This window comes from Alkalihalobacillus sp. NPDC127517 (assembly GCF_050276055.1).
Lineage (GTDB): Bacteria > Bacillota > Bacilli > Bacillales > Bacillaceae_D > Alkalicoccobacillus.
This window is the reverse complement of record NZ_JBNNQX010000010.1, coordinates 57,672-173,014: the sequence shown is the minus strand read 5'-3', so window position 1 is coordinate 173,014 and position 115,343 is coordinate 57,672. Positions and strand designations below refer to the sequence as shown.

Sequence of the window (115,343 nt, the reverse complement as noted above, 5' to 3'; positions counted from 1 at the left end):
TCGTTAGTAAAAGCGGCCGTAACAATAGTAGAAATGGCTTCTGGGACAAGCGTAATATTCATAAAGATAATGACTAATCCACCAAGTAAATAAACAACGGCCATAAATGGCACGATAATTGATGCAACACGTCCAATTCGCTTAATTCCACCTAAAATTACCAATCCAGCAAGAATCATTAATAGTAGGCCTGTGATCCAAGGAGCAATATTGAAACTAGATTCAAGCGATGCAGCTACCGTGTTAGATTGTGTCATATTTCCAATTCCGAAAGAAGCTAAGAATCCGAAAAGAGCGAACAACACAGCTAGCCATTTCCAACCTAATCCTTTTTCTATGTAATACATTGGCCCACCTGAAAACTGACCATTTTTGTTTTGCACACGATATTTTACCGCTAATATCGCTTCTGCATATTTTGTTGCCATTCCAAAAAAAGCAGCTACCCACATCCAAAAGATAGCACCTACACCTCCAAGTAAGATGGCAGATGCAACACCAGCAATATTACCAGTTCCTATGGTGGCAGCTAAGGCTGTCATTAATGATTGAAAATGTGAGATATCTCCTTTTGCTTTATCCTTCTCTTTTTCTTTCGATGGAAAGAAAACTAGTTTTAGCGCGTAAGGAAGATTAAAGATTTGTAAGAATCCTAAACGAAATGTTAAAAAGACACCTGTTCCGACGATCAGAATTAAGGTAATTGGCCCCCAAACAATATCACTCGTTACAGACACGGCCAACTCTAACCATTCGATAAAACTTGACCAAGCATTTAAAATAAAGTCCATATTCCTTCCCCTCTCGCTACACTTCGATACTGTACATCATCAAAGTCTAATGTATTTCCTTTGTTTTCGTCAATATGTTTGTCATATAATTCGACATAAACAATCTAACTCCTTTAATTGTTTCTTGAATCCATATAATAGAGTAAAGGGCAATACCTCAAATTATGAGAACGTTTCAAAAAACATGCTACTGAGAATGTATTCTCAGCAGCATGTTTTTGCCTTAATAACTAATTTTAAACGACTTTTCCCGTTCAGTGACATTCATATCACGATCCTGAATGGTTAAAACACTTGCAAACCGGTTCCCTTTTTTTAATGCTAGAAGAAACGATTTAATTTCTTTTTCTTCTCCCTCTGCTTCTAATTCAACTGTTCCGTCATCGTTATTCTGCACCCAGCCTACCAAGTGGTTATTGACAGCTAATTCTTGTGCAAAATACCGGAATCCGACACCTTGTACCCTACCATTTATATGACAATGAGTTCGCTTCTTCATCGTATCCCCCCTATCTATCATTAAATGACCGAATGTAGAGAAAATTAAACATGACGATTTTTTAATAGTGCTAATGAACGCTCAATGTCTAACACTCTTATCTTACGGTTATCTGATTTGGCCCCTTTTACAAGAAGATTTTTTATTTGATCAGGTGTCAAAGATGCGCTCGATTGGAGAAGTAAAGCAACTGCACCTGCACAGTAAGCCGTAGCCATAGAGGTTCCCGACATTTTTGTGTAATATCGATTTTTGTTAACTGATTTTTGAAACCTGTTTAAAAATGACTCTGGATTTCGTAAGGATGTGACATTCAATCCTGGAGCATAAAGATCTGGTTTTGGTTGCCCATATATCGTGGGGCCATTACTTGAGAAATCAGCAGGTAAAGCGTCAGGGAACGTAAGATGATCAGTGGAGATTGCACCAACAGTAATAATTTGCTCACTAACACCTGGACTCGAGATGGTAAAAGGCTCTGGACCATCATTACCTGCAGCTGTAATGACCGTAATTCCAGACCTCCATGCTTCATCCACTATTTTAACAATTGGATCATCTTTTACTGTTCGGTATTTCGTAGCGTGTGTTCCAATTGATAATGAAATCACATGGATTGGTCGGTTAGGGTTTTTTTGATTATATTTCATACACCAATCTACACCCTGTATAATCGTTTCAATTGTACCTGACCCCGTTCGATCTAAAACCTTAACGCCTATAACGTTAGCTTCTGGTGCAATTCCTTTTAATAAACCTTCTGATCGAGATCCATCTCCTGCGATAATTCCGGCACAGTGAGTCCCGTGACCGTTATCATCATATGCCTTTTCCTTTTGATTAATAAAGTCAACAAAGTCATAGATTCGATCCTTTAAGTCTTCATGTTGAAAAATTCCTGTATCTATTATGGCGACATTAATCCCTTTACCGGTTTCGATCAATCGAGTTTGACTATTCCTTTGTTTCGTTGAGTTAAAACGCCACATTAAAGCATTAACCGTTCGATTAAGATACACTTTTTTAACTGAAGGGAAATGTGTAACAATGAACTCTAATCTTTCGAGAGTTACATCTGCGCTACAACTTGATATACACGAAAAACGGTTACGGACATGACAGCGTCGATGACCATCTAAAATATGTTCAAGAACAAACGATTGTAAAAAAACGTTTGATTTTTCAAATTCAATTATAATTGAAACCCTTTGCCTCTTTTTCATCATTTGTTCAAGAAATGGATGTACAATTATCGGTGCAAATCGAAATGAATGATGAAGCTCTAAAATGGAGTCCCGCAGCGGTTTATCAAGCTTTGAAGCATGTTTCCTTATAAATTTAATCATAGAATAACGAAACATAAAATCCCCCCACTCCAATTACTCTACCTTACACAATATGAATCTTTTTCACCTTCGATTAGAACAACGTCCTATAAAATAAGACAAAAGGCTTATGAATCAATTTCAGAAAATAAAATGTAAGGGTTTTCAAAAACGATTTTATGGGGTATACTACAAATATCACAAAATAGACACAACTTAGACACGCAATATTCATATATTAGCTATAACCAATTTTGTTTTAGGAGTTGATGATAATGGGTATCTTTTTCTTCTACATGTTTGTTGCTAGTGCTACTCCTTTATTTCTATGGCTTGAGTACCGAAAACTTGCTATCGCAAGCATTCCGGGAATTATTGCATTGTGGGTACTTGGCTCCATTTATATCATAAATCCAACATGGTGGATTGAAGCATGGTTTATCTTTACGTTTTCTGTAAATGTTATATTAGCTCATTATGCTGCAATTGTCCTTTACGGCATGCCGTTTATTAAAGCAAAACGTCTTGAGCGTCAGCCAAAACGTCTTGTATAAACGATAAAAAACCACCCAATTGACATTGGGTGGTTTTTGTTATTAATAATGCTGAGGTAAATGAATACCAAATTCTAATACAAAATAAGAACCGATAACAATAACTACAGCGATGAAGATGGCAAAGATTGTATGACCAGCTTGTGTCACGCCATCTTTTCCTTCGCGAATATGCATAAACATAAACAATTGAACACCAGCTTGAACGAAAGCAAACAGAAAGATTACAATGACTTTAGCAAGTGTCGATAGATCTGTGTACAATGCAATCCATACTGCAAAAAGCGTCAATAGAATCGATCCAAGAAATCCAATGATGTGTGACCAAGGAGTATGTGATTTATTTTGACTCATCTTACAATCCCCCCAGACCCATTAGGTAAACACCTGTGAAGATAAAGATCCAGATCACGTCAAGGAAGTGCCAGTAAAGACTCGCGATGAATACCTTTGACGTTGTACGTGGTGTCAACCCACGACGTTTCACCTGAATAAGTAGCAACACAATCCAGCCGATACCAATGGATACGTGTAGTCCGTGTGTACCAAGTAACACAAAGAATGCTGACCAGAATGCACTTGTAGATAATGTAGCCCCTTCATGAGCATAGTGCCAGAACTCATAAATTTCAAAACCGACAAATCCTAGACCAAGTACAAGCGTAATAGCCATCCAAGTAATTAACTGCTTCACTTTTCCTGCTCGCATCGCATGAATGGCGAGGCCACATGTAAAGCTACTAGTCAAAAGTAGGAATGTCATAATTAAAACAAGCGGTAAGTCAAACAAATGGTCAGCCGTAATTCCACCAGCTGTTCGATTAACTAGTACAAAGTATGTGGCAAACAGCGTTGAGAAAAGGGCGAATTCTGCTCCGATAAAAATCCAGAAGCCAAGAATATTATTCCGACCTTCAGCTGATTGAAATTCAAGCGGTTCATTGGCGTATTCTGCATCTTGGGCATGGGCCATTTACTTCGCCTCCCTTGCACGTTTTTCAGTTTCTTCAATTTCCTCTACACTTACATAGTAACCATCATCATAGTCAAATGAACGGTAAGCCATACAAGCGAAGATTCCAATTGCACCTACAATACCCATCCAGAACCATTCAAAGACAAGTCCAAATCCTGCGAAGAACATGAAACATCCCATAACGAACGGAACAGCTGTGTTACTAGGCATATGAATCTTTTCGTATTTGTCGATCTTATTCGGATCAATTCCTTTTTCTTTCATATCCCAGTAAGGATCCATTGATGTAACTTCTGGAACCTTAGCAAAGTTATAATGCGGCGGAATCGCTGAAGAGGTAGCCCACTCCAATGTACGTCCACCCCACGCATCTCCTGTTGTCTCTCTTGGAGAGTAACGGAAGCTGTAGTAGATGTTATAAACAAGAATAATAAAGGCAAGACCCATAATAAAGGCTCCGACCGTTGAAATAAAGTTCAGTGCAAACCAACCGTCTTCCACACCATAGATATGAATACGACGAGGCATTCCGTCAAGTCCTAAGAAATATTGTGGGAAGAAACAAATATTAAATCCAGCCACAAAGATCCAGAAGAACCATTTACCAATGCGTTCGTTTAGCTTATGACCAAACATCTTCGGATACCAGTAAATGAACCCACCAAAGCAGGCAAATACTGTAGCCGCGATTAGTACATAGTGAAAGTGTGAAACTAGGAAATACGTATTGTGATATTGGTAGTCAGCAGCAGCCATTGCAAGCATAACTCCTGTTACCCCACCAATAACAAAGTTTGGAATAAACGCCACAGACCAAAGCATAGGTGTCGAGAATGTAATCCGGCCTTTATGCATGGTTAGAAGCCAGTTAAAGATTTTCACCCCTGTTGGGATTGAAATCGCCATCGTTGTAATCGAGAAGAACGAGTTAACAACAGCACCTGAGCCCATTGTAAAGAAGTGATGCACCCAAACAAGGAAACTTAATACTGAAATCGCAACAATGGAATAAACCATCGCGTTATATCCAAATAAACGCTTTTTAGAGAACGTTGTAATAATCTCTGAGAAGATACCAAACGCAGGAAGTGCCACGATATATACTTCAGGGTGTCCCCAAATCCAGAATAGGTTGGCCCAAAGCATTGGCATACCACCGTTGGTTAAGTTAAAGAAATGTGTTCCGAATAAACGGTCAAACGTCATTTCAGCTAAAGCAATTGTTAATACCGGGAACGCAAGAACAATAATCATTGAAGTGATTAATGTTGTCCACGTAAACATTGGCATCATCATAAGTTTCATGCCTTTAGCACGCATCTTAAAGATCGTTACCATCATGTTAATCCCAGTTGCTAATGTACCAATCCCTGAGATTTGTAGCCCTAGCAAGTAATAGTTCTGCCCTGGACCAGGGTTCAGTTCATTTGAAGCGAGTGGCATGTAACTGGTCCACCCTGCAGATGGAGATCCACCAATGATAAAGGAAATATTAAATAGTCCCATACCAATAACAAATGTCCAGAAGCTTAAGTTGTTTAAAAATGGGAATGCAACGTCTCGTGCCCCAATTTGTAATGGAATCACGACGTTCATTAAACCGATTAAGAATGGCATTGCCATGAAGATAATCATGATCGTACCGTGTGTTGTAAAAATTTCATTATAATGCAGTGAATCTAAAAATGTCATATTTGGTGCAGCTAATTGCGTACGCATCATTAATGCGTCAATTCCTCCACGGAAAAACATTAAGATCGCAATTAAGATATACATAATCCCTAATTTTTTATGATCAACACTCGTAATCCACTCATCCCAAAGCCATCTCCACTTTTTAAAGTATGTGAGCACAAACACGGCTCCAATGGCAGAAATCAGGATGGAGATTTGGGCGCCTAAAATTAGCGGATCTCCAGTTATAATAAATTCATCCCATTTCAAAAGTAGCGTCCCCTTTCATTTGAAAGTACTTCACTTGCTATTCGTTAGCAGCTTGACTTTCAAACCCTTCTATCTCTCCAGAATCTGATTGTGTTAACGCAGGCATCTCATATGCTTTACCGGCACGAGAGTGTGGATTAATTGGTTCATATCCCATACGCTCCCAAGCGTTAATCGCATATTCTGCATCAGTTGAATGATCAACCCAGTCCAAGTGTGTTGAACTAAATGTCATTTCTGAAGCTGAACCAGGCACCATCAGTTTGTCATACTCTTCTTGAGTTAACTCAGGGGCATCTGATTGTGTTTCTTCCACCCAAGCATCAAAATCGCCTTGCTCTAATGCAACTACATCAAACTTTTGTTCGGAGAATCCCTCACCTGTGTAGTTGGCATTACGTCCAGCATATGTCCCCACATGATCTGCTTGTAAGAACAATTGTGTTTCCATTCCGGCCATATTATATTTTTGACCACCTAGCTGAGGAATCCATAAAGCAGCCATGGAATCAGCAGAAGTCAATTTAAACAAAATCGGACGGTCAGTTGGGATATTCAAGTAATTAACTGTTTCAATCCCTTCCTCTGGATAACTAAAAATCCATTTCCAGTTTACGCTTGTTGCATGTACAACAACAGGCTCTTTATGAGCTGTCGCAGCTGGAGCTTCCTCAAGCTCAAAGATTGTCATAATTGTCGGTACAGAAAGAATAATAACGATAATGACAGGTATGATCGTCCAAATAATTTCTAACTTATGACTTCCTTCAATCTCGGGTTGATAACCCTTATGATCATCTCGTTCTCTATATTTGACTAGTATAACTGTTAGTAGAATAAAGACTACAAGAACAATTAATAGCATGAATCCAATAGAGAACCAAATGAGCCAAGCCTGCGATTCTGCAACCGGGCCTTTTGGATCCAGCACTGTCATATTTCCACATCCGCTCAAAAATAGGCTCAACGCAAGGAACGCTAGCCACTTTAGAGACTTACCATTTTTCAGCAAAGGTATCACCCTTCTTCCTAAGACGTAATTGCATAAACTTTTTGTGAACCCTTGAACATACCTTTCATTGCTTATATCCTACCATAAAACATGACACGTAAGGGTAGCATTTACACAAACTCTCACAAAAATATCACAAATTTTGCGGTGTGTTTTACTGACTTTGCCACATAATTGGAAATATATTGCACTCAATAAAATACTACCCGAAATTCACCATAATTATGTAATGAGTGAGAAGGTTTATGTGCAAAAGACTTTATGATTGTGACATATTTCGAGCGAAAAGTACAATTTTTTAACCTTAAAAAAACCTTATCTTAATTCCCTGCATTAAAAGGGAACATTGATAAGGCTTGTTTGCTAATTAAATAACTTCCAATCGTATATGCTTCCAATTCATCTTGAATGGAAGAACGTAAATTCCCGTGTTCATAATAAGCAAGCTGATACGGTTCAAACTCTCTTTCATCTGCAAATGACTGATTTAAAAACGTAGCTGTATCATTTAATGCATGCTTTCCACTTTGCATCACTTCAAAAAAGGAAACAAATCCATGCATCGTACCATTATAACGAGTCGCCTCCACTGGTACTCCAGCAGCCGCTAACTTTGCTGCGTACGCCTCGCCTTCATCTCGCAACGGATCAAATTCGGCAGTAACAATAAATGTTTGTGGCATGTTTTTTACATCTGCTTCAAGAGGCGAGCTGTATGGAGACTGCCACATCATTTCATCAGGCGTATATGTTGATCTTGCTAGTTCCATTACATTTCTTGATAAAAGATAGTAGCCGCTTGAATAATGGTCGCGTGAGTAGAAATCTTCATCAAGGAATGTGGTTAACGGGTACAACAAGGCTTCTGCTTTCACTGATGGTCCGTCGAGGTCTCTTGACATCATTGCTACAGATGTTGCTACATTCCCCCCTGAACTATCGCCAACAACCGCAATATTACCAACATCTACATCATATTCAGATGCATGACTTACAATCCAATTCAACGAATCATATCCGTCCTCGATAGCCGTTGGAAAAGGGAATTCAGGTGCTAAACGATACTCAACCGCAACAACAATGCTGTTTGTTCTAGCTGCAAGTGAGCGGACAATATTATCGTGAGTATCAATATTTCCATAGCCCTTCATGAAAGCTCCTCCATGAAAATAAAGAATAACTGGGTGTGGACCAGCCTCTTTTGGTTGATACATCCGAGCTGTCACTGTACTTGAATCTGAAGTTGGGATATCAACTAGTGATCGGTCAAACCGAGATGAACCTTTTGCTGCTAAAAAGGATGGAGCTTTTAAATCGGTTGGTAAAAGATTATTTGCAACTGCATGTAAGATAACAGCTGTTTTTACTGGTACTTTACCTGCCTCTGTATTTGTCCATGCATGCACTGTAATGGTCATTGTAAGCAAAATCATAATGAGTCCTAGAGACATTGAGGCAACAAGGATTAGTCCTTTACGCATAAAAGCCTTCAATAAAACATCTCCTCCACTAAACATAAGATTATGCTACTCAGTATAGCAGAATTAATGAATAGTGGAAGAGATTGCAAGAGATTTCTTTAGGTTGTCACACATTTAATCTAGGGTGTTCCAGTTTTCCTCTATAAACTCATCTCTACCCGATTGCTTACGGTCTTCTTTATATGCTTTCCGTTCTTTCTTATAGAAATCCTGATGCTCTTCCTCCGCAGGGAAAAATGTATCGGCTGCTAAAATTTCTGTGACGATTGGCTTCGCAAATCGCTTACTTTCTGCAAGTTGTTGTTTTGATTGCTCAGCTAGTTGTTTTTGCTCTTCCGTATGATAGAAAATAGCTGTTCGATATTGATCGCCACGGTCCTGAAACTGTCCACCGGCATCCGTAGGGTCAATTTGAACCCAAAATAAGTCCAATAATTTTTGATACGAAAACACTTCTGGTTCAAATACAATTTCTACTGCCTCATAGTGTCCAGTTTCACCTGTTTTCACTTGTTTATAAGTTGGATCCTGAACGGATCCACCTGTATAACCCGAGGTGATAGAATGAATGCCAGGCTGTTCATCAAATGGCTGAACCATACACCAGAAACATCCACCTGCAAATGTTGCTTTCTCCATGTTCGATCTCTCCTTTACAATTCAAGCTCTTCTCTTAACGAAAACAGCGCTTTTTCCTTTGATTTTGCTTCAAGCATACAATCGATATCCGCGTCTTGAACGACTTCCATAAGTCTCTGAAAATCCTCAATCCGAATGAGATCGGCGTGCGCAGGATCTGTGTCGGACCGCCTCCCGGAACTGATATGAACTTTTGGTTGATACGGGGTATGCTTCCACGTTTGTTTGACCGATGTAAAAAGCTCCTTCAATTCATCTGTTGTCCGACCAAAACACATTTCATGATGAATATCAAAACAAATCGTTACCCCACATACCGCTGAAATATCTAACACATCTTGGGTATGAAAGACTTTATCATCATTTTCAAGCCGAATCATGTCTTTTACAGAGTCAGGCAAAGTTTTGAATACGTCACTGAATGTCTTTTTCGCTTTTTCCTTATCCCCGTAAGCGCCACCTGTATGTATAATCATATCTGTTCCGCCAACAGCACGTAGAAAATCATGATGATATTGTAAGTCTTTTTTAGCATTTTCAACGACATGTTCTCTAGGAGAATTTAAAACCGAGTACTGCCCTGGATGCATGGAAAGTCTCAACTCATACTGTTTCTTTAACCTTTGAATTTCATCAAGCTCTCGCTTTACGTCTTGATCCAATTGCCATTCCCACGTCATTTCAGGATGGGTTGCAAATGGAATCATATCGCTCGAAATCCGGAAGAAGAAGATTTCATGGTCTATATTCCACCTGAGGACCTTTTTAAGTTGGTCAATATTATGTAACGTAAGCTCTTTAATAATTGACATTCCTTTATCCTGCATTGTTTTCAAACGACACGTTTTGAAAACGGTTGGGATACTTAGGTTTTGACATGGGTATCCAAGACGCATGGTTCATTCTCCCTCTTTAAAAATTATAAAGTGATCTCCTGAGATTCAAATTCGATTTCATCTTTTGTACGACTGTATTTCACTTTAAGATTATGTTGCCCAAAATACCATGCATCCTGTTCTTCTACATAAAAAATACAATCATCTATTTTAAATTCCGCTAATGGGCGCTCTGGTTTCTCTTGACTAATACCAAGTGAAAAGCCACTTTGAAATGAGCCACACCCTCCGTAGCGTGCAAAGAAACGGATATACTGATTCTCTTCTGTATCAAACTGATCTTTAAACCAACGAACAGCTGGTTTAGTTACTTCTATTTTCATGTCAATCCTCTCCTGTCCCTTTCGTCATCCTATCATATCAATTTATAGCGTAAAAAACCATGAAAGCGTACAAGCAACAACCCAATTATTTTTCCTTAAGGCAACTTTTTAGACTGTTTGCATATTTTAAAGTAAACAACAAGATCAAGGAGTGACTCAAAAATGAATTATAAAAAAGCTGTAGGCTATGCTACCATCCTTCATTCCCTTGGTGGGTTATCCAAGGAACAGAAAAGTCAATGGCTCTCTACCTTATCCACTCAAAATCCAAAGAAAAAAACGAGATAAAAAACACAAAAAACGAATGTCATGGGTAGATGAACATTCGTCTTTTTGTGGATTTTATCCTAACTTAATTGAAGTGTCGTATCAAGTAATTCGATCAGCTTCACTATGTCAGGTTTGCTAATTTGTCCATCGGCTCCAACAGCTTTTCCTTTATGGAAAAGATCTTCTGAGATAATGGATGAGAAAATAACAACAGGAGTTTGTTCATAGGTTGGATGCTCTTTAATACGCTTTGTCAGATGATGTCCATCCATTTGTGGCATTTCAATATCGGTAATAATTAGGTCTACCTTACTAGTAATATCCCCTTGTTCACTTAATGCATCCCAGGCAAGTTGTCCATTCTCAAACGTTGTTAATTTTGTATAGCCGGCTTCAGTGAGCGTATCTTGCAATAGATGACGGAGCACCCCTGAATCTTCGACGATCACAATGTGTTTGCCTCCGCGATCACGAGGAGTTAATGAATGGATGGATGATCGATTCATCCCGGCATCTGGATGGACTTCAACCACGATTTTTTCGTAGTCAAGCATAAAAGCAACATAGTCTTCCATTTTAACAATTCCAGTTACATGGCTATGTTCGCCTTGAGACAGTTCATTTGGCTTTTCAACCTGTCCCCAGGAAACTCGGTGAATTCTTGACACATTATGTACACGGAACGCTACCTTTAATTTGTTTAATTCGGCCACGATAAATTTATGAGTTGTCGGTTGTCCAAAATCCTTTACGTCCAAAACGACGGACAAATCAATCAATGGGATGATTTCATTGCGAATACGAATGACGCCTTCTACATAAGGATGACGATTCGGTGTTGCTGTGACGTCAACAGGTTGAACGATTTCTCTTACCTTTAATACGTTAATCCCGTACGTCTCTTTACCAACCTCAAACATAACAAGCTCGAGTTCATTGGTACCACTCTCTAATAATATATTTGACTGTGACATTTGGGTCATTTCGTTTCCCCCGTTTTTATAGACTCTTGTATAGTCAATCCGTAGCAGACTATCCTCTCTTTTAATTTCGGCAGGAAGACGCGCGAAGTTAAGCAAAAGCACAAAAAAACATCCACTGAACGTATTCAGTGGATGCATAATTGGTCTTAAACAAAAATCTCAACATCACCTTGTTCTCTTAATTCTTCAAGAATATCATTTGCTGCTTCAGAGGTCTTTTGTGCCTTTAACTGCTCAGCAATTGTATCTTCTACTTCTTCAAGAGCTGGAGGTTCTTCTTCTCCATCTGCCGCGGCAATGATTTCATCGTAGGTAGATTGAATTTCTTCATCTGAAGGTTCTTCAATTTGAGCCTTTTGCTCGATGTATTTTTGTGGCTTCATGCCTTCTTTTATTTCAGTCTTAAACTCATCTACTGTTAAATCTTGTTCGCTTAAAATTTCTTCTAAGTCTTCATCTGATTCAAGCTGATACATAGCTTTGATTTGTTCAAGCTGTTCGTCTACTTCCTCGTCTGTCACTTCAACATTTTCTTCATTCGAGGCTTGTGTTAAAAGCTCTGAATTAACAAGTAAATCAACAGATTGATCCTTAAGCTGTTCATCCACTTCTGTAGAAGACGGATCACCTTGACCACCCATCATCAGCTGCTGTTGTTTTGCATTATTGTATTCAGCGACAAAGTCGTCTTTTAACAGATCTACACCATTAATTGTGGCAACAACATCAGGTATGTCTTCAAAGTTTGTTTCCGCAATTGCAGGTTCTTCTGTTTGTGGTTCATTTTGATCGTTCTGGCCTTCAGCATTCTCATCTGATTCACCGGAGCAAGCTGCGAGTCCAACCGCAAGGGCAAAAGCAGAGATTCCAAGTATAAATTTGTTTTGCATTTCGTAGACCCCTTTCTTAACAAGCATCTAGAGGCAGTGTAACACAGGATGAACAAGCAATTAAACTCATACGTAATTAATGGAGTAAATTGTGTAATCGTATCAAAAACAAGCAAGCCTAAACCCCTGACAAGCCACGCCTTCAAGGACAAACTTCCTTAATTATCAAAAATAGTGTGAAATAAAAAATCGTCTAACAAGGTAATGAGCGCAGGAAATTCTCGCTGCAAAAACCACGGATTTGGGCATCTGAGTAGTATTTCGTTAACTGTTGAATAAGAGCCGGATAACATCCAGGATGATTAAGCCCATCTACATACGTTGAAATCCCATCAAAATCCGAACCAAAGCCAATGGATCTCTCTCCACCTAACACACACAAGTATTCAATGTGACGAATCACATCATCGATTGTAGCTAACCCAGTATCAGAGAGAAATTTCGGCAAAAACACAAGACCCATATATCGGTCATTTTTAAATAACGCTTTTGCCTGCTCATCATTTAAATTACGTTTATGTCCGCATATACCTAATGCATTTGAATGGCTCGCAATCACGTATTGAGAATGCTCTACGGTATCCCAGAAGCTTTTTTCGCTTAAGTGTGAAACATCTGTTAATAACTTATGCTTGTTATGATTCTCAATCATACGTTTTCCGAAATCCGTAACACCTGCTCCTCTTGACTCTTCAATTCCATCTGCAACCAGGTTTGCTTGATTCCATGTTAAGCCGACTGATAAAATCCCCTGCTCAATTAAAAAGTGATGTTTCCACTCGTCTGACCCAACCGCATCCATCCCTTCTAGCGTGAGAATGGCGCCAATCTCCCCTTCCTTTAATAAGGCAATATCTGACCAGTTCTTAATATGTTTCATTTCCTGATATGGTTGAATCACTTTTTGATGAAATAGGTGGATTTGTTCAAGGACCGCTTGAAACTTTAATTCTTGTTTAACAAATGGTTCGATAAAAATAGCAAAACATTGAAGTTTCACTCTCCCACCTTTTAGCCTTGTTAATGTCACGTCCAACTGATTGCTGTCTTTAAAAGATTGATTTGGATTCATCCATAACTTTAATAGCACATCACAATGTGTATCAATGACGTTCAAAGAAAAGGAATTTTGGTTCATTCCATCAGCACCTTTCAAGGTCTTATAACATAGAGATAATTAGAATGTTTTATTGGAGGAGTTTACATGAGTGAGAACAATGCAAGCGATGCTAAGAACTCAAGAGGGTATCAAGATGTCATGCGTTCCATTGATGACTTTTTTCATCAAACGTATCGACGATTTCAAGCACCACCTTTGTTTGCACAATCCATTCCTGTACGTACCGAAGAAACTCTTGAAGCATTTATTATTTTTGCCGAATTACCTGGAGTAGATAAACAACTCATTCGTTTAGAAGCCTTACCTCATGCACTTGCCATACGTGTGGTGTCTGGCGAATTGACTGAACAATCAGTTGAAAAAGAACGACTGGTGTCTATCCCATTTGTATATGGGGAAAAAGATATTAAAGCTAATTATAAGGATGGACTATTACGTATTACGATCAAACGACATAGACAATCCATTTCGATTGATTAAGGAGGTTAAACGATGATTCATTACAACCAAGGCCGACGTAACCAATATCCTAACTTCCCTTCACAAGGAAGATATCCTTCATATTACCCAACGCAAGGGCGAAGAATGCGGGCAGGTGTACGTCAGCAGCAAACCGGCATGTATGTGCCTAATCAAACGAGCGGATCACGCACAGCGTTTATTAAGAAGGCTTTTACATCCGATGATGGTCAATTTGATATGTCTAGAACTGCACAAACAGTGGATCAAGTAATCAAAACAGTTCAACAAGTATCTCCTTACGTTCGTAAGGTCGGCTCATACTTTTTAAAATAGATTTACTTTAACGTTAATCCATATGCTAAGGTTTGATTTGGATTAATCATTTTTAAACCTTGTGTAGGCTTATAATCAATGGTCACTCGCGAGCCAATTTCATCGCTCGCTTTTTTGTTGTAAATAAATCGTTGGCTATCCACCTCAACAAGTGTATCCTCTGACTCGACGGGATCATCTAACTGGAGGTAGAATTCAATCATTGTGCTGCACTCAAACGTATCCCGTGCCACGACCCGAACCGCTTTCGATGTTTGAACCGATTTAAAATACGATGCCGCTGCATCTGTGACGATAATATCCATCTTAAAAACACCTCTCTTAAAACAGAACTTAAATTAAATCATTTTGCTCAAATAAATATTCATAAGGAATGTCCATAAACATATACAACGACTCAGAAATAGGATATGCAAATGTGCGAATTTGTTCATCGCGCTCAATGTCAGTATACAAGTCTGATAGAATTCCTTTTTTCTCAACATTCATACGAACAATATTTTCAAGAAAGTAAGGTCGCCAGCTCCAGTTTTTATATAAACCTTCTTGTTTAAGTTGCCAAACGCCTTCCAGGTCTTTCTCTACGTTGGAAGATTGCTGAAGTCCTTCTTCATTGCAGATATAAATGCGAAACACGTACTCACTTAAATCCTTTGCAACAGTTAGGATGAGCTCATCTAATGTCCCTGTTGTTTTTGTATGTTTTAGCGTCGCACGTAGCGTGTGTCCTAATTCATTTGAAAGTTCAAGCTGCGCCTGCATCTTTTTGCGTTCATAGGTAATGAAGTGCTGGAAGTCTTTTTGCATTCGTTCTCTACAAGAATCCTCTAACACTAAACCTTTTGATGCTGCCAAAAGATACGGTCCTTGATAGTAACGTGCTCCATTACGCCACGCATAGTTTAATTGATTAAATGTTGAGATTCCATCAAATAATAATGTCGCTCCAATCTTCCGAGAAAGCATCGTCAGTGATTGATGAACATCTCCATATAAATGTGGAAGAGAATCTTGATTTAAAAAGGATACATTAACACGAATCACATTGGGATGTAGCATAGCAATTTGATCTATTTGGCTACTGCTTTGCCCCACATTATCAATCCCAATTCGGATCCCTAGGCTTTGAAGATATGTTAGGACATGTTTAATTTCACCATAATATGAGTGTACATCTTTTTCATCTAATCCTAAAATAATTTGATTATAATGGATGGTTTGATTTTCAATATACGGTTGAATTCGTTCTAAAAAGCTTTCTCCTGAATCCTTTATAAGTTGTCTAGCATCATAATTAAAATACATAGCTCCCTTGAAACCCGAAGCAGCATAATACTCTAAAGCTAGTCTTTGCAAATGATCGTCGAGTTCATTACGGTATTCAGAGGGAATGCTTTTATCACCAAAAAACCATCCAATTCGTTTAACCCCGTCTGGCGCATTAAGTCTTGCTACAACTTCGTATCCCACAACAATTTGCTTTTCAGCGTTAAAGATGGGAAGAAAATAAGGGACAACGTTATCTTTTTCCATCATGACATCTAAAGGATCCATTCTACCCCTCCTCACACACAACATAACCATTTAAGTATAGCATAGGAGGTAGCTTCTTTACGTTAGGAAACGCTTGATTAACTGCGCCGTTTTTTTCGGTTGTTCTTCTGGTACTAAATGACCTGTTTCAGGGATTACAGTTAATGTGGCATGATGTAAATCTCGTGATAGCTTTTTTCCTACTGATAAAGGAATAAGCGGATCATTTTCACCCCAAATAATTAAACAACTTTGTTTGATCGAATGTAAATCTAGAGTGGACATATCTCCTTCGCGTTGTCTCATTAAACAAGCTAGAGAATCATAAAACCCTCTTTCCTTTAAAGGTCTACCGTACTCTATAACCATTTCGCTTGTTACAGCATTTGTTTTGAACATTAACTGATCGATAAACGGACGACAATCTCTATTCTTCCCCCATGAATAAAGGAGGCTGGAGAAAAAGGGTACATAGGAGGAGTACACTACGGTTTTTTTTACTCGATGAAAATAAGCTGATGCCGAAAGTAAGATAAGTGAATCAATTCGTTCAGGCGTTTGCTTAGCCGTATATAAAGCGACTTGACCACCCATAGAATGCCCAATTAAGGTGACGTGGTTTAGCTCATATAATTCCATTAATTCTGTTAGTAGTGCTGCATAATTTTTAAATTCATAACAAAATGTTTTTTCCTTTCCACTCTTCCCGAATCCAGGTAAGTCAAAGCACAGTAAATCGTAATCAATGGGCATCGATGGCAGCAGCTGTCTAAAACTGTAGCTTGATGATAAGAAACCATGAATAAAAAGTAACGTCCCCTTACACGTTTTAGCAGAATGGAACCATCTTTCTACATAGACATGGGTTCCTTGCATATATAATGTAGTCTGTTCACTTTTTCGTTTCAACGCACGTCCCCCTCACACTTTAGTTGATATAAGTAGGCTTACCTAAAAGAGAACACCTTATGAACAAAAAAATCCGAACGGTTCCACACGGGAAGCATTCGGATCTAAATGTTTATGTTGTTAAGTCGTATGGCGTCTCTTGGTACACATAATAGTTTAACCAGTTTGTAAACAACAGGTTGGAATGAGCTCTCCAGCGAAGAGCTGGTGGCACACTTTGATCATTTTCAGGAAAATAATTTACTGGTGGTTGAATGGCCACGCCTTTACTTAAATCTCTTTGATACTCTTCATCTAAAGTCGTCACATCGTATTCTGAATGACCTGTAACAAAGATATGCTTTCCATCCTTAGATGCTGCCATGTAAAGCCCTGCATCTTTTGAGGTACTTAAGATGTCTAGCTCTGATACATTTTCAACGTCTTCAATTCTAGTCTCAGTGTGTCTGGAGTGAGGCGCAAGGAATACGTCATCAAAGCCACGGAGCAATTTGATTGGATCTGGATTGACCTCATGCTCAAAAATGCCGAATAATTTTTCATTCATCGGATATTTCTGAATTCCGTAATGGTGATAAAGTCCCGCTTGTGCGCCCCAACATATATGTAAGGTAGAGGTTACATTGTCCTTACTCCAATCCATGATCCACTTTAATTCTTCCCAATAATCGACTTCTTCAAAATCAAGCTGTTCTACAGGAGCACCCGTAATGATCATTCCATCAAATTTACGCTTTTTAATATCATCCATTGTTTTATAAAAAAGCTTAAGATGATCTTGTTTCGTATTTTTTGAAACATGGGATGAAGGGTATAAAAAGGATACATCAAGCTGTAATGGCGAATTACTTAATAAGCGAAGAATTTGAGTTTCTGTTGTTTCTTTAACGGGCATCAGATTCAAGATGACAATCGACAATGGCCTAATGTCCTGACTATAAGCTCTCGATTCGTCCATAATAAAAATGTTCTCTGCATTTAAGATTTCCCTAGCCGGAAGATGATCTGGAATTTTAATTGGCATATCTGGCTCTCCCCTCAAAATCAATCTTGCTTCTTTCTCTAACGTTTCCTTGTCTATTTATCTTGATAAACGTATCATGAAATGAAGCAATCTGCAATAAACGATGAAAGGATTGAATCAAGTGAATCTACGCTTAGAATGGGTTTACAAGCACCCTAAACGAACCGCTCGTCATCAAATGAATTCTGATTATATGACTATAAATGAAGCGCTTTACCTAGAAGAAGATCTAATGAAAACGGGTCGTTCTGTTAACTGTCAGTTTTTTGATGAAGAGGACATAAGCTGGACTCGAAAAGAGTTACTTGCATACTTAAAGAAAATGGAGACAGAACCCCATCAAGTGAAGGCTTATATTGATGGAGGCTATCATAAGGAAACAAACGAAGCAGGTCTTGGTATGGCCATATATTATCAGCAAAACGGACAAAATTGGCGTTTTAGAGTGAACGAACAAATTGACGGGATTGAAGATAATAATGAAGCAGAATACGCTGCTCTCGCTTACTTATATACGATACTTCAGGAATTGGGAGTTCACCATCAATCGATTACTATTTATACGGACTCTAAAACGCTTTACCATCAAATATCCGGAGAATGGCCTTGTTATGAGGCAGCGCTTATAAGATGGGCAGATCGAATTGAGGATAAGGTGGAGAAGCTTGGTCTCAAACCCACTTACTCCTTTATTGGCAGACATCTAAACAAAGAAGCTGATCAGTTAGCCTCTCAGGCACTTGACGGCATAATGATTGAAGGAAAAAAAGAACAGACAAAAAAAGGATGAACGTATTGATATACGCCCATCCTTGTACCTATCTTAATGCATGTAACACTTGATCTGCATATTTGTTTTGTAACCGAGTGACCCCCAGAGGCTCTTGTTTTCGTCCGTAGGTCTCGTGGTGAAAATCGGAACCGCCTGTCCGGAAGATCGCTTGACCTGTTTTTTGTTCTGCTTCTGTGCACAGAGTCTCATATCGTCGTATGTCCTCATCCGAATGATCACGATGATACACTTCAATTCCATCCATTTGATATTCTGTGATCCAATCAATCAACACATGATCAAACTCGTAGTAGCCTGGGTGGGCAACAATCGAAAGTCCACCTACACGATGGGTCCAGTTAATGGCCTCCTGGATCGTCATTTCTTTCTCTTTTTCAACATAACAAGGCTTGCCTTCTGCTAAGTAGTGGTCAAATGCCTCGGCGACTGTTTTCACGATGCCATGACGAACAAGCACTTTTGCAACATGCGGTCGGCCAATACTTCCACCATCTGCTTCAGCCAAGACCTCATCTGCCGAAACATGCACGCCCACTCCGGCTAATTTAGAGATCATTTTTGTCATACGACGTTCACGCATCTCACGTTGTTGTGTAAGCATCAATTGAAATTCTTTGTGACTTGGATCAACACCCAACCCAAGCATGTGTACACTCTTACCTTCAAAAACACACGAGAATTCAATTCCAGGAAGCACCCGAATTCCGAGCTCCTGCCCAGCTTCTGTTGCTTCATGGACCCCGTCAATCGTATCGTGATCGGTTAGTGCGATTTGAGTAAGTCCCGCCGCATGGCATTTTTCAACTAGCTGACGAGGGGAATACCCTCCATCAGATGCTGTTGAATGCATATGAAAATCACTTGTTGCCGTCTTTGTCTCTCTCATGGCTACTCTCCCCTTCGAAAAACGACATTACTTTTTCCACCACGTATCATAAATAGTCGCTGGGAGCTGACGCTTATGCTCTGTTTTCTTATATCGTTCTTCAAGAGCTGCAGCAACCGGTGTATCAATTTTCTTTCCTTCAAGATAATCATCAATCTGATCATAGGTCATACCAAGCGCTTGTTCATCAGGTAGTCCTGGCTGATCATCTTCAAGGTCAGCTGTTGGTTCCTTCGTATAAAGATGTTCAGGAGCTCCTAATTCTTTAAGAATTTGCTTTCCTTGACGTTTTGTTAGTCCAAATAAAGGCGTTAAGTCAGCTGCCCCATCTCCAAACTTTGTATAGAAGCCAGTAACAGCTTCAGCAGAATGATCCGTTCCAATAACAAGAAGGCCAAAGTGCGCACCTAAGTCATACTGCACTTTCATACGTTCACGCGCTTTTGTATTTCCTTTTAAGAAATCAGAGATCGGTTCACCTACTACATTTTTGAATGTTTCAGTAGATGCATCTACTGCAGGTTTTATATTAACTGTGTGTGTTTTAGTTGGGTTAATAAATTGAACCGCGTCACGCGCGTCCGCTTCATCTTTCTGTTCCCCGTGTGGAAGTCTGACTGCGTGAAATTCATAGGATACAGCCGCTTGTTCAGCGTTTAGCTCATCAATTGCAAGTTGTGTTAATTTACCTGCTAATGTGGAATCCTGTCCTCCAGAAATTCCAAGAATATAACCCTTCGCACCACTTTTCAGTAGGTAATCCTTTAAAAACCGGGTTCTTGTTTTGATCTCTTCCTTTGAATCCACTGCTGGTTGTGTATGTAGAGCTTCAATAATAGATAGTTGTGTTTCGTTCATGGGTAAACCCTCCTAAAAGTGTATAGTTAGTCTCTTCCCTAAAGTGAGCTTCAATATGCCTCTATTTACGTTGTAGCTTGGTTAATTGATCAAGCTGACCCTCTTGTCTTAAGATTTGCTCCTGCCATTGTCCAAACAAATCAAAGTGAGGGAACTCATCACGTACGTGGATCCATTCCTTTTTTAACCCGTATTTGATGCCCCACTCGATTAATCGGTCTACGTCACAGCAAGCCACTTTCGTAACCGTTGTACAATCAGGAAATCGATCATCCAGCCAATAATGAGTTAAAAAAGCGATTTCTCCTGACCTTGCAGCTTGCTTCCATTGATTAAGCTGCGGACGCTTAATTCCAAAGGCCATTACTTATCCTCTTTCAGCTTTATGGCTTCATATTTAGCGAACCATTCAGGAAATACCTTCTTAAAGGCCGCTGGTTTAAATGTTTCTTTGCTTACAATAATGTGTGTCGTTGATCCGTCTACACAAAGATCGCCATGTTGATTTGTGATCATATATTTGTACTCTGTACGAAGCCCATCATTTTTTGAAACCCAGGTTGTCACTGTGGCATCGTCACCATAACGAACAGGTTTCTTGTAAGTAGCTTGTACATCATACACAGGCGCATAATAGCCAAACTCTTCCATCTCTACATAACTATAACCGATATCCTCGATTAAGCCTTGTCTCCCAAGTTCAAAATACTTAAGGTAGTTTGCATGATAGACAACTCCCATCATATCGGTGTCAGCGTATAAAAGTTGAATGGTGCGTTTACTCTTAAATTCCACAAAAATGTCTCCTTTGATCCTACTACATCCAGCATTTGTTTGGTTAATTATAACATAATCCATTTTGTAGACAACGAATAGCTATTAGACTGATCGTTTCACATCTTCGCTTGATAGGGTTTGAAGGGCTTCGATATCAATATCCTTTTGTTCTGAAAGTCTAAGCGCTTGCTGTTGTACAATTTGTTCAAACAACTGATCAACATAACGTCCATTTGCGTTATGTCCCTCATTAGGTATCACTTCAAGCAGTGCATCTTTTGCAACAGATAAAAATTCATATCCAACTGCGCTTGCCCGGTTAATAATCATCTCCACAAGTTCTTCCTTTTTATAGTCCGAAAAGGCAATATGCTTCCGAAATCGTGAACGAAACCCTGGATTTGCGGATAATAAATGATCAATCTCTTTTTCGTATCCTGATAAAATGACAACGAGGTTTTCATCATGGACAGTCATTGCTTCAACAAGAGCAGTGATGGCTTCTTGGCCATAGTCTGTTGATGAACCTTGAACGAGAGAATAGGCTTCATCAATAAACAAGACTCCACCTAGTGCATCCTTAATCACTTCTTTTGTTTTTAATGCCGTTTGACCAGCGTAACCGGACACAAGATCTGCACGTCCCACTTGCAGCAAATGTCCTCGTTTTAACAAACCTAATTCTTTTAAAGCTAGCGAATAGATCGCGGCAACCGTTGTTTTTCCGGTACCTGGCGAACCACTAAAGGTTGTATGAAGCTGCAAGGGCATAGAGTGGAGACCGCGTTCTCGTCTTAACTGTTGAACCTCAGCATAAGCAGTTAATTGCTTTATTTCATTTTTAACATTCTTCATTCCAATTAGTTGGTCCAACTGACCTAATGCTGACAACTCATCTTCACTCTTGTGCTTTTTAAAATGCTCTGCCTCAAGCTGAGTAAAATCCGGAGCTGTTCCTTGTTCTTCTACCGTTGCTCCTTTTTCAAAAATAGCTTTTTGTACTAAATTTTGAACGGTACGCGCGTTTCCAAACGTCGTGTCTACTCTCGCTTCCTCTATTTGTTCTTTTAAAGAAACAAGCGCCGGCTGGGTTAAAATAAAGTCATTATCAATCGCCATACGTTCTGCAATATCAAGTAGTTCATCAGATGAATAATCCCTTAGATGGAGATGATTTTGCTCAGGGAACCTACTTCTAAGACCGGGGTTTGATCGAAGGAATGTACGCATCTCTTCTGGATAACCAGCAAGAACAACCGCAAAGGTGCCTGCATACTGCCCACTCGTCATTGCAGATACAAGCGTATCAATGACTGTTTGACCGTAATCATTTCCAGATGCGTCCGCTCTTTTTAAACTATAGGCTTCGTCTATAAATAGAACTCCACCAGACGCACGTTCAATTGCTTTTAATGTAAGCTCTTCGGTTTGACCTACATAGCCTGCGACTAATTGTGAGCGATCGACTTCATATACACTTTCTTGTTTAAGCAGACCCAGCTCATAATAAATACGAGCGAGCAGGCGCGCAATCGTTGTTTTACCTGTACCTGGATTTCCGGTTAGAATCATATTTAAATTGATTCCTTCCTTCATCCGATACCCTTCTCTTTCACGCTTTTTTTGATAGGATAAAAATTGATAAAGCTTATGTACTCGTTCTTTAATTTCTGATAGACCGATCATTTTTGACAGTTTTCGTAGAGCCGTATCTTCTTGTTCTTCGCCTGTACTATTTTTCAATACGTCTTGCCACTGTTTCTGAATCGACTTTATTTCCTCAACCGCCTGTTTTAATTCCTTAAACTGTGAAGCTGAATAGTACACCCCATCTAATGAATGGGCATATGCCTCGGTTGCTTTTGAAATACGTAAGAAAGGCTCTTCAAACTGTTGGAATGTGCTCCATAGTAAATCGATGTGCTGATAATGTGAACTGTTTGCTGCTTGTTTTAATTCATCTAGTGATTGAATTTGTTCTTCTAGTTGCTCTTTAGCACGAAAATATTGCTCAGCTAGTTGATAGTAACGCTTTGCTGCTTCTTTTTTGGCCGTACCGTGATCCGTTTCCCTTATAGCAGGAAACTCTAAAGGAATGGACGCATGAACAAATTGATTAATAATCAATTCTGCTTGTAAAAATTGTGCCATATGACTGGATTGATCATAAGACTTTGCTTCTTTAACCCAGGCAGCAAGCAACGAATCAACCGTGTTTAGACGCTTATATCTAGCAAGAGCTAAAAGGATTAATCCATCTGCATAAGATGTTGGGGATTGTTGCTTTAATTCCTTCTCCCACTGTGTTAAATGGCGCCAAAGCCTCGTTTCATTAACCTCAACCTTTCCTGATTTAATGTCTTCAAGCCAGTTTTTTAGTTCTTCCAGTGATTCTATGGATTGTAGCATCTGATCCTCTCCTCGTACGTTAACTCGTTCGCCTACTTATCTAAATAAACTATATCAGAAGTGTTTTTATACCAAAAGAAAAAGGATCTAATCCACTTGATAAATGGAAAACATCCACCCCGAATGATGGGATGGATGTCGTATACCTAGCCTTTTGGAGGGATATAGTCAGGCTTCTGGTTCGATTTTGTATTCATTTTCTTCCCGTTATTTGAATCCGACTCACGGGGATGAGTTCCTAAATGATCCGGACGAAATTGTCTGCCTTCTTGATTTGGTTTGCTCATCTATCTGGCACCTCCTAATGGTTTATCCATAGGATGGCCTAGACGCCTCCTTTTATCCAAAACAAGACTTATTCATCAGAGTCTTTTCGTCTGTTCTTTAGAAGGTCTTCTAGAGCATCTAATATTTCATCCTTTGAAAGATCAGACGCTTGATTCGTTTTCCTACTTTCATCATCTGACGAAAGGTCTTGCTCGTCAGACTGTTTGGAAGGTGTACGGGTTGATAGATCGTTCTCTTCGTTCACTTCCGGTAAGATAGGTGTTTCTTCTTCACGTTGAGTTAAATGCTTAGGTTCAGGCACTTCATAGTAGTCACCCTCAACCGTTGTCACATAGTTTTGTCTCCGTCTTGTTTCTTTATCAAGCAAACTATAAACAACAGGGATGACAAACAACGTTAACAACGTTCCACTAATTAATCCACCAATTATCGCAATAGCCATTGGTTGTTGGAATTCGGATCCTTCTCCGATGGCCAGAGATAAAGGTACCATTCCAAGGATCGTTGTTGCCGATGTCATAACAATCGGTCTTGTGCGTAGTTGAACCGATTCAATTAATGCCTGGTACGTTGACATTCCCTTTTCCTTCATCTGGTTAACAAAGTCAAGCATAACAATACCATTGTTTACAACAATACCAAGCAAGATGATTAAACCGATAAACGTTGTAATCCCAATGGCGGTTTGAGTGACCACAAGCGAAATGGATACTCCAATAACAACTAGTGGTACTGTAAACATAATGATAAATGGAAGCTTCAACGATTCAAATTGCGCAGCCATGATTAAGTAAATAAAGACGGCAGCTAGTACGATCGCTAAAATCATACTATTAATTGAATCATCCAATATCTCTTGTTCCCCGCCATACGTGAATGTTGTTGAGTCATCAAGTTCAACATCGTCTACGATCGTATCAACCGCAGAACGGATCGAGCTGAGATTGCTTGCTTCAGTATAAGTGACGGTAAATTCCACCGCTCCCTCTTGATTTAATCGTTGAATGGATGCAGGACTTAATCCCTCTTCTATTGAAGCCACTTCATTTAGTGAAACGAATTCACCTTCAGCCGTTCGGATATTAAGATTCTCGAGTTCTTCAGTGCTTTCTGTTGACTCAGGCGTAAGACGAACAATTACTTCTAAAAATTGTCCTTCTTCCTCGATAACTGTGGCTACTTCTCCTCTTGTTGCCGTATTGACCTGCTGTGCAATTTCAGATGGTGTTAACCCATTTGAACGCGCTGCTTCTTCATCGATGGTGAGAAGTATCTCTGGTACTTGTTCTTCTATACTTAGTTCGATATCACGAACCAATCGTTCGTCATTTAATTCAGTTTGTAATTCATCAGCTTGTTCATACAGTCGTTCTTGATTAGAATCCGTTAACGTGAATTGTAGAGTGTTCGCTTCGCCTCCAAATGCAGCAGAAGCGGTGTATGCTCTTATTTCAGCATCAGAATCCGCACGCTCTATTTCTCGTTCAATGGATTCTAAGAAGGCAGCAGTACTTTGATTCCGATCATCTGGATCAACCATTGACACCGTAATTTCAGCCGTATAGCTTGAATCACTTCCACCCATCATTTGATTGTCTCCAGACCCTGCAGTACTAACATAATTCTCAACTTCTCGATATCCGTCTAGAATCTCTTCTATTGACTCAACGGTTTCTTGTGTTCGTTCTAAACTTGTTCCAGGCTCTAATTCTACGTCTACAAAAAATGTACCTTGGTCACTATCAGGAATAAGCTCCGTTCCAACGGTTGTTAATCCGAATATTCCTCCAACTAATAGAACAAATGTGATAGCAAGCACTGTAAATCGATGCTTTAATGACCAAATAGTTGAGTGTCTCAATCCTTCCATTACTCTAGATGTTCTACGTTTCGATTCTGTTTCTTCGCTTGGTTTTTTAAGTAAACGGCTTGCAAGCATTGGTACTACCGTTAGTGCAACAAGAAGGGAGGCAATTAAACTGAACGAAACGGTATACGCTAGTTCTTTAAATAAATCGCCTACGATCCCACTGATAAACACGATTGGTAAAAAGACAGAAACGGTCGTTAGAGTAGAAGCAATAATCGCTCCACTTACTTCTTTGGTTCCGTCGAATGCAGCTTGCTTGGGTTCTTTTTTCATGGATAGATGGCGATAGATGTTTTCAATTACAACAATGGCGTTATCAACCAACATTCCGATTCCCAGCGCAAGGCCACCTAAACTCATGATATTAAGGCCAATGTCAGCAAAAAACATAAATCCAAATGTAACGATAACAGAAAATGGAATTGCTATTCCTACAATAAAAGGTGTCTTAAGGTTGCGTAAGAAGAATAAGAGAACAACCATAGCTAAAAGACCACCATAAATCATTGCGCTTGTTACACTATCAACAGAAGCAGAAATAAAATCCCCTTCATCATATAGAATTGCAGCTTCAAGATCCTCGTATTCTGCGTCAAGCAGCAATTCTTCCAGTTGATCATTCACAGCATTTGAAATTTGTACGGTGTTTGCGCCAGACTCTGGCATGATACTTAGTTGAATCGCTTCTTGCTGATTGGATCGTGTAAGCACTTCTTGATCTTCAAGTGCTACCCTTACTTCTGCAACGTCTGTTAAAGTTAATTCATCTCCTGTCGGATTCACACCTACCACTAGTTCTTCTAATTCTTCGACGTTTGACAGTTCTTTTACAACTCTTGTTGTTAAACTTAAATCATCTCGTTTAACAGTACCACCAGGTAATGAGATATCGCTAGCTTGTATTGCTGAAACGATTTCACCTTGACTTAGCCCTGCTTCTTCTAACGACTCAGGATCAAGGTCCACTTGAATTTCTTCAGATAAACTACCGCTTTCCCCAACACTTGCTACACCGGGAATTCGGATAAGTTCATCTTCAAGGTCTGCTACTTTGTCCTGAAAATCAACTAAATCCTGATTAGATGTAACCGCCATTTGAATTAAAGGCATCATCGATGGATCAAATTTCACAAAACTTGGTTCATTTGCGTCTGAGGGGAGGTTTGCACCTCTTAATGTATTAATAATATCAAGTTCTACATCTTCAATATTAGTCGACCAGTCAAACTCAAGGATAATCATGGAAGTGCCTTCCATTGAATTAGAGGTCATGTTCTTTAAACCTGAGGTTGTTGATAATTGTTGTTCGAGGGGTATTGTGACCGTATCTTCTATTTCGTTTGGATTAACATCGCTGTAACTTGTAATAACAGCAGCTACAGGAGGGTTTATTTCGGGAAATAATTGTAGCGGCAACCTCGTTATTGCCACGATACCAATGATAATAAATAGGACCATTCCTACTAGAGTAAAAATAGGCCTTCGGATTGAAAAATTGATCATATAATCTTATCCTCCATCTTCCATTTTTTATGTATTTTCTATGTACCTAGTCCAACTATACATACATTCCCTCTTTTTTAAAACTAAAAACCTCTTATGTATCCGTGAACAAAGATTGAACAAAAAAAGAACAGTCTGAGGATCAGACTGTTCTTACATGTCATTCAATTAAGCAAGCTTGCTACGAAGGACCATCGGAAGGATACCACCATGACGATAGTAATCTACGTCTACTTCACTGTCAAAACGAACAAGTGCTTCAAACGTTGTGACTGCGCCGTCTTCAGCAGTAGCCGTTACCGTTACATGCTCACGTGGTTTCACATCGTTTGTAATATCAACACTAATGGCTTCTCTTCCAGTTAACCCTAGGGATTCAGCGTTATCTCCATCTTTAAATTGCAATGGAAGAACACCCATTAACACAAGGTTACTGCGGTGAATACGCTCGTAACTCTCTGCGATAACTGTTTTAATTCCAAGAAGGTTTGTCCCTTTTGCAGCCCAGTCTCTTGAGCTTCCCATTCCGTAATCTTTACCAGCAAGGATCGCAAGTCCAGTCTGGGATTCTTTGTATTTCATTGCTGCATCATAAATCGGCATCACTTCTTCAGTTGGCCAGAACGTTGTGAAGCCACCTTCTGTACCAGGTGCTACTTCATTACGAATACGAATGTTTGCAAATGTTCCACGCATCATCACTTCGTGGTGACCACGTCTTGAGCCATAAGAGTTGAAATCACGTGGCTCAACGCCTTTGTCAATTAGGTATTTTCCTGCTGGCGTTGTTTTACCAATTGCACCGGCTGGTGAAATGTGGTCTGTTGTTACAGAGTCACCAAACTTACAGATTACACGAAGATCAGAAAGAGAATGAATATCCTGAGGCTCTTCTGTTAATCCTTCAAAGTAAGGAGGATCAGCAATATAAGTTGAATCCTCATCCCATTTGTACAAGGAATCATCTGTAGTTTCAATTTCATTCCAACGCTTATTTGCAGTGAAAACATCTGCATACTGTTCTTTAAATAGCTCTGGAGTCACCGTTTGGGCAACCACTTGCTTCACTTCATCAGTTGTAGGCCAGATATCCTTGAAGAAGACATCATTTCCGTCTTGGTCTTGACCAAGTGGATCGTTCTTAAGGTCTACATCAACCGTACCTGCTAACGCGTAAGCCACAACAAGTGGAGGAGAAGCAAGATAGTTTGCTTTTACGAGAGGATGAATACGCCCTTCAAAGTTACGGTTACCTGAAAGAACAGATGTTACCGTTAAGTCATTTGAAGAAATAGCATCCTCCACTTCAAGTTCAAGCGGTCCAGAGTTTCCGATACATGTTGTACAGCCGTATCCAACATTGTTGAATCCAAGAGTATCCATATACGATTGAAGCCCAGCTTTAGCAAGGTACCCTGTTACAACTTTAGAACCTGGTGCAAGAGATGTTTTCACATATTCAGGCACTGTTAATCCACGTTCTACAGCCTTTTTCGCAACAAGACCAGCACCAAGCATGACGTATGGGTTGGAAGTGTTTGTACAACTTGTGATCGCTGCAATCGCAATTGCACCCGTTTGCATTGTTGCTTGACGTCCATCCTTATATTGAACATCAACGACTTTGTCGAATTCTTTTTTGTCTAGACCAAGTCCTTGTGTACCAGAAGGAGCAACAACTGCTTTTTTGAATTGTGATTGCATATCTGTAAGCTTGATTAAATCTTGAGGACGTTTAGGACCAGAAAGATTTGCTTCAATTTCAGATAGATCAATCTCAACAATATCTGTGTACGTTGGGTCAGCTGTTTCACCTGGTACATAGAATAAACCATTTGCTTTATTATAATCTTCAACAAGCTGAATTTGTTTCTCATCACGGCCTGTAAGTCTCATATAACTAAGAGCCTCAGTATCAACTGGGAAGAATCCACATGTCGCACCGTACTCTGGAGCCATATTTGAAATGGTCGCACGATCAGCTAAAGGCATTTCAGAAAGTCCAGGTCCAAAGAACTCAACAAACTTTCCAACAACCTTTTTCTCACGAAGTACTTGAGTAACCTTAAGCGCGATATCAGTCGCTGTGGTACCGCTTGCTAAATTACCTACAAATTTAACCCCAACAACTTCAGGTACAGGGAAATATGAAGGCTGTCCAAGCATTCCTGCTTCCGCTTCAATTCCGCCAACTCCCCAGCCAAGGACACCAATACCATTAATCATCGTTGTATGCGAGTCTGTTCCTACAAGAGTATCAGGGAATGCAACAGTGTCCTCGCCTTGTTTTACAGCTTGAACAACATTTGCAAGATATTCTAAGTTCACTTGGTGAACAATACCTGTTGCAGGTGGAACCGCTTGATAATTATCAAACGCTTTTTTTGCCCAATTTAGGAATTCGTAACGTTCTTCGTTACGTTCAAATTCAAGATTCATATTAAATGCTAATGAGTCATCTGTTCCAAACTTATCAACTTGAACAGAGTGGTCAATAACTAAATCAACTGGAATTTCTGGATTAATAACCGCAGGATCTCCACCCAATTTCGACATAGCTTGTCTAAGTGCAGCTAAGTCTACAACCGCAGGTACTCCTGTAAAATCCTGAAGAATCACTCGAGCAGGTTTAAATGGAACATCAATTTCTTTTTGACCTGACGTTCCCCATTGCGCTAGATTTTCAACATGCTCTTTTTTAATCACATAGTCGTCATATTGACGTAGTACGGATTCCAGGAGCACTCTTACTGAAAAAGGTAGCTTGCTAATTTCACCAAGACCAGCCTTTTCTAGGGCTTCAAGTGCATAATAGTGGTAGGTTTCTCCCCCGCTTTGAAAGGAAGAACGTGCATTAAAAACGTCGTTACTTTTTGACATGTTAGACCCTCCTTCTCCAAACTATCTTACCTTAGATCGACAATATTGTCTAAATGTGTGACTTTTTTAGAAAGCGCTTTAATATGTATTCATTCGCTCCCCCTAAATAGAATAGCAAAAAAAGGTCAGATTAGAAACCATTTTTCGCGTAAATACTAAAATGAAAACATTAAACATTTAAACTTTAGGAGGATCATGATGACAGAGCGACATAATGCTAAAGACATTCGAAGCAATGCCGGTAAAGGGCAACGAGGTGGACAACCAGAGCCATTAAGTGGGTCAAAAAAAGTGAAGAAAGCGAATCATGTGAGCCAAACGAACGGCGAAGGGTAGCTCGCATGGTAATTAGGCGTCAGATACAGTCCGTTTTTTTTCGATTTGCATATACTGTACTATCCATGTAAGAAGGAGGTGCTTTATATGGGTTATGAAAACGGAAGTGGTTTCGCGCTGATCGTTGTGCTTTTTATTCTTCTAGTGATTGTTGGTGCTAGCTGGTTATAAAATGCTCACATAGGTGAATAGATGCAGAGGGTCCGCGTGAACGCGCACCCTCTGTTTAACGTTATGCCCAATTCGGTTCATAGGTGTAAATGGTCATTCCATGATGCTTGGCTCTTCCTCTAAAATTCGACACATCTTCGGCTTTCATTAACGCTTGTCTAAATGTGAGGAATTCTTCTTTTTCCACTTTTAATTCCTGTATGTTCCCACTCCGTAATTCCTCTAAAAGAGACACCGCTTGCTCATTCGTCATTGTCTTCACCTGTTTCTATGTTATTCTAAGAATAACTTTATCTTAGTAGAGGAAGTGAGCCTATGCAACTATCATATTATGTAAACGCTTCTGTTACAGCAAGTGAGGTAGCAGATGTATTTGAATCTTCGGGTATTAAACGTCCCACCTCAGACCTTAAGAGAATCGAGCAAATGATTGAAGCTGCCCCTCTTCTCATTTCTGTTCGAGATGGTGATAAGCTTGTAGGTATCGCTCGGTCATTAACGGACTTTTGTTATTGTTGTTACTTATCTGATTTAGCCGTACATAAAGAGTATCAATCTGCAGGAATTGGTCGTGAGCTTATCGAACAAACAAAAAAGGAGATTGGCGATTCATGTAGTCTCGTTTTATTATCAGCACCTGAAGCGATGGATTATTATCCTAGAGTGGGTTTAACTTCTGCTCACCATGCATTTTATTCTCCACGTAAGATGTAATTACACTTTCAAAGAAAGGTTGATGGACCAGCATGTCTGATTGGTTTATATGGTTTATTGTCTTTTGGACTCTTTTTCTTATTACCATTATGTTTATCGGTGGATTCTTTATGTTTCGGAAGTTCTTGAAGCGACTTCCTAAAGAGGATGGTAAATCAATCCTCGATTGGCAGGATTACTATATCGATAAAGCGCTTCCTCTTTGGGACGAGCCACAAAAACAGTTGTTAAACGAACTAGTTGAACCTGTACCTGAGTTATTTCGAGATGTCGCAAAAGGAAAAATAGCTGGGAAGATCAGTCAACTTGCTTTAGAGGAAAAGGCTACTTCTATAACTGAACCGCACATGATTCGGGGCTATATCCTCGCAACACCTAAGCGTGATCATAAGTTTCTAATAAAAACTTTACAAAAAAAGCAAATTGATATGACGCCATATAAACATTTGCTGGAGCACTCCTCCTAACTTTTTTAAAACAGATAACAATTTTACATGGTTTGTTCGTTTTTTATTCATTGTCAAATCGTTTGATTATTAGTACCCTTGATTGTAGTTTAGTAGAGAAGGGACGTCTGATATGGTGAAGCATTCCTTACATGAAATCATAGAAATGAAACGCCAACAGCTTCTTGTGGCGTCTCGATCGAATGGCTTAAGCTCTTCAAATGTGTTGAAAATCAGTCAAGAACTTGACAAGCTACTTAACCAATATGATAAAGAAAGCAAACGCACCCCATTTCATTCAAGATGAGGTGCGTTTATTTATGACAAAATGGAGTCAGATCCCTTTTGTAACTCATACATTTTTTTGTAGAGGCCATTCATTTGAAGTAGCTGCTGATGATTCCCCTGCTCTATACATGCTCCTTGATGAAGAACAAGGATATGATCGGCATCTTTTATAGTTGAGAGGCGATGAGCAATGGCAATCGTTGTTCGATTCTCTTGCATCTTCCTAAGTGCGGTTTGTATTACTTCTTCGGTTTCGGTATCAATATTGGCGGTTGCTTCATCCATAATGAGAATACTCGGATTATGTGCCATTGTCCTCGCAAAGGATATCAGCTGCCTTTGTCCACCCGAAAGTGTTGACCCTCTTTCTGTCACTTCAGTGTCCCACTTGCCTGGTAATTTTTCAATAAACTCTTTTGCTCCAACAAGTGCTGCCGCTTGTTGTGCCGATTCTTTTGAAACAGTTGACCGATTTAACGTAATATTTGAAACAATAGTTCCGCTATATAGAAATGAATCTTGTAACACTAATCCCAGCTTCGATCTTAGTTCTTGATTCGAATAAGCAGATAATGGCTGACCATCTATATAAATTGATCCTTCTTTCAACTCATAAAATCTCATAAGTAAATTAACAATTGAACTTTTACCACTTCCGCTATGCCCCACTAAAGCTAACGTTTCTCCCTTGTTTACCTTAAACGAAATATTCTTTAATACATCGGTCTGCTCGTCATAAGAAAATGTCACATCTCTAAACTCAATGCTGCTTTGACTTTTTGTATTTTCGCTAGCTATCTGTTTGCTAGAAGGTGCATATTCGTCGTGATCCATCAAAGTGAAAACACGCCCAGCGGACACAATGGCTTGCTGATACATGGAAAGGCGCATCATAATTTGATTAACTGGTTCAAAAAAACGATCCAAATAATTAATAAATGCATAAAGGACACCAATTTCAACAGTTGTTTGAAATGACTGAACTCCAAAGAATCCAAGCACGATTACTAGTGCAAGAATAGCCAAGATATCCACCATTGGTCGAAGTAATAGTCCATCAACCTTCATCGCTTTTAACCCAGCTGATGTATGCTGCTCGTTCACATCTTTAAATTCTTCTCTTAGTCTACCCTCTTGCCTGAACATTTGAACAATCGCCATTCCTTGGATGGATTCATTCATCTTCCCATTTAATTGACTAAGCCTGCCACTTAGATCGGCATAGAACTTTGCACTCATGGACCGGTATAATTTCATAAGCCATAAAATCAGTGGTAAAAAAATGAGACAATAAAAGGCAAGTGTTGCATTTAAATAAAACATGGCTATAAATGTACCGAATAAAAATAGAAAATTCTGAATAAATACAGCTAATACACTCATATACAGTTCTTTGATTGATTCTGTATCATTTGTGATTCGTGAAATCAATCCACCTGCGGGCGTACGATCAAAAAAGGATAATCCTAATTTTTGAACATGTTCAAATACATCGACCCTTAGCTTTTGAATAATGCTCAAGGCCACTTCTTGGAACATCAACCCTTGGATATAAGAAGCTACCACGCCGCCAATATGTAAGACAATATAAACGATAGCGAGGGTCAATAGAGGTGAAAAGGGAAAGTCACCAACCGTCAAATAATCATCTATAAATATTTTCACTAGAATGGGACCAAGCAATTCAGCCGCCGTACCATTTCCGAGTAAAGTTAGCGCAAGTATGATTTTCAATCGATGTGGCTTCGTATACCGTAACAATCTAAATAAGAGTTGCTTCTGATCTTTACTAGTCAGGACTCGATCTTCATGTTTCACGTATCCTTCCCTCCTTTCTCGACCGCATACTCAAGCTGCTGCTGATTGTACATTCTGAAATACCATTCCGAGGCTTTCATTAGCTCTTGATGTGTTCCTCGCTCAATCACTTCTCCATCACTTAATACTAAAATAAAGTCAGCATGATTGATCGCACTTAATCGGTGAGCTGTGATAATATTTGTACGATCCTTCCGGTTAGCCTTTAACTGTTTTAATATTTCTTCCTCTGTTGCCGCATCAACTGCTGACAAGGCATCATCCATCATCAAAACATTAGGATCTGAAACGAGAGCCCGAGCAATTGAAATTCGTTGCTTCTGACCTCCCGACAATGTGACGCCACGCTCTCCAACTAATGTATCGTATCCACGTTTGAATCCTAGGATATCTTTATGAATATCAGCCAACTGACAGGCTTTTATAATGTCAGTCATTGACGCCCTAGGATTTGCAAATGCGACATTATCCGCAATGCTAGCTGAAAATAAAAAGTGATCCTGTGGCACCGTTCCATACATCTCTTTTACTCGTTGTAAACGCCACTTATGTAATGGAATTCCATCTATTCGAATTTCCCCGCTTGTCACATCGTATTCTCGTTGTAACAGACGAAGTAAAGTGGTTTTACCACTACCCGTTTTTCCAACAATACCAATGGTTTGACCTTTTTTAATGGTTAAATCAATCTTCCTTAATGCAGCAGAGGTTGAACCAGGATAGTGAAAGAGGTCAATCTGAACATCAATGTCCCCAACAGCAGGTTGATCATGCGCATCTGGTTCTTCGTGAATGGTTTCTTGTTCAGCAAGTACTAAGCGTATGCGATCGTATGAGGCACGACCACGTTCAACGGTATTAAAAAACATTCCTAATGCAAGCATCGGCCAAATTAACAGAGATAAGTAAACAGTGAAACTTGTTAACTCACCAATCGTTAATGTATTGTTTACAACGGATCTCGCGCCAAAAACAATAGCAAGAAAATAACAAATTCCTACGATTAACGAAATAGTTGGAGAAAACAAGGCGTCAATCCTTGCTACTTTAATATTTTTTGACACAACATCCAACGATTTGTTCGTAAATTGATCAGTTTCTGCCTGTTCTTGACCAAATGCTTTTGTCACCCTTACACCACTTATTGCACTCTGGACATTGTCATTTAATTCTGAAAAAGATTGTTGTGCATCACGAAACCGTTTATGTAATAAACCACCATAATAATTTGTAAGTAGAGCCATAAAAGGCATAGGAGATAACGTAATTAGTGTTAATTTCCAATCAATCACAATGGCCATCGTTAATACAACCACCCCGCCCATTGTGAGCGAGTCAACAATTGTTAACACACCCTGGCCTGCCGTCATTTGTACAGCTCTCACGTCATTCGTAGCATGCGCCATCAAATCACCGGTTTTAAATCTCTGATAAAATCGACTCGACATCTTGGTAAAGTGTTCATATAACTGATTTCGAATGGTTCTAGCAAGCCGAATGGATGCTCCAAAGATCATAATTCGCCAAACATACCTCAAAGCGTAGGTTACTACCCCCACTGTGAGTAATAATAAAATCCACTGTGTCAGGGAAGATCGCGTTAACGTTGATTCATTTATTCCATCAACAATCTGCCCAATGATATATGGAGGTACAAGAACTAATAAAGAAACAATAATTAAGACAAAGATTCCTAGTACATACGCTCTTTTTTCCTCTTTAAAAAACCACCATAAGTCTTTATAGACCCGCACGTAATCCCCCTTCTAACGCAGAAAACACCTCATATAGAGGTGCTTGCATTATTTATTTGGTTTGCTGCTTCTGCATGGCTTTCATCATTTGATTAATCTTTTTCTGTGATGGGTTTTGTCCCATTTGCATCATCATTACACGTAGCATTTGTTCATTGATAGGCGGGTTCTTTTTCAAGTAAGACATCATTGTTTTACGAGCAACAAAGAATCCGATAGCTAGTCCCGCAAGAACAGCTACTGTATAACCAATAATATGAATCCACATTTCGGTGAACGTCCTCCTTCAAACTAAATCAAACGACGGAATCGCTCCGTACATCCTCATCTATTATATCTTAAGTTGGAACGCATTTAAAGGAAAGGTTTTCAAATAGAATGGCTATTTTGGAAGGCCTGTACTTTTTTTATTGGGCCTAGCCATCCGAACCGCTTTTGACCTACGTTCACGGCAAAAAAATACGTATCTAACTCCTTCAGTCTCTCAAATAACCGTGTCTCTATCTCCAATTTACCAAAAGCTAACAGAAGGAGGTGCTGGTCTTTTATCTTAACATCAATCCAGCTTCCAGATGAGCGATGCTCCATTCGAAAGGTGGATAAATCCAAACGCTTACTACTTAAGTAATAGTCTTCTTGCATGAGGATTTTTGATACATCCTTTAATGGAAGTGGCTTTGTAATAAACTCTACTTGTTTTGTTAGCAGGGGTCTTAACGTATGATCTGCCGTAAAACGTTCACAAAATAAATTAAAAAGCTTTATTTCCTGACCATAATAACGATTCACAATCGCTTCGTCTAGCAGATATAATTGGTAGCTTCTCAACCTTCCCCCTCCTCTTTTATACAGTATGTGTGCCAAGTATACATAACTCGTATTAAAAAGGCTGTTTCTTGCTGTCGAAGATTTGGTCGATGCTTGTCAAAAAAAAGAGGCAGTCATCATTGACTACCTCTGCAAAAGTTATTGAAGCAGGGCTTTAACCTTTGCTACAACATTTTCAACGGTGAAACCATATTCAGCAAGAATCTCAGACCCTTTACCAGAAGCACCAAAACGGTCAATGGCAAGAATGTCCCCTTCATCACCTACATAACGATCCCAACCTAGTGAAGCTCCAACTTCAATACCTAGACGAGCTTTAATCTGTTTTGGAATCACACTTTGTTTGTACTCTTTTGATTGAGCTTCAAAGCGATCCCAACTTGGCATACTTACAACACTTACTCGAATGCCATCTTTCTCAAGCTCTTTTTTCGCTTCAACGGCAAGACCTACCTCAGAACCTGATGCAAGAAGAAGAACTTGTGCTTCCCCTTCAGCTTGATCAATTACATACGCACCCTTTTTAGTACCCTCATACGCATGCTCAGCCGTTCCTTCAATAGTAGGAAGGTTTTGACGGCTTAACACAAGAGCTGTAGGCTGATTTGTTGATTCAAGAGCTAATTTCCATGCAGCTGTTGCTTCATTTCCATCAGCAGGACGAATGATTGAAAGATTAGGCATTGCTCTAAGCGCTGCCAGCTGTTCAACCGGTTCGTGAGTCGGACCATCTTCTCCAACAGCAATACTGTCATGAGTAAATACATACGTAACAGGAAGACCCATTAACGCAGCTAAACGAATAGCTGGACGTAAATAATCCGAGAACACAAAGAATGTTCCACCAAATACTTTAAGTCCACCGTGTAATGCCATACCATTTAAAGCAGCACCCATAGCGAATTCACGCACTCCGAACCAGATATTACGGCCGTCGTATTGATCACGGCTGAAGTTGTCTTGTCCTTTTAACGTTGTGTTGTTTGATCCGGCTAAGTCAGCTGAGCCCCCAAATAATTGTGGAACATGTTTAGCAAAAGCGTTTAAAGCTTGCCCTGCAGACGCACGACTTGCCACACTTGTACCCACTTCATGAACTGGAGCCTCTTGATCCCAACCTTCAGGAAGCTCTCCAGCCATTGCAAGCTTAAATTCTTTTGCAAGCTCAGGATACGCTTCTTCATATTTCTCAAACAATTGATTCCATTCTTTCTCTTTATCAGCGCCTTCTTCTACAACACGAGCAAATAGCTCTGCTGCTTCACTCGGAATATAGAAGTCCCCTTCGTAATCCCAAGCGTACGCTTCTTTTGTTAGTTTCACTTCATCCGCACCAAGTGGTGAACCGTGAGAAGCTGATTTACCTGACTTGTTCGGTGAACCAAAACCGATTGTTGTTTTCACTTCAATTAGTGTCGGACGGTCATCTGTTTTAGCAAGCTCAATTGAATTTGAGATTTCTGTTACATCATTTCCGTCTTCTACTCGAATCACTTGCCAGCCATACGCTTTATAACGATCCTCCACACTTTCTGAGAAAGAGTGATGCAGGTCACCATCTAAAGAAATATCATTTGAATCGTAAAGCACGATTAAACGACCTAATTTAAGATGTCCAGCTAGGGAAGCTGCCTCAGCAGAAATCCCTTCCATTAGATCTCCATCTCCACAAATGCTATATGTGAAATGGTCTACAACGGAAAAAGTATCTTTATTATAAGTGGCTGCAAGATGTCTTTCAGCCATCGCCATACCAACAGCCATTGCTACACCTTGTCCAAGTGGACCTGTTGTTGCTTCAACGCCGGGTGTGTGACCAAATTCAGGGTGCCCAGGTGTACGGCTTCCTAGCTGTCTAAACTGTTGAAGGTCATCAAGGCTTAGATCGTACCCTGTTAGATGTAACAAGCTATATAAAAGCATCGAACCGTGACCAGCAGAAAGAACAAAACGGTCGCGGTTGCTCCACTCTGGGTTACTAGGATTGTGATTCATAAACTTTGTCCATAAGGCAAAAGCCATTGGTGCTGCCCCCATCGGCATTCCCGGGTGACCAGAATTCGCTTTTTCTACACTATCAATCGACAATGTACGAATGGTGTTAATTGCAACTATTTCTGCATTTGTAGACATATGTATGTTCATCCTCCTGTAAAACTTCAATTTTCTTATTTCTCACTCATCATATACAATTCCCGTCAATTTCACAAGGTCAGACAACTATGATTGTTTGTAAAAAAGACTACTTTTATAAGTAGTCTTTAATGAGTATGACCATTAAAACGTTTTTTACTTTCTTTTAGTGCTTCTGGAGTGACATCTGTTCCTTCTTCGTCAACAACTTTTACAGAGTGTAGTTGATTTTTGAAAGAGTTTCGAAACCCTTTAAGATATTCTGCACGAAGATCTTTTTGCTCTTTTGCTTCAGAAAGAGTTAGTCCACTATCTTTTGCTTTTTTAGCAAGCTGATTAATACGATTTAATTTATCTTGGTGTAGCATGATGAACACTCACTTTCTAGATACAACTCAATTTGATCATTATGTTATCACGTAAGATAAAAACCTTCAACTTCACTGCTCAGAGGTTAATTGCTGGCATTAGACTCTACCTCTTTTTGTTTCATATACTCTTGATACCGGCGATGCACAGTTGCTTTTGACAAATTATATCCAAGCCCTTTTAATGTTGCAGAAATATCATAAAAAGCCAGTCCTCTTTCTCTTAAACGAATGATTTCTTGTAACGGAACATCCAAACGGTCTCGTCCGCCTCCGCCTAAGCTTGAAAAGTTCTGTTCAGGGTGGTAGCCATCTGCCATCGCTCGCTTCATCCCTCTACGGATCTTTAAATTATGAAGCTTTCTTTGATATTCCTCAACAATAGAAACAATACTTAAAACCATCTCATCAGCTTCTGATAGTTGCAACTGTTCATGATCCTGTAAAGTGAAGATATGGATACCAAATTTCTTTAGCTGATAGAGGAGTGCCATACGAGCATGTCCCCTAGCTAATCTTGTTTCGTCTTGTATTAATAAAATATCAAACGCTTTTTCTTTAGCTAGATCAAGAATCGTTAACATTTCTTCTCGATCAATTTCATACCCACTAGCTTTCTCTTTAATGGAACGAACAAGTGACCATTGCTTTTCTTTAACCATTGCGGCAAGTTCTTGCTCTTGTCTTTCAAGTGATGTTTGCTGCTCTTCTTTTTCCGTACTTACTCTACTATAAATAATGACCCTATTTGTCCGTTTTTCCATCACTTTTTACTCCATTACTAAATTTATACGCGTAATCCACATTTGCTGCTGGTACCCTTTCTACAACATTATCATATTGTTCGTCAACACGATCAACAATTTGCTGATCCATTTGGTCATTTGGAAGTAAAATCGTTATATACATAAGGCCTAATGTAATGATGGCTGCTCCAAGTAAAAAGAATTCCTGTCCTGTCCATTTCTTACTCATATCGCTCACCTCTAATAGAATGTTTGTTCGCCTTTTATATTAAAGGGAACATTCGTTTGTGTCAACTATCTTTTCAGAACTTATGTTTGCGTTACATATGTTCGTATGGTAGGATTTAAATACAAAGGAAACGTTAGAGGAGTGTAATAGAATGACAAAGCTTTCTAAACGTCAGGAAGAAATTCTTGGATTTATAAAAGTAGAAGTCCGCAAAAAAGGTTATCCACCTTCTGTACGTGAAATCGGCGAAGCAGTTGGGCTCGCATCAAGTTCTACAGTTCATGGTCATTTATCAAGACTTGAGAAAAAAGGCTACATCCGTCGCGATCCTACTAAACCTAGAGCAATTGAAGTACTAGATTTAGAAGAAATGGTAGGGGCTAGCGAAAATCCTAAGCGTCAAGCAAGCTATGCACCCATCATCGGTAAGGTTACCGCTGGTCTTCCTATTACTGCGATTGAAAGTATTGAAGATTACTTGCCTCTTCCAGAGCATATGACGGCTGATGACAATACATATGTGTTAGTAATTGAAGGGGAAAGTATGATTGAGGCTGGAATCTACGATGGTGACATGGTGATTGTTAGACAGCAGCAGACTGCTAATAACGGAGACATTATCGTTGCCATGACAGATGAAAATGAAGCAACGGTTAAACGCTTCTTTAAGGAAAAAGATCGAATTCGACTTCAACCTGAGAATGCATCAATGGAACCGATCATTCTTTCATCTGTTACGATTTTAGGAAAAGTGATTGGTGTCTTTCGGACGATTCATTAATTTTCTCATTAAACAAGCTGACCTCACTAGTCAGCTTGTTTTTTTGTCCTTGCCTCTTATTTTAGAAACGTTATATAATACGGTACGTGAAATTTTATTATTACTTGTTCTATCAGACAAGATGTTTTATTTGCTTATCCAATTCTTTAAAGACATGTAGCCAGGTTCTCCATTTGGAAAACCTGGCTCCTTGATTTGTATAGGGTTTACCCTTTCACACCTGTTAATGCAATTCCCTCAATGATTTGTCGTTGGGCAAATACATAAATGACGAGAACCGGAATAACAGAAATGGTTGCTCCTGCCATCATAAGTGGCCAGTTTGTCACATATAGTCCTTTAAATGTTGCTAGTAATAACGGTACCGTATATAAATCCTGATCACTTAAAAAGACTAACGGCTGGATAAAGTTGTTCCATATCCCGATAAACGAGAAGATCCCGAATGCTGCTAGAGCCGGTCTTACAAGTGGCAGAATGATTTTCCAATAAATATAAAGCGGGTTTGCTCCGTCCATAACAGCTGCTTCTTCCATCTCTTTTGGAATCCCCATAATAAATTGTCTGAGCAGGAAAACGCCAAAAGCGTTAAATAAAGCATTTGGTACGAGAATGGATAGGTGACTGTTCACCCAGCCGATCGTATCCATAATGATATATAAAGGGATTAGAGTCACTTGCATTGGAACCATCATGGTTGCTAGAAATGCGACAAATAAAAAGCGAGATCCTGGAAACTTAATCTTTGCAAATGCATATGCAGCCATTGAGCATGTGAGCAACTGACTAAATACAACAACAAATGAAATATAAAAGCTATTAAAATAAGCTCGACCAAACGGCATCGCACTTAATGAATCTGTGATATTACTCCACATAAATGGATCTGGAATCCAGACAGGTGGAACGGCAAAGATTTGCTCAAATGATTTTAAGCTACTTAATGCCATCCAAATAAATGGACCTGCCATCAAAAGTGATCCAATAATCAATGCAAGGTGGAGGACGATTTGAGATGGTCGTATTTTAGATTTCTTTATTTGACGCACTTGTTTTGGTGGTTGTTGTTCAATCGTTGTTTTACCTTCCTCCATCTTCATAGTGCACCCACTTTCTTGAGACTGAAAATTGAATCAGTGTGAACATCAGGATAATCATAAACAGTACCATAGCTGAAGCTGTACTTGGACCAAAAGCCGTCCGTCCAAAAGCCGTCTCATAAATATGATAAACAAGTGTATAACTCGCCTTACCTGGGCCCCCCTGAGTCATAACATAGGCTTGGTCGAATACTTGAAAGGAGCCAATTACTGACATAATGGCAACAAAAAACGTTGTTGGCGAGAGTAGTGGAAAGGTAATATGCAAGAATTTTTGAATCGATGACGCACCATCAATATCAGCTGCTTCGTAATAGCTACGAGAGATCCCTTGTAGTCCTGCTAAGAAAATAACCATGTTTGTTCCAAGTCCCCACCAAATACTTAAGCCTGCAATTGAGGGTAGAACTAAATTTCGATCCGTAAGCCAATTCGGCCCGTCAATTCCAATCATCGCTAGAAGCTGGTTAATGAGTCCAATGTCTCCGTTTAGTAACCACATCCAGATCACACCGATTGAAACGGAGCTAGTTACCACAGGCATAAAGAAAAAGACACGATAAACGGTTTTTCCTTTCACTTTGTTTAAGGCAAGTGCTACTAAAAGGGCTGCTGCAATTCCAACTGGTATGACTAACACCGAATAGTAGGCCGTATTCACAAGTGCGGTTATAAAGTTATCATCTTTAAATTGACTAATATAGTTGGCAAAGCCTACAAACTCCCGCTCTCCAAATCCATCCCACTTCATAAAGCTTAAGCCAAAGGCAAACCCTAAAGGAAGAATAGAAAAGGCAAGCATACCAATGAGCTGGGGAGCGATAAAGAAATAGCCCCACCATTTCCGTTTAGAATCATTCATCAGTGGTTCCTCCTCATCTATGAATCATTTAAAAAGGAGTCAGAGTACTCACTGACTCCTCCATTTCATCTTAAGATTCGCCTAACATGTCTCTCGCCACTTCCGAAGCTTGATCGATTGCCTCTTCTGGAGATAGGTCTCCAAGTAGCATGACTTCATAAATATCTTCAAGCTCTTTGTTTAAGCCAGGAGCCGTAAACTCTAAACCAACCACTCGACCGGCTTGACGAGCATCTAGCAAGTACGAGCCATGTTCTGGTTTCTCTTGATTCACAACCACTTCATCAATACCTTCTACGGATGGAACGGCGTTACCCTCTCCATCTAGTCTTGTTTCCTGCCCCTGCTGAGATGTGTAGAAAGAAACAAACTCCATTGCTTCTTCTACATGATCTCCTTTAGCATTCGCACTCATGTAAGCGGTTGCAATATTGACACTTGGAATCTCTTCATCCGTATTTGTTGGCCAAGGAATGTAATCAAAGTCGATACTTGTTTCAAGGAACATAGGTGTTAACCATCTTCCTGCCCCTACCATTCCCACTTGATTCGACATAAACATGGCATCCATTCCTTGCCCTTCTGGAAGCGTACCTGAGAAGATAAAGTTCTTTTCAGCGACCATGCGCTCAACAAATTCAAACGCTTCAAGCGTTAAGTCATTTTCATCCGCAACAATTTGGTCGTCTTCTGCAAATAATCCTCCGTTAGACCATACCCAGTTAATAATATTTCCATGGCCACCTTCTTGAACAAATCCGTACTTTCCAGCATCTCTTAACTCAGATGTCACTTCCTCCATCGCTTCCCAGTTCCAATTTCCTTCATCAAAATACTCTTGAGGTGTCTTAATTCCCGCTTCTTCAAACATTCCTTTGTTGTAATACATCAGGAACGGGTTACAGTCTACAGGTAATCCATAAATCTCATTATCTTTTTGAGACGCCCCCCATAATCCATCTGCAAATTCATCTGGTTTAACAAAGGAAGCATCCGTATTTAAAAATTCACTAAGCGGCTCAATCGTTCCATTAGAAATAAGAGTAGAGATATCTTCTGCTCCTACATAAAATAAATCTGGCGCTTGCCCACCTTGTAATCTAGTGGTTAATGTTTGAAAATAGTTATCGTTTGGTATGCCTGTTAACTCTACTTCAACGGACTCACTCTGTTCGTTAAAAGCATCAACTGCTCGTTGATATACCTTTAACTCTGCTGGGTTCCCCCAGGCAGAAAACGTTAATTCCACTTTCCCATCGCCTGAGGAACCAGAGCTACTACAACCAGCAAGAGCCACAAGTCCAATTGCCATCCCACCAAGTACAAATACACCAGATCGTTTTTTCATCCCTTACTCCCCCAATTCATATTGTTTTAATCATTGGTACGTCGGTAAGTAATCACCATGAGCATCAATCAATTCATCACACATTAACACAATATCGTCAATTGATAGTTCTGCTTTTGTATGTGGATCAAGTAGGGCAGCCTGATAAATATACTCTCTCTTTCTTGTAACAGCTGCTTCTATAGTAAGTAGCTGAGAATGAATATTCGTGTGATTTAATCCGGCTAATTGTAATGGAAGCTCGCCTACAAACGTTGGTGTAATACCACTTCGATCTGCAATGCAAGGAACCTCTACTGTTGCTTTGGTTGGCAAATTAGTAATTAGGTTCCCTTTATTTAATAGATTCCCACCGAATTTGAATGGTTGATTGGTTTCAATCGCTTCCACAATTCGTGAGCCATACTCTTTAGATCTTGTATGCTGCACACCTTCTGACATCAGTGTTTTTTGAACCTTTTGCCAGTTTGCAATCTGTTCTTCACATCGTCTTGGATACTCATCAAGTGGAATATTTAACTGTTCGATCAGTTCAGGATACTTCGATTTAATAAAATAAGGATGATACTCTGCATTATGCTCAGATGATTCCGTCACATAATAACCAAAGTGCTCCATTAATTTAAATCGAACCATATCATGGTGCCGTTCTTTTTCCTGCTTAGCATTTGCTCGTCTTTTGATTTCTGGATAGAGATCGATTCCATCCTGCTTCACCTCGAGAAGCCATGCCATATGGTTAATTCCCGCAATTTTTTCTTCGATCCGATCATGTTCCATCCCTAAGCTTTTAAATAAGTCCTTTGTGCATATTTGAACACTGTGACATAAGCCAACCGATTTCACATTAGAGTGTTGTTGAATAGCTCCCATAAGTGTTGCCATTGGATTCGTGTAATTCATAAACAACGCATCAGGAGCAACCTCTTCTATATCTCGCGTAAAATCGAGCATAACTGGTATCGTTCTCAACGCACGGAAAATACCACCGATTCCAACTGTGTCAGCAATCGTTTGACGTAATCCATATTTCTTTGGTATGTCAAAATCAATAACCGTACTTGGCTTGTATCCACCTACTTGAATCGCATTAAACACATACTTAGCGCCTTTTAAAGCTTCCTTCCGATCGCTGTATGATTTAATGTGTACATCTGCCTTCAGAGTGCTTGCTAGTTGAGTAAGCAATTTGTGTGATTCGTCCATCCGTTTGGCATCAATATCATATAACGCAAATTCGAAGCCAGATAATGCAGGAACCATCATACAATCCCCTAACACATTTTTCACAAAAACTGTACTGCCTGCGCCTATAAATGTAATTTTCGACATTAACATAAACCTCCATCATGAAATCAACCTGTTAACAAACGGTTGAAGTTGCTATACTATCTATAATTAATCATATTATGAAAACGCTTTCTTTTAAACGGTAATTAATTTTAAATGTAGGGTAAATTTGTTGCAAACTACATACATATCTTCTGGGAGGTTTTAAGATGCTTATCAAAAATCTATCGCTCATGAATCAAATGTATGAATTTGACTTTAACCAACTTAACCATAAGCCTGCTGTTCTGTTAACGAATGTTGGCTGGGAAACTCGCTCTGAGCAAAGCTACAATTACCATGGGTTGACGCGAAAACATGATCATGGATTTTTAATTTTTCAATACACACTATCTGGAGTTGGCTGTCTCGAATACGCAGGAACGACCTATGAGCTAAAAGCAGGTGATGCCTTTTTTGTTTCTGTTCCGAGTGATCACCGGTATTATGTACCAGAACAAGGAGAGCCGTGGGAGTTCGTTTTTTTAACACTTGGTGGGCAAGAGGCCGAAGCCATCTGGAGAAACATCGTTGAAGCGAAGGGACCGGTAACCACGATAGACCGTAATGAAGCGATTATAAAACAATTGTTCTCAATCATTGAAGAGACCATGTCGAACCGTCTTGAGGATCCGTTTCAGGCTTCTTTACAGGGATATCATTTCTTACTTGCTTGCATCAAGCATTTTTTAGTGGAGAATCAGCCTGACAGCGAACCACATAGCTATAAACAAGCACTTCGCTTCATTGAAGAACATTTTCATCAACCTATTTCACTTGAAGACATCGCAGAAGAAGTGAACCTTTCGAGGTACACCCTTCTTAGGCAATTTAAACAATATGCAAAAACGACTCCAATTCAACATTTAAACCAGGTTCGGCTTCAACAGGCATGTAGATTGCTCACCCATACTAATAAACCGATTAAACAAATTGCAGTAGAAGTTGGTTACGCAAATGCTAACTATTTTAATAAAGTGTTCAGAAAGGCGATGGGAATGTCCGTTGGAACGTATCGATCCAATCGTCATTTATGAAGATAAAAAGACGAGCAGCCTTCATTACACATGACTGTTCGTCTTATTAAACCTACCTATAGATATTATCGATTTCACCAACAAACGTTGCTGTTCCTTTGATTGCTATCTCAAAATCAGTTTCTCGTTTCATGACCTCCACCATGACACGACCATCCTTACCTATCTCAAGTCCTTGTTCTACAAGTAACGAATACACATCTGCTCCAGGCTTAATGTACGTCGCATAATAGCCTCCCATCACACCAGAAGCTGTGCCTGTAATGGCATCTTCAAGTGTGCCTGAATAAGGGGATGAAAAGTGTCTCGCATGCATATCAGCTTCAGGACTTACTGTTTCAAGACAAAATGGATGAATAGATACTCGCGGCATCTCACGCAGAATATCAGGAAATTCGGATGGAGTTGGCTTCATTCGTGAAAAGGCATCAAGTGTTCGAATCGGAACAAGTAATGTCCAAATGCCTGTACTTCCATATACAATCGGAAGCGTTTCATGTAGATCAGCCTTCGTTAGTCCAATCGAATTCATTAACCGTTCCTTATCACCTGAGAATGCTTTAAAGTTCGGATTCATTTGTTGCATCCTACAGATTGATTCGTTAAGAGAAACGGATATAATGCCTGCCTTCGTTTCAACCGTCCACTCTTTGGCAGGAAGCTTCCCCATTTTTTGGAGAGCGAAACTGACAGCCATCGTTGCATGACCACACATATTCATTTCATGACCAGGTGTGAAATAACGAATTCTTATGTCCGCTACGTTCGAATCAACAACAAATGATGTTTCATTAAATCCCACTTTTTTTGCAATGACTTGCATCTGTTCCTCAGATAAAAAATCAGCATCTAACACTACCCCAGCCGGGTTTCCTTTATGCTTTTCTTTACTAAACACATCCCAATGCATCACTTGAACAGATTGCTCCATAAGTCACCTACTTTGTTGTGAGGTCTGGTCCAGGTAAATCCAGTTGATAAAATGCTAGATCAAGCCACTTATCAAATTTGTACCCGGCTTTTGTGATGGTTCCTACATGTGTAAAACCGAACCGAGTGTGTACAGCAATACTGTTTGTATTAACCGCATCGATTCCAGCAATTAATGTAGCATATCCGCCTTGTTTGGCTTGCTCAATTAACTCAGTTAACAGTTTTGTCCCTATTCCTTTTTTGCGATATTCACTATGAACATAGATTGAATGTTCAACAGTATACTGATAAGCAGCATGTGGTCTAAATGCTCCAAATGTTGCAAACCCGTAAATGTTTCCATCCTCTTCCCCTTCAAATACTAAAATAGGGTAGCCTGACTCCGCTTTATCATCAAACCATTGCTTCATCATCTCGAACGTATACGCTTCATAATGATATACAGCCGTTGAGTGCAAGATTGCTTCGTTATAAATGGCTAAAATGTCTTGAATATCCTTTTCAAGTGCCGCTCTAATCATGATGTTGGTGTCCTCTCTTTGTTCAATTCAACTTTTGTTAATTCATAAGTTCCGTGAGTACAGATTTAACAGAGTTAGCCGTACGAATGTCGCTCGTTAACATGCCATCGAGATCAACCGCTTTAGTCGCCATATCTCCAGACACCCCACTCAAAATAAGTTCTGTACCAAGGAGCTTTAACACGTCTCGCAGTTTAATTAAATCGCGTAGTACAAGATCATTAAAAGTGGTTAAACCAGAAAGATCAACAATGATTGTCTTAATCTTTTGTTTTACTACTTCACTTGTTGAAATATCAAAAACTCGATTAAAGCGGTCATCGTTCATCTCTCCGATTAAAGGCAATACCGCAATTTGGTTTACAAGTGGTACGATTGGGCAAGCCAAGGATTTAATTTCTTTAAGAGACCGCTCATAGCTTTCCTCCACTTCCCGGCGGTACGTTACATCTTTTTGAACTCCGATAAAATAAGTCTTATGATCTTCCTCACTGTCAATAAAATCAACAGATAAGTTATTCCAAAATGCTCGTCCGTTCTTTTTATAGTTTAATAATTCAACTGTCACTGATTCTCGCGTTTGAATCGCTTCTTTAAGTTTCGCTACTTCACTCGGGTCTGTATCTATTCCTTGCAAAAAGCGACAGTTACGACCAATAATTTCTTCAGGTGTATACCCTGTCATTTCATAGAAACCATGATTAGCATATATAATTGGATTATCTGCTTGATTTGGATCAGTAATAATAATTCCAGCACGTGTATGATTTAGCGCTTTAATCAGTAATTTCTGATTTGCAAAGATCCTTTCCATCTGAACCCTCCGACAACATGAATTAAATTTCTTTCTTATCATACCAAAATCCCAACCAATTGAGAATGGTCAGGCACTTCCAGTATGTATAAAGGTGAGTACAGTTCTTAGGAGGTTAGGGTTTGGATCGAGAAGATAAAAGCTAGGAGTGGAAGAATTATCAGAAATGCACTTAAGACTAGAACTTTACCTCTTTCTTTTTTATCCTTGTCTTCTTTGAATGCAGCAACTGAAACTACAGAAAAAAACAAAAATATAGATAGGTAAAAGATTGGTTCAGCTAATCCTGTGAGTGGAACAAAAAAACGTTCAATAATAAACCAGATTATAAGAACGATAAATATGATTCTGACACGATTATACATATTACATTCCTCCCTTTCAGAGGGCTTATATGTTTTAAAAAAGGAAAAAGAGGACGGTACATAACACTAATGTAGCGAATAAAACATAAACATAGCACGGTATCCGCTACAGGAGAATCCCTCGCACCCACAAGAACGGCCTCAGCCCCTTTCGCGGGAAAAGCGCCGCTACAGTGTCTTCACCGCGTTCTGTTCCGTAGGAGTCTCGGGTTCTCCTTTCGCTTGTTCAAATAAAAACACGAAAGACGAATGATTCTGCAATCAAATCATTCGCCTTTTTATAGTGATTTTTAGATCTGTCTAAGCTTCTTTAATTTGCAGAATTTAGTAGCTGCTTTTCATCTCGCTAGGTCTAACAAAAATTGCTAAACAAAAAAAGAAAAAAGCTATACTAAATCCCATTAAATAATGATCAAATCCGATTCCAGAAATTAAAATGCTTGGGCCCATTAATACAAATGACATCTTACTTATTAGGTTTCTCATAATACTATGCTAGCATTTTACAGCTTTGTCGTAAACCATATTTTGGTTAAAAAACAGGAAGTTTAAGAGACATTTTAGGGACACTTAACCTTCATCTTCTGCACTTATAAAGTGTGTTTCCAAACAATAAAACCCTCAACACCAATTGTGTCAAGGGTTCCACGAATTAATACGTTTCTAAATATTGATCTCTTTCCCACGGATGCACTTGCGTTCTAAACATATCCCATTCAATCTCTTTTGCTTCGATAAAGTGTTCAATTGCGTGCTCGCCAAGTGCGTTCACGATCACCTCATCACCTACAAGCTTGTTAAGTGCGTCTTTTAGTGTAGCTGGGAGGTCGTTGATTCCTTCTTCGATACGCTCTTCTTTGCTCATTACATAAATGTTGCGGTCTGTTGCTTCTGGTGGAGTCATTTTGTTTTTGATTCCATCAAGACCTGCTGCAAGCATGGCTGCAATCGCAAGGTAAGGATTTGCTGCTGGGTCTGGGCTACGAACCTCAACACGTGTGCTGATACCACGTGATGATGGAATACGAATGAGTGGTGAACGGTTACGCATCGACCAAGCTACGTATACAGGAGCTTCATATCCAGGAACTAGACGCTTGTACGAGTTCACAATTGGGTTTGTAAGCGCAGTAAATGCTTCAGCATGCTTCAAGATACCTGCTAAGAATTGCATTGCTGTACGGCTTAATTGAGATTCTGTATTTTGATCGTAAAATACATTGCCGTTTTCATTAAATAGTGACATGTTACAATGCATTCCAGAACCATTTACACCAAATAATGGCTTAGGCATAAATGTTGCATGTAACCCGTGTTTACGTGCAATGGTTTTAACAACAAGCTTAAATGTTTGGATGTTATCACACGTTGTGATGGCATCCGCATATTTAAAGTCGATTTCGTGTTGTCCTGGAGCTACTTCATGGTGAGACGCTTCAATTTCAAAGCCCATATCCTCAAGCTCAAGTACGATATCACGACGGCAGTTTTCACCTAGATCGGTTGGAGCTAAGTCAAAGTATCCACCTTTATCGTTTAGTTCAAGTGTTGGCTCGCCTTTTTCATCATTTTTGAAGAGGAAGAATTCTGGCTCAGGTCCAATGTTGAAGTCAGTGAAGCCTAGCTCTTCTGCTTGTTTTAATACACGCTTTAAGATGCCACGTGGATCTCCTTCAAAAGGAACAGGCTCTTCACCTGGCTTACTTGGTTGGTAAATGTCACAAATTAAACGTGCCACTTTGCCTTTCTCTGGTGTCCATGGGAATACAACCCACGTATCTAAATCCGGATATAGATACATATCAGATTCTTCAATACGAACGAAGCCTTCAATCGATGAACCATCAAACATCATCTTGTTGTCGAGTGCTTTTGGTAATTGATCAATAGGAATCTCAACGTTTTTAATTGTTCCTTGCAGGTCAGTAAACTGCAGGCGAATAAAGCGAACGTTGTCCTCTTGAGCAATGCGTGTAATGTCTTCTTTTGAATATGATGACATAGTATGTACCTCTCCTTTTATCCTGTTTTTTTTATATAGGAAGAACTATGCACGGTAGCATCGTTCGACTTATTCATTTGTTCCCATCATTTTTGTTTCCCTTTCTATTATCCTACTAAACCCCCGTTTAATCGTCAAATTCTGAATCTTCTAGATTTTTGACGATTCTATGGCATCGAGTGCCTGCGTAACGGCGATCTTTACATGTTCGTAGGTTAAACCACCTTGAACATAAGCTGTATATGGTGGACGAATGGGACCATCAGCAGTCAGCTCAATGCTAGCTCCTTGAATAAAGGTACCAGCAGCCATTATTACATCATCACTGTATCCTGGCATAAAGCCTGGTTGTGGAGTGACATGCGCATTAATGGGTGACGCTGATTGAATGGCTTGGCAAAATGTAATCATCGCTTCAGCATTTGGAAAATGAACAGCTTGAATTAAATCCGTTCGCTTTTGATTCCATGCCGGAGTGGATTCATATCCTGCTAACTCCAGTAGAGCTGCGGTGAAGGTTGCGCCTTTTACAGCTTGTGCCACAACATGTGGTGCAAGAAAGAAACCTTGATACATTTCGAGGAGACTATAAAGACTTGCGCCACCTTCTGCTCCAATTCCAGGTGCTGCTAATCGGTAGGAAGCAAGTTCAACGTATTCTTCCTTACCTGCTAAGTAACCACCTGTTTTCACAATACCGCCGCCAGGATTTTTAATTAATGAGCCAGCCATTAAGTCCGCTCCAACGTGGCACGGCTCTTGTGTTTCCACAAATTCTCCGTAGCAATTATCAACAAACACAACCACATCAGCTTTTACCTGTCGTACGTTCTGAATCATTTCTTTTATTTCATGAATATGAAAGGACGGACGGTTAGCGTAGCCACAAGAACGCTGTATACCGATCATTTTTGTTTTTGGACCAATGGCAGCTTTCACTGCCGCTGTATCTACTTGTCCATTGTCAAGAAGCGGAATGGAACGATAAGTAATCCCAAACTCTTTTAGAGAGCCCTTCCCATTTCCACGAATCCCTACGATTTCTTCTAACGTATCGTAAGGGGCACCTGTTATGTAAAGCAGTTCATCTCCTGGACGAAGCACACCAAATAATGCGGTCGCGATGGCGTGAGTACCTGAAACAATCTGAGGTCGAACAAGAGCTTTTTCCGCACCAAAGACATCCGCATAGATGTCTTCTAACGTATCTCTTCCTGCGTCATCATAGCCATATCCAGTGGATGGCGTAAAATGAAAGTCAGAGACTTGATGCTTTTTAAACGATTCCATCACTCTTGATTGATTAATAAGCGCAACTTCATCAATTTCCTGATGTAGTCCGTTAATCTGTTCTTCAGCCTTTTTGACTAAAGGTAGCATATAGGTTGGGTTCTTTACATTCACGTTTTTATTACTCCTGTTCGTTCTTCATTGCACGTAATATGGTTGATAGCGGACTGTCTTCTTTTACATACCCTGATGCTGCGTACATATTCGTGTTTTCATCCCACTCAAGCGCTGTAACAATTGTATGGGTCTTTATGGATGAAAGCAGCTTGCCGTTAGCCGGCTCAATGTCCATTTGATAAGGTAGCATTTGTTTGATTAATTCACGTTCAATTTGTTCTGCTAATTTATCCACGTCGTCCGGCTTGTAAGCGCTCATCTCAACGGATGGGAAGCGATGGTCCGGATAAAAAGCACCTGAGCGTTTCTCTTCTTTATTGTAAATCAAAAGCTGTGGTAGATGATCGACCTCTAATTCACCAATGAGCTCTTGTACGGTCTGTTGATGCTGTTCGTATTCACGGTGCGAGCTATCTACAACATGAAGGATTAAATCAGCTTCAGCGAGTTCTTCAAGAGTAGACCTAAATGCCGCAACTAAAGCGGTTGGAAGGTCACGAATAAACCCTACTGTATCTGATAGGATCACATTTAAACCCGACGGCAAGCGCAAGTGTCTAGTGGTTGGATCAAGAGTCGCAAACAACATATCTTCTTCGAGTATATCTGACTCCGTCAATCGATTTAATAATGTTGATTTACCTGCATTTGTATAACCTACTAGAGCCAGCTGAGTCACATGATTATCTTTCCTGCGCTCACGGTAACGCTTGCGGTGCTCAACCACTGTTTTTAATTGGCGCTCAATGTCAGTCATTCGCCTTTTTATATGGCGACGATCGGTTTCAAGCTGCGTTTCTCCAGGACCTTTACTTCCGATTCCTCCCCCTTGTCTTGAAAGAGCAAGACCTTGTCCAGCTAAACGCGGAAGCAAGTAACTAAGCTGAGCGAGCTCAACCTGCAGCTTTCCTTCTCTGGAATTTGCACGTGTAGCAAAGATGTCTAGGATCAACTGAGTCCGATCAATCACTGTCACGTCCGTTTCTCTATGAACGTTACGTACTTGACCAGTAGTCAGCTCATCATTAAAGACAATCAGATCTGCCTCAAGTTCCTCAGCAAGAGCTGCTAGCTCTTCTACTTTACCTGCTCCAATATAGGTTGAAGGCTCTACTTTTTTACGACTTTGTGTTAACGTTCCTACTACTTCTCCAGCAACGGAACGAACAAGTCCAGCAAGCTCTGTCATTGATTGCTCAAACCGTTCTTCATTTCCATCAAACTGGCATCCTACCAGAATGACTCGTTCTTTCTTTTTATCTGATTTCATTTCATTCTTCCTTCCTGCCACGCCTTGGAAGCAGAATCTCTGTTCTGCTTCCATTCATACTCTCAACTTAAAGTTTATCATGACTTTCACTAAATTTAAAATCCTCGGCTACCAATGTGACTAAGGCTTGGCGTTCATATTGATGAAATTTCATAAGTCTCACAGCCTGCTGCCGGATTGCACGCTCAATGAGATTACGAATGTACCGCCCATTACTGAATGTTGACTCATGGTCATTTCTATATTGCTTAATATGGTCTCTGACCACATTCTCTGCATCTTTTGAGAGCTGATAGTCACGATCCTTTGCCATCGTATGAATCATTTCCATCAATTCCTGAATGGTATAATTAGGGAAGGTCATTGTAATCGGAAAGCGCGAAGGAAGGCCTGGATTTAATGATAAAAAATGATCCATTTCTTTTGAATACCCAGCTAAAATCAATACAAAATCGTGTAATTTGTCTTCCATTCCTTTTACTAACGTGTCAATGGCCTCTTTTCCAAAATCTTTTTCACCACCACGAGCAAGTGAATAAGCCTCATCCACAAAAAGGACCCCACCACTCGCTTGTTTAATCAAGTCTCTTGTTTTCTGAGCAGTATGTCCGATGTATTCCCCAACTAAATCTGCTCGTTCTGCTTCAATAAAATGGCCTTTTGAGAGCACATTCATATCATGGAAAAAGCGTGCAATAATACGTGCTACCGTTGTTTTTCCGGTACCCGGATTTCCTTTGAAAATCATGTGTAAGACTTGTTTATTTGCTTTTAATCCTTGTTGCTCTCTACGCTGGTTCATATATAACCAAGCATAAATTTCTTTTACGAGACGCTTCACCTCATCTAAGCCAACGTACTGTTTAAGTTGATCTTCAAAGCGTATGAGAATATCATGCGTTTGCTTCTCCTCATCCGTTTGGAGCCATTCATCTGTAGAAGGCTGATGGGTCTGCTGATTTAACACAACATTGATTCGAGCATTTTTCTTCACATTAGTTGGGTGATTCATCACACATCCCCCTTATCATTCTCTTCAATTCGAAACTGTGTACCCTACTATACGCAACAGATCAAAAAGCGTGACAGTTGCCTAATTTAAAGCTTGATTCAGTTGTATGTATTGATATACTTAATAGAAAAGAGAGGGACCAACTAATGCCTGAATTGTATACGCATCCTTTATTTGTTACTGATTTTTTAGATTCATTAGCTGAAAAAGGGCGTGCCAAGTCGACAATTAAACGCTATAGCTACGACCTTGAAGATTTTTTTAAATGGATGACAAACGATCTTGAAAAAGATGCTTTTACCGTATGGTCCTCATTAACCCACGCAGAGCTTGATACGTTCTTCCTATATCTTATGGAGAAAAGAGCCTACAAAGTACGGACAATTAGAAGAATTATTTCTGTCACAAAGCAGCTGGCTAAGTTCTCGATTACAAATGGTTTAATTAATAGGCATCCAGCGACAGTCTACGAGCCTCCTAAACTTGCGGTTACGCCTTTAAAAAGAGAGGAATGGCTTTCAGTAGAGGAAGTGGATACGCTCTTTGCTTCGGTTTCATCAGATGAAGGATTAACGGAAAATCAGTTACTCGCTCGTCCGATGCTTACGACCCGGAATACGTGGCTGTTAACACTGTTTCTTTCATATGGCCTTACCTTACAAGAAGTGACTCGTGTTACGATGTTTGATATTCAGTTTGCACAAAATCAACTACGGATTTCTTCTTCTCAGGACTCGAATAAACCGAGAATGATTCCACTGACAGAAGAGGACAAAGTAAAGGCTTTTACGTATTATGAGCACATACCAGAGCCTGTCCGCCCCAGACTACATAGTAAGGACCCTTTTCATATTGCCTTTGACTTTCAGCGCAAGACGTATCACTGGTCATATGAACAGGATCATCCAAAAGCATTAACAGAGATTTCCATACAGAAAATGATTCGAACTGAAATCAAGCGTGCAGGCTTACGAAAAGGAATTTCTGCACAGCATTTGAGGCATACGTTTATTTTAAGGCAATTGTGTCTCGGTGCCCCTGTAGAAGAAGTACAAAGCTATCTGGGCTTCTCTAGTGCCTTGTCACTGGATCGGTGTTTGTTAACGCTTGACCATTTGTCTGAATCTGAGCGACTGCTGTTGACGCCTCAGTAAATGACACTTCGCTAATTATGTCAAAAAAAAGAGACTGATGATTCTATGATCGAATCATCAGTCTCTTCTTTTTACTCGTCTGCTTCTGTTTTTAATTGTACATTACGTTGTGGTGCAAATGTAGAGATAGCGTGCTTGTACACAAGTTGTTGTTTTCCTTCGGTTTCAACAATCACTGTAAAGTTATCAAACCCTTTTATAAGACCACGCAATTGGAATCCGTTCAGTAGAAAAACTGTAATAGGAATCGAATCTTTACGTAGTTGATTGAGAAATTGATCTTGAATATTTATTCCTTGTTTCATGTGTATAGACCTCCTCTATTTATCTATATATATTTTCGTCACTCATACCTGATTTCCTTCAATGAAATTCTTAATTTGACGAAAAAGTACATCTTTCTCTTCCAGCCCTGCATCAAACCAATTGATCTCCATTTTATTACGGAACCATGTGAGTTGACGCTTCGCATAACGTCTTGAGTTTTGCTTAAGCTGATCAATCGCTTCTTCCTTGGAGCACTCACCCATTATATGCGTTATAATTTCTTTATATCCAATGGCTTGAGCTGCCGGTTGATGACCCAGCCCCTCATTCATTAGAGAACGTACCTCATTGATTAAGCCTTGTTCCACCATGAGATCCACACGTTTATTAATTCGTTTATAGAGTCGTTCACGTTCAAGATCAAGCCCGATCGCAAGGAAAGGACGTACAGGCTTTTGAACCTGTTGCTTTGAAAAGGGCTCTCCCGTTACATGAAAAACTTCTAATGCACGAATGACTCGTCTCACATTATTGGGATGGATCTCTTTTGCAGCTTCAGGATCAACCTCGTATAATTTTTGGTGCACATATTCGTTCCCTTTTTGTTCCGCTTGTTCTTCTAAATCTTTTCTAAATGTAACATCTTCTGGCTTATCTACAAATTGATAGCCATGCGTGATCGATTGAATATATAAGCCCGTTCCACCAACCAGAATCGGTTGTTTGTTGCGTTTTTCTAGGTCTAAAAGAATCTGTGAACATCTCTCTTGAAACTCAGCAACCGAAAAAGGTTCATCAAATGTTTTAATATCAATTAAATGATGTGGGACACCTGACATCTCTTCATTTGTCACTTTTGCCGTTCCAATGTCCATTTTTTTGTACACTTGCATGGAATCCCCACTTATGACTTCTCCATCAAGCTCTTTTGCTAGCCTGATTCCTAAGTCTGATTTTCCAACAGCAGTGGGTCCAGCGATTACAATTAGTTTTTTCAATGTGATTGCCTCACTTTATCTTGTCGTTCAATTCGATACGTTTAATGCCATATTGAAATTCAACAGGTCTTCTTCGTTTTACATGAAAGCCAAGCTCCTCAAAAAGACTGCTTGTCCAATGATCTTTTAAAACCACACGTTTTTTAGCGACGCGCATAGCTTCCTGAATCGTTTGTTGTGAAAGTACTTCGTAATGAGCAAAGGATTTTAAAGCGTGTATGCCTGATGATGAATGAATCGTTTGCTCAAACATCGGGTCAAAATATACAACATCATAGGACTTGTCGGGTAAACTATTTAATACATCATAATGATGTCCATTTATCACTTCAACGGATTGCATCGCTTCAACGAGTATCGGATGGGCATCCGTCCATGTTTGTAGACCACTCCTCACAATATAAGCCATGATTGCACTCTGCTCAAGACCGGTAACGTGACCCGTCTTTCCAACGGCAAGTTGTGCCATCACTGCATCCGCGCCCAGGCCAAGCGTACAATCAAGAAGACGATCTCCTGCTTGCAGATCACAGGCTTCAATAAACGCATCATACCCATTGGCTAAAAACGCCTTCGCCCGAACTTGAGCCGCATTAGGGTGATAAAAAAATGGAGTCTTGTTCCCTTGCCGATACAGACTAAGTCGACTACTAGCGACAACTAAAAGATCCGCGTTCCATTCTTCTAACAGCTCGTCAACCGAGCGATCTTTTCTTTTTTGATACGGTACTTGTAATTCATCTGCTACTACACGTGCTAGCGGCTCTAGTTTATCTGCCCGCTTTCTTGCCGTTGTCACCACAACATTCACAAACGTTCCTACTTTCTACATAACTCGTTTAAACATTTTTTCCATTTCATAGGTTGTAAATTGAATGATGACCGGTCGGCCATGAGGACATGTAAATGGATCTTCACATAAACGCAATGTATCAAGTAAGCCTTGAATCTCATCATCGCGCAGATGTCGATTCGCTTTAATTGCAGCCTTACACGCCATTAAAATCGCAGCATCTTCTCGCAGTTTTCCAATATCAATTCGTGCATTTTCAAACAATTGATCAAGTAGTTCTCGAATCGTTTCTTCCTCTAAGCCGTCTGGAAACCAAACAGGATGTGACCGCACTCGATACGTTTGCTGGCCAAATGAATCAAGAAATACACCAACCGCCTCTAACTTCTCCATGTTTGTATCTATTAACGCCGCTTCCTGTGCTGTACACTCAATTGTAAATGGAGTTAACAGCTCTTGTACATGCGGTGTTTGCTCCGCTACTTTCTCACGGAAAAATTCATAGTTAATCCGTTCCTGGGCTGCATGTTGATCAATTAAATATAAGCCTAGCTCATTTTGAGCAAGGATATACGTCCCGTGCATCTGACCGATTGGATAGAGCGTAGGAATTCGATCTGTGGTGTCAGTCATTTCTGAATCAGTTACTTCCTGATTCCCTTCCTCCACGTTTACAGATGGGTACTTCTCTTGAATACCTGGTATGATAGGCGGCTCTATCTTTTGCACTGGTTGAGAATCCACAAACGTTTCCCGTACTTCCGTCGCAGGCTCTCTCACTTGTTCATTGAACACCGTTTTATCCTGAGACTTTTGCTTTGGTTGTCTTTCTTCAAAGGAAAAAGAAAGCTGAGTTGAAGCTTGGCCGACAGATTTTTGCTTAGGCTGCTCTTGTTCTGGGATTAGCTGTGTTTGTTGGAAGGCCTTTTTAATCGACGAACTAATTAAAGCACCTAGCTCTTGTTCCTTACTTAATCTGACTTCCATTTTTGATGGATGAACATTCACATCAATAAGTGTAGGGTTCATTTCAATTTGGATGACAGCAATGGGAAAGCGGCCTATCGGAAGTAATGTATGGTATCCCTGCATAATCGCCCCGGCGATTGCGTAATTACGAATATAACGACCATTAATATACACGGACAAATACTGCCTGGTGGAACGATTCACTTCCGGACGACACAAATATCCTTTCACTTGATAGTCTAATGAGGATTCTTCAAATGTAACAAGCTTTGTGGCAACAGAACGACCATAGATTTGCGCAATGACTTGACGAATGTCACCATTCCCTGATGTTTTTAACACTTGCTTCTCATTATGAATGTATTCAAAGGCAACAGAAGGATTTGACATCGCCAATCGGTTCATCACATCGCTTGTATGCCCCGCTTCTGTATGAGATGTTTTTAAGTATTTTAGCCGGGCAGGTGTATTGTAGAAAAGGTTGGTAATTTCTAGCTCTGTTCCTTTTCTTGTTGGAGAAGCAGTTCGACCAACAAGCTTCCCCCCTTCAAGCTGGAGCTCTACCCCTGCACCTGTTCCCGTGCTTGTTTTCATAGTTAGATGAGAAACAGAGGCAATACTCGGGAGTGCCTCTCCTCGAAATCCTAATGTATGAATGTTAAATAAATCTCGATCCGTTTGAATTTTACTCGTTGCATGACGCAAAAATGCGGTCTCTACATCCTCAGCAGGAATCCCACTTCCATTGTCAACAACTCGAATGGAGTTAAGACCTGCTTCTGTTAACTCAACAAGGATCGATGTGCTGCCTGCATCAAGTGCATTTTCAACCAATTCCTTTACGATGGAGGCAGGGCGCTCCACAACCTCACCTGCTGCTATTTTATTCGAAAGCGCATCATCTAGCTGCTTTATTGTGGGCATGTCCACCCTCTCCTTCCTGCTCTATTTCTTCACTTTTTGTTGCCAAGTATGAATAAGCTGCATCGCCTCAAAGGGAGTTAAATGCATGAGGTCAACAGCACTAATTTCTTTTAACAAGGCTTCTTGAAGCTTATTTACAGTGTTCCCTTGTTTTGTAGAAGTCTCCTCTACAGCAAACAATGATAACTGTAGATCCTTATCACTCTCTTTAGGCTCGGGCTCACGAACGTTAATCATGTCGGTTGTTGCGGCCGCTGTTTCAAGCTGTCCACCTTCGAGCTCTGTAAGTAACGTCTCTGCACGTTCAGTAACCATACTTGGTAATCCTGCAAGCTCTGCAACGTAAATCCCATAGCTTCGATCAGCAGGACCATCAATGACCTTATGCAAAAAGACAACATGTCCATCTTGCTCAGCTGCTGACACATGAATGTTCTGAAGCTGATGTAAGGACTGCTCCATTGTTGTTAGTTCATGGTAATGCGTTGAAAACATGGTTTTAGCTTGAATACGCTCATGAATAAATTCCATAATGGCTTGAGCTAACGCCATTCCATCATACGTAGATGTTCCTCTCCCAATCTCATCTAAAAGCAACAAGCTATCCTGTGTGGCTTTTGTTAACGCATGTTTTGTTTCAAGCATTTCAACCATAAACGTACTTTGGCCGCTTGCCAAATCATCAGCCGCGCCAATGCGTGTAAAGATTTGATCAAACACTGGAAGCTCAGCTTCGTCTGCTGGCACATAACAGCCAATTTGAGCCATGACCGCTGTAAGAGCCAACTGTCTCATATACGTACTTTTACCACCCATATTCGGCCCTGTTAAAAGAAGCATCCCTCTTCCGTCTCCCATTGTGACATCATTAGGCACATAATGTCCTCTAGGAATCACTGTTTCCACAACAGGATGGCGATTGTTTAGAAGCTGGATGTGACGTTTCTCTGAGAACGTTGGCTTCACATACGTTCGCTGCTCACTAACAGTTGCAAAGCTAGCATAGACATCTAGTTCACTTATTTGACTGGCAAGACTCTGAAGTTCAGGGACAAATTGCTTTACTTGCTCCCGAATTTGAACAAACAGCTCATATTCCAGCTTTTCTGTCTGATCGTTTGCTTCTAAAATTAAGGATTCCTTTTCCTTTAACTCAGGAGTCACAAATCGTTCAGCGTTAGTTAATGTTTGTTTTCGTTCGTAACGACCTTCTGGAATGGACGAAGCATTTGCACGAGTAATTTCAATATAATAGCCAAATACACGATTATAGCCGACTTTTAACGTCCTAATTCCAGTAATCTCTCGCTCTTTGGCTTCAAGCTCAGCGATCCACTGTTTTCCATTTGTACTCGCATCTCGGTATTGATCAAGCTCATCTGAATAGCCAGGCTGAATTATCCCTCCTTCTTTTAAGGAGATCGGTGCCTCTTCAATCAGGCTTGTTTCAAGTAATGTTGAAAGCCCTTCAAATGTCTCTGATTCTGTAAACCAGTTTTGTGCAAACTCTGCTTGCATAGTAGAGAGAAGGTGTACAATTGCTGGAACACGCTGCAAAGATTTTTTTAATTGAACAAGCTCTCTCGGACTCACACTGCCGTAGGCCACCCTAGCCGCAAGACGTTCAAGGTCATAGACTGCTTTTAGCTCATCACGTAGCTCTTCACGCTCAAAAAAGTGAGTTAAAAAGGTTTCCACTGCGTGTTGACGCGAGATAATTTTTTCCTTATTCACAAGCGGTCGTTCCATCCATTGTCTAAGCATTCTGCCGCCCATTGCGGTGACTGTATGATCAATAATAGAAAGTAACGATCCTTGTTTTCTTTTTTCACGTAAGGTCTCCGTTAACTCAAGATTTCGTTTTGTATGCTGGTCCATCTTCAAATAAGACGTTGATGCATAATACGTCACTGGTTGTAAGTGAGATAAAGATCGCTTCTGGGTACGGACAAGATACTGTACTAACCTCGCATATGTTTTCTCGAGCTTGTCTTGTTTTAAGTGTTGATAAACAGATGCATAGTCGTTTTGCTCATCAAACTCGTCTTCATACGAAATCGTGAGTTCCTTTTGTTCAGCTAACCGATCCATTAATGCTGGATCTGCGTTACTTGCTACAATCACTTCTTTGGAATGAGCCGTGACAATTTCTTGAATCGCATCCTCTAGCTCATCACCTGTAATTGTTACACGCCCTTCTCCAGTAGACAAATCAACAAAGGCAACTCCGTACGAACCATCCGCACATTCATGAATCGTAGCCAAATAGTTGTTTTCTTTTTCTTGGATAAAGTGATCACTCATCATTGTTCCAGGCGTTAGAAGCTTTACAACTTCCCGTTTTACTACGCCTTTAGCTGTCTCGGGATCTTCTACCTGCTCACAGATAGCCACTTTATACCCTTTTTCAACCAATCGTGTCATATACATATCCGCTGAGTGATGGGGTACACCACACATAGGAATCCGTGTTTCTCCTTGACCTCTTCCAGTAAGCGTAATTTCAAGCTCTCGTGAGGCTTGTACGGCATCATCTTGAAAAAGTTCATAAAAATCGCCTAAACGAAAAAATAAAAAAGCATCCTGATACTGTGCTTTTATCTCTAGATATTGCTTCATCATTGGGGTTACCTGTGTCATACTTTCCTCCAACCGTTCATTCTTCTTTGTTCATAGTATAGCATAGAGAATCGCACACCTGCACTTGGAATGAACAAGAAAAAAGAGCGATGCATCGCATCACTCCTAACCCTACTTATCTAGTTCTTCATGTAAAAAATGTGGATCAAGGTTCTCCAATTCTTCATCTGTTACTTGATCGACGTAATCTGCAATCGGGTATTCATTAATGATGCCTTGTGGATTCACGGCAACCGCGACCTTTGTCTCCCCAATACATTCAACAATAAATTCTCGTTCTACTTGCACATTAACAGTTGTTCCATTGTCTGAGATAATGGCTTCTAATGTATTTGGTTGTTGTACTGCTCGAGCCACAACATCTAAGTCTTCGGTTAATACGTTCTCATCCTTCATCGATAAAGGCACAATGTCTGTATACGTCACAGTTTGTGTTGCTACATCTGTTTTTGTATTATTTGTATACGAAAACCAGACGTTAATATCGTACGAACCTTGCACCTCTACGGTATCCCCACGTTTTTCTGCATCATAGGTGTGATTAATAATCCAGCACCCTAATATACTTGTTGGTCGATGAGCCGGCGTAATGTGGTGCGTGGCTTCCGAAAACTTCCTTCCCTTTCCACAAACCGCTTTCGTAATAATTTCTCGGTAACTCATTTCATTTTCAGCCATTTGCTGACCCTCCTATTCTCATATCCTGGCTGGATGATGTGTCGGCTCCTGCCTACCGTTCCGCCTAATCACCCTCATTCTATGCAGGGATCAAACAGATGTGATTAAAGATTAGGTAGGGCAAACCGTTTCTATAAAGGATATGAAGCGAGAAATTGGATTAGTACAGCAATCTTTGATCTTAGGTTTTTACCTTACATTCACGTTAAATGGGAATTAATTAAATAAGTTTGGTAAAAGGATGCCGCTCCGGGAGAATACTCGCACCCGCAAGTACGGCCTCAGCCCCTTCTGCAGAAAAACCGCTGCTACACTGTCTTCACCGCGTCCTTATCCACAGGAGTCTCGTATTCCCCCTTCGCTGATCCCATAAAATGACAAAGAGACAAATGATATCATTTGTCTCTCAGATTTATTCGTATTGCACTAGCTTTATTATTAAAACGGACTTTTAACTGTGCGTCCTTTTAATAGATCTCCATCAGTTGAGATGATAATTTCATCTGTCACAGTTTTGGAAATGGTATTTGTAATCATCTGTAGCAAGTAATTTACTTCTACCTGACTTCTTTTAAATTCTTGTACTAGCGGAATCTCATCGATTTCGTTATGAAGAGAATCAATTTTCTCTTCCACTTGTTTAAGAGCTTCGATTTTTCCATAATGCTTTAAGTTAACCGCTTCTTTTTGTTGTTTTTTAATTTGAGCAATCAGCTCTTGAATACGGAGGTGATCATTTACTTGTTTTTCAGCTCGTTTGTAAAAGTCAACCTCTTCTGTACCAGCAACCATTTTCGCTAGTTCTCTAGCTTTCTCCCTGACGTCTTCCTTTGAATAAAGATTTGTCATCTCAATTAGACCTCCACTGTTTCTGTCATTTCACCGTTTAGTGACCACGTTTTTGCCTCTGTAATCTTCACATGAACGATTGTTCCGACGATTGATTCAGGACCCTTAAAATTAACCATGCGATTTGTTCGCGTACGTCCTGCTAAAACGTTTGGATCTTTTTTACTTTGGCCCTGCACAAGAACTTCAACGACTTTATCTTGGTATTCAAGATTCTTTTTAGCAGAAATCTCATTTACAAGTGCATTTAAGCGAGCTAAGCGTTCTTTTTTGACTTCCATCGGTACATTATCTTGCATCTTAGCAGCAGGTGTTCCCTCGCGTGGTGAATAAATGTACGTGTATGCACTATCAAATTCAACTTCCCTCATTAGTGAGAGAGTTTCCTCAAACTGCTCATCTGTTTCGTTTGGAAACCCAACGATAATATCCGTAGTAAAGGAAGCGTTTGGAATGGCTTGTTTGATTTTGTGAGCAAGCTCAAGATAGCTCTCACGTGTATACTTTCTCGCCATTAGCTTTAGGATCGCAGAGCTTCCATGCTGAACAGGTAAATGAATATGCTCTACTAGATTGCCTCCTTGAGCCAGTACTTCAATTAATCGGTCGTCAAAATCACGAGGGTGACTTGTCGTAAACCGAACGCGCGGGATATCGATCTTATGGATCTCGTCCATTAAGTCTCCAAGTCCGTATTCTGTATCCAAGTCTTTACCATACGCATTTACATTTTGACCAAGTAACGTGACTTCTTTGTAGCCTTGGCGAGCAAGGTCACGAACTTCGGCAATAATATCTTCTGGCATACGGCTACGCTCTTTTCCTCGTGTATATGGAACGATACAATAGGTACAGAACTTGTCACAGCCATACATGATATTAACCCAGGCTTGTGTCTTCCCTTCACGCTTACGTGGCATGTTTTCAACAATGTCGCCTTCCTTTGACCAAACCTCAACGACCATTTCTTTACCGAAGATCGCATCTTTAAGTAAGTGTGGTAAGCGATGGATATTATGCGTTCCAAACACTAAGTCGATGTGTTGATGCTTTTGAAGAATGCGATTGACGACGCTTTCTTCCTGCGACATACAGCCGCACACACCGATAATTAGCTCTGGCTTTTCAAGCTTAAGAGGTTTTAGGTGACCGATCTCCCCGAATACCTTATTCTCCGCATTTTCACGTATGGCACAGGTATTTAACAGGATCACATCTGCCTCTTCTGTCACATCTGTCGATTCAAAGCCCATTTCTGTTAGCAATCCAGCCATATTCTCTGAATCATGCGTATTCATTTGACAACCATATGTACGAATGAGAAATTTCTTGCCTGCACCAAGAGTAGTTAACTCTGGAGGAATTACATGATCAGGTCTAATTACCTGAGTCGTTTCTTTCCCGCGGCGCTTTCCTTGTTTGTAATCAGGCTGTTCATGAATCGTGATATCTCGTCCATTTATACGCATCACTTTTTTGTTTTCATCTTCTGATATAATCTTCGCTTTTGAGAAGTCGAAGTATTGACTATAGTCTTTCTTTGGTTGTTGCTTTTGGTTCTTTTTTATATGAGTATTCCCTTGTTGGCCTAAGCGTTGTTCTTCGTTCATATTAAAGCAAACCCCTTCCAAAACATACCGTTCTACTAATCGTATATTATACGTGCGAATGGTCATAAACACAATGAATGTATCAAGATGAATCCAAAGAAAAAAAGTGTTTATCTGTTCTTTGAGCAACAGATAAACACTTTTCTTTGACTTGCGTTAACGAGGTTCAATGATTAACTTAATAGCAGTACGCTCTTCTCCATCAATCTCAATATCAGTGAAAGCTGGAATACAAACAAGGTCAATCCCGCTAGGTGCAACAAATCCTCTAGCAATCGCAACTGCTTTAATCGATTGGTTTAATGCTCCTGCTCCAATCGCTTGAATTTCTGCTGAACCGTGTTCTCGAATGACCCCAGCTAAAGCACCAGCTACAGAATTTGGGGTAGATTTTGCTGAGACTTTTAAGACATCCATTTTTTTAGAACCTCCTCTGTGCATGAGTCATTAGCGTGTTACGAGTGAGTGAAAAAGATGGCGATCAGCACAACTCACATCAAACCTATTAATGGCCTATTGGTTAACGTTCTAAATACGGATGGTCCTCATTAATAAGTATGCGCTTAATAGACTTAGCCTGTCCTGATTTATCGTCCACATCAATAATCACACCACTCAACTGTTCCCTGCCTGATGCGACTTCAAACCTTACAGGAAGATTTGTCAAAAACTTATGCAACACAGGTTCTTTTTCCACACCTAAGATTCCATCATAAGGTCCGGTCATCCCCACATCTGAGATATAGGCTGTTCCTTTAGGAAGGATACGCTCATCGGCAGTCTGTACATGCGTGTGTGTGCCGACAACTGCCATGACACGACCATCTAGGTACCAACCCATAGCTATCTTTTCACTCGTCACTTCCGCATGAAAATCAACAAAAATGTAAGGCGTTCGTTTTTTGGCTTCTGCAATTAATTCATCTGCTTTTCTAAACGGACAATCGTTTGCAGGAAGAAACGTACGACCCATCAAGTTGATAACCGCAATCTCGATTTGATTAATCGTTACAAAAACCATGCCTACTCCAGGCGTTCCCTCTGGATAGTTAGCTGGTCGTACGAGCCATTTAGCCGTATCAATAAAATCAAAAATATCTCGTTTTGCCCACGCATGATTCCCTAAAGTGACGGCCTGGGCACCTGCATCAAGTAAGCCTTTATAAATTTTTTCATTAATTCCTTTTCCAGCCGCTGCATTTTCGCCATTAATTACTGTAAGTGTAGGCTTATAATCTTTCTTCAAACGCTTCACATATTCCTCTACCATTGCTCGTCCGGGAGAGCCAACAACATCTCCGATAAATAAGATCTTCATGAAACATAACCTCTTTCTTTTTCATAGAAACAAAATAAAGCGGCATTAGCCGCTTTACTTTGCATACTCAACTGCCCGAGTCTCTCGAATAACGGTTACTCGAATATGTCCTGGGTAGTCAAGCTCGTCTTCAATTCGTTTGGTGATGTCACGTGCCAACTTGTGAGCAAGTGTATCATCAACCAGATCTGGTCGAACCATAATGCGAATTTCTCGACCCGCTTGAATGGCGTACGTTTTTTCTACTCCTTCAAACGACTCAGAAATTTCTTCTAGCTTTTCTAATCGACGGATATACGTCTCAAGAGTCTCTCTACGTGCTCCCGGACGTGCTGCTGATAATGCATCGGCAGCAGCCACAAGTGTAGAAATGACTGATGTGGACTCCGTATCACCATGGTGAGAGGCAATGGCATTCACAACGACAGGATGTTCCTTGTACTTTGTTGCCAGTTCTACACCAATCTCAACATGACTTCCTTCGACTTCGTGGTCAATAGCTTTACCGATGTCGTGTAGGAGACCAGCTCGTTTAGCAAGCTTTACATCTTCACCAAGTTCAGCAGCCATCAATCCACTTAGATGTGCAACTTCAATGGAGTGTTTAAGAACATTCTGCCCATAACTTGTACGAAATTTTAGTCGACCTAAAATTTTGATTAAGTCAGGGTGAAGTCCATGAATCCCCATTTCAAATGACGTCTGCTCACCATATTCACGAATTGCTTCATCCACTTCACGACGAGATTTATCAACCATCTCTTCGATTCGCGCAGGATGAATTCGTCCATCTTGAACTAACTTCTCAAGAGCGGTACGTGCAATTTCACGGCGAATTGGATCAAATCCAGAGAGGATAACAGCTTCAGGTGTATCGTCAATAATAAGATCAATCCCTGTTAAGGTTTCAAGCGCACGAATATTTCGGCCTTCGCGCCCAATTATTCGACCCTTCATTTCATCGTTCGGAAGGTTTACTACTGAAACGGTTGTTTCAGCTACATGGTCGGCTGAACAACGTTGTACGGCAAGTGAAAGAATTTCCTTCGCTTTTTTATCAGCTTCTTCTTTCGCTTGAGCCAATCGTTCTTTCGCAAGAAGAGCTGTCTCATGTGCAATCTCTTCTTCGACTTCAGCGCGAACAGATAGTCTCGCTTCCTCACGACTCATACCAGATATGCGCTCCAACTCATGCTGTTGCTTCGCAATGAGCTCATCCACTTTACTGTTCATCTCTTCAATTTGTCGTTGTTTTTTGGTGAGAGATTCCTCCCTTTTTTCCAAAGACTCTTCTTTTTTATCAAAGGTTTCGCTTTTCCGGTCTAGAATCTCTTCTTTTTGTACCAAACGATGCTCTTGTTTTTGAATCTCATTTCTACGTTCACGAACCTCACGCTCTGCTTCTGTACGAAGGGTATGAACTTCATCCTTTGCTTCAAGAATGACTTCCTTCCGATTCGCTTCCGCATCACGTTTTGCATCTTCTACAATTTGATTCGCAGCATGCTCCGCGCTTACGATCTTCGCTTCTGCAATGGATTTTCGAACAAGATATCCAACAACTGCAGCTGCTGCAGAGACAACAAGTAAAATGAGGATGAGCATATACAATGGTATATCCATATTTTCACCTCCTCTTGCTATCTAATTGTTGGTTCCATAACTCTGTTTTGCATAGATCTTTTTTTATAGTAATCTTAAGTTCCATACATGAAAGCGGAGTAAAAAAGGAAAAATAAAAGCCGCTTCACCTTTTAATTGTAAAGTCACCTACCGTTGATGTCAAGCTGTGGAAATGGGTGTGACCTCGCTTATTCCATCGCGAATAGAAACCTCAAACGCTTGATCTGCAGACTCTGTTAAATGATGATTATGTGTAACCATGATAATTTGTCTACCAAACATCGTACTTAATGATTTCAAAAACTCATATAAGTAGTAAACGTACTCATTCGAAACATGTTTTCCCGGTTCATCTAATATTAAAGGTCCGCTTACTTTTGGCTGTACGGTTTCCATTAAGGCCACTCGTAACGCAAGTGTTACAATATCAACCACACCACCACCACGCGAATCTTGGGGTTTGGTCTTAACCTGAACACCATCATACTCCGTCGTAACATAAAACTCAGCAACCGTCCGATTCCCATGGTCTTCTATTTCAATCTGAAATTGAAACAAAGGTCCAAATACATACTGAAGCGCATTAGTGACCAATGTCTCCATTTGCTGACGCGCTTGCTCGCGTGCGTACTCAGCTGACTGCTGCAAAAGAACACGCGCTTTTTCATATACATCTATTGTATCTAAGTATTCATTTAACTTCGTTTCCGCTTGTTCTAATTGATCAACCAGCACTTGACGTCGGGCGTCCAGTCTTGTCCACGTATCCCGAGCTTGCTTAATGGTTTCTTCAAGCTTAACTAGTTCCTCATGCATCATGTTTAATCAGCTCTTTTGGAATAAGCGACCACGTTTCACTCATCGCTTGCTCGACCTCTGATTCTAATTTTTTAATTTCACTTTCTAACTCATCTGGTCCAACGCCCAACTCTTCCAATTCTTTTAAGATACGATCACGTTGGTTTTGAAGCTCCTCGAGCTTTGCCTCTGCACGATACCTCATATCTCTCGCCTGATCAATAGCTTGCTTCATTTTGGTTAATTCTTGCTCAATTGTACTCATCTATTCGTACTCCTTTCACATTACTTATGGGTGTGATTAGCCTGTATAACTTGTCCACATGTTGGACAAATTCCATCTTTTTTGGCTAATTCTTCGTATTGGATCGTTAACTGCTCAAGCTCTTGCTTCTTCATATGGATAAACTGTTCTCCATCCTTCATTCGCTTAAGCACTTCTGTATATTCTTGTCTCTTGTTGAGCATACGTTGATATCGGTTATATGTTTGGTCAATTAATTGTATGTTTGAAGCAACATTCTCAACTTGCGTCACATTGTCGAGGTGTTCTTTTTGTTTCATTCGTTGTTTTTCTACTGACATGTATTGATCTTTAAGAGAAGTCAGTCGTTTTAGACGCTGTTCTGACTGTTTGATTGATTCTTCCCAGTTAGGTTGAATTTGCGTGACAAACGTCGTCTTTTCAATCACTTGATGTGCTTTACGTTCAATGGAAGTTAGTTGAGTATATTGATCATTTAATTTAATCAATGCTCCTCTTTTTTGCTCAAGAGTTTTTGCCCGTTTTTCCTTTTCGGCGGCCTCTTCAATGGACTCCGTGAGCTGCAAAAATTTCTTTACCTTCAAAAGCTGACCTGTATATGTTTGTTGCTGCTCATGGAGCTTTTTAAGCAACGATTGACGTTGAATCTGTAGTTCAAGCCGATACACCATTGATTCAATTTGGGGCAATTCCTTTAGAGAATCTAACTTATCGTGGGCTTGTTTCATTAGTTCTTTGTTCGTTTGCATATCCTTGTGTTTCACTTGCAAACTATTAAGCCTTGCCTGCTTGACCTTAATCTCTTCAAACAGTTGAGATGCCCTTTCAAGCTGTTCACCTGATTGAATAACTTGCTCGTAAGGCTCAAGATCCTTTTTTAACTGTTCTGTTTGCTCCTCACTCCATCTTTTACTTTGGTTAAGCGAGTGAAGATCTCTTGAAGTATCACGAATAGCCGCATCCAAATAGTGTGCCCCGCTAATACGTCCAATTGTTTTTGCACGCATTGACCCTGGCTGTTCAAGTAAAAAAGGTCCATCAAGCTGTTGAGCTAGATGAATGGTTAATTCATGATCTCGATCAATACGTAACGGTCGCATCCCGTGAAGGTCTAGCACTTCTACGGGAACATGCTGACCAAAGCTCTCAAATACCTGCTGATCCTGTCCATTTTTTTTGATAATGTAACGATTCTTGGAGGCGGTTCGTTCACGTATAAGTTTGTCACCACTCTCAAATTGAATGGTCACACGCACAAAGTCACTGCCTGCACGAATAAAATCGGTTCCACGAGGCTGGTTAAAGAGGGCCCAGCGAATTCCACGAATAACAGCTGTCTTCCCGCTGTCAGACTGACCTATTAATACATTAAGTCCGTCTGCGAAAGTAAAGTGTGAGTCAAGGTGAGATTGAAAGTTTTCCAGTCTTACGTCTAGGATATTATTCATCTCCCTCACCTCCCCAACTTTCCTCTACTTGAGTCATCCTCCGAAGCGCTTCCTGCTTTACACGATCTTCAACTTCTGAAAGCGAGGCAAGCTCTCGGATAATATCGTTCATGTGTAGGTTTTTGAAATCACTTTGTGCTTTCACTTGTTGGACAAATTCGTGCAGCTTCTCTTCCTGATGAACCGCTTTTTCTACGTAGGTCCGATCAAGTACTTCCTCGCCCTTTTGTGCAGACTTCAAGACTTGTTCTCTCAATGTAATGCCTGATTGAGTGACTTCACCAATTATGACCTTAGGCATTCTGTTAAGCTCCATCCAGTGATTGTTAATTCGGGATAAGGCGCCAGGATTACAAATAAACTTCCCGTCCTGCTCTTTAATTCCGAAACCTCCATGGAAGTGACCGGTTAAAACGACATCCGCAGGTGTGGTCCAAATATGATCTACAAGTGTATGAGGAATTCCTTCCGGGAGTGCCTTTTCAACCAACATACTGTGTACAAGGTGAATCATATAATCTGCTTGATGCTGATTAATAGGATAATAATCTAGTTTAACGTCTCGTTGATCTAAATCATAATGATAAGGTTGTCCAGAAATTTGAACGGAAACACCGTCTTTTTTGATAAAAAGAGGCTCATTTGGATGGATGATAGTCATGATTCCGAATGAATCTAGTAAGCCAAGCATCGTCCTAGAAATGGTATCAGGATTATGCCCAAACGTGTCGTGGTTTCCTGAGATTGCATAGATGGGGATATTCGTTTCTCGAAAGAGTTTGGCAAACTGTCCAACGACATTTGGAGATAAGTCCGGCCGATCAAACACGTCTCCCCCATGAAGCATCAAATCAACCTTTTCCTTTTCTGCTATCTGCATGACTTCTGTTAGCTTACGTTTAATCGTATCTGAAAAAGAATCCAATCTGTTTTTTGGGGTAGTTCCCCGAATATGTGTATCTGTAAAATACAGAAATTTAATCAATGTATTCACCTCAAACTGAAAAGAATAAGCACCCATACGGTGCTTATTCAGCTACGGTTTTATTTAAGATCTAATGGAACATCTTCAAATTCTTTTTCACTAGGTGCAGGTACCTCTACTTGGCCATCAAGACCATGATGTGCACGAATAAGGCCTTCGATTTCAGCCATCATCTCAGGATGCTCTTTTAAGAAAATCTTAGAATTCTCACGCCCTTGGCCGATGCGCTCTTCTTTAAAGGAATACCACGCTCCGCTTTTTAAGACAATGTCCAGATCTGCTGCAATATCTAAAACAGATCCTTGTTTTGAAATTCCTTCTCCATACATAATATCTACTTCAGCTTGTTTGAATGGTGGTGCTACTTTGTTCTTAACTACTTTAATTCGTGTTTTGTTACCGACCATGTCGTTCCCTTGCTTTAATGTCTCAGCACGGCGAACTTCAAGACGAACAGACGAATAGAATTTAAGCGCGCGTCCACCCGGAGTTGTTTCAGGATTTCCAAACATGACACCAATTTTCTCACGAATTTGGTTAATAAATAGCGCAATTGTTTTTGATTTACTAATCGCACCTGAAAGCTTACGAAGTGCTTGAGACATCAGACGAGCTTGAAGTCCAACGTGACTATCTCCCATGTCACCCTCGATCTCTGCTTTTGGTACAAGTGCCGCGACACTATCGATTACAATAATATCAACCGCACCACTTCGCACAAGTGCTTCAGCAATCTCAAGTGCTTGTTCTCCCGTATCAGGCTGTGATAATAATAGCTCCTCTACATTTACACCTAATTTTTGAGCGTAAACCGGATCAAGTGCATGCTCAGCATCGATAAAAGCAGCCGTTCCTCCATTTGCTTGTACTTCAGCAATAGCATGAAGGGAAACAGTTGTTTTACCAGAGGACTCTGGTCCGTATACTTCGATTATACGACCACGAGGATATCCACCTACACCTAGTGCAATATCTAATGCAAGAGACCCACTTGAGATCGTTGCAATGCGCTGATCTGTTTGATCTCCTAGTTTCATAATTGAACCTTTACCGAATTGCTTTTCAATTTGGCGAAGCGCCATATCTAGTGCTGCTTTACGATCGCTCATTCAAATCTCTCCTCTATTTAAAACTCAATGTATAGTAAACGTAACTCTTAATTCCTTGTTTCTATTGTTCTATCATAACTTGTTTTTTGAGATTTGCCAAGAGAAAACCGAACATTTATTCGCATTTTTTTAAGGCAGCAAAGTGGGGTGAGGTAAGTGAATGAAAAATGGGGATAAGAAAAGAAGGAAAAGGATAAGAAAATGCAGCGATTCATGCAATATGCTGCATTTTCTACATTAGGAGGTTGTATCACGTTTCGTTCGTTTAGGGCGCGGTTTAGCAGGCTCGAGGTTTACTCTCGCACCATTTATTCGGGAGTACCGAAGCGCTTCGTAAACAAATGGAGCTGACTCTTCTGGAACATCTACAAAGGTAAAGTTATCAAAGATGTCCATTCGACCAATGCTTGATGCTTGAATACCTACAAGTCTAGAAATCTCTTCTGAGAGAATTTTAGGCGTCAGATTCACGTTACGACCCACGTTGATAAAGAAGCGAATCATACCCGCTGCTCCACCTGTTTCTCCGAACTGGTACCCTGAATCATCAGAGGTCGAATCTGTTGAAAATTGAAGAGTTAACAGTGCCTGCACAACGTCTTCAGCCGAGTAATTAGATAAGAGCTCCTGTACTAGAGGACCAAATAGATCTGATCTTGCAGTACCAGCATCAATGGTATCTGAAACAAGTTTTTTCCATGAACTCTGTTGTTTTAATACAACCTCTTCAAGAGTCGGAACTGTATAAGAAGGAATGGACATCTTAATCTCCTGTTCAATTGACCGGAGATGCTTCATTTCCCTAGGCGTAACGAGTGTTAATGCAAGACCCGTGCGGCCAGCTCGACCTGTTCGTCCGATACGGTGGACATAGCTTTCTGGATCTTGTGGGATATCGTAGTTAATCACATGGCTGACGTTTTGCACATCAATCCCACGAGCTGCTACATCGGTTGCAATCAAAAAATCAATGGTTGAATCTCTAAATTTCTTCATTACAACATCTCGTTGGGGTTGAGACAGATCCCCATGCAACCCATCTGCGAGATATCCACGTGCTTGAAGTGCTTCAGTTAACTCAGCCACACCTTTTTTGGTACGACAAAATAAAATCCCTAGCTCCACATCGCCACTGTCAATAATGCGGCATAAAGATTCAATTTTGTTTCGTTCGAGTACCTTGTAATACCGCTGCTCGACAAGAGGAGCTGTTACTTCACCCTTATTGATCGTAACCATCGTTGGCTCATTCATATACTTCTTCGAAAGCTTCCGGATCGCATACGGCATCGTAGCAGAAAATAACAACGTTTGTCGTGATTGACTCACGTTGCTAAGAATCGTTTCAATGTCCTCAACAAAACCCATATCAAGCATTTCGTCCGCTTCATCAAGGACGACTGTGTGCACACGGTCCAGCTTTAACGTTTGACGTCTAATGTGGTCGAGTACTCGTCCTGGTGTTCCAATGACAACATGAACGCCTTGCTTAAGCGCTCGAATTTGGTGGCCGATGGACTGGCCTCCATAGATAGGTAATGTGCGAATTCGCTTGTAAACAGACAGCTTTTGCAGCTCACCAGACACTTGGATTGCTAGTTCTCTAGTTGGCGTTAAAATGAGTGCTTGAACATGCTGTTCATTTGTCACTTTGTTTACAACTGGTATACCGAATGCGGCTGTTTTCCCTGTTCCAGTTTGAGCCTGGCCAATCACATCTCCACCACGAAGAATGGGCGGTATAGCTTTTTCTTGAATAGGAGAGGGCTCCTCAAAGCCCATATCCCGAATGGCTTGTTTAACCGGATCAGATAAATCAAAATCGGTAAAATAAGTCATGTTGTTGCATGCCACCTTTTTAATTCATTCAATAAGTAGAAGCAGCAATACTTTACAGCTCGTTCTCGAATCGCTTGGCGGTTCCCGCTTAATTGAAGGGGATAAACCGTTTCCTTTGAATCCGGGCCACTAATTCCAATAAATACTGTGCCTGGTTCTTTTCCTTCTTGTGGGTCTGGGCCAGCAACACCTGTAAATGACACGCCAATATCTGATTTAAACATCTTTTGAACGGAGCTTGCCATAACTTGTGCACACGATTCGCTTACTACCCCACTTTGCTTAATCGTTTCATTCGACACTTGCAGGATATCTTCCTTCACATTTGAAGAATATGCTGAAATTCCTCCAACAAAAATGGAAGAGGCTCCTTTATATGAAGTTAACCCGGAACTAAAAAGTCCACCTGTAAAGCTCTCAGCCGCAGACAGGGTTAACTTGGCTTCCTTTAATTGGATGGATAATTGCTCCATCAATCCAATTTCACCGTAGCCATAAAAATATTCCCCTACGCGTGTTTGAATGGAAGCCTCTGTTTCATCTAAAAGCCGTTTTGCCTCTGTTTCATCGGAATGCTTCACTGTTAAACGTAGCTTTACTTCTCCATTCCCTGCAAGGGGCGCTATCGTTGGATTGGTCTGTGCATCAATTAAGTCCTCAAGATCTGTTTCAAGCTGTGATTCACCAATCCCAAAGTAACGAAGGACTCTAGATGTGATCGCTGTACCTGATCCGTCGAGTAGTAGTCGTTTTAGCTCAAGCTCAAACATCGGCTGGAGTTCTCTTGGAGGTCCTGGCATAAGGACAAGCTTACATTTGTCTGATTCTACATACATCCCTGGTGCCATACCTGTATGGTTTTTCAAAACCGTTGAGCCTTCAATAACAAGTGCCTGCTTCCGATTATTCGGTGTCATTTCGCGGTTTCGTTTTTCAAAATACGACTCAATGGAGCGCAATGCTTCTTCATCATGAACTAACGTGCGACCACAGAACGTTGCAGCCGTTTCTTTAGTTAAATCATCTTTAGTTGGTCCAAGTCCACCTGTTAGGATAACGAGATCAGCTCTGTTCGCCGCAAGTTCCAACGATTCAGTTAATCTCTTTTCGTTATCTCCAACAACGGTATGTACATAAACATCGATTCCAAGCTCAGCAAGCTGCTTGGAAAGATACTGTGCGTTTGTATTTAAGATTTGTCCTAACAATAATTCAGATCCTACTGCAAGAATTTCTGCGTTCATGTTTCATTCCCCCATGTTATTTTGATTTTAAAATGACATGCTTACTTTTTATGAAATAATCCACACCAGAGACGATGGTTAAAATGGTCGCAATCCAGATCATAATCTGATCAAACGGAATCGACAATGCAGCAAATGGAACATTATGTAACAAACAAGCAGCGATCGCAATAATCTGTGCGGTTGTTTTCCACTTTGCCAACTGACTTGCTGCGATTACATCGCCATCTGCAGCTGCCACTAAACGAATACCTGTTACAGCAAATTCTCTACTTAATATAACGATAACCATCCATGCTGCGACAACACCAGATTCAACTAGTCCGATCAATGCAGCCGTTACGAGTAACTTATCTGCAAGCGGGTCAAGAAATTTTCCGAAGTTTGTAATTAAATTTAACTTCCTTGCAAAGTAACCATCCAGCCAATCAGTAGCAGATGCAAAAATAAAAATAAGCGCTGCAATAAGATCAGAAATGGCAAGCTCTGTTCCATAAAAGGACAGAACACCAAATGGCCAATCAATTAAAAGGAAAAGCATAAAAATCGGAATTAATAAAATGCGTGAGATTGTAATCTTGTTTGGCAGATTCAATTTAGCCCCTTCTTTCTTAAACAATTTCTGGTCTTCATCCTTTGATTTCTATCACTTAAGGGGTAACCGTTTCATTATTGTATCATAACCTTTCTGCAAAGGTTAAAACATAGCCTTTTCAAGCAACTAAAAAATCGTTTTTGCCATCATGACAAAAACGATTTTTACCTATGGTTGATATGCGATCTCAAGCTTTTGATGCACCATATCGAGTGGAAGTTCTACTTCCTCGTCATTAATGAACACTGTTGCATTCTGAGAAGCACCTAGATTAATGAGAATGGATTCTTCATCACTATAGTCTTCTGTAATGTCATCACCGTTTTGAAAAAGAGAAGAAGCGATAAGATATTCACCATTACGATCTTTAATGTCTGCATACGAATCACCCTCAAACTCAATACGTACGTTCATCGTATCTCCTTCAAGTGTAAAATAAGATGTGTTACCAGAGCTTTCATCAAGCGTTAGTTCGCTTACTGATTCCTCTGGCTCCTGCTCTTCTTCAGTTGCATCACCAGATCCTTGATTGGCATCTTCTGCTTCCTCATCTTCTGGCGCTTCTTCACTCTCAGCATCGTCCTCTGATTCAACTGGCTCACCGTATTCAGCGTCGATTGGATTATTATCAGTTTCTACAGGATCGTTATTTCCACCAAGGTTGGATTGGATCAAGAATATGACAGCTCCAATCACAATGATAAAGACAATGATAGAAATGAGTGGAAGTAACGAGACAGCACGTGATTTTTTAACAGGTGCTTCTGCAACTGTTTTTCGTCGCTCTGATCTCGATGGGATACTTTCCTCACTTTTACTTGGCTTAGGCAATTCATTTTTGTGGGTTTCTAACAATTCTGTAGAATCAAGCCCTACAGCTTCTGCATACGTTTTTACAAATGCTCTTGCATAAAACATTCCTGGTAGAGAGTCAAAACGCCCCTCTTCAATAGCTACTAAATATCTTTTTTGGATCTTTGTTGTACGTTGTAGATCTTCTAGCGAAAGCTGCTTATCTACACGTGCTTGTTTTAATTCGTTTCCGAGTTCTGACATTGTTACACCCACCTACACCTTTAGCTTATATCAAAGGAAGAGAATCCTGGTTCGACTACATCATAGGTGATCTTTTCATTTTCATCATTTCGCAACTCAATAATGCAGTCAAAATCTTCAAGTTCATATTCCGTTTCCCGAACAAAAATATCCGGATGCTCCACAACTTTTACAACAGGCTGTCTCATGACCTCAGACACTAAGGTTCTGTGTTTTTCTGTAGACCTCATGGTAGAGACAATACCATCAATAATAAAGATATGATCTCCACTTAACTCATCATCAGCCAATTGACTGCGTACCGTTTGTCTAAGTAACGTAGAGGAGATAAAAGACCAGCGTTTATTTGCACACACACTTGCTGCAACCACTGATTCCGTCTTTCCGACACGCGGCATTCCACGAATACCAACTAAGTAATGCCCATCACGTTTGTAAAGCTCAGCCATAAAGTCAACTAAAAGGCCTAGCTCACGACGTATAAATCTGAACGTCTTACGTTCCGCGGCATCTCTCTCAATATAACGTCCATGTCTAATGGCTAACCGATCACGAACACTCGGCTCACGAAATTTTGTTACAGACACGCTACCAATCGTATGTAAAATCGACTTAAATCGCTCTACTTGGTCATCACTCTCACTACTAAGTAGCATTCCTCGCCGACTATCATCAATACCATTAATGGTCATAATGTTAATTGAAAGCATACCAAGTAATGAAGAAATATCTCCAAGAATCCCAGGCCTGTTTTCTAATAACTGGTATTCAAAATACCACTCTTTCATATACGACACCCGCCTTGTCCAACAAAATGTTATGGAGCATGGTTCTGACAAATTCAGCTAAAAATTTCACTACTTTTGTTAATGATAATGGATTTTACACTCAATTGAAAGGATTTTTATAGTTGTCGTATATATTATTCGGTTTTACCTTACATATTCATGAAAAAGGCACCGCTTCAAGAGAAGGGGTGCCTACTAATTATTTATGGTCAACTAGCTTTACCATCATATTTGCAATGGCGTGTTGCTCTTCTTCACTTGCTACTTTCCATAAATCAGCAAGAACACGTTCCTGATCATTTTTGGGCTCAACTTGGCCAGCAAGATATTCACCAACCTGGTATGCCACATCTGATACTACTCCATCAGACAAGCCTTTATCTTGAGCTTCGTCTAAACGCGAATTCAAAAACTCTTTCCAGTGATCCCAATTATCTACTACAGACATTTTTCATTCCTCCCTTAAATTGTACTGCACGATTAGGTTTTGTCATTCGTACAATTTTATACGGGGAAAATGAAAGTCTTAATGCCAGGCTCCATTTATCTCAATGATCTGACCATTTATATAATTTGATTGATCGCTTACTAAAAACGAAATCGCATCTGCAATTTCTTCAGGTTTACCGAATCTACCGGCAGGAATTTCATCTTTGATAAGCTGTTGCTCTTCTGGTTCATAAACAGCCATCATACTCGTTTCAATGGCGCCTGGTGCAATGGCATTTACTTGAATACCACTTGGAGCCACTTCTTTTGCTAGTGCTTTTACAAAGCTATTTAATCCGCCCTTAACAGCAGAGTATGCTACCTCGTAGGAAGCACCAGTGACTCCCCATATAGAAGAAATCATAATGATCTTCCCCATTTTTCCCCGGACCATATGTGGTAAAAGGGCTCTGGTTAATTTAATAGGTGATAGAAGATGAACCGACATCAGATCCATTAACTCCATATCTGTTAAATCCGTGAGTAATCCTTGTAATGAATGACCTGCCGTATAGATAAGAGTGTCCACAGGAACATGTAATTGCTTAGATAAGTCACTTACTCCATTTTCTAACCGTAAATTACTTTGTATAAGATATACTTCTGCCCCTAATTGTTGGCAGGTTTGTCTTACAGCTTCTGCTTGCTTTTTATTTGAATGGTAATGAAGACTTAATAAAACCTCTGGTGAAGCCAGTGCGATCGCCGTAGCTGCACCAACTCCTCCAGTTGCTCCAGTAATTAAAATATGTTTCCTAAGTCTCATGCTTCTGGGCGTACCTGACATACCGTTGATCGTGAAAGCTCAAAATGATCGCGCATGATGACCTCTAGATCTTCTTTTGTTAAAGATTCTAGCATTGGAACAACATCAAATAAATTCATCTTATTAAACTGATAACGTGTAAACTGCGTTGCAATGAATTCTGGGGAGTTTAACGAACGCATAAAGGATCCGATTTTCTTTTTAATCGCTCGGTCCATATTTGTTGAATTAATCTCACCCGATACAAATTCTTGGATCATTGACTTTAATGTATCAGCTAACTGATCAGGATCCTTTGAATCCCCTCCAACTATGGTGAATCCAAAGCCTCTTTCACCTGTATAATCGTAAGAGAACGTGTCATCAATTAGACCAGATTCGTACAATGTTTGATAATGCTTCGAGCTCTGTCCAAACATAAGATCAAGGATCACTTTAATAGCCAGTTCTCTTTTTAATAAGTCTTCTCCCGTGCGGTCCGTTCCAGTTTCTTTGATTCCAACCAAACATTTTGGCGCTTGAACAGGCATATGGATGACACTTTTTTCTTTTGCAACTTCATTCGGCTCTTCTTCAAAGAAGCGTTGAATTTCTTCAGGTGGCGTAAACGATTTCCCCGCTTGATTTGCTTTAATTTGCTGCATCACTTCATTCGGCTCAACCGCACCTACTACAAATAAGAGCATATTACTCGGGTGATAAAAGGTGTTGTAACATGTGTACAACCAGTCAGAAGTAATATGTGAGATCGACTCAATTGTGCCTGCAATATCGATTTTAACAGGATGATTTTTGTAGAGATTTTCAATCACACCAAAATATAAGCGCCAGTCTGGATTATCATCATACATTGTAATTTCCTGATTGATAATCCCTTTTTCCTTCTCAACGCTTTTTGGTGTGAAGTAAGGATGCTGAACAAAATCCACTAACGTTTCTAGATTTTTTTCAACATTTGACGTACTCGAAAATAAATAGGCCGTGCTCGTAAAGCTTGTAAATGCATTGGCAGAAGCCCCTTGCTTACTAAACTCATGAAACACATCCCCTTCTTCACTCTCGAACATTTTATGCTCTAGAAAATGCGCAATTCCATCTGGAACTAAACGTTCTTCTGACTCGTCAATCGGAACAAAGCGATTATCAATAGATCCGTACTTTGTTGTAAATGTCGCAAACGTTTTATTAAAACCTTCCTTTGGAAGGATATAAACATGAAGCCCGTTCTCAAGTGTTTCTTGATATAGGGTTTCATTTAGCTGGTTAAATGGAACTTGTTTCATGTTCGTCTTCTCCCTTCAAGAAGTAAATCGTATCAAGCTGACATTTGTTTGCACACGCTTGAATGTCTTCTTTTGTGACTTGTTTAATTTGCTCAATCAATGCATCAACTGATTGATTAACTTGACTTAATTGTTCACGGTAATGGAGTTCAATCTGGCCTGAGGCAGAATCAGCCGTTTCAAGAAGCTGATTAATGAGCATTGATTTTGTTTGAGCGATCTCATCCTCTGTAAAGTCACCCTGCTTCATTCCTGCAAACTGGTCTTTGATGATCTCAACAGCACGTTCGTATTTATCAAATTCAATTCCCGCCATAACCATTAAAATACCTTTGTGGCTTTCAAGTCTGGAAGCAGCATAATAGGCTAAGCTTTCTTTCTCACGTACATTAATAAATAATTTGGAATGCGCAAACCCACCATACAACCCGTTAAATACTTGCATGGCGGCGTAATCCTGATCACCGTAAAAAGTATGAGTACGGAACCCCATGTTTAGCTTGCCTTGCTTGATTTTTTGTTTTTCTGAGACGACCTTCACTTCTTGAACAGAAGGCGTCTCTACACGCACTTTTGCCCCATGAGGCGTTGTCTGTGGTAATGTGAACGCTTGATGAATGGAGCTTGATACTTCATCCTCATCCACATCTCCAACCACATACAGATCAATTTGATCTGATTGAAGCATTTTTTTGTAATAGGCGTATAGCGTTTCGGCTGTAATGGCCTCAACTCCTTCTATATCACCAAATGCAGGAATTGCATATGGCTCGCCTTTACACATAACTTCGGTGGCTTTCATATTTGCATAACGCATTTTATCATCATAAACCGATTCAATTCGTTGTTTTAACGTTCTTTTTTCTCTCTCAACCACATCACTCATAAACGCTGCATCTTGAGTCACGGGGTTAATTAAAACGTCAGCTAAAACATCTAATGCTTGTTGAAGTAATGGCTCTGAATCTTTTAAGTAACGTTCATTGGCCACATCCATAAAAAAGGTCATTACATGCTGCTCACCACTTTTACGAACATCCCCGCTTAACCTAGCTCCATACAAGTCATCTAAATGCACACGAAGCTTCTGTCTTGTAGGCCATTTTTCAGTCCCACCTTGAAGAACGTGTGGCAAAAGCGCGCGCAACGAAACCGTTTCTTCTGTTAAAGGGGCGCGAAGCATAACCATAAACGTTGTTGTTTTAAATTTGTCTGATTTCATCACATGTACATTCATACCTTGATGGGTGAATTGCTGTTCTGATTGCTCCATAATTGGTACTCATTCCTTTCCGTATGTCACTTCAATAAGCCACTTGCATATCATTCTAGTATACCATAATAAGGAATCATTCATGCCTCGGGACACTTGAATTTCATTAAATTAAAAACAAAAAAGCAAATGATCCTGTCACTGAATCATTTGCCATTTTTGTTTTTTATATTCTTTATGACATATACCGCTTCCGAAGAACATGGAACTTAAATTTATCTGCTCTAAAATAATTTTGAGAATATAATATCGGTTGATCATTTTGATCATAATGTGTTTGGTTTAGTAAAAGTAAGGCTGATCCTGCATCTGATTCAAGTAGCTCTGATACTTTTTCATGAAATCCAATAGGTTCGATATAGGTTACAGCATGTGTAATCGTCTTGCCAATATCTGTTAAAAATTGAAAAAGTGATTTTGTCTCAAGTACTGAATGATTGCTTAATAAATCATAAGGAACTCGGTCTAAACAATACACCACCGGTATGTCATCAGCTGTGCGAAGCCTTTCAATCTGAAATACTTGGTCAAGGGTTGGTAGCCCAAATAATTCTTGGTCTTCTTCTGTTGCTTCTAGTACGGAATCAGATAAAAAGATCGTACCCGGCTCCATATTCGCCTTACGGATCATATCTGTCACACTAGATAATTCTTCAATTCCAGCTGTTAGCATTGGTTTTGAGTTCACAAAAGTTCCAACTCCATGTCTACGAACAACCAATCCCTCATCCTCTAAGAGTCGTAGGGCTTCTCGTAAGGTTGCACGACTGACACCTAACTGTTTCGCTAGCTCAAATTCAGATGGAAGCTGCTTTCCCTCATCATATTTCTCTATATCTTGCCGCAACCTGTCAATCACTTGCAAATACAGCGGTCTGTAATCCGTTTTGATCACAGTTTCTCCCCCCATTCTCTTGTTTGCAGCTTATGAAGAAGATGCTTCATCCTCAGGTTTAGCTGAAATCAGCACTTCACGTGGTTTGCTTCCTTCATATTTTCCGACAATCCCTCGTAGCTCCATCTCATCGATTAATCTGGCTGCACGAGTATAACCAATTCTAAATCGGCGCTGGAGCATTGAAACAGAAGCTGTGTTCATTTCTACAACTAAATCAACCGCAGATAAATACAATTCGTCCTGAACTTCTGCCTTTGGTACTTCTGCTTCTTCTGTTGGTGTCATCTCTTCTTGGTACTGAGCTTTTTGTTGAGAAATCACAAAGTTTACTACTTCTTCTACCTCTTCGTCTGATAAAAATGCACCTTGTATACGCGTAGGCTTGTTTGCACCCACCGGTAGATAAAGCATGTCTCCTCTTCCAAGTAATTTTTCAGCTCCACCAGAATCAAGTATGGTTCTTGAATCTGTTTGAGACGACACGCCAAATGCGATACGTGAAGGAATGTTCGCTTTAATGACACCTGTTATGACATCAACAGATGGTCGTTGCGTTGCTATAATCATATGAATACCTGAGGCTCTGGCCATTTGTGCCAAACGAGCAATGGAATCCTCTACGTCTCCGGAGGCGACCATCATAAGATCAGCAAGCTCGTCCACTACTACCACAATGTATGGTAAAAAGGGTTGCTTCGCATCTCCTGTTTCGTTTTGCTTTCTAATTAATTCGTTATAACCTTCTAAGTTCCTTGTTCCACTATGTGAGAAAAGGTCATATCTTCTTTCCATTTCTGCAACGACTTTTTTAAGAGCCTGCGATGCTTTTTTCGGCTCCGTTACAACTGGCGTTAAAAGATGTGGAATTCCGTTATATACATTTAACTCAACCATCTTTGGGTCAATCATCATGAGCTTTACTTCATGAGGTTTGGCTTTCATTAAGATACTGGTAATGATGCCATTGATACATACACTTTTTCCGCTACCCGTCGCTCCCGCTACAAGTAAATGCGGCATCTTGTGAAGAGGAGCAAGTACAGGTTCACCAGAAATATCGCGTCCGAGTCCGACAGACAATACATGCTCATCTGCTTTTGAAGGTGTAGAATCCAACACTTCTCTTAAAGAGACAATGGCTACTTCTTTGTTTGGCACTTCTATGCCAATAGCTGACTTACCCGGAATGGGTGCTTCAATCCGGATATCCTTTGCAGCAAGAGCTAAGGCGAGGTCATCCGCTAGATTAACGATCTTGCTCACTTTTACTCCGATGTTCGGGTTCACTTCGTATTTTGTAACGGCTGGTCCTAAATGAACCTTTGTCACACGTGCTTTCACACCAAAACTGTCTAACGTTTGCTCGAGCTTCCTCGCATTTGATGTCAGCAACTGCTTTTCTTGGTGCTGTCCTGGTGAAGAAGCTGCTTTTAGTAGTTCGTATGAAGGTAATATGTAGGATTCATTTGTTTCCCCCGCTGTGACTAGTGAAGCAGTTACAGTGTCTTCCTCTGTTGATTTATTACTCTTTTTAGAATCACTCTCTATTTTCACAGGATCTTTTGTAGTCTTGCGCTCTGATGGCTGTTCTTGGTATGCATTCTGCGAAAAATCCACAATTTCAGGAATTTCAGCTTGTCCCGATTCTTCAGACTCTTCCTCGGTCACCTTACGTGACGTTCGTGTCGGACGAATTTGCTCAGGTGTAGCTTCTTGTTTCTGTTGCTCCTTCTTCTTTTCTTCTCTACGTGCACGTTCTTCTTTCATCTTTTCTTTAGACTGTTTACTCCACTGCATTCCTTCTTTAAATAAAGAGCTGATGAAATCAATAAATCCAAGATACGATTTTCTAAATCCTTTGCCAAGTAACTCCGCGACGGAACGTCCGGTGATAAGGATTACGCCAATTACCATTAAAATGATACATAGAAATACCGTTCCACCACTTGCAAAAAGAAAATGACTAACGGCAAAGGCAACGGCACCTATCATCCCCCCGCCAAGCTCTCCGCCCGTTTGATTGCCACTTGCTTCAAGCCAAAAAAGGTGCCATGTGTTTCGTATAACTGATGTATCAGAAAAGCCACTTTGTGCGCCAAGAGATTGAAATAAACTCCAGTGCCCAAGTAGTGCGAGAGATAGCACAATAATATAAAATCCTGCCATTCTCCTTGACCAAAACGCTGGCTTCGCTCGCTTAAACATTATGTACAATGAAACAACAAGTAGCCCAATGGCCAAGAGAAAGAACCATTCTCCTAGAAAAAAACGAAACAAACGAACAAAAGCCTCGCCTACACTGCCTAACCTCGCCAGTGTTACAACGGCTACTACGAGTAAACTTAAGCCCACAATTTCGTAGGTCAGCTGCGACTTCCAATTGGTCTTCTTTCGTTTTTTGCGTCTAGCCATAATACGGTCACCCTTTTATTCATTCATCTAACTCATATGAATAAGCAGCCATAAGGCTGCTTATCATGTATTCGATGGCTATTATTATAGCATAATCCATTAGACGTACGAGCAATTAAATTAGATGATTTGCATCAATTATTGCTCCAGGAGAAAATTGATCTTGCAGATAGAGACCGACGTCACCTGCAACAAGACGAACCACTCTAAATCGTCCGTCTTGAAGTGGTTCAACAACAAGCTGGCCCCCATTTATCGGAATCGTTTGTTGATTGGAAAATTCCTGATCCGTTGGTGGAAAGATTTCATCGTAAGGAGTCATTGTGTATAAGATCATTGAACCATCTCTCCCTGTTTATTCTCCTCAATCAGTTGATTTAACTTTTTCATTGCACGACCGATGCCACCTACTTCATTAATCAATCCGTAATCAACTGCGTCGGTTCCAATCACATTGGTTCCAATATCTCTTGTTAAATTTCCTTTTGAAAACATAAGCTCCTTGAACTTCTCTTCAGTAATATTTGAGTGTGCCGTAACAAACTTAATCACACGTTCCTGCATTTTGTCTAAGTATTCAAAGGTCTGAGGGACACCAATAACCATTCCGGTTAAACGGATTGGGTGGATGGTCATCGTCGCTGTCTCTGCAATATACGAATAGTCAGAGGCAGTAGCAATTGGAACACCGATGGAATGTCCGCCACCAAGTACTAAGGTTACTGAAGGCTTTGACATGGACGCAATCATTTCTGAGATGGCAAGTCCTGCTTCCACATCGCCTCCGACTGTATTTAAAATAATGAGTAGTCCTTCAATCTTGGCGTTTTGCTCTGCAGCTACAAGTTGTGGAATAATATGCTCATATTTTGTTGTTTTATTTTGAGGGGGTAATTGCATATGTCCCTCAATCTGTCCGATCACGACAAGACAATGAATATTGGACGCTTCCATCTCTGGCACATTTGTTTGACCTAGATCTTGAATCTTTTCAACTAATGATGATTTTTTTTCACCATTCGGCTGTTGTTCCGTTTTTTCGTTCATAACATCCACTCTCCTTATTCGTTACATACACGTAGTATGTTCGGAAGAAAGAGGGCTCATGCGTTAGCTCTTAGCAAAAGGAAAGGCAAATGATTCAATTTAGAATCATTTGCCTCTTTTGTTTCCTATTTACTCTTATCATACTTCCATAATAATCGGAAGGATCATTGGACGTCTTTTTGTTTTCTCATACAAATGCCTGCTTAGTCCTTCTCTTACGTTACTTTTTAGTGAAGACCACTCACTTACTTTTTCAGACATACACTTTTTAAGGATGCCACTGACAAGCTCATTAGCATCTTCAAGTAGCTGCTCTGATTCTCTCACGTAAACAAATCCTCTGGAGATAATGTTTGGTCCAGATTCAATGGTTCCTGTTTTCTTGTTTAACGTAACAACGACAACAAGGATTCCGTCTTTTGACAGCAATCTGCGATCACGTAAAACGATGTTTCCAACGTCTCCAACTCCTAAGCCGTCGATTAAAACATTACCTGAAGGAATTTTGCTTGCGCGACGAGCTTGTTTGTTTGTGAACTCAATCACTTCGCCTTTTTCAATGATAAAGATGTTTTCATCAGGAATACCTACACCTAGACCTAATTGACGGTGAGCATGTTGCATTCTAATTTCTCCGTGAACAGGCAGGAAGTACTTTGGTTTCATTAGATTTAACATGAGCTTTAGCTCTTCCTGACTACCGTGGCCTGATGCATGGACTTTTGAAGAACCATATACCACATCTGCTCCAATTCGGTGCAGCTTATCAATTACGGCTGAAACTGATTTTTCATTACCAGGAATCGCTGATGCTGCAATGATCACTGTATCATAGGCGTTAATCGTTATTTGACGGTGAGCACCTTTTGCCATACGCGTTAACGCTGACATCGTCTCTCCTTGACTACCTGTTGTTAAAATAACAATCTGTTCAGGCTTGTATTTGTTTACTTCATCTAATTCAATGATTAAATCCTTCGGAGGGCTTAGGTAGCCTAAACGTGTAGCAATTGAGATCACTCGAATCATACTTTTTCCAACGATGGCAAGCTTACGATGTGCTTTAGATGTTGCCTCAATAATCTGTTGAATTCTATGCACATTTGATGCAAATGAAGTCACAATCAAACGTCCCGTTGTTTTTTGGAACACTTCCGTAATCCCTACACCGACTTCTGATTCTGATTTGGTTGTACCTGGACGCTCTGCGTTAGTACTATCAGAAAGCAGGCAAAGAACACCTTTATGTCCGATGTTAGCCATTTTACCGATATCTGCTTGTTTCCCATCAACTGGGGTTTGATCAAATTTAAAGTCACCTGTATGTACAATCGCGCCTTGTGACGTTTCAACACATACTCCTACGCAATCCGGAATACTGTGGCTTGTCCGGAAAAAGGATACAGATGTTGATCCAACTTTGATTCTGGATTTAGCATCAATGGTTTTTAGTTTTACAGAACGTAAGATCCCTGCTTCTTTTAACTTTTCTTCAACAAGACCAAGCGTTAGTTTCGTTCCATATACGGGCACGTTTACTTTTTTAAGTACGTAAGATAATCCGCCAATATGGTCCTCATGACCGTGTGTTAAGATAATTCCCTTCACTCGGTCGGCTTGCTCCGTTAGGTAAGTGATGTCAGGAATGACAATGTCTACACCCAGCATATCGTCATCTGGAAACATTAACCCCGCATCAATAATAATAATGTCCTCGTCTACTTCTACCCCGTACATGTTCTTTCCGATTTCGCCTACGCCACCTAGGGCAAATACGCGAATTTTCTCATTAATCTGCTTCGACAATGGTCTTTCCTCCTATACATATATACACATCAATAATTCAAGTCAATATCGGCTTCCTCGATAGGTTGCCTGGTCGATTCCGTTCCCCTGTTCATACAATTGATCTTTCACTTATCAATCCTAGATAAGCACCCGAACGCATCACTTAAATTCAGTATACCTTATTTTTCTAATGAAAGACAAGATAGAACCATAACTAACAAAAAACCTGACTACATCGAGTCAGGTTCAACGAATTACTCAAAAAAGGAATCAACCATCGCTTTTTCTTCTAAAGTAAGTGGCACCAATGGTAGTCTTGTTCCTCCGGTATGGAGTCCAATCTGTGTGAGTCTATGTTTCACGCAAACTGGATTAGGTGTTAAAAATAAAGCTTTCATCTTAGGAAGAAGCTGAAGATGTAGGGTTGCTGCACGCTTAGTATCTCCTGATGTAAATGCCCCGACCATCTCTTTCATTTCATTCCCTAACACATGTGCGGCAACCGATACCACTCCGCGAGCCCCAATTGAGAGCGCCGGTAAGGTTAACGAATCATCTCCACTATAAACGGTAAATTGCGCATCCGTTCCATCAATGATCGATGCCATCTGCTCTAAGTCACCACTCGCTTCCTTCATCGCAACAATATTCTCGATTTTAGAAAGAGTGATCACTGTTTCATCAAGCATATGTGCACCTGTTCGATGCGGAACATTATACAGCATAATTGGTAGAGATACATTTGCTGCTAGTTCACTGAAGTGCGCAATCATACCCGCCTGATTTGGACGATTATAGTAAGGAACAACAGCCATGATCGCATCGGCTCCTAGTCTCTCAGCGTGCTTTGAGAGTTCGATTGAAGATGCGGTGTCGTTCGTTCCAGTCCCTAATATAACAGGAACTCTTTTATTTGTGTGCCGAATAACAAGTTCAAAGAGCCTTAGCTTTTCATCTGTTGTGAGTGTTGGAGATTCTCCTGTTGTACCAGCTACAACAAGTGATTCTGTACCCGTAGATATCAAATGGTCGATTAATTCGGCACTAGCTTTTAAGTCAAGCTCTCCTTTTTCATCAAATGGAGTGACCATGGCAGTTACAATCTGACCGAAGTCCATCTGTTCACTCTCCTTCAGTTCCGGATAACAATTCTTGTCCGAGTCCTGCTTTCTCAAGTTGAAACATATGATGAAGTGCATTAACTGCTTTGCTCATATCTTCATTTTTCACGAGTACCCAAATGGTTGTATGTGAATCTGCGGATTGTAGGATTTGAATATTTTCAGCAGATAGTGCGCTGACAATCTTCGCTGTGACACCAGGAACGCCTGTCATTCCTGCTCCAACAGCAGAAACCTTTGAACAATTCCGTTGTACTTCAGGTTTGAAACCTAGCTTAGTTAATGTTTCAATGGCTCGATCAGCTGCCGTATCCATCACTGTGTAAACAACGCCACTTGGTGAAATGTTAATAAAGTCAACACTGATCTTTGCCATCGCCATTGATTTAAATACTTTTTCCTGAACATCATATTGACCTTCATGTGCAGCTACTTTGATTTGTGTAACATTCGCTAAATGAGCAATACCTGTAATGAGTTGCTCCTGAACATCACTTCCCGCACCACTTGCATTCATCGTTGTGATTAACGTACCTTTTTTGTCTGAGTACGTAGAACGGATATGAATTGGGATCTTCGCTTGCATCGCAATTTCTACTGCACGCGGATGAATGACCTTGGCACCTTGATAGGCCATGTTACAAATTTCATTGTAGGTCATGACTTCAAGAGGTCTTGCTTTTTCAACGATGCGGGGATCTGCAGTCATAACCCCTTCCACATCTGTAAAGATGTCGACCCATTCTGCATTCACTGCGGCAGCTAATGCAGTTGCTGAAGTATCACTTCCACCACGACCAAGTGTTGTTGTTTCGCCTGTTTTTGATTGCCCTTGGAAACCTGCTACAACAAGTACATCGTGATGAGCAAGCAGTCCGTGCAGATGGTCAGATTTCATATCAAGAATTTTCGCATTCGAAAATTCGTCATTGGTACGAAAACCCGCTTGCGCACCTGTCATCGCTCGAGCTTTTAGCCCATAGGATTGTAAGAGATCACTAAAGACCACTGAAGAAATCACTTCTCCACATGAAACCAAAAGGTCCTGCTCACGCTTTTCAAGGTCAGTACTCGCTAAGCCAAGTAGTGTGTCTGTCGCATAGGGGTCGCCAGAACGTCCCATGGCAGACACCACAACGATAACCTTTAATCCGTTTTCTACTGCTTTTCGAACATGATTTGCTGCGAGTTTTCTTGTTTGATCATTTTTAACGGAGGTTCCTCCGAATTTTTGGACGATTAATTTCATAGCTCACACTCTTCTTATGATAATAGATCTTGCTGAATAAGAGATTCAGCGATCTGTACTGAATTTAGTGCCGCACCTTTTAGTAAGTTATCAGAAACTACCCAGAAGTGGTACCCATTTTTACGATCAAGATCACGACGGATACGACCAACAAACACATCATCCTTGCCTACAGCGTGTGCAGCCATTGGGTAGACTTGATTCGCTGTATCATCTTGAAGAGTGACTCCTGGTGCATCAGCTAGTAACTCTTTTAAATCAGCAACTGACAGTCCTTCTTTTTCTGTCTCAATGTAAACAGATTCTGAATGACCTGTCTCAATTGGAAGACGAACGCAAGTCGCTGCTACTTCAAGCTTAGCCATATTCATGATTTTTTTTGTTTCGTTAATCATTTTCATTTCTTCATACGTATATCCGTTTTCTTGGAACACATCAATTTGCGGAATCGCATTAAATGCAATTTGATAATGCTTTTTATCTCCACCAACTGGAAGGATTTCTGGTTTTGCTTCTTTTCCTGCAAGAAGATCAGCGGTTTGTGTTTTTAACTCGTCTACTGCTTCAAGCCCTGCACCTGACACAGCTTGATATGTTGAAACAACGACTTTCTTCAAGCCAACTTTTTGACGAATTGGTTCAAGAGCCGCAACCATTTGGATGGTTGAACAATTTGGATTTGCAATGATGCCTTTATTCCATTCAAGATCTTTTGGATTAACCTCTGGTACAACTAGTGGTACATCTGTATCCATACGGTAAGCACTCGTATTATCAATCACAATGGCTCCTCGTTTTACTGCTTCTGGAGCTAATGCTTTAGAAACAGAACCCCCTGCACTGAATAAGGCAATTTGAACACCTTCAAACGATTCAGGAGTGGCTTCTTCCACTATATATGTTGTTCCTTTGAAAGAGAGCTCTTTTCCTGCCGAACGCTTTGAAGACAATACCTTTAAGCTTGCAATAGGAAACGCTCTTTTTTCAAGAGTTGCAAGCATTTGTTGTCCTACTGCACCTGTTGCTCCAACTACTGCGATATGATAACCATTTTTTGACATGAATCTTTCTCCCTTCCCATCCAACAAGTTCATATTCTCTTTGGCATAATGCCTATACTCTATTAAACTTTACGGGAAAAAGGATTTTTGTGCAACCTCCGCTGACTAATCTCGATACTTTTCAACAATGACAGGCTGAATTTGCTTTGATTCAAGTGCGGCTTCAACCGTAGCTGGGAGTGCTTCCATTCTTGCAACCATTGACGTTGGCTTCTTATCAGGAGCATCTTGACCAAATGGGATGAAGTAAATGTGCTTAGCTCCCATTAACTTCATAATATTCACCCCGTTTAATCCAAGTGCATCATTTGTTGAGATTCCGAGGACAACAGGCTTCCCATTTCTGAGGGTTGCTTTCGCTCCCATTAATACTGGATTATCCGTTAGTGCATTCGCGAACTTACTTGCGGAATTTCCTGTTAAAGGGGCAATCACCATGCAGTCAAGTGGTGTGGTTGGACCAAATGGTTCGGCCTTAACAATCGAGTTTACTAAAGGTTCAGGTGTGATCTCTGCGATCTGACGTAACCAGTCTTCACTGTCACCAAATTTTGTATCTGTTGTTTCTACAGTATAACTCGCAAAAGGTGTAACCTTTGCTCCTAGTTCAACAAGCTTTTTCATTTGTGGAAGTACTTCGCTGTACGTACAATGTGAGCCCGTTAAACCAAACCCTATGTGTTTACCTTTTAAATTCATGATGCGTCCTCCTCATCGTCACTTTTCAGTTGATCAGCAAGAATCGTAGCAAGTATTTTTCCAGCTGTTTTTGGTGCAACAATTCCTGGCATACCTGGTACCAGCATCGCTTTCATACCTCGTTTTTCAGCATATCTGAAATCTGTGCCACCTGGCTTAGAAGCCAGATCAATAATAAAAGCATGAAGTGGCATTTCAGCGAGAACTCGAGCAGTAATCATCCGCGAAGGAATGGTGTTTATACAAATATCAACATCTCTTAATTCTGTTAAGATATGTTTTGTATGAAATGGTTTTAATCCCATCTCGCTTATTCGTGCAAGTAAGGCAGAATCATGTGCCCCTACCTTTACATTCGCTCCAACCGCATCAAAACTTCTAGCAATGGTCATGCCGATTCTACCTAATCCAAGAACGGCCACATTTGCACCGTGAATTGTAAAATCAGTATGTTGAATTGCCATCATTAAAGCCCCTTCAGCAGTAGGAATTGAATTAAAGATAGCCACGTCATCACGCTCCATTAATCGTACAAGAGGGCGCTTGGCTTTTTGATGAAGTTGATCCAAAAAATCATTGCTTATGCCCGTATAGATCGTACAATGCGTTGGCGTTTTTTCAAGCTGGTCAAGCGTCAGTGAGAGTGTTTCATTAGAAAAAACCGTCTCAATCCAACCATCAGCACTCATACCGCTGACGGGCAAAATAATGGCATCAACCGTTGTCCAATCGAGGTCATCTAATATAATTTTTGAAGCTCCTATAAACCCGTCATCCAGCTGCTCAAAGCCGGCGAGCGAAATTTTTGCGTCTAATGTAGATAATGTACGAATAATCTCTAAATGTCTGGCGTCTCCGCCTATTAATAAAATATGTTTATCTGTTAACACACAAACCCTCCTTTTTGAATAATGCCACCAGTCTCTATGCCTGCACATATTGACTTATGTCTAGTTCAGTTATCTGCATTCATCATATGTAGGGAGCCCTAATCAGTGAATCCTTCTGAAATGAAAAAATGTGCCACCTGGGGTTCCTCCCAAATGGCACATGTTCACCTATTCAAGTAATTGCGTTATGTTGGTACGGATCCAACATCAATGATAATCATGTCTTCCCCAATCTTCTTTATTTGTTGCCAATAAACGGTCACAACCTGTTCCTTTTTTCCAAATTGAAACCACCGTGAAGTAGGGATCATAAATGCTGTAATCTCACCAGTTTCTTCATTAATTAAAAGATCCGTCTGCCCTAAAACACCTAACCGTTCCCCTTTTTGGTAGTCTACAATTTCTTTACTTGAAATTTCACTAAGCCTCATCTTCACCTCTCCCCTCACAACGTTTGTTTGTATACCCTATGAGATGCCAACCAAAAAAAGACCAGTCCAAATGTGGACTGATCTTTGTTGTTACCCCTTTAATGCTTGTGGCCATTCACCTGTTGTACTAACAAGAGATATAGCAGGTTTGGAAGTTAAAATGTGCGTAGCCAACTCATTCACAGAATCGAGTGTGACACGATTGATTTCTTCTAACATTTCGTCAAGGGACTTATGATTTCCAAGCATAAGCTCGTTTTTTCCATTACGGCTCATTCGACTGTTTGTACTCTCTAAGCTAAGCATTAAGCTTCCTTTAAGCTGTTCTTTCCCGTTTTTTAATTCTTTAGCAGACATTCCGTGAGATGCCATTTCTCCCGTAGTATGATGGACAGCATCCACGAGCTCGTCTAATTGAGAGATTCCGGTGCCTGCATAAACGGTTAATAATCCACTATCAGAAAAGGAGGAGTGATAGGAGAATACAGAATAGCATAGTCCTCTCTTTTCACGGATTTCTTGGAACAAGCGACTACTCATGCTTCCACCAAACGTATTATTTAAAAGAACTAATGAATAGATAGATGGATCTTCAATTGATAAGCCGTCATATCCGATACATAAATGGGCTTGCTCTGCATCTTTTGCACGAATTCTTTTTTCTTGTACAAACTCAGGAACCGTTAAAATATGACTCTCTTTTAGTGTAGCATCAGTTGGCTTCACTTTAGAGAACGTTGTTTTTAATTGCTCAATTAGTTCATCATTCACATTACCAGCAACAGAGATGACTACATAATCCCCTGTGTAGTAACGATTCATATAGGAGCGTAGATCATCTGATTTAAATGATGCGAGTCGCTCATCCGTGCCTAAGATTGGATATGCTAACGGATGATTCCCATAACACGCCTCACTTAGTAGTTCGTGAACCAGGTCATCTGGTGTATCCTCGACCATGCGGATTTCTTCTAAAATAACATTTTTTTCTTTTTCCAGTTCAACTTCATCAAATGTGGAGTGAAAGAACATATCCTGCAATACATCTAGAGCAATGCCTGCATGCTCATCAAGTACTTTTGCATAGTAACATGTATATTCTTTTGAAGTAAACGCGTTAACCTGGCCACCTATTTGGTCAAACGCTTCAGCGATATCATGCGGTGTTCTCGTTTCTGTTCCTTTAAACAACATATGCTCGAGCAAGTGAGACAAGCCATTCTCTTTCTCTGTTTCATGTCTAGAACCTGCTCCAACCCAAATGCCCATTGAAACCGATCGAACGGTTGAGAGTGGCTCTACAATCATTCGAACGCCATTTGGTAAATCAATCTTCTGTATCAATCTCTGACCCCCTACTTTTGTCCGTTGGCTTCGGAAACTCTGTTCGCGTTTCAGCTAACAAGTCGGACACCGTACCAATTTCAAATCCTTTTTCTTTAATACCTGCTAGCAGCTGTTCTAACCCTCTAGCTGATGAATCAGTTGGATGCATTAAGATCATTGCACCAGGATGTACTTTTCCAAGCACTCGCTGAACCATTTCCTGTGGTTGTGGTTTTCGCCAATCCACCGTATCAACAGACCATAAAATGGTATGCATGTCTTGTTTTGATGCTTCTTCAACAACTGTATCTGAAAAGCTTCCACTCGGTGGCGCAAACCACTTAGGTGTCACGCCCAATGTGGCATCAATGACATCATTTGTTCGCTCCAGCTGATCAATGATTTCTGCTTTTGAGATGGTTTGCATATCTGGGTGAGAGTATGCATGGCTTCCTATTTCATGACCTTCTTCATAGATCATTTTTGCTACGTTCGGATTATTATGAACCCACGACCCGTCCAGAAAAAAGGTGGACTGGACATCGTAACGTTTCATTGTTTTTAAGATATCAGGAATGTATTCATTTCCCCAAGCAACGTTTACAAGTAGGCTAACCATTTGCTTTTGATCGTTACCTCGGTAGATGGGAGAGGGAGGAAGGTCATCTAAATGCACGTTAGGCTCAACTTCTTTAAATACAAGCAAACTTGCATCAAATTCTCCAAGTTCCTTCATCTTATCATACGATTTTTGAACGTCAACCTGTACACCATTTAATCCAGGAACAGCCTTCCACACTTTATCTACTTTCGCATCCTCCGGAGGAATTGAATATGCCTTAGCTTCTTCTATTATCTCTTGATAAAGAGCGTCCTCTTTGGTCGAGACGGCTTCTGCCTGTGTCTGTCTAATTGCATCAACATATGAAAGTGAAAATGGATTTTGTAATGCTCCAGCTGTTAAAAGAACCAACAATATGACTAATCCACAATGCATGATACCTTTTTTCATAACAAAACCTCCTCAACACCGAATGTATGCAAGAGGAGGACAAGGTAGAACGATGAACATACGAAAAAGACTGGCACAAATCCAGTCCTTCTTGTTTTGTTACTTATTGTTTTGCTTCAGCTTGTTTCTCTTTCTCTTCTTTTAAGATTACTTTTCGAGAAAGGTTCACGCGCCCTTGGTTATCAATCTCAGTTACACGTACTAAGATCTCATCACCCATTTTCACAACGTCTTCTACTTTACCAACTCGTTCTTCAGCAAGTTGAGAGATGTGAACTAAACCGTCTTTTCCTTTAAATAGTTCAACAAAGGCACCGAATTTCTCAATTCGTTTCACTTTACCAAGATATGTCTCGCCAAGTTGGACTTCGCGTACAATATTCTCAATAATTTTACGTGCTTTATCGTTCATCTCTTTTTCAGTAGATGAAATGTAGACTGTACCATCTTGCTCGATATCAATCTTAACGCCTGTTTCTTCAATGATTTGATTAATTATCTTACCACTTGGTCCAATCACATCACGAATCTTATCAGGATTAATTTTTAGCGTCATAATCTTAGGAGCATATGCCGAAAGATCTGTACGGTGCTCACTGATGGCTGATAGCATGTTTTCAAGAATAATCATACGACCGCGTTTTGCTTGAGCAAGTGCTTCTTCTAAAATCGTACGATCAATCCCTGAAATCTTAATATCCATTTGCAAAGCAGTGATTCCGTCTTTAGTACCCGCTACTTTAAAGTCCATGTCTCCAAGTGCATCTTCCATGCCTTGAATATCCGTTAAAACACTAACATGCTCTTCGTGTTTTACTAGACCCATGGCAATACCGGCTACAGGTGCTTTAATTGGAACCCCAGCATCCATCATTGCAAGTGTGCTTGCGCAAATACTTGCCTGTGACGTTGAACCGTTAGACTCAAGTACTTCAGATACTAAACGAATCGTGTACGGGAAGTCCTCTTCAGAAGGGATAACGGCTTCAAGCGCACGCTCACCTAATGCTCCATGCCCAATCTCACGACGGCCAGGTGCACGAATTGGACCTGTTTCACCTACGCTGAATTGTGGGAAGTTATAGTGGTGCATGAATCGTTTAGACTCTTCTAAACCAAGACCATCAAGAATTTGTACATCTCCTAATGCTCCCAACGTACAAATACTTAGTGCTTGAGTTTGTCCACGTGTAAACAATCCCGAACCGTGTGTTCTTGTTAAGTAATTAACCTGAGAAGAAAGTGGGCGGATTTCATCAATAGCTCGTCCATCTGGACGTACTTTTTCTACAGTGATTAAGCGTCTAACTTCTTCTTTTACAAACTTTTGAAGAATTTCTTTTACTTCAGAAATAGATACTTCCTCGTCATCTTCAAACGGTTCAATTGTCTTTTTAATCACTGCGTCAATTGCTTCTTGACGAGCATGTTTTTCTTGAACTTGAACAGCTTGTTTCAACTCAGCCTCAGCCATTTCACGAATCTTCGCTTCAAGCTCTGCATCCGTTGTACGTAGAACGACTTCTTTTTTCTCTTTACCAACTTCGGCAACCACTTTCTCTTGGAAAGCAATTAACTTTTTGATTTCATCATGACCAAACATGATGGCTTCAAGCATTAATTCCTCAGAAAGCTCCTGTGCTCCTGCTTCAACCATGTTAATGGCTTCTTTTGTTCCAGCAACTACTAAGTTTAAGTCACTTTTAGCTAATTGATCTGTTGAAGGATTAATAATAAATTCTTCATCCATTCGACCAATCGTTACACCCGCAATTGGACCTGCAAAAGGTATATCAGAGATTGATAAAGCCATTGAAGAACCGATCATAGCAGCCATCTCAGATGATGCATTTAAATCTGAACTCATAACAATACTGATAACTTGTACTTCATTACGGAAGCCGTCTGGAAACAACGGTCTAATTGGACGGTCGATTAAGCGACTTGTAAGTATAGCACGCTCACTTGGACGACCTTCTCGTTTAATAAATCCACCGGGGATTTTTCCAGCTGCATATAAGCGTTCCTCATAGTTCACAGTAAGTGGGAAGAAAGGAAGATCCTTTGGTTCCTTTGACGCTGTAGCTGTAGATAGTACGGCAGTGTCTCCATAACGAACAAGTACTGCACCGTTTGCTTGCTTAGCAAGTTGACCCGTTTCAACTGTCAAAGTGCGTCCTGCCCATTCCATTGAAAATTCTTGTTTACCTTGTTCCATTTGCGCGTACTCCTCTCTTGCACAGAATAAATGACGCTCATCCTAGTATGACCAGCATCTGTGATGAGCATAATTATGATTTTACAAATTAACATCTAACCAAGAAAAAAGCGGGAACAAGTCCCCGCTTTTTGTCATGTTTATCGGCGTAAGCCAAGCTTGTCAACTAGATCACGGTAGCGCGTTACGTCTTTATTACGTAGGTACGTTAATAAGTTACGACGCGAACCAACCATTTTCAAAAGACCACGTCTTGAATGGTGATCCTTTTTATGAGTACGTAAATGCTCATTAAGTGTGTTGATTTGCTCTGTAAGGATAGCCACTTGAACCTCTGGAGAACCAGTGTCCGTGTCATGCGTTTTAAATGTAGCAATTAGCTCATTTTTACGCTCTTGTGATAATGCCATCCTATTCACCTCCTTTAGATTATATCCGGATTCCTAGCAGACGTTGGTGAAGCGTCCTGCCAAGAAACGGCTTTGTACATAAGTACAACAATTACTATACATGGCTTCACCTTAGATTGCAAGAGTAAAGCGTAAGAACTAGCGATCGATTGTTCGTGCAATCTCTTCGGTTTGTTTTTTATCGAGGGCAAGTTGTGCCTTTAACTCATCAATTCCATTAAACCGTACTTCATCACGAATACGTTCAACCCAAATGATTGTGAGGGTTTCACCATAAATTTGCTCGTTAAAATCAAGTAAATGCACTTCAATAGAGGGAGTATCAGGCTTTTCATTATGAAACGTTGGTTTATAGCCAACGTTACACATACCAACATGCATCTTATTGTGTACCTCAACCTGAACAACATATACCCCGGTCTTCGGAATAATGTAACGCTGGTTTAGCTTCACATTGGCTGTTGGATATCCAATAGTACGTCCACGCTTTTCTCCGTCTTCAACCGTTCCTTTTACCTGATAAGGCTCCCCTAACAATTTCTTAACGTCTGCAACTTTACCCGCTTGTAATAACTCTCGCAATGCAGTAGAACTCACTTTTATCCCTTCTCTTTCTACCTTAGGTACAGCTAGACTACTGAATCTTCCCTGCGCATGATTAGGCATTGTATCCATTGTTCCTTTGCCTTTTTTTCCATAGGTAAAATCAAAGCCCGCAACGACATGCTTAGCACCTAAAGCCATTAAGTAGTGGTCGACAAATTCCTGTGGTAACAGGTTTGCAAATGATTGATTAAATTCTACCACATACGTGCGATCAACACCTAGTTCGGCAATTCGCTCGAGTTTTTCAGGGAGTGGCGTTAAAAAATGCATTGGCTGCTCGAGCTGCATTAAGACTTCTTTAGGGTGGGGATGAAATGTCATAACTGCACATTCCAGTCCATACTCTTTGGCGTATGATACTGCTTGCCGAATCACATGCTGATGACCTTTATGAACGCCATCAAAGTATCCAAGTGCAAACACAGTAGGGGCAAAAAGGGTTTTGGAATCATCAATGGGGTGACTTAGGTAGATTGTTTTCATCATTCCTTATCCTTTCTATGTGCTTGCTCATCAGGATCGAACAGAATTTTCTCAGGCTTCATTCTTCCTGGCTTCTCCGGATGTGGTTTATAGATTGCTAGTAGTTCATTTGACTTTGAATAAACCACAACACGCTCGGACACCGTTAGTTCATCATCCGATAAAACAGCGCCATTTCGTATTCTTGCTTCTATAGGAGCAGGGACTTGAACTGTTTTCCACCCTTCTAACGCACGCTCAAAAGGTACAAGACAATCCAATCTAGTATCCAACTCCATTTCGCCAAGCTCTTCTAAGCTTATACACTCCGAAAGCTCAAAAGGACCTGACGCTGTACGCACAAGCTTTGACATATGTGCCGGGTAGCCCAAGGCTTCACCAATTGATACAGCAAGTGTCCTGATATACGTTCCTTTACTACACGTTACAGTAAAACGGATGGAATATGTATCTTCATGTAGCTTACTTGCACTTGCAAATTCAATTGAGTGAATCGTGATCGTTCGTTTCGGGCGTTCAACCGTTTGATTGGCTCGTGCATACTCATATAATCGTTTTCCATTTACTTTTACAGCTGAATACATCGGAGGAGTTTGTACTTGCTCACCTAAAAAAGAAGACAGTGTTTCTTTTAGTTGCTCTTCTGTCCAAGAGTCGGTAACAGGCTTCTGTTCAACCATCTCTCCTTCTGCATCCTCTGTTGTTGTGGAAAAGCCCAGAGTCACTTCAGCTTCATATGTTTTTCCGAAATCCGACATATATTCAGCGACCTTTGTAGCTCTGCCGATACAGATGGGCAACACTCCGGTTACTGCAGGGTCTAATGTTCCAGTATGCCCGACTTTTTTTGTTTGATACAGCTTGCGAATACGATACACACAATCGTGTGACGTCATTCCTGCTGGTTTAATAAGTGGTAGAATTCCTGTTGGCACCATTCGCATCCGCGCTCCTTAACATACAATGTAGACTGCAAAAAAAGGATAGGAAGCATTACGCTCCGCTATCCTTCTACTTAGTTAGAATCATTGTTTCGATTTAAGTCTGACAGCAACGATTCAATTCGGTTACCGTACTCAATTGACGAATCGATTTCAAATTCTAATTCAGGCGTTTTACGCAAGCGGATTCGTTTTCCTACCTCTGAGCGTAAAAATCCTTTTGCTTTATTTAAGCCTTTTAAAGTTGCTTCTTTTTCTTCTTCACTTCCAAGAACCGTGATAAACACTTTTGCTTGTTGAAGGTCACCTGTTACGTCCACACCAGTAACCGTCACAAACTTCACTCGAGGATCCTTTAATCCACGAAGCATGATATCACTTAATTCTTTTTTCATTTGTTCTGCTACTTTGTTTGCACGAACTTTACTCATAAGTCACCTCATGCTTTCTAAAGCCATTCCATTTCTGTTAGGGTTCGTTCTGAATCGGGATCTGCATCAATTAACGCTAATGCTTTCTGTAGCTCTTGCTCACACCGTTTTTTGGTGGTGGACACAACTACAATGCCAATTTCACAACGCTGCCACAAATCGTGATAGTCCGTTTCGGAAACAGAGAGATTGTATCGCTGTCCTAAGCGAGTCAGCAAACTTTTAATGACTGCTCGCTTGGCTTTTAATGAACCAGACTCATAAATGAAAAGTTCACATCGGACAGCACCTATAATCATTTCCGTACGATTTCTTCCATAACGTAGGCTTCAATTTGGTCGCCTTCTTTGATGTCATTAAAGTTCTCAAGCGTGATTCCGCATTCGTAACCAGCTGCAACTTCTTTCACATCATCTTTAAAGCGTTTCAAAGCATTGATTGCACCCTCGTAAATAACGATACCATCACGAATTAAACGGACCGTAGAGTTGCGAGAAATCTTTCCATCAGTCACATAAGAACCGGCAATCATACCGATTTTAGATACTTTAAAGGTTGTGCGGATTTCAACTTGACCGATTACTTTTTCTTCATACTCAGGATCAAGCATTCCCTTCATTGCTGATTCAATCTCATCAATCGCATTATAGATAACACGGTGAAGACGAATGTCGACTTTTTCAACTTCAGCCGTACGTTTCGCATTTACATCCGGACGAACGTTAAAGCCAATGACAATCGCATTCGATGCAGACGCTAAAATAATATCTGATTCAGCAATCGCTCCAACACCTGTGTGAATAATGTTTACTTTCACACCTTCAACTTCAATCTTCTCAAGAGATCCTCGCATAGCCTCTACAGAACCTTGAACATCACCTTTAATAATGATGTTTATATCTTTAACTTCCCCTTGTTGGATCTGGTTAAACAGGTCATCTAAAGATACGCGTGATGTTTCAGTACGTGTTTCATCACGATGACGCGCATTTCTAGCTTCCCCAATTTGACGAGCTTTTTTCTCATCTTTAAATGCCTGGAATTGATCTCCTGCTTGAGGGACATCGTTTAATCCAGTAATTTCAACTGGCGTCGATGGTCCAACAGACTTCACTCTGCGACCAAGATCATTTACAAGCGCACGAACACGACCAAACGTATTCCCTACAACAAGTGGATCCCCAACGTTGAGAGTACCTGCTTGCACAAGTAGTGTAGCAACTGGTCCACGGCCTTTATCAAGCTGTGCCTCAACAACAGAACCTACAGCAAGCTTATTTGGATTCGCTTTTAATTCTTCTACTTCAGACACAAGCAGAATCATCTCAAGAAGCTCATCAATTCCTGTACCATTGATTGCAGATACGTTTACAAAGATAGTTTCCCCGCCCCATGCTTCAGGAACTAACTGATACTCTGTTAATTCTTGCATAACACGGTCAGGATTTGCCGCTTCTTTATCCACTTTATTCACTGCTACGATGATTGGTACACCAGCTGCTTTCGCATGGCTAATTGCTTCTTTTGTTTGAGGCATTACACCGTCATCTGCTGCTACAACAAGAATAGTAATATCCGTCACTTGAGCACCACGTGCGCGCATGGTTGTAAATGCAGCGTGACCCGGAGTATCAAGGAATGTAACCTTTTTGCCGTTTGTTTCAACTTGATATGCACCGATATGCTGAGTGATTCCACCAGCTTCTCCAGCCGTTACCTTTGTATTACGAATCGAATCAAGAAGTGTTGTTTTACCATGGTCAACGTGACCCATAATCGTCACAACTGGAGGACGTTCTTGAAGTTCTTCAGACGTATCTTCAGCATTGTAGTTATCAATATCCAGTTCGTCCACTGGAATGATTTCTTCCGCTTCAACACCATAGTCTGTTGCAATCAATTCGATTGTATCTTTATCAAGTTCTTGGTTAATTGTTGCCATTACACCAAGACCCATTAGCTTTTTAATGATTTCAGAAGCCTCACGGTGAAGCTCTTTTGCCAGTTCACTAACAGATAGCGAACCTGTAAACGTAATTTTCTCCGGTAGTGGCATCTGTTTAACAGGTTGCTGACTACGATTGCGTTGATTGTTATTCCGATTACGGTTACGGTTGTTATGATTGTTACGGTTTTGAGGTTGATTGCGATTTTGTTGATTTGGTCGCTGCGCTCCGCCTTGTTTCTTAGCCGCTGGCTTATTTGAAGTCTGTCCACCCTGCCCTTTACTTTCTGTGCTCGGACGGTTTTGTTGCTTTGGCGCTGAATTCGCCGGTTTTGATTGTGCTCCTTGGTTAGAGGCTTTTTTTAATGTATCTTCGTCAACTACAGACATATGATTTGAAACCTCCACACCCATACCTTTTAATTGATCAATTAGTTGCTTGCTTTGTAAATTATGTTCTTTGGCATATTCATATATTCTCATTTTTTTCATATACTTACCTCCACATTCATTGGTCCAATAATTCGGTTATTTTTGCAGCAAATCCCCTGTTTTTAATACCAATGACTACACGCTCTGCTTTCCCTATAGCTGAACCGAGAGTGGTTCGGTCTGCCACTTGTTTAACTGGAATCTGATAATGGCTACATTTATCTTTTACTTTCTTAGCCGTTGATTCTGATGCATCTGCGGCAAGCAGTACAAGACACACACGCTTTTTACGAACGTCTTGTAAAACCATCTCTTCACCAGTTACAATTTCACGAGCTCTTGCAGCAAGTCCAAGGAGAGAGATCCACTTTTGATCTTGATTACTCATAGTCCACTTTTCCCTTTGGGACGTGAAGCAAGTAGTTCATCGTATATTTCAGGGGTTACGGTCACATTTAAATGCCTAGAGAGAGCATCTTTTTTCTTAGCAAGTAAAAAGATCTCTTCTTCATTCGTTAAATATGCACCGCGGCCATTCTTTTTACCAGTAGGGTCAAGAGAGACGTCCCCTTCTTTAGAGCGAACAATACGAATGAGTTCACTCTTCGGTTTCATCTCATTGGATACAACACATTTTCTAAGAGGAATCTTACGCTGAGTCACCGATCCATCTCCTTCTTAACTCTTATTCCCGTTCATCAGAAGTATAATCAGTTGATTCTAAAAACGTTTGTTCATCACGTTCTGGAACTGGCTCAAAGTTCTTTTGTTCTAACAAACCTGACTCTTCAGCCTCTGACTCACTTTTAATATCAATTTTCCATCCCGTAAGCTTTGCCGCTAGACGAGCATTTTGTCCACGTTTCCCGATAGCAAGTGATAATTGATAATCGGGCACAATTACCTGAGTCATTTTGTCAGCTTCGTTGACGTTTACACGAACAACTTTTGACGGGCTAAGCGCATTTGCTACATATTCAACAGGATCCTCAGACCATTTAACGATATCAATCTTTTCACCTTTTAATTCATTCACAATCGTTTGTACACGCTGACCACGAGGTCCTACACATGCTCCAACCGGATCCACTTCTGGGTTATCAGAATGAACAGCAATCTTAGAACGATCGCCAGCTTCACGTGAAACGGATTTGATTTCAACGGTACCGTCATAGATTTCCGGAACTTCAAGTTCAAACAAACGCTTTAATAGACCAGGGTGCGTTCTTGAAATAAGAATTTGAGGTCCTTTTGTCGTTTTTTCTACCTTAGTGATAAACGCCTTCATACGGTCGTTATGCTTGTAAGACTCATTAGGCATTTGTTCATTAAGCGGCAGAAGTGCCTCTACTTTACCAAGATCCACATAAATGAATCGATGGTCCTGACGTTGAACAATTCCCGTCATAATGTCTTCTTCGCGGTCTATAAAATCAGAATAGATAATTCCGCGCTCAGCTTCACGTACGCGTTGCGTGACTACCTGCTTTGCAGTTTGCGCAGCAATTCGTCCAAAGTCCTTTGGAGTCACTTCGATTTCAATGATGTCGTCTAACGCATAGTTCGGATTCATTTGGTGTGCCTCATCTAAGGTAATCTCTAAACGTGCATCAAATACTTCCTCAACAACTACTTTTCTCGCAAAAACACGGATGCTACCGTTATCACGGTTCACGTCAACACGAACGTTTTGCGCTTGGTTAAAGTTACGTTTATATCCAGAAATGAGAGCAGCTTCAATGGCCTCAATGATAATGTCCTTTTTGATTCCCTTGTCGTGCTCTAGCGTAGATAATGCTTCCATAAATTCAGTATTCATGGTTTATTCCCCCTTTCAAACTTGGGCCTTTCTTAAAACTGAATGGCTAAACGCGCATTAGCGACTTTATTATATGGGATTTCAAACACTTTTTTTCTCGTTTTAATGGTGATTTCAATTGTTACCGTCTCTCCATCAAATGATTGTAGTGTGCCTTCAAACCCTTTTTGTCCTTCAACCGGTTCATAGGTTGAGATAGCAATGTATTTTCCAACTGCTTTTTGTAAGTCAGACGCTTTCTTTAATGGCCGTTCTGCACCAGGTGAGGATACTTCTAAAAAGTACGCCTCCACAATCGGATCCGTACGGTCTAACTCTTCACTTAAACGCTCACTCACAGTTCCACAATCATCTAAATCAATGCCTGAATCGGAATCTATAAACACACGTAAAAACCAATTAGGCCCCTCTTTCTTGTACTCGATATCAACGAGTTCAAGATTGAGTTCAGCTAAAATTGGTGTCACTAGGCTTTCTGTAATAGATGTGACATTCTTGCTCAAGCTTTACCCTCCTAACGTTCTATCTATTGAATCATTCGTTTCGTTTTATAAATGAAGCAGCACAAAAATGAAAGAGTGGGTTGCCCCACTCTCCTCCGAACGTATTCTAAGTATTACCATATCAAGATTAGCATACTCATGGTGCTTTTGCAACCGAAGGGAAGCCCCTCTCTAGAAGAGAGAAAGCTGGTTTGAATCGGGCAGTCCTTCAAGACAGCCATGTTCATCTAAGTTCTCAACCACTGTTTTTGTTAGCTTCCCACGTTGCTGCAGATCTTCCTTAGAAAGAAATTCTCTTTCTCCTCTTGCTCGTACAATATTATGCGCGGCGTTTGTTCCAACTCCAGTTAATGAATTAAAAGGAGGAAGCAGAGTCATACCATCAACGATAAATTCATCTGCTGATGATCGATATAAGTCTGCTTTTTGGAACGAGAAGCCCCGCTCACACATTTCGAGTGCCAGCTCTAGTACTGTTAGTACTGCTTTTTCTTTTGGAGCTGCATCGAGTCCTTTTTTATTGATCTCATCAATCTGTGCACGGATCGCCGTAGAACCTTTTATCATTGTATCCATATCGAAGTCGTCCGCACGAACGGTAAAATAAGAAGCATAATAAAGAATCGGATGATGCACTTTGAAATAGGCGATACGAACAGCCATAAGAACATAGGCTGCTGCGTGGGCTTTAGGGAACATGTACTTTATCTTTAGACAAGATTGAATATACCAGTCAGGTACATTGTTCTTTTTCATTTCTTCAATCCATTCAGGTTGAAGACCTTTCCCTTTACGAACAAACTCCATAATCTTAAAGGCTAAAGAAGAATCAAGTCCCTTATAAATTAAATACACCATTATATCATCACGACAGCCAATTACGTCTTTTAATTCACACGTACCGTTATAAATTAATTCATTGGCATTGTTTAACCATACGTCTGTGCCGTGCGACAGTCCTGAGATCTGAACCAGCTCTGAAAACGTACTTGGCTTTGTTTCCTCAAGCATTTGCCTTACAAAACGTGTTCCAAACTCCGGAATGCCAAGCGTACCTGTCTTACACATAATTTGTTCCTCGTCTACACCAAGAACATCTGGACCACTAAAGATCTTCATCACTTCCGGATCATCCGTTGGGATCGTTTTTGGATCAATCCCACTTAAATCCTGGAGCATCCGAATCACGGTCGGATCATCATGCCCTAAAATATCGAGCTTTAGCAGGTTATCATGAATTGAGTGGAAATCAAAATGAGTGGTTTTCCATTCAGAATTCTTATCATCAGCCGGGAACTGAATCGGACTGAAATCATGAATATCCATATAATCTGGTACAACAATGATTCCACCTGGATGCTGACCGGTTGTTCGTTTCACTCCAGTAGTCCCGGATACTAATCGATCAATCTCTGCACCACGCATCATTAAATCATGATCACTTTGATAACCTTTCACATAACCGTATGCTGTTTTTTCAGCTACCGTACCGATGGTTCCAGCTCTATACACATATTCTTCACCGAACAATTCTTTTGTGTATTGGTGAGCCCGAGGCTGATAGCTTCCAGAGAAGTTTAAGTCAATATCGGGAACCTTATCTCCTTTAAATCCTAAGAATGTTTCAAACGGGATGTCTTGTCCATCCTTCACGTAAGGCACATTGCAGTGTGGACAATCCTTATCCTTTAAGTCAAAACCAGAAGCAACACTACCATCATCAAAGAATTCAGAGTGGCAGCAGGATGGGCACACATAATGTGGAGCTAATGGATTAACCTCTGTAATTTCCGTCATTGTCGCAACAAGTGAAGATCCGACGGACCCCCTTGAACCAACAAGGTACCCATCGATTAATGATTTTTTCACGAGTTTGTGCGAGATTAAATAAATAACCGCAAAACCGTGTCCAATAATACTTTTAAGCTCTTTCTCGAGTCTTGCTGTAACAATTTCGGGAAGCTCTTCTCCGTAGATGCTTTTCGCCATGTCATAGCTCATCTTTCTGATTTCTTCATCTGCTCCCTCAATTTTAGGCGCATATAAATCATCAGGAACTGGCTGAATCCCGTCTTCAACTAAATCCGCAATGGCATTTGTCTGAGTTACAACAATCTCTTTGGCTGTTTCTTCGCCTAAAAAAGAAAATAACTTAAGCATCTCATCTGTTGTTCTGAAATGAACCTCTGGCAGCTCTTGACGATTTAATGGATTCGCACCACCTTGGGAGGCAATGAGAATTTTTCGGTTAATGTGATCTTCCCTCTGCAAGTAATGAACATTTCCAGTTGCAACAACTGGTTTTCCAAGTTTTTCACCTAAGTCAACAATGTTCTTAATAATTTCATGAAGGGCGTCTTCATTCTTTACAAGCTCACGTTCAATGAGATGCGCATAATTAGACGGTGGCTGTACTTCTAAATAATCATAAAAAGCGGCAATGCTTTCGACTTCATCCGCTGACTTTTGCATCATTCCTTCAAACACTTCACCCTTATCACATGCAGAGCCAATGATTAGGCCATTACGATGCTTCGTCAATTGAGACCGCGGGATTCGTGGGTTTCTAAAGAAATAATCAACATGTGAAATACTGATAAGCTTGTATAAATTCTTTAAACCTTCTTGTGAAGTCACAAGAATGGTGCAATGAAACGGTCTTTGGCGATGAAAATTCCCTTGTCCCATGTGCTGATTAATTTCATCATGTGAATAAATTTCTTTTTCACGCGAGTCTTTTATCATCTTCCAAAGCAAGTAGCCTGTAGCTTCCGCATCGTAAATAGCACGGTGATGACTCACTAGCTCGATATCAAATTTCTTACATAATGTATTTAGACGATGGTTCTTTAGCTCTGGGTAAAGAAAACGTCCTAACTCCAGGGTGTCTATGACTGGATGCTGCACTTCGCCCATACCTAGCTTTTTATAGCCTACATTTAAGAAGCCAATGTCAAAGCTTGCATTGTGCGCTACGAGGACAGAGCCTTTAGCAAATTCATAAAAGTCCTTTAAGACATCTTCCACTTCAGGCTGCCCGCGCACCATGTCATCAGTAATTCCTGTTAAGTTCATAATAGTGTTACTCAGGGGTTCATGTGGATCGGCGAATGATTCAAACCGGTCAATAATTTCCCCATCTTTTATTTTAACGGCTGCGAGTTCAATGATCGTGTTATAAACTGCAGATAAACCGGTGGTCTCAACGTCAAACACAACATATTCCGCTGTTTCAAGATCTAGCCTTTGCTCGTTATAAGCAATTGGCACGCCATCATCAACCAGGTTCGCTTCAAGTCCAAACAAAATTTTTACACCATGTTTTTTACTAGCTGAGTAAGCCTCTGGAAAGGCCTGCGCTACACCATGATCTGTAATAGCCATTGCTTTATGACCCCATGCAGCGGCTTGTTCTACATATCTACCTACTGATGTCATGCCATCCATCTGACTCATTGATGAGTGCAGGTGAAGCTCCACTCTTTTTTCTTCTGCTTGATCGACGATAACATCAGGCTGAATTTGGTTAATGTCGTTTGCGATCATCACAAGATCACGAACAAAGGTATCGTTTTGAATCCCTCCACGAACCTTTAACCACATCCCTTTTTTCACAGCGCCAAGTAGAGGAAGATCTTCTTTATCACGCGAGAAGATTTTTACGAGAATCGAGTCTGTATAATCCGTGATTTTAAAGGTTAATAAAGAACGCCCACTTCGTAGCTCACGTATTTCCGCGGCAAACACATACCCCTGGACTGTAATTCGGCGTTCTTCATCCACGATTCCTTCAATTGGAGTCGCGTCATCCTTGATTGGATATCCAAGCATAAGCGGTTTTCCTTGAAGCTCATTCGCCACTTGTTCTTCTGCTTTCTTCTTCTCAATCATGGCTTCTACTACTTTAGAATGATCCTCTTCTTCACGATTCTTAACAAATTGTTCAAATGCTTTTGTGGATTCTTGATATGTTGCTTCCAGTAACACATCCCGTAAACCAAATCGATTCAGACATTCATTAAGTGGATCTGCTAGCTTCCGCTTTAAAGCAGTAGCCTCTGTTTCGTTTCGCACTTGAATGGTTACAGTTCGTCCATCATAATTGGGCGTTTGGTTCTTGAGTAGATTTCGCAAGGAATCTGAAACATCGGTAACCGTTGCTGCAATCATTGGCCAGTAACCTAACCAAACGGATTCGGTTGGTGTAGATGACTGATAGGAGAAGCTATGAGTAACTGTTGCAATATGCTTAAATGTTTGAGAAAGTCTATCTTCAAACAACTGATAAACGGATGCTGGTACTAAGTTTGGTAATGAAATATGAAAGTGCCAGCTTTTCTTTTCTTTTGAGATCACTAGCTTTTGGATAAAGCCATCAGCAAAATAACTAGTTATAAGATCTTCAGGTATTTGTAATTGCGTCAATAACAGTTGAAGCCGTTCTTGTCGTGTTTGTTTTTCTTGATCGATTTCTGGCACCCCCTCTAATGTGGTCAATAAAAAAAGGGCTGATGCAAAAGATTGGATCAGCCCAAACCATTTATACGTTTGAGAGTTCCTGCAGTTTGCTTTGAATCAAGTCTGCAAGATTATCAATGTGTACGTCTTCTGATTCACCAGTTGAACGTACCTTCACTTCTACAACTCCCTCAGAAGCTCGTTTGCCTACAGATACTCGAATTGGTAATCCAATCAAGTCTGCATCCTTGAACTTAACTCCTGCTCGTTCTGGACGATCATCGAATAGAACATCCCAGCCTGATTGTTTCAAAGAAGTATAAAGCTTCTCTGATAGTTCAGCCTGTTCTTCATTTTTTGAGTTTAACGTTAATAAATGTAAATCAAATGGCGCCACTGCAGCTGGCCAAACAATTCCATTCTCATCATTATGCTGTTCAATAATCGCAGCCACTGTTCTTGAGATCCCAATACCGTAACAGCCCATTTTATATGGATTTGCTCGTCCATTTTGATCTAGGAAGGAAGCTCCCATTGATTCTGAATAGAATGTTCCAAGCTTAAATACTTGTCCGATTTCAATCCCTCTAGCAAACTGAATCGTTCCTTGACCATCAGGTGAAGCATCTCCCTCTTCAATCATTCGTAAATCTGCGTACGAGTCAATGGTAAATTCAGCAAACTCTACTGTAGTGCCAGTGCTTTGTACCATAAATGACGTGGCACCTTGAAGGGACTGATCGGATATCACTCTGTATCCATCCACATGTTGAGTAGATAATGATCCTTTTTCAACATTAAACGTTTCTTGTACCTCTTGATCATTAAGAATAGAAAGAGACTTCACATGAAGTTCATGTAAGGACTTCACTTCATTTAATTCATGATTTGCTCCCACTAAAAGAACAATAATCTCGTCATCTGCTCTAACTGGAAGAAATTGAACCGACGGATTTGAATCTTCTGCGGTTCCCGCTTGTACAGCTGCCATCTCTATATTGGCAGCGTAACTTGATGTATCTGAATAGGCGATTGTATCCTCACCAACCTCAGCCAGTGCCATAAATTCAAATGTGTCCTTACCACCCATGGCACCAGAATCGGCAATAACAGCTCTAAATGTTAATCCTACTCTAGTAAAAATTCGTTCATATGCCTGATACATTGCTTGATAGGTCTCATCAAGACTTTCTTCTGTATCATGGAAGGAATAAGCATCCTTCATAATGAATTCACGACCTCGAAGTAATCCAAATCTCGGTCTGCGTTCATCCCGGAACTTCGTTTGGATCTGAAACACGTTTAATGGAAGCTTTTTGTAAGAACCAATGGCATCACGAATAATGCTTGTGATGACTTCTTCATGAGTTGGTCCGAGCGCAAAGTCTCGTCCATGACGGTCTTTCAGACGAATAAGCTCATCTCCCATTTTGTCCCATCTTCCAGTCTCCTGCCATAACTCAGATGGATGTAAGCTTGGAAGAGTTAACTCCTGCACATCAATCGCTTCAAGTTCTTCACGAACAATCGCTTCTACTTTTGATATGACTCGTTTTGCAAGCGGTAAATACGTGTATACCCCAGCAGCATTCTGTCTCATCATCCCTGCACGAAGCATCAGTTGATGACTTTTCACATCCGCATCGGAAGGTATATCGCGTAATGTTGGTAACAAAAATGTTTTTTGTCTCATAATCCTTATTTCCCTTCTAGGAATGATCTCTACATAAACAATTTACTAATGTCGTTCCACGTGACTACAATCATAAGAAGCATCAAAAAGGCAAATCCAACAAATTGAATCATTCCTTCTTTTTGAGGATCAACTGGTTTTCCTCTTAAAGCCTCATAGCCTAGGAAAACAAGTCGGCCTCCATCCATAGCTGGAATGGGCAATAGATTTACGATCCCAAGGTTCATACTTAACATTGCAGCAAAATTAATCAATGTAAGAATACCTAGTGACGCTGCTTCTCCAGTAATATTATAAATGCCAACTGGACCAGCAATATAATCTAGTGAAAATTGACCCGTAATGATTGTACCAAGCGTTTTAAAAATAGATATAACGACTTCGTATGGTTTAATAAACCCTTCTAAAATTGCTGCACCAAAATCTTGTTTTATAACTGGGCCTACACCTAATTGACCAATTTGCTCGGGACCTAGATCAACTGAAATCGTATTCGCATCAAGCTGAATCATTTGTCCATCTCGCTCTAACCCAACAGTAATCGTAGAATTAGGGTTATCTTCTATTATAGATGTCACCTGTCTCCAAGTAGAAACGTCTTCACCATTAATACTTTGGATGACGTCACCTTGCTCAATTCCTGCCGCCTCTGCACCTGAGTCCTCAGCAACAGCTGCTACTTCAGGTGTTGGCAGGCCTTGAATGGCTGCAACAATCACAAATAAGAAAAAGGCTAATACAAAATTCATTAAAGGTCCTGCGAAAATAGCCAAAGATCGTTTTCCGACTGATTTTGAACCAAATTGACGATCATATGGGGCAATTTGATTCGGAACTTCATCTTCAATGATATCCGCTCGTTCGTGAACGTGATAGGTAATGAGTTCATCCTCATCATTAAACGCCTCAATCACTAGTTCTCGTTCTAGATCAATTCGTTCAACCTGAACCACCTGTGCTTCAGGATGCTTTGACTTGTTGTTCACATAAATCTTTGTCACTTTGTCTTGTGCGTCCAGAACTAGTCCCACTTCATAACCTGGTTTGATCGATACTTGCTCCGGATCCTCCCCAGCCATTCGCACAAACCCACCTATGGGAAGGAGACGAACAGTATAAATGGTTTCATCACGTTTGAACGAGAAAAGCTTTGGACCCATACCAATTGCAAACTCACGGCAGAGAATTCCGGCTTTTTGAGCAAAGTACAAATGCCCCCACTCATGAACAAATACAAGTACACTGAAAATAACCAGAAATGAAAGTAATGTATTCAATGTTAAACTTCTCCGCCTTTCTTGTTACAATTTTGATTGAACAAACTGTCTTGTTCGCGCGTCAGCCTCTAAGATTTCATCTAAACTAGGCTCAGAAATTCGAATATGCTGATCTAGTGATGCTTCAATTAAATCTTCAATTTGTAAAAAGGAGATTTGATTGTTTAAAAATGCAGCGACAGCTATTTCATTCGCAGCATTTAATACGGTTGGCACTGTACCAGCAGCGCGTCCGGCATCATAGGCAAACTTCATGCAACGATAACGCTCCATATCTAATTTGCCAAAATGAAGCTTTCCTAGTTCCCACAAGTTTAACCTTTCTGCCGTCTCACGTGCAAGTCGCTCCGGATACGTTAACGCATATTGGATAGGTAAACGCATATCAGCGGTTCCTAGCTGAGCCATCACACTTCGATCGCGAAATTCAATCATAGAATGTATGATACTTTCTTTATGCATTAGAACTTCAATTTGATCATATGGAATTTGAAATAGCCAATGAGCTTCAATGACTTCTAATCCTTTATTCATCATGGTCGCAGAGTCAATTGTAATTTTTGCTCCCATAGACCAGTTTGGATGGGCTAATGCTTCACCTACAGTCACACCTTGAAGCTCATCACGGGACCGCTCCCGAAAACTACCACCTGATGCGGTAACAATAAGACGATCAATTGATGTAGGATCTTCTCCATTTAATGCCTGGAATATTGCTGAATGCTCGCTATCCACTGGAATAAGTGCTACTCCATGTCTATTCGCTTCAGTGGTTACAATATGACCAGCTGTTACAAGTGTTTCTTTATTTGCAATGGCAATATCACGTCCAGCTTTAATAGCTGCAAGTGTTGGTTTCAGACCTACACTACCAATGACAGCATTAACTAAAACATCTGCATCTTGATGACAGGCAACTTCCATTAAACCATCTTCCCCTGAGGTAATGATCGTGGAATCTCCTACTTCGAGCTTTAGCTTCCGAGCTTCTTCTTCTCCTTTAACACTAACAAGTAAAGGATGAAACTCGCGAATTTGACTAGCAACTAGTTCAATATTCGATCCTGCTGATAAGGCAACTAGTTTAAAGTGATCGGGATTTGATCTGATGACATCTAATGTTTGTGTTCCGATTGATCCAGTTGAACCTAATAAACTAATGTGCTTCAAATGATCACTCTCCAAGTTGTGCTTTTTCTATTGGTGTATCCTTAAATTAGTTGAATGAGGTGCAGAATCGGAAGGACAAAGATTAAGCTGTCAAAGCGGTCTAAGATCCCACCATGACCCGGCAACACATTTCCAGAATCTTTGACCGAATAATGTCTCTTTAGAGCCGATTCAACGAGATCCCCAATTTGACCAAATATAGAAGCGATCAGCATCATACCAAATGCAGTTAAAAACGATATGTATGTCGACAAATCTGGCAATACAAAATAAATGACGGTTCCAATAATTAGTGCGAACAAAACGCCACCAAGCGAGCCTTCAATGGTTTTATTCGGACTAATATCTGGCCACAGCTTATTTTTCCCAATAGCTCGTCCAACAAAGTAAGCCGCTGAATCGGTTGTCCAGATTAACAGGAT

General features: G+C 40.4%; 114 protein-coding genes (2 of these 114 cut by a window edge). 13 read left to right on the top strand and 101 right to left on the bottom strand.

The window, feature by feature from the left end; all coding sequences use genetic code 11:
* From ACQKKO_RS15190 to ACQKKO_RS15180, 3 genes are all read right to left on the bottom strand, one after another.
* A protein-coding gene (locus ACQKKO_RS15190) for an alanine/glycine:cation symporter family protein (protein WP_498648612.1) crosses the window boundary here: on the bottom strand, positions 1-791 show its 5' portion. Its footprint begins 601 nt before the window's first position; the window shows 791 of its 1,392 coding nt (coding positions 1-791); its start codon is at positions 789-791; the stop codon falls past the left edge of the window.
* Positions 792-1,014: 223 nt separating this feature from the next.
* Complete coding sequence (locus ACQKKO_RS15185) at positions 1,015-1,290, bottom strand: acylphosphatase (protein ID WP_498648610.1); 276 nt, start codon at positions 1,288-1,290, stop codon at positions 1,015-1,017.
* 44 nt (positions 1,291-1,334) lie between these two features.
* Positions 1,335-2,651: a S8 family peptidase gene (locus tag ACQKKO_RS15180; RefSeq protein WP_498648608.1), complete on the bottom strand. Its 1,317-nt coding sequence runs from the start codon at positions 2,649-2,651 to the stop codon at positions 1,335-1,337.
* Positions 2,652-2,890: 239 nt separating this feature from the next.
* Between ACQKKO_RS15180 and ACQKKO_RS15175 the strand changes: the two genes are divergently transcribed.
* Positions 2,891-3,169 carry a spore morphogenesis/germination protein YwcE gene (locus ACQKKO_RS15175; RefSeq protein ID WP_498648606.1) on the top strand — a complete coding sequence of 93 codons (279 nt, stop codon included), beginning with the start codon at positions 2,891-2,893 and terminating at the stop codon, positions 3,167-3,169.
* Positions 3,170-3,211: 42 nt separating this feature from the next.
* Here the strand turns inward: ACQKKO_RS15175 and qoxD are convergent, their stop codons facing one another.
* The 8 genes from qoxD to ACQKKO_RS15135 all read right to left on the bottom strand — a co-directional run bounded on the left by qoxD (position 3,212) and on the right by ACQKKO_RS15135 (position 10,440).
* Positions 3,212-3,523, bottom strand: a complete 312-nt coding sequence (gene qoxD / locus ACQKKO_RS15170; protein ID WP_498648604.1) for a cytochrome aa3 quinol oxidase subunit IV — start codon at positions 3,521-3,523, stop codon at positions 3,212-3,214.
* A gap of 1 nt (position 3,524) precedes the next feature.
* Positions 3,525-4,142 carry a cytochrome aa3 quinol oxidase subunit III gene (qoxC, locus tag ACQKKO_RS15165; RefSeq protein ID WP_498648601.1) on the bottom strand — a complete coding sequence of 206 codons (618 nt, stop codon included), beginning with the start codon at positions 4,140-4,142 and terminating at the stop codon, positions 3,525-3,527.
* On the bottom strand, positions 4,143-6,089 hold the full coding sequence (gene qoxB / locus ACQKKO_RS15160; RefSeq protein ID WP_498648599.1) for a cytochrome aa3 quinol oxidase subunit I: 1,947 nt from the start codon (positions 6,087-6,089) through the stop codon (positions 4,143-4,145).
* A 37-nt stretch (positions 6,090-6,126) separates the two neighbouring features.
* Positions 6,127-7,101 carry a cytochrome aa3 quinol oxidase subunit II gene (gene qoxA / locus ACQKKO_RS15155; RefSeq protein ID WP_498648598.1) on the bottom strand — a complete coding sequence of 325 codons (975 nt, stop codon included), beginning with the start codon at positions 7,099-7,101 and terminating at the stop codon, positions 6,127-6,129.
* Positions 7,102-7,421: 320 nt separating this feature from the next.
* Positions 7,422-8,594, bottom strand: a complete 1,173-nt coding sequence (locus ACQKKO_RS15150; RefSeq protein ID WP_498648596.1) for an alpha/beta hydrolase — start codon at positions 8,592-8,594, stop codon at positions 7,422-7,424.
* Between the two features lie 102 nt (positions 8,595-8,696).
* Positions 8,697-9,221, bottom strand: coding sequence for a peptide-methionine (S)-S-oxide reductase MsrA (gene msrA, locus ACQKKO_RS15145; protein WP_498648594.1), 525 nt, complete (start codon positions 9,219-9,221; stop codon positions 8,697-8,699).
* Positions 9,222-9,235: 14 nt separating this feature from the next.
* The gene (gene uvsE, locus ACQKKO_RS15140) at positions 9,236-10,117 is read right to left on the bottom strand and encodes a UV DNA damage repair endonuclease UvsE (protein WP_498648591.1); all 882 of its coding nucleotides are present in this window, start codon (positions 10,115-10,117) and stop codon (positions 9,236-9,238) included.
* A gap of 23 nt (positions 10,118-10,140) precedes the next feature.
* Positions 10,141-10,440: a HesB/YadR/YfhF family protein gene (locus tag ACQKKO_RS15135; protein ID WP_498648588.1), complete on the bottom strand. Its 300-nt coding sequence runs from the start codon at positions 10,438-10,440 to the stop codon at positions 10,141-10,143.
* Between the two features lie 162 nt (positions 10,441-10,602).
* On the opposite strand from ACQKKO_RS15135, the gene ACQKKO_RS15130 reads away from it, so the two are divergent.
* Complete coding sequence (locus ACQKKO_RS15130) at positions 10,603-10,728, top strand: hypothetical protein (RefSeq protein WP_498648585.1); 126 nt, start codon at positions 10,603-10,605, stop codon at positions 10,726-10,728.
* Between the two features lie 59 nt (positions 10,729-10,787).
* On the opposite strand, the gene ACQKKO_RS15125 is transcribed toward ACQKKO_RS15130, so the two are convergent.
* The 3 genes from ACQKKO_RS15125 to ACQKKO_RS15115 form a co-directional block, all read right to left on the bottom strand.
* Entirely contained in the window at positions 10,788-11,693 is a 906-nt protein-coding gene (locus ACQKKO_RS15125) for a chemotaxis protein CheV (RefSeq protein ID WP_498648582.1), read from the bottom strand.
* Between the two features lie 146 nt (positions 11,694-11,839).
* Positions 11,840-12,583, bottom strand: coding sequence for a SurA N-terminal domain-containing protein (locus ACQKKO_RS15120; RefSeq protein WP_498648580.1), 744 nt, complete (start codon positions 12,581-12,583; stop codon positions 11,840-11,842).
* 193 nt (positions 12,584-12,776) lie between these two features.
* Positions 12,777-13,721 carry a dipeptidase gene (locus ACQKKO_RS15115; protein ID WP_498648579.1) on the bottom strand — a complete coding sequence of 315 codons (945 nt, stop codon included), beginning with the start codon at positions 13,719-13,721 and terminating at the stop codon, positions 12,777-12,779.
* A gap of 66 nt (positions 13,722-13,787) precedes the next feature.
* Between ACQKKO_RS15115 and ACQKKO_RS15110 the strand changes: the two genes are divergently transcribed.
* Positions 13,788-14,183 (top strand): Hsp20/alpha crystallin family protein, encoded by a 396-nt coding sequence (locus tag ACQKKO_RS15110; RefSeq protein ID WP_498648576.1) that lies wholly within the window; start codon positions 13,788-13,790, stop codon positions 14,181-14,183.
* Positions 14,184-14,195: 12 nt separating this feature from the next.
* Positions 14,196-14,498, top strand: a complete 303-nt coding sequence (locus ACQKKO_RS15105; RefSeq protein ID WP_498648575.1) for a YppG family protein — start codon at positions 14,196-14,198, stop codon at positions 14,496-14,498.
* A gap of 2 nt (positions 14,499-14,500) precedes the next feature.
* Here ACQKKO_RS15105 and ACQKKO_RS15100 read toward each other — a convergent pair whose 3' ends face one another.
* The 4 genes from ACQKKO_RS15100 to metA all read right to left on the bottom strand — a co-directional run bounded on the left by ACQKKO_RS15100 (position 14,501) and on the right by metA (position 17,964).
* A complete protein-coding gene (locus tag ACQKKO_RS15100; protein ID WP_498648573.1) occupies positions 14,501-14,803 on the bottom strand; it encodes an iron-sulfur cluster biosynthesis family protein in 303 nt (100 codons plus the stop codon).
* 28 nt (positions 14,804-14,831) lie between these two features.
* Complete coding sequence (locus ACQKKO_RS15095) at positions 14,832-16,052, bottom strand: EAL-associated domain-containing protein (RefSeq protein WP_498648571.1); 1,221 nt, start codon at positions 16,050-16,052, stop codon at positions 14,832-14,834.
* A gap of 57 nt (positions 16,053-16,109) precedes the next feature.
* Entirely contained in the window at positions 16,110-16,940 is an 831-nt protein-coding gene (locus ACQKKO_RS15090; protein ID WP_498648569.1) for an alpha/beta fold hydrolase, read from the bottom strand.
* A 112-nt stretch (positions 16,941-17,052) separates the two neighbouring features.
* On the bottom strand, positions 17,053-17,964 hold the full coding sequence (metA, locus tag ACQKKO_RS15085) for a homoserine O-acetyltransferase MetA (RefSeq protein ID WP_498648567.1): 912 nt from the start codon (positions 17,962-17,964) through the stop codon (positions 17,053-17,055).
* A 121-nt stretch (positions 17,965-18,085) separates the two neighbouring features.
* On the opposite strand from metA, the gene ACQKKO_RS15080 reads away from it, so the two are divergent.
* Positions 18,086-18,754: a reverse transcriptase-like protein gene (locus ACQKKO_RS15080; RefSeq protein WP_498648565.1), complete on the top strand. Its 669-nt coding sequence runs from the start codon at positions 18,086-18,088 to the stop codon at positions 18,752-18,754.
* Between the two features lie 28 nt (positions 18,755-18,782).
* On the opposite strand, the gene ACQKKO_RS15075 is transcribed toward ACQKKO_RS15080, so the two are convergent.
* From ACQKKO_RS15075 to acnA, 8 genes are all read right to left on the bottom strand, one after another.
* The gene (locus ACQKKO_RS15075) at positions 18,783-19,643 is read right to left on the bottom strand and encodes a PHP domain-containing protein (RefSeq protein WP_498648564.1); all 861 of its coding nucleotides are present in this window, start codon (positions 19,641-19,643) and stop codon (positions 18,783-18,785) included.
* Positions 19,644-19,670: 27 nt separating this feature from the next.
* Positions 19,671-20,501: an NAD(+) synthase gene (nadE, locus tag ACQKKO_RS15070; protein WP_498648562.1), complete on the bottom strand. Its 831-nt coding sequence runs from the start codon at positions 20,499-20,501 to the stop codon at positions 19,671-19,673.
* A gap of 61 nt (positions 20,502-20,562) precedes the next feature.
* Positions 20,563-20,865, bottom strand: a complete 303-nt coding sequence (locus ACQKKO_RS15065) for a hypothetical protein (RefSeq protein ID WP_498648561.1) — start codon at positions 20,863-20,865, stop codon at positions 20,563-20,565.
* Positions 20,865-21,296, bottom strand: coding sequence for an acyl-CoA thioesterase (locus ACQKKO_RS15060; RefSeq protein ID WP_498648559.1), 432 nt, complete (start codon positions 21,294-21,296; stop codon positions 20,865-20,867). The genes ACQKKO_RS15065 and ACQKKO_RS15060 overlap by 1 nt, the downstream gene beginning before the upstream one ends.
* A gap of 84 nt (positions 21,297-21,380) precedes the next feature.
* The gene (locus tag ACQKKO_RS15055) at positions 21,381-23,687 is read right to left on the bottom strand and encodes an AAA family ATPase (RefSeq protein WP_498648556.1); all 2,307 of its coding nucleotides are present in this window, start codon (positions 23,685-23,687) and stop codon (positions 21,381-21,383) included.
* Positions 23,688-23,833: 146 nt separating this feature from the next.
* The gene (locus ACQKKO_RS15050) at positions 23,834-23,974 is read right to left on the bottom strand and encodes an acid-soluble spore protein N (RefSeq protein ID WP_498648553.1); all 141 of its coding nucleotides are present in this window, start codon (positions 23,972-23,974) and stop codon (positions 23,834-23,836) included.
* Positions 23,975-24,042: 68 nt separating this feature from the next.
* Positions 24,043-27,348 carry an efflux RND transporter permease subunit gene (locus ACQKKO_RS15045; protein ID WP_498648552.1) on the bottom strand — a complete coding sequence of 1,102 codons (3,306 nt, stop codon included), beginning with the start codon at positions 27,346-27,348 and terminating at the stop codon, positions 24,043-24,045.
* A 168-nt stretch (positions 27,349-27,516) separates the two neighbouring features.
* Positions 27,517-30,228: an aconitate hydratase AcnA gene (acnA, locus tag ACQKKO_RS15040; protein ID WP_498648550.1), complete on the bottom strand. Its 2,712-nt coding sequence runs from the start codon at positions 30,226-30,228 to the stop codon at positions 27,517-27,519.
* Positions 30,229-30,426: 198 nt separating this feature from the next.
* Here acnA and ACQKKO_RS15035 point away from each other — a divergent pair, with 198 nt between their 5' ends.
* Together ACQKKO_RS15035 and ACQKKO_RS15030 are read left to right on the top strand one after the other, a co-directional pair.
* Positions 30,427-30,564 (top strand): small acid-soluble spore protein P, encoded by a 138-nt coding sequence (locus tag ACQKKO_RS15035; RefSeq protein ID WP_498648548.1) that lies wholly within the window; start codon positions 30,427-30,429, stop codon positions 30,562-30,564.
* 87 nt (positions 30,565-30,651) lie between these two features.
* Entirely contained in the window at positions 30,652-30,735 is an 84-nt protein-coding gene (locus ACQKKO_RS15030; RefSeq protein ID WP_203087513.1) for a YjcZ family sporulation protein, read from the top strand.
* A 61-nt stretch (positions 30,736-30,796) separates the two neighbouring features.
* Here ACQKKO_RS15030 and ykzS read toward each other — a convergent pair whose 3' ends face one another.
* On the bottom strand, positions 30,797-30,988 hold the full coding sequence (gene ykzS, locus ACQKKO_RS15025) for a protein YkzS (protein ID WP_498648546.1): 192 nt from the start codon (positions 30,986-30,988) through the stop codon (positions 30,797-30,799).
* A gap of 62 nt (positions 30,989-31,050) precedes the next feature.
* Between ykzS and ACQKKO_RS15020 the strand changes: the two genes are divergently transcribed.
* The 3 genes from ACQKKO_RS15020 (at position 31,051) to ACQKKO_RS15010 (ending at position 32,202) form a co-directional block, all read left to right on the top strand.
* Entirely contained in the window at positions 31,051-31,449 is a 399-nt protein-coding gene (locus ACQKKO_RS15020) for a GNAT family N-acetyltransferase (RefSeq protein WP_498648544.1), read from the top strand.
* 32 nt (positions 31,450-31,481) lie between these two features.
* Positions 31,482-31,916: a DUF2621 domain-containing protein gene (locus ACQKKO_RS15015; protein ID WP_498648543.1), complete on the top strand. Its 435-nt coding sequence runs from the start codon at positions 31,482-31,484 to the stop codon at positions 31,914-31,916.
* Positions 31,917-32,028: 112 nt separating this feature from the next.
* Positions 32,029-32,202 (top strand): aspartyl-phosphate phosphatase Spo0E family protein, encoded by a 174-nt coding sequence (locus ACQKKO_RS15010; RefSeq protein WP_479821677.1) that lies wholly within the window; start codon positions 32,029-32,031, stop codon positions 32,200-32,202.
* Positions 32,203-32,213: 11 nt separating this feature from the next.
* Here the strand turns inward: ACQKKO_RS15010 and ACQKKO_RS15005 are convergent, their stop codons facing one another.
* From ACQKKO_RS15005 to ACQKKO_RS14970, 8 genes are all read right to left on the bottom strand, one after another.
* Positions 32,214-34,001: an ABC transporter ATP-binding protein gene (locus tag ACQKKO_RS15005; protein WP_498648541.1), complete on the bottom strand. Its 1,788-nt coding sequence runs from the start codon at positions 33,999-34,001 to the stop codon at positions 32,214-32,216.
* Positions 33,998-35,755, bottom strand: a complete 1,758-nt coding sequence (locus tag ACQKKO_RS15000) for an ABC transporter transmembrane domain-containing protein (protein ID WP_498648539.1) — start codon at positions 35,753-35,755, stop codon at positions 33,998-34,000. Before ACQKKO_RS15000 ends, ACQKKO_RS15005 begins: the two co-directional genes overlap by 4 nt.
* A gap of 52 nt (positions 35,756-35,807) precedes the next feature.
* Positions 35,808-36,023 carry a YneF family protein gene (locus ACQKKO_RS14995; RefSeq protein ID WP_203087131.1) on the bottom strand — a complete coding sequence of 72 codons (216 nt, stop codon included), beginning with the start codon at positions 36,021-36,023 and terminating at the stop codon, positions 35,808-35,810.
* Between the two features lie 101 nt (positions 36,024-36,124).
* A complete protein-coding gene (gene sirA / locus ACQKKO_RS14990; RefSeq protein ID WP_498648536.1) occupies positions 36,125-36,583 on the bottom strand; it encodes a sporulation inhibitor of replication protein SirA in 459 nt (152 codons plus the stop codon).
* Positions 36,584-36,721: 138 nt separating this feature from the next.
* Complete coding sequence (tkt, locus tag ACQKKO_RS14985) at positions 36,722-38,716, bottom strand: transketolase (protein WP_498648534.1); 1,995 nt, start codon at positions 38,714-38,716, stop codon at positions 36,722-36,724.
* A gap of 128 nt (positions 38,717-38,844) precedes the next feature.
* Complete coding sequence (locus ACQKKO_RS14980; protein ID WP_498648532.1) at positions 38,845-39,084, bottom strand: DUF896 domain-containing protein; 240 nt, start codon at positions 39,082-39,084, stop codon at positions 38,845-38,847.
* An 86-nt stretch (positions 39,085-39,170) separates the two neighbouring features.
* Positions 39,171-39,848 (bottom strand): YneB family resolvase-like protein, encoded by a 678-nt coding sequence (locus ACQKKO_RS14975; RefSeq protein ID WP_498648531.1) that lies wholly within the window; start codon positions 39,846-39,848, stop codon positions 39,171-39,173.
* Positions 39,829-40,059 carry a hypothetical protein gene (locus ACQKKO_RS14970; RefSeq protein ID WP_498648529.1) on the bottom strand — a complete coding sequence of 77 codons (231 nt, stop codon included), beginning with the start codon at positions 40,057-40,059 and terminating at the stop codon, positions 39,829-39,831. The genes ACQKKO_RS14975 and ACQKKO_RS14970 overlap by 20 nt, the downstream gene beginning before the upstream one ends.
* Positions 40,060-40,210: 151 nt before the next feature.
* Here ACQKKO_RS14970 and lexA point away from each other — a divergent pair, with 151 nt between their 5' ends.
* Complete coding sequence (gene lexA / locus ACQKKO_RS14965; RefSeq protein ID WP_498648527.1) at positions 40,211-40,840, top strand: transcriptional repressor LexA; 630 nt, start codon at positions 40,211-40,213, stop codon at positions 40,838-40,840.
* A gap of 206 nt (positions 40,841-41,046) precedes the next feature.
* Here lexA and ACQKKO_RS14960 read toward each other — a convergent pair whose 3' ends face one another.
* From ACQKKO_RS14960 to ACQKKO_RS14945, 4 genes are all read right to left on the bottom strand, one after another.
* Complete coding sequence (locus ACQKKO_RS14960) at positions 41,047-41,934, bottom strand: carbohydrate ABC transporter permease (RefSeq protein WP_498648669.1); 888 nt, start codon at positions 41,932-41,934, stop codon at positions 41,047-41,049.
* Positions 41,921-42,802, bottom strand: coding sequence for a carbohydrate ABC transporter permease (locus ACQKKO_RS14955; protein WP_498648526.1), 882 nt, complete (start codon positions 42,800-42,802; stop codon positions 41,921-41,923). The genes ACQKKO_RS14960 and ACQKKO_RS14955 overlap by 14 nt, the downstream gene beginning before the upstream one ends.
* 70 nt (positions 42,803-42,872) lie before the next feature.
* Positions 42,873-44,150 (bottom strand): ABC transporter substrate-binding protein, encoded by a 1,278-nt coding sequence (locus tag ACQKKO_RS14950; RefSeq protein ID WP_498648524.1) that lies wholly within the window; start codon positions 44,148-44,150, stop codon positions 42,873-42,875.
* Positions 44,151-44,180: 30 nt separating this feature from the next.
* On the bottom strand, positions 44,181-45,482 hold the full coding sequence (locus ACQKKO_RS14945; protein ID WP_498648522.1) for an alpha-glucosidase/alpha-galactosidase: 1,302 nt from the start codon (positions 45,480-45,482) through the stop codon (positions 44,181-44,183).
* Between the two features lie 167 nt (positions 45,483-45,649).
* Between ACQKKO_RS14945 and ACQKKO_RS14940 the strand changes: the two genes are divergently transcribed.
* Entirely contained in the window at positions 45,650-46,516 is an 867-nt protein-coding gene (locus ACQKKO_RS14940) for a helix-turn-helix domain-containing protein (protein ID WP_498648520.1), read from the top strand.
* Between the two features lie 52 nt (positions 46,517-46,568).
* Here the strand turns inward: ACQKKO_RS14940 and ACQKKO_RS14935 are convergent, their stop codons facing one another.
* The 8 genes from ACQKKO_RS14935 to spoVK form a co-directional block, all read right to left on the bottom strand.
* Entirely contained in the window at positions 46,569-47,447 is an 879-nt protein-coding gene (locus tag ACQKKO_RS14935; protein WP_498648518.1) for a PhzF family phenazine biosynthesis protein, read from the bottom strand.
* Positions 47,448-47,454: 7 nt separating this feature from the next.
* Positions 47,455-47,970 carry a GNAT family N-acetyltransferase gene (locus tag ACQKKO_RS14930; RefSeq protein ID WP_498648515.1) on the bottom strand — a complete coding sequence of 172 codons (516 nt, stop codon included), beginning with the start codon at positions 47,968-47,970 and terminating at the stop codon, positions 47,455-47,457.
* Between the two features lie 37 nt (positions 47,971-48,007).
* A complete protein-coding gene (gene ytvA / locus ACQKKO_RS14925) occupies positions 48,008-48,784 on the bottom strand; it encodes a YtvA family blue-light photoreceptor (RefSeq protein WP_498648512.1) in 777 nt (258 codons plus the stop codon).
* A 107-nt stretch (positions 48,785-48,891) separates the two neighbouring features.
* A complete protein-coding gene (locus ACQKKO_RS14920; RefSeq protein ID WP_498648510.1) occupies positions 48,892-49,149 on the bottom strand; it encodes a hypothetical protein in 258 nt (85 codons plus the stop codon).
* Between the two features lie 652 nt (positions 49,150-49,801).
* Positions 49,802-51,151 (bottom strand): type I glutamate--ammonia ligase, encoded by a 1,350-nt coding sequence (gene glnA, locus ACQKKO_RS14915; protein ID WP_498648508.1) that lies wholly within the window; start codon positions 51,149-51,151, stop codon positions 49,802-49,804.
* 150 nt (positions 51,152-51,301) lie between these two features.
* Entirely contained in the window at positions 51,302-52,531 is a 1,230-nt protein-coding gene (locus ACQKKO_RS14910; RefSeq protein ID WP_498648668.1) for a methionine gamma-lyase family protein, read from the bottom strand.
* A gap of 31 nt (positions 52,532-52,562) precedes the next feature.
* On the bottom strand, positions 52,563-53,828 hold the full coding sequence (gene hflX, locus ACQKKO_RS14905; protein ID WP_498648506.1) for a GTPase HflX: 1,266 nt from the start codon (positions 53,826-53,828) through the stop codon (positions 52,563-52,565).
* A gap of 67 nt (positions 53,829-53,895) precedes the next feature.
* Positions 53,896-54,840: a stage V sporulation protein K gene (gene spoVK, locus ACQKKO_RS14900; protein ID WP_498648503.1), complete on the bottom strand. Its 945-nt coding sequence runs from the start codon at positions 54,838-54,840 to the stop codon at positions 53,896-53,898.
* Positions 54,841-54,986: 146 nt separating this feature from the next.
* On the opposite strand from spoVK, the gene ACQKKO_RS14895 reads away from it, so the two are divergent.
* The gene (locus ACQKKO_RS14895; RefSeq protein WP_498648500.1) at positions 54,987-55,994 is read left to right on the top strand and encodes a tyrosine-type recombinase/integrase; all 1,008 of its coding nucleotides are present in this window, start codon (positions 54,987-54,989) and stop codon (positions 55,992-55,994) included.
* 71 nt (positions 55,995-56,065) lie between these two features.
* Here ACQKKO_RS14895 and hfq read toward each other — a convergent pair whose 3' ends face one another.
* The 54 genes from hfq to ACQKKO_RS14625 form a co-directional block, all read right to left on the bottom strand.
* Positions 56,066-56,299 (bottom strand): RNA chaperone Hfq, encoded by a 234-nt coding sequence (hfq, locus tag ACQKKO_RS14890; RefSeq protein ID WP_203087149.1) that lies wholly within the window; start codon positions 56,297-56,299, stop codon positions 56,066-56,068.
* A gap of 42 nt (positions 56,300-56,341) precedes the next feature.
* Entirely contained in the window at positions 56,342-57,265 is a 924-nt protein-coding gene (miaA, locus tag ACQKKO_RS14885) for a tRNA (adenosine(37)-N6)-dimethylallyltransferase MiaA (protein WP_498648664.1), read from the bottom strand.
* Between the two features lie 4 nt (positions 57,266-57,269).
* Positions 57,270-58,070 (bottom strand): class I SAM-dependent methyltransferase, encoded by an 801-nt coding sequence (locus ACQKKO_RS14880; RefSeq protein ID WP_498648498.1) that lies wholly within the window; start codon positions 58,068-58,070, stop codon positions 57,270-57,272.
* A 15-nt stretch (positions 58,071-58,085) separates the two neighbouring features.
* Entirely contained in the window at positions 58,086-59,945 is a 1,860-nt protein-coding gene (mutL, locus tag ACQKKO_RS14875; protein ID WP_498648497.1) for a DNA mismatch repair endonuclease MutL, read from the bottom strand.
* Between the two features lie 21 nt (positions 59,946-59,966).
* Complete coding sequence (gene mutS / locus ACQKKO_RS14870) at positions 59,967-62,585, bottom strand: DNA mismatch repair protein MutS (RefSeq protein WP_498648495.1); 2,619 nt, start codon at positions 62,583-62,585, stop codon at positions 59,967-59,969.
* 111 nt (positions 62,586-62,696) lie between these two features.
* On the bottom strand, positions 62,697-63,263 hold the full coding sequence (locus tag ACQKKO_RS14865; protein ID WP_498648493.1) for an outer spore coat protein CotE: 567 nt from the start codon (positions 63,261-63,263) through the stop codon (positions 62,697-62,699).
* 438 nt (positions 63,264-63,701) lie between these two features.
* Positions 63,702-64,112, bottom strand: a complete 411-nt coding sequence (locus ACQKKO_RS14860; RefSeq protein ID WP_498648492.1) for a YlbF/YmcA family competence regulator — start codon at positions 64,110-64,112, stop codon at positions 63,702-63,704.
* Positions 64,113-64,117: 5 nt separating this feature from the next.
* Positions 64,118-65,722, bottom strand: a complete 1,605-nt coding sequence (gene miaB / locus ACQKKO_RS14855; RefSeq protein WP_498648490.1) for a tRNA (N6-isopentenyl adenosine(37)-C2)-methylthiotransferase MiaB — start codon at positions 65,720-65,722, stop codon at positions 64,118-64,120.
* A 156-nt stretch (positions 65,723-65,878) separates the two neighbouring features.
* Positions 65,879-66,139, bottom strand: a complete 261-nt coding sequence (locus tag ACQKKO_RS14850; RefSeq protein WP_479821622.1) for a stage V sporulation protein S — start codon at positions 66,137-66,139, stop codon at positions 65,879-65,881.
* A 103-nt stretch (positions 66,140-66,242) separates the two neighbouring features.
* Positions 66,243-67,040, bottom strand: coding sequence for a TIGR00282 family metallophosphoesterase (locus tag ACQKKO_RS14845; protein WP_498648487.1), 798 nt, complete (start codon positions 67,038-67,040; stop codon positions 66,243-66,245).
* Positions 67,041-67,094: 54 nt separating this feature from the next.
* Positions 67,095-68,663 (bottom strand): ribonuclease Y, encoded by a 1,569-nt coding sequence (rny, locus tag ACQKKO_RS14840; protein WP_498648485.1) that lies wholly within the window; start codon positions 68,661-68,663, stop codon positions 67,095-67,097.
* Positions 68,664-68,822: 159 nt separating this feature from the next.
* Positions 68,823-69,482, bottom strand: a complete 660-nt coding sequence (locus tag ACQKKO_RS14835) for an ATP-binding protein (RefSeq protein ID WP_498648483.1) — start codon at positions 69,480-69,482, stop codon at positions 68,823-68,825.
* On the bottom strand, positions 69,472-69,726 hold the full coding sequence (locus ACQKKO_RS14830; RefSeq protein WP_498648481.1) for a hypothetical protein: 255 nt from the start codon (positions 69,724-69,726) through the stop codon (positions 69,472-69,474). Before ACQKKO_RS14830 ends, ACQKKO_RS14835 begins: the two co-directional genes overlap by 11 nt.
* Positions 69,727-69,746: 20 nt before the next feature.
* Positions 69,747-71,174 carry an AAA family ATPase gene (locus ACQKKO_RS14825; protein WP_498648480.1) on the bottom strand — a complete coding sequence of 476 codons (1,428 nt, stop codon included), beginning with the start codon at positions 71,172-71,174 and terminating at the stop codon, positions 69,747-69,749.
* On the bottom strand, positions 71,167-72,156 hold the full coding sequence (locus ACQKKO_RS14820) for a metallophosphoesterase family protein (protein WP_498648662.1): 990 nt from the start codon (positions 72,154-72,156) through the stop codon (positions 71,167-71,169). Before ACQKKO_RS14820 ends, ACQKKO_RS14825 begins: the two co-directional genes overlap by 8 nt.
* Before the next feature lie 62 nt (positions 72,157-72,218).
* Positions 72,219-73,268, bottom strand: coding sequence for a recombinase RecA (gene recA, locus ACQKKO_RS14815; RefSeq protein WP_498648478.1), 1,050 nt, complete (start codon positions 73,266-73,268; stop codon positions 72,219-72,221).
* Positions 73,269-73,505: 237 nt separating this feature from the next.
* Complete coding sequence (locus ACQKKO_RS14810) at positions 73,506-75,107, bottom strand: DEAD/DEAH box helicase (protein ID WP_498648476.1); 1,602 nt, start codon at positions 75,105-75,107, stop codon at positions 73,506-73,508.
* Complete coding sequence (locus ACQKKO_RS14805; protein ID WP_498648473.1) at positions 75,104-76,351, bottom strand: competence/damage-inducible protein A; 1,248 nt, start codon at positions 76,349-76,351, stop codon at positions 75,104-75,106. The genes ACQKKO_RS14810 and ACQKKO_RS14805 overlap by 4 nt, the downstream gene beginning before the upstream one ends.
* Positions 76,352-76,367: 16 nt before the next feature.
* Positions 76,368-76,946, bottom strand: coding sequence for a CDP-diacylglycerol--glycerol-3-phosphate 3-phosphatidyltransferase (gene pgsA, locus ACQKKO_RS14800; RefSeq protein WP_498648660.1), 579 nt, complete (start codon positions 76,944-76,946; stop codon positions 76,368-76,370).
* A gap of 168 nt (positions 76,947-77,114) precedes the next feature.
* Positions 77,115-78,002: a helix-turn-helix domain-containing protein gene (locus tag ACQKKO_RS14795; protein ID WP_498648471.1), complete on the bottom strand. Its 888-nt coding sequence runs from the start codon at positions 78,000-78,002 to the stop codon at positions 77,115-77,117.
* A gap of 20 nt (positions 78,003-78,022) precedes the next feature.
* Positions 78,023-78,790 carry a DUF3388 domain-containing protein gene (locus ACQKKO_RS14790; RefSeq protein WP_498648469.1) on the bottom strand — a complete coding sequence of 256 codons (768 nt, stop codon included), beginning with the start codon at positions 78,788-78,790 and terminating at the stop codon, positions 78,023-78,025.
* Positions 78,791-78,989: 199 nt separating this feature from the next.
* A complete protein-coding gene (locus ACQKKO_RS14785; RefSeq protein ID WP_203087166.1) occupies positions 78,990-79,238 on the bottom strand; it encodes a DUF3243 domain-containing protein in 249 nt (82 codons plus the stop codon).
* A gap of 78 nt (positions 79,239-79,316) precedes the next feature.
* Positions 79,317-80,045: an elongation factor P 5-aminopentanone reductase gene (gene ymfI / locus ACQKKO_RS14780; RefSeq protein WP_498648467.1), complete on the bottom strand. Its 729-nt coding sequence runs from the start codon at positions 80,043-80,045 to the stop codon at positions 79,317-79,319.
* Positions 80,042-81,328 carry an EF-P 5-aminopentanol modification-associated protein YfmH gene (gene yfmH, locus ACQKKO_RS14775; RefSeq protein ID WP_498648465.1) on the bottom strand — a complete coding sequence of 429 codons (1,287 nt, stop codon included), beginning with the start codon at positions 81,326-81,328 and terminating at the stop codon, positions 80,042-80,044. Before yfmH ends, ymfI begins: the two co-directional genes overlap by 4 nt.
* Positions 81,309-82,601, bottom strand: a complete 1,293-nt coding sequence (gene yfmF / locus ACQKKO_RS14770; RefSeq protein ID WP_498648463.1) for an EF-P 5-aminopentanol modification-associated protein YfmF — start codon at positions 82,599-82,601, stop codon at positions 81,309-81,311. The genes yfmH and yfmF overlap by 20 nt, the downstream gene beginning before the upstream one ends.
* A gap of 175 nt (positions 82,602-82,776) precedes the next feature.
* Positions 82,777-83,496, bottom strand: a complete 720-nt coding sequence (locus tag ACQKKO_RS14765; RefSeq protein ID WP_498648461.1) for a GntR family transcriptional regulator — start codon at positions 83,494-83,496, stop codon at positions 82,777-82,779.
* 30 nt (positions 83,497-83,526) lie between these two features.
* Positions 83,527-85,911, bottom strand: coding sequence for an FtsK/SpoIIIE family DNA translocase (locus ACQKKO_RS14760; protein ID WP_498648459.1), 2,385 nt, complete (start codon positions 85,909-85,911; stop codon positions 83,527-83,529).
* 115 nt (positions 85,912-86,026) lie between these two features.
* A complete protein-coding gene (locus tag ACQKKO_RS14755; RefSeq protein WP_498648457.1) occupies positions 86,027-86,248 on the bottom strand; it encodes a YlzJ-like family protein in 222 nt (73 codons plus the stop codon).
* Positions 86,245-86,958: a ClpP family protease gene (locus tag ACQKKO_RS14750; RefSeq protein WP_498648455.1), complete on the bottom strand. Its 714-nt coding sequence runs from the start codon at positions 86,956-86,958 to the stop codon at positions 86,245-86,247. Before ACQKKO_RS14750 ends, ACQKKO_RS14755 begins: the two co-directional genes overlap by 4 nt.
* A gap of 138 nt (positions 86,959-87,096) precedes the next feature.
* Positions 87,097-88,764, bottom strand: a complete 1,668-nt coding sequence (locus tag ACQKKO_RS14745; RefSeq protein WP_498648453.1) for a ribonuclease J — start codon at positions 88,762-88,764, stop codon at positions 87,097-87,099.
* A gap of 236 nt (positions 88,765-89,000) precedes the next feature.
* Positions 89,001-89,864 carry a 4-hydroxy-tetrahydrodipicolinate synthase gene (dapA, locus tag ACQKKO_RS14740; RefSeq protein WP_498648451.1) on the bottom strand — a complete coding sequence of 288 codons (864 nt, stop codon included), beginning with the start codon at positions 89,862-89,864 and terminating at the stop codon, positions 89,001-89,003.
* Between the two features lie 4 nt (positions 89,865-89,868).
* Positions 89,869-91,116, bottom strand: coding sequence for an aspartate kinase (dapG, locus tag ACQKKO_RS14735; protein ID WP_498648449.1), 1,248 nt, complete (start codon positions 91,114-91,116; stop codon positions 89,869-89,871).
* A gap of 14 nt (positions 91,117-91,130) precedes the next feature.
* Positions 91,131-92,177 carry an aspartate-semialdehyde dehydrogenase gene (locus tag ACQKKO_RS14730; protein WP_498648447.1) on the bottom strand — a complete coding sequence of 349 codons (1,047 nt, stop codon included), beginning with the start codon at positions 92,175-92,177 and terminating at the stop codon, positions 91,131-91,133.
* A 105-nt stretch (positions 92,178-92,282) separates the two neighbouring features.
* Positions 92,283-92,876 carry a dipicolinate synthase subunit B gene (locus ACQKKO_RS14725; protein WP_203087189.1) on the bottom strand — a complete coding sequence of 198 codons (594 nt, stop codon included), beginning with the start codon at positions 92,874-92,876 and terminating at the stop codon, positions 92,283-92,285.
* A complete protein-coding gene (gene dpaA / locus ACQKKO_RS14720; RefSeq protein WP_498648445.1) occupies positions 92,873-93,766 on the bottom strand; it encodes a dipicolinic acid synthetase subunit A in 894 nt (297 codons plus the stop codon). The genes ACQKKO_RS14725 and dpaA overlap by 4 nt, the downstream gene beginning before the upstream one ends.
* Before the next feature lie 185 nt (positions 93,767-93,951).
* Positions 93,952-94,197 (bottom strand): YlmC/YmxH family sporulation protein, encoded by a 246-nt coding sequence (locus tag ACQKKO_RS14715; protein ID WP_498648443.1) that lies wholly within the window; start codon positions 94,195-94,197, stop codon positions 93,952-93,954.
* A 90-nt stretch (positions 94,198-94,287) separates the two neighbouring features.
* Entirely contained in the window at positions 94,288-95,541 is a 1,254-nt protein-coding gene (locus tag ACQKKO_RS14710) for a M16 family metallopeptidase (RefSeq protein ID WP_498648441.1), read from the bottom strand.
* Positions 95,525-96,535, bottom strand: coding sequence for a polysaccharide deacetylase family protein (locus ACQKKO_RS14705; RefSeq protein WP_498648439.1), 1,011 nt, complete (start codon positions 96,533-96,535; stop codon positions 95,525-95,527). Before ACQKKO_RS14705 ends, ACQKKO_RS14710 begins: the two co-directional genes overlap by 17 nt.
* Positions 96,536-96,638: 103 nt before the next feature.
* Entirely contained in the window at positions 96,639-98,753 is a 2,115-nt protein-coding gene (gene pnp / locus ACQKKO_RS14700) for a polyribonucleotide nucleotidyltransferase (protein ID WP_498648436.1), read from the bottom strand.
* Positions 98,754-98,893: 140 nt separating this feature from the next.
* Positions 98,894-99,163 carry a 30S ribosomal protein S15 gene (gene rpsO / locus ACQKKO_RS14695; RefSeq protein ID WP_203087194.1) on the bottom strand — a complete coding sequence of 90 codons (270 nt, stop codon included), beginning with the start codon at positions 99,161-99,163 and terminating at the stop codon, positions 98,894-98,896.
* A 138-nt stretch (positions 99,164-99,301) separates the two neighbouring features.
* Positions 99,302-100,252, bottom strand: a complete 951-nt coding sequence (ribF, locus tag ACQKKO_RS14690; protein ID WP_498648433.1) for a riboflavin biosynthesis protein RibF — start codon at positions 100,250-100,252, stop codon at positions 99,302-99,304.
* The gene (gene truB / locus ACQKKO_RS14685; RefSeq protein ID WP_498648658.1) at positions 100,252-101,187 is read right to left on the bottom strand and encodes a tRNA pseudouridine(55) synthase TruB; all 936 of its coding nucleotides are present in this window, start codon (positions 101,185-101,187) and stop codon (positions 100,252-100,254) included. The genes ribF and truB overlap by 1 nt, the downstream gene beginning before the upstream one ends.
* A gap of 80 nt (positions 101,188-101,267) precedes the next feature.
* Positions 101,268-101,624, bottom strand: a complete 357-nt coding sequence (rbfA, locus tag ACQKKO_RS14680) for a 30S ribosome-binding factor RbfA (protein WP_479821584.1) — start codon at positions 101,622-101,624, stop codon at positions 101,268-101,270.
* 17 nt (positions 101,625-101,641) lie between these two features.
* Complete coding sequence (locus tag ACQKKO_RS14675) at positions 101,642-101,923, bottom strand: DUF503 domain-containing protein (RefSeq protein ID WP_498648431.1); 282 nt, start codon at positions 101,921-101,923, stop codon at positions 101,642-101,644.
* Positions 101,920-104,061 carry a translation initiation factor IF-2 gene (gene infB / locus ACQKKO_RS14670; RefSeq protein WP_498648429.1) on the bottom strand — a complete coding sequence of 714 codons (2,142 nt, stop codon included), beginning with the start codon at positions 104,059-104,061 and terminating at the stop codon, positions 101,920-101,922. The genes ACQKKO_RS14675 and infB overlap by 4 nt, the downstream gene beginning before the upstream one ends.
* A 16-nt stretch (positions 104,062-104,077) precedes the next feature.
* A complete protein-coding gene (locus ACQKKO_RS14665; protein ID WP_498648427.1) occupies positions 104,078-104,389 on the bottom strand; it encodes a YlxQ family RNA-binding protein in 312 nt (103 codons plus the stop codon).
* Positions 104,386-104,664, bottom strand: coding sequence for an RNase P modulator RnpM (gene rnpM / locus ACQKKO_RS14660; protein WP_498648426.1), 279 nt, complete (start codon positions 104,662-104,664; stop codon positions 104,386-104,388). Before rnpM ends, ACQKKO_RS14665 begins: the two co-directional genes overlap by 4 nt.
* Before the next feature lie 22 nt (positions 104,665-104,686).
* Positions 104,687-105,820 (bottom strand): transcription termination factor NusA, encoded by a 1,134-nt coding sequence (nusA, locus tag ACQKKO_RS14655; RefSeq protein ID WP_498648425.1) that lies wholly within the window; start codon positions 105,818-105,820, stop codon positions 104,687-104,689.
* Between the two features lie 32 nt (positions 105,821-105,852).
* Positions 105,853-106,323, bottom strand: a complete 471-nt coding sequence (rimP, locus tag ACQKKO_RS14650) for a ribosome maturation factor RimP (protein ID WP_498648423.1) — start codon at positions 106,321-106,323, stop codon at positions 105,853-105,855.
* A 171-nt stretch (positions 106,324-106,494) separates the two neighbouring features.
* On the bottom strand, positions 106,495-110,793 hold the full coding sequence (locus ACQKKO_RS14645) for a PolC-type DNA polymerase III (protein ID WP_498648656.1): 4,299 nt from the start codon (positions 110,791-110,793) through the stop codon (positions 106,495-106,497).
* A 70-nt stretch (positions 110,794-110,863) separates the two neighbouring features.
* Positions 110,864-112,474, bottom strand: coding sequence for a proline--tRNA ligase (proS, locus tag ACQKKO_RS14640; protein WP_498648422.1), 1,611 nt, complete (start codon positions 112,472-112,474; stop codon positions 110,864-110,866).
* 29 nt (positions 112,475-112,503) lie between these two features.
* A complete protein-coding gene (rseP, locus tag ACQKKO_RS14635) occupies positions 112,504-113,751 on the bottom strand; it encodes an RIP metalloprotease RseP (RefSeq protein WP_498648420.1) in 1,248 nt (415 codons plus the stop codon).
* A gap of 24 nt (positions 113,752-113,775) precedes the next feature.
* Positions 113,776-114,921, bottom strand: coding sequence for a 1-deoxy-D-xylulose-5-phosphate reductoisomerase (locus ACQKKO_RS14630; RefSeq protein ID WP_498648418.1), 1,146 nt, complete (start codon positions 114,919-114,921; stop codon positions 113,776-113,778).
* Positions 114,922-114,962: 41 nt separating this feature from the next.
* Positions 114,963-115,343: the 3' end of a phosphatidate cytidylyltransferase gene (locus tag ACQKKO_RS14625; protein WP_498648416.1), read on the bottom strand. Its footprint extends 426 nt past the window's final position; the window shows 381 of its 807 coding nt (coding positions 427-807); the start codon falls outside the window, past its right edge — the gene reads right to left on this strand; the stop codon is at positions 114,963-114,965.

Bases quoted from the DNA above. Each gene is read 5' to 3' on its own strand.
- ACQKKO_RS14920 (WP_498648510.1), bottom strand. From the start codon at position 49,149: ATGTATAATCGTGTCAGAATCATATTTATCGTTCTTATAATCTGGTTT.
- ACQKKO_RS14755 (WP_498648457.1), bottom strand. From the start codon at position 86,248: ATGATCTTATACACAATGACTCCTTACGATGAAATCTTTCCACCAACG.
- ACQKKO_RS15015 (WP_498648543.1), top strand. From the start codon at position 31,482: ATGTCTGATTGGTTTATATGGTTTATTGTCTTTTGGACTCTTTTTCTT.
- ACQKKO_RS15115 (WP_498648579.1), bottom strand. From the start codon at position 13,721: ATGAACCAAAATTCCTTTTCTTTGAACGTCATTGATACACATTGTGAT.
- qoxC (WP_498648601.1), bottom strand. From the start codon at position 4,142: ATGGCCCATGCCCAAGATGCAGAATACGCCAATGAACCGCTTGAATTT.
- ACQKKO_RS14960 (WP_498648669.1), bottom strand. From the start codon at position 41,934: ATGGAGGAAGGTAAAACAACGATTGAACAACAACCACCAAAACAAGTG.
- ACQKKO_RS15185 (WP_498648610.1), bottom strand. From the start codon at position 1,290: ATGAAGAAGCGAACTCATTGTCATATAAATGGTAGGGTACAAGGTGTC.
- metA (WP_498648567.1), bottom strand. From the start codon at position 17,964: ATGCCAATTAAAATTCCAGATCATCTTCCGGCTAGGGAAATCTTAAAT.
- infB (WP_498648429.1), bottom strand. From the start codon at position 104,061: ATGAAAAAAATGAGAATATATGAATATGCCAAAGAACATAATTTACAA.
- ACQKKO_RS15050 (WP_498648553.1), bottom strand. From the start codon at position 23,974: ATGAGCAAACCAAATCAAGAAGGCAGACAATTTCGTCCGGATCATTTA.
- mutS (WP_498648495.1), bottom strand. From the start codon at position 62,585: ATGACACAGGTAACCCCAATGATGAAGCAATATCTAGAGATAAAAGCA.
- mutL (WP_498648497.1), bottom strand. From the start codon at position 59,945: ATGCCCACAATAAAGCAGCTAGATGATGCGCTTTCGAATAAAATAGCA.
- rpsO (WP_203087194.1), bottom strand. From the start codon at position 99,163: ATGGCATTATCACAAGAGCGTAAAAATGAGCTAATTGCTACATTTAAA.
- ACQKKO_RS15095 (WP_498648571.1), bottom strand. From the start codon at position 16,052: ATGGATCCTTTAGATGTCATGATGGAAAAAGATAACGTTGTCCCTTAT.
- ACQKKO_RS14940 (WP_498648520.1), top strand. From the start codon at position 45,650: ATGCTTATCAAAAATCTATCGCTCATGAATCAAATGTATGAATTTGAC.
- ACQKKO_RS14930 (WP_498648515.1), bottom strand. From the start codon at position 47,970: ATGATTAGAGCGGCACTTGAAAAGGATATTCAAGACATTTTAGCCATT.
- ACQKKO_RS14860 (WP_498648492.1), bottom strand. From the start codon at position 64,112: ATGACAAATCTTTATTCAAAGGAAGACGTCAGGGAGAAAGCTAGAGAA.
- ACQKKO_RS15035 (WP_498648548.1), top strand. From the start codon at position 30,427: ATGACAGAGCGACATAATGCTAAAGACATTCGAAGCAATGCCGGTAAA.
- recA (WP_498648478.1), bottom strand. From the start codon at position 73,268: ATGAGCGATCGTAAAGCAGCACTAGATATGGCGCTTCGCCAAATTGAA.
- nadE (WP_498648562.1), bottom strand. From the start codon at position 20,501: ATGAACGAAACACAACTATCTATTATTGAAGCTCTACATACACAACCA.
- rbfA (WP_479821584.1), bottom strand. From the start codon at position 101,624: ATGAGTAAAGTTCGTGCAAACAAAGTAGCAGAACAAATGAAAAAAGAA.
- ACQKKO_RS15030 (WP_203087513.1), top strand. From the start codon at position 30,652: ATGGGTTATGAAAACGGAAGTGGTTTCGCGCTGATCGTTGTGCTTTTT.
- ACQKKO_RS14975 (WP_498648531.1), bottom strand. From the start codon at position 39,848: ATGGAAAAACGGACAAATAGGGTCATTATTTATAGTAGAGTAAGTACG.
- ACQKKO_RS14910 (WP_498648668.1), bottom strand. From the start codon at position 52,531: ATGCTACCTTTAGTCAAAAAGGCTGAAGAACAGATTAACGGACTACAT.
- ACQKKO_RS14980 (WP_498648532.1), bottom strand. From the start codon at position 39,084: ATGCTACACCAAGATAAATTAAATCGTATTAATCAGCTTGCTAAAAAA.
- ymfI (WP_498648467.1), bottom strand. From the start codon at position 80,045: ATGAGACTTAGGAAACATATTTTAATTACTGGAGCAACTGGAGGAGTT.
- ACQKKO_RS14760 (WP_498648459.1), bottom strand. From the start codon at position 85,911: ATGGCTAGACGCAAAAAACGAAAGAAGACCAATTGGAAGTCGCAGCTG.
- ACQKKO_RS14945 (WP_498648522.1), bottom strand. From the start codon at position 45,482: ATGTCGAAAATTACATTTATAGGCGCAGGCAGTACAGTTTTTGTGAAA.
- ACQKKO_RS14805 (WP_498648473.1), bottom strand. From the start codon at position 76,351: ATGAACGCAGAAATTCTTGCAGTAGGATCTGAATTATTGTTAGGACAA.
- ACQKKO_RS14850 (WP_479821622.1), bottom strand. From the start codon at position 66,139: ATGGATGTCTTAAAAGTCTCAGCAAAATCTACCCCAAATTCTGTAGCT.
- ACQKKO_RS15175 (WP_498648606.1), top strand. From the start codon at position 2,891: ATGGGTATCTTTTTCTTCTACATGTTTGTTGCTAGTGCTACTCCTTTA.
- msrA (WP_498648594.1), bottom strand. From the start codon at position 9,221: ATGGAGAAAGCAACATTTGCAGGTGGATGTTTCTGGTGTATGGTTCAG.
- dapA (WP_498648451.1), bottom strand. From the start codon at position 89,864: ATGGACTTCGGTCAGATTGTAACTGCCATGGTCACTCCATTTGATGAA.
- ACQKKO_RS15020 (WP_498648544.1), top strand. From the start codon at position 31,051: ATGCAACTATCATATTATGTAAACGCTTCTGTTACAGCAAGTGAGGTA.
- nusA (WP_498648425.1), bottom strand. From the start codon at position 105,820: ATGAATACTGAATTTATGGAAGCATTATCTACGCTAGAGCACGACAAG.
- ACQKKO_RS14950 (WP_498648524.1), bottom strand. From the start codon at position 44,150: ATGAAAAAACGATCTGGTGTATTTGTACTTGGTGGGATGGCAATTGGA.
- ACQKKO_RS15010 (WP_479821677.1), top strand. From the start codon at position 32,029: ATGGTGAAGCATTCCTTACATGAAATCATAGAAATGAAACGCCAACAG.
- ACQKKO_RS14935 (WP_498648518.1), bottom strand. From the start codon at position 47,447: ATGGAGCAATCTGTTCAAGTGATGCATTGGGATGTGTTTAGTAAAGAA.
- ACQKKO_RS15130 (WP_498648585.1), top strand. From the start codon at position 10,603: ATGAATTATAAAAAAGCTGTAGGCTATGCTACCATCCTTCATTCCCTT.
- tkt (WP_498648534.1), bottom strand. From the start codon at position 38,716: ATGTCTACAAATGCAGAAATAGTTGCAATTAACACCATTCGTACATTG.
- ACQKKO_RS14785 (WP_203087166.1), bottom strand. From the start codon at position 79,238: ATGTCTGTAGTAGATAATTGGGATCACTGGAAAGAGTTTTTGAATTCG.
- ACQKKO_RS15135 (WP_498648588.1), bottom strand. From the start codon at position 10,440: ATGAAAATAGAAGTAACTAAACCAGCTGTTCGTTGGTTTAAAGATCAG.
- ACQKKO_RS15055 (WP_498648556.1), bottom strand. From the start codon at position 23,687: ATGCTACAATCCATAGAATCACTGGAAGAACTAAAAAACTGGCTTGAA.
- ACQKKO_RS14750 (WP_498648455.1), bottom strand. From the start codon at position 86,958: ATGAACGAAAAAACGGAACAACAGCCGAATGGTGAAAAAAAATCATCA.
- lexA (WP_498648527.1), top strand. From the start codon at position 40,211: ATGACAAAGCTTTCTAAACGTCAGGAAGAAATTCTTGGATTTATAAAA.
- ACQKKO_RS14715 (WP_498648443.1), bottom strand. From the start codon at position 94,197: ATGAGGCTTAGTGAAATTTCAAGTAAAGAAATTGTAGACTACCAAAAA.
- ACQKKO_RS15075 (WP_498648564.1), bottom strand. From the start codon at position 19,643: ATGAGAGAGACAAAGACGGCAACAAGTGATTTTCATATGCATTCAACA.
- ACQKKO_RS14825 (WP_498648480.1), bottom strand. From the start codon at position 71,174: ATGAATAATATCCTAGACGTAAGACTGGAAAACTTTCAATCTCACCTT.
- miaB (WP_498648490.1), bottom strand. From the start codon at position 65,722: ATGAACGAAGAACAACGCTTAGGCCAACAAGGGAATACTCATATAAAA.
- ACQKKO_RS14970 (WP_498648529.1), bottom strand. From the start codon at position 40,059: ATGAGTAAGAAATGGACAGGACAGGAATTCTTTTTACTTGGAGCAGCC.
- uvsE (WP_498648591.1), bottom strand. From the start codon at position 10,117: ATGCGTCTTGGATACCCATGTCAAAACCTAAGTATCCCAACCGTTTTC.
- ACQKKO_RS15180 (WP_498648608.1), bottom strand. From the start codon at position 2,651: ATGTTTCGTTATTCTATGATTAAATTTATAAGGAAACATGCTTCAAAG.
- ACQKKO_RS14795 (WP_498648471.1), bottom strand. From the start codon at position 78,002: ATGTCAGAACTCGGAAACGAATTAAAACAAGCACGTGTAGATAAGCAG.
- ACQKKO_RS15110 (WP_498648576.1), top strand. From the start codon at position 13,788: ATGAGTGAGAACAATGCAAGCGATGCTAAGAACTCAAGAGGGTATCAA.
- ACQKKO_RS14845 (WP_498648487.1), bottom strand. From the start codon at position 67,040: ATGAAGATCTTATTTATCGGAGATGTTGTTGGCTCTCCCGGACGAGCA.
- ACQKKO_RS15045 (WP_498648552.1), bottom strand. From the start codon at position 27,348: ATGATCAATTTTTCAATCCGAAGGCCTATTTTTACTCTAGTAGGAATG.
- ACQKKO_RS14705 (WP_498648439.1), bottom strand. From the start codon at position 96,535: ATGAAAAAAGGTATCATGCATTGTGGATTAGTCATATTGTTGGTTCTT.
- ACQKKO_RS14810 (WP_498648476.1), bottom strand. From the start codon at position 75,107: ATGACTTATTTTACCGATTTTGATTTATCTGATCCGGTTAAACAAGCC.
- ACQKKO_RS14865 (WP_498648493.1), bottom strand. From the start codon at position 63,263: ATGGCTGAAAATGAAATGAGTTACCGAGAAATTATTACGAAAGCGGTT.
- ACQKKO_RS14895 (WP_498648500.1), top strand. From the start codon at position 54,987: ATGCCTGAATTGTATACGCATCCTTTATTTGTTACTGATTTTTTAGAT.
- hflX (WP_498648506.1), bottom strand. From the start codon at position 53,828: ATGAAATCAGATAAAAAGAAAGAACGAGTCATTCTGGTAGGATGCCAG.
- qoxD (WP_498648604.1), bottom strand. From the start codon at position 3,523: ATGAGTCAAAATAAATCACATACTCCTTGGTCACACATCATTGGATTT.
- ACQKKO_RS15065 (WP_498648561.1), bottom strand. From the start codon at position 20,865: ATGGCCTTTGGAATTAAGCGTCCGCAGCTTAATCAATGGAAGCAAGCT.
- ACQKKO_RS14995 (WP_203087131.1), bottom strand. From the start codon at position 36,023: ATGTGGATTCATATTATTGGTTATACAGTAGCTGTTCTTGCGGGACTA.
- ACQKKO_RS14675 (WP_498648431.1), bottom strand. From the start codon at position 101,923: ATGATTATAGGTGCTGTCCGATGTGAACTTTTCATTTATGAGTCTGGT.
- ytvA (WP_498648512.1), bottom strand. From the start codon at position 48,784: ATGGAAAGGATCTTTGCAAATCAGAAATTACTGATTAAAGCGCTAAAT.
- ACQKKO_RS14665 (WP_498648427.1), bottom strand. From the start codon at position 104,389: ATGAGTAATCAAGATCAAAAGTGGATCTCTCTCCTTGGACTTGCTGCA.
- proS (WP_498648422.1), bottom strand. From the start codon at position 112,474: ATGAGACAAAAAACATTTTTGTTACCAACATTACGCGATATACCTTCC.
- ACQKKO_RS14955 (WP_498648526.1), bottom strand. From the start codon at position 42,802: ATGAATGATTCTAAACGGAAATGGTGGGGCTATTTCTTTATCGCTCCC.
- ribF (WP_498648433.1), bottom strand. From the start codon at position 100,252: ATGAAAACAATCTACCTAAGTCACCCCATTGATGATTCCAAAACCCTT.
- ACQKKO_RS14790 (WP_498648469.1), bottom strand. From the start codon at position 78,790: ATGAAAGAGTGGTATTTTGAATACCAGTTATTAGAAAACAGGCCTGGG.
- pnp (WP_498648436.1), bottom strand. From the start codon at position 98,753: ATGGAACAAGGTAAACAAGAATTTTCAATGGAATGGGCAGGACGCACT.
- ACQKKO_RS14725 (WP_203087189.1), bottom strand. From the start codon at position 92,876: ATGAATTTAAAAGGTAAACACATAGGGTTTGGTTTAACGGGCTCACAT.
- ACQKKO_RS14830 (WP_498648481.1), bottom strand. From the start codon at position 69,726: ATGAGTACAATTGAGCAAGAATTAACCAAAATGAAGCAAGCTATTGAT.
- ACQKKO_RS14835 (WP_498648483.1), bottom strand. From the start codon at position 69,482: ATGATGCATGAGGAACTAGTTAAGCTTGAAGAAACCATTAAGCAAGCT.
- ACQKKO_RS15100 (WP_498648573.1), bottom strand. From the start codon at position 14,803: ATGGATATTATCGTCACAGATGCAGCGGCATCGTATTTTAAATCGGTT.
- glnA (WP_498648508.1), bottom strand. From the start codon at position 51,151: ATGTCATCATATTCAAAAGAAGACATTACACGCATTGCTCAAGAGGAC.
- ACQKKO_RS15125 (WP_498648582.1), bottom strand. From the start codon at position 11,693: ATGACCCAAATGTCACAGTCAAATATATTATTAGAGAGTGGTACCAAT.
- acnA (WP_498648550.1), bottom strand. From the start codon at position 30,228: ATGTCAAAAAGTAACGACGTTTTTAATGCACGTTCTTCCTTTCAAAGC.
- spoVK (WP_498648503.1), bottom strand. From the start codon at position 54,840: ATGAATCACCCAACTAATGTGAAGAAAAATGCTCGAATCAATGTTGTG.
- yfmF (WP_498648463.1), bottom strand. From the start codon at position 82,601: ATGGAGCAATCAGAACAGCAATTCACCCATCAAGGTATGAATGTACAT.
- ACQKKO_RS15105 (WP_498648575.1), top strand. From the start codon at position 14,196: ATGATTCATTACAACCAAGGCCGACGTAACCAATATCCTAACTTCCCT.
- rny (WP_498648485.1), bottom strand. From the start codon at position 68,663: ATGGATATACCATTGTATATGCTCATCCTCATTTTACTTGTTGTCTCT.
- ACQKKO_RS14730 (WP_498648447.1), bottom strand. From the start codon at position 92,177: ATGTCAAAAAATGGTTATCATATCGCAGTAGTTGGAGCAACAGGTGCA.
- ACQKKO_RS15120 (WP_498648580.1), bottom strand. From the start codon at position 12,583: ATGCAAAACAAATTTATACTTGGAATCTCTGCTTTTGCCCTTGCGGTT.
- yfmH (WP_498648465.1), bottom strand. From the start codon at position 81,328: ATGAAACAAGTTCCATTTAACCAGCTAAATGAAACCCTATATCAAGAA.
- ykzS (WP_498648546.1), bottom strand. From the start codon at position 30,988: ATGACGAATGAGCAAGCGGTGTCTCTTTTAGAGGAATTACGGAGTGGG.
- dapG (WP_498648449.1), bottom strand. From the start codon at position 91,116: ATGAAATTAATCGTCCAAAAATTCGGAGGAACCTCCGTTAAAAATGAT.
- hfq (WP_203087149.1), bottom strand. From the start codon at position 56,299: ATGAAACAAGGAATAAATATTCAAGATCAATTTCTCAATCAACTACGT.